Consider the following 84,036-nt stretch of genomic DNA (forward strand, 5'->3'; position numbering starts at 1 on the left):
CCTTGTCAGTCATGGCTTACAGCGATTCCACCTTCAATTTAACCGGACAGCAGTGTAACTACATAAGTGTCACAGAAAAGTCCGCGATTGTCGTTGCTAAACATGATTAACGCGTCAATCGTCCTGGAGCAAGATGCGCTCTTGCCATACCGAGCGGGTTTCAGATGATCTGGTCCAAGAAGCTTGCGCTTTACCGGGCGCTGATCCAGGGCGCGACTGCCGGAAGCGCCAACGCGAAGCAGTTCGCGCCTGGCGGCGGTTCGGACCACATCGACGGCGCCGCGCCGCTGGTCGCCACGCTCTGCCTGATGCAGCCGGTGCGGCCGGGGTGTTGATGTTCAGTCGCCGGCATACCATTCATAGTCGCCTGATGCTGGCGTACAAGCTTCTGCTCGGCAGCTTGTTGCTGGTGGTCGGGCTGGGCGGATTGTTCTATGTTTTTGTTGCCGAGCGCGCAGAGGTTCGCGAATCGGCCCACGCGGCCGCCGGCATACTGGCCAACCAGAGTTCTGCCGCGCTGATGTTCGGCGACAGCCAGGTGTTGCAGGAGAACCTGGATTCGCTGAAAGGCCTGGAGGGTTTGCATTGGGCGGCCATCGTGCCGACCGCCATCGACCTGCCACTCCCGGCGATACGCTTTGGCGCTACCCCTGTGGATCTGCCGGGTGTTCTGGCCGGCCTGGCCGGCCAGCGGGAACGCATGGAACTCTTCAACCTGGTCGTGCGCGCGCCGATTTCGCACCAAGGTATCGAGCGCGGCCAGTTGCTGCTGGCATTGGACCTGCGCTTCGAGGTGTTTGAATTCGTAAAAATCTGCATCGCCACCGTGGTTCTGCTGGTCACTGCCTTCCTGCTGGGGCAGGTCGTGTTTCGCCGTATCGTGCAATCGATAGTCGCGCCGCTGGACGACCTGATCCGGGCCACCACCTCGATTGCGCAGCAAGCCAGCCGTAACGCCCGTCTTGAGGATGTGCGGCAATCGACAGCCGAATTCACCGACGAAGTCGGGCAGCTGGCCGACGCTTTCGATCTGATGCTAGACGCAATCATTCGCCACGATCGGCTGGAGCGCGATCATGCGCAGCAACTGGAACAGACGGTCGAGAATCTGCGCTCGCTTTCGGCACGCATGCGCGCCGTACGCGAGGAGGAGCGCACCCGAATCTCGCACGAGATTCACGACGAGCTCGGCCAGCGCCTGACAGCGCTTAAGTTCGCGATAGCCCGACTCGATGCCGGCAAAGCGGGTAACGGCATCGCGGCCCAGGTTGATGAATTGATCAAGGTGGTGCGCAGCATCTCGTGGGACTTGCGCCCCAGCCTGCTCGATTCGCTCGGACTGGTCGCGGCGATCGAATGGCAGGCCCAGGATTTTTCCCGTCGCATGGGAATCCGTTGCGGTGTCGACCTGCCGGATGAAGCAATCGACATTGCGCCCGAAATGGCGACCGACCTGTTCCGCGTGTGCCAGGAGTTGCTGACCAATGTATCGCGTCACGCCCACGCCAGCCGCGTCGATATAATCCTCGAGGCAACCGACGACACCATTCACCTGGAAGTCAAGGATAATGGCCGCGGCATGCAGGCACGTGACCAGAACCGGCCGGCGCTGGGCCTCCTGGGCATTCGCGAGCGAGTGGAAAGCTGGGGCGGGCACGTCGACATCGAGCCTGCGAACGGCACTGCAAGCCCGAGCGGCACACGCATTCACATCATGATTCCCCGCGGCCGCACCGGCGCGCCCCTATCTACGGAGCAAACACCATGAAGATCCTGCTGGTCGATGACCATCCTGTCGTACGCCAGGGAATCCGCCTCATGCTGATGACCGACCCCGAACTCGAAATTTGCGCCGAAGCGGTCAATGCGGCGGCGGCGATCGATCTCCTGCGCAAGAACGAATTGATGATCGACCTGGTGATCCTCGACCTGAACCTTCCGGATCAGAACGGCCTGGTGGTGCTGCAGGAGTCCGTTCGGCGCAGACCGGAGGTGCCGGTGCTGATCATGAGCATCCAGCCTGAGGAACACATGGCGATACGCGCGTTGAAACTCGGCGCCAGCGGTTACCTGAGCAAGGAAGCCGCCCCGGAAGAACTGCTCAAGGCCGTCGCCACCCTGCGCCGCGGCAAGAAATACATCAGCGCTTCGCTGGCCGAATGGCTGGCGCTGGATGTCAGCGGCCGCCGCGAGGTGCTGCCGCACGAACGGCTGTCGGATCGCGAGTACCAGGTGCTGTGCCTGCTGGCCGCCGGCAAGTCGGTCTCGGAGATCGCCGAAGGACTGTCGCGCAGCCCGAACACCATCAGTACCTACCGTGCCCGCATTTTGCACAAGATGGGCATAGACACCAATGCCGGCCTGACACAGTACGCCATCCAGCACCAGATCATCAGGTAGCCCCCCGCGGGAGCGGGACTCCTGAAGCATCGGCGGGCAGGGAGGGGCACGGCGCAGAACCAGCCACCGTATCATGCCCTGCACGCAAATCCGGGGACACCAGGAATGCTGTTGGTCGGCACCGCATCAAGACGCCGGTATGCCTCCGCTAATTCCGCTTGCTATCCAGTGCTCGCGTCAGGAGTTCGATCTCGTCTTCGATCGCAAGCAATTCCTCGTTCATTCCCTTGGCGCCTTCTTCGATCTTTTTCCGACGTTTTTGCGCGTCGGCGATCTCGGCCTTGATTTTCGACTGCAGCGCCAGGTCCAGCTTTTTTTCCGCCTCGCTGGCAGCCTGCTCCATCTTGAGCAACCAGTCGCGGGACTTGTCGCTGGCCGCCTGATCACCGCCCGCGCGCAGCAGCAAAGCACGAATTTCCTCGGCGCGCTCCTGTTTGCCTGCGATGCGTTCTGTTAGTTCGGCAACAGAGAGTTTGTCGTAGTTCGCCTCCGACTGCTTGCCGAACAGCCCCCCAAACAAAGAACCAAATCCCATTTTGAAACCTCCGTCATGAAGTGAATCCGGAAACGACGCGGGATGCGCGCCACGCAAATCACCAGGCAACGGTTCCCCACAAGCGCTGCCCGGCTTCATTGATCGATATGGCCCCATCGGTCGCCTGCGATGTTCCCGCAACCGGCGTCGCGGTGAGCGTGTAGGTGGTCGCGGCGCTGGGTGTCACCGCGAGGGTGTACTTGCCATCCTGAGTGGTGCCGCTGGTCCGCCCCAGGCCTCCGGCGGAAGTTCCGCTATAGGCACTGGTGACATTCAGTGCATAGGCGCTCGAATTGAGAAAGATCTTCTCCTGGATGCTGGCCAGTTCGAGCAATTCGGATTGGGCCGCCGAACGCGATGCTTTCCGGATGTAGTCCTGATAGTTGGGCACCGCGATCGCCAGCAGGATACCGATGATGGCTGCTGCAATCATCAGTTCGACCAAGGTGAAGCCCTTTGCTCCGGTTCTATTCACGTCCGTGACTCCTCTCGATAAATGACTGTTCGTGTTGCGTATTCCCGGTAATGTTTTCGGCAGCCTGTCAGGGCCTGATCAACTCGCGCCACGAAATGCGTCCGGTACGGGGTTGCAGACCGCGCTCGTCGCCGCCGGAAGTGGTCTTCCCACCATCGGCGGCAATGATGACCGTGGTATCGCTGGCGACGTTGGGATCGGTTCCGTTGTCAACCGTGGGTGGCGTGTATTGCGTGCGGATAGTCACCGTTCCATCTTCGTTGCGCGTCTTGGTGATGATCTGTACCTTGCCGTCGTCACACCTTGTGGTCCGTACCTCCACATTCCCCGTGCTGGTGAAAGTGGTGGTACACCCGGTGCCGAAATTCTCGATTTTTGGATCGGTACCCAGGTTGGTGGTAGACGCCGTGGTGCATTTTTGCGTCCCGGGAGCCGGCGTGGTCGTGTCGGATGCGCCACAGGGACGCATATCCGTCACGCCGAGCTTGGTCCAACCGGTGTCTCCGTAGCACTGACTCGGCGTTTCGCTATGCCAATAGATGGAATATTCCGCCAGCAGGCGGTTATGGTAGGCGGAGGACTTGAGGCGCCAGCCATACTCCGGCCGTCCTGGCACCGCCATTTCTATTTCGCTGTTATCCGTATTGGCGCTGATCACCTGCAAGCCCAGTGAGCCATTCAAACGCACGCCGGTTGCCGTCGACGGCGTGGTGCCGCTGTTGTAACCCCTGGTGCCGTTGCCCGAGGCTGTCACTGTGGCCGGAGGAATGATCGGCCGGATCATGTTGCCGTCGTTGGTACCGGCCGACGACATGACACAACCCGCCTGGGTGGGGTGCAAGCCAACCCGCACGTCCGTCGGCAGGCCCAGATAGCCGGCCCACCAATCCTTCTGATCGAAGGCGTCGGTCGGCATGTTGAAGGCAAGGCTGCCGATAGTGGCGAGGGTGTAGGTCGGCAGGTCGGCCAGATCGAGCGTCGCCGAAGTCGTGTAGGTTTTGACCGGAATGTAGCCCTGATCGACGTTGTACACGTAGCTTGGATCGCCGATATGCAGTTGCACCGCGGGGCTCAGGTACTGGTTCTGCACAATGACTTTGAACTGGGCGTTTGAACCCGTCCCGATGGCCCTGACCAGGTCGTGCACGCCCGCGCTGCCGTCAAGAAAATTGATGCCGGTGCGATCGTACTTGTCGTCGTATTCATGCACGTGATTCTTGGTTTGGCATTTGGCGTCCCATGCTCCGGTACACGCCGCAGCGCCTGTCACGGTGGTGGTGCCGTCGACCCCGCCGCTGAAGGCGACGGTTGTCAGCGCCGGGGCGAAATCGGTCCAGCCACCGCCGCCGCCCGCGACGAACGAGACGGTGGTGGGCTGTATGTCGTAGGCCGGCTGTGCGGCGACGGCAGCAGAACCCGGAGTACCGCCGGAGGTTGCAGACGTCGTATAGGTAACGGAACTGAAACTGCTGCTACTCCCCACCTGTACGCTCGAGCCGTTGCTGTAAGTCGAGGTATTTACCAAGCATACGGTGGTGCTGGGCTCGGCGGCGCACAATGGCGTGATGCTGTTGCCACCGACGTAGGCCTTTACCGTCCCGGCGGTTCCGGTATCGGCAACAACCGCAGCGGCGACCTGTTCCGCCGTCTTGTTTCTGCCCGGCTCGATATCGCCGCTATTCACGTTGATGCCGCCGACCCTGATGCTGCGACCGGAAACGTCATCGTTGATCCTCGGTGTTCCGAAACCACTGGTGGTTCCACCGTCGAATCTGATGAACCCGGTCGGCCTCGTTGCCGCAACTGCTGGGGCCGCCGCGACTGGCGCCGCCGCGCTGCTGGTGACGACGATGGCCTTGGCGGCCCCGCCGTCGGTGGTCGCGGTGAAGGTGATGGTGTCGTTGGGAACGTTGGTCGTGGTTATGGTCTTGCCGAATCCGCTCGGGGTCGTCAGCGCAGCCGCAAGCGCAGTCGCGATGTCGCTTTCCGATGATCCGGCGAGGAAGTTGACGGTGCCGGGCAGAATCGAACTGCCGTCGAAGCGAACATCCGTGATGCGGGTGTTCTGCCCCACGGGCTGGGCGCCGATGACGATCTTGCTGACCGCAGGCGTGGCCGGGACCACGGGCTCCGAGGTGCCCGCCGCGATGGTGAGCGTTTTGCCGTTGTAGAAGGTGCCGATCTGCGGTGCGGTAATAGTGATGGTCGAACCCGAGACGGTCGCGGTAAAGCTGCCGGTGACCTTGTTCTTGATGGTGGTGGCATTGGTGGTCGTGGCCGTGCCGCTGGTGATGTCGCTGGTCATCAGTGCCGGAAAGACGGTGACGCCGTCCAGCGAAATGATGCCGAGCGTGGCTGCCACGCCGGCGAGCTGGCCGGTAGTGCCGACGGTGATGGTGGCAGTGGCCTTGGTACCGCCGGAGGTCGACGACGTCCCATTGTAGTAATTATCGACGTCGAAATGCCCGCCCGCGACGCCGCGTCCGCCCGCCGTCAGTTCGGTGATCACCGGGAAGCTGACGTCGGGGCTCTGGTTGAACAAGGTGTCGTTGAGGGTGACCAGTTGCACCAGAATCGGTTGCGATTCGACGCCGATATCGAGGAACTTGCCGACCGGAATGCCCGCCGAGTGCGGTATGGGCCGGCCAACGCGGCCGGTGGCGACGGTGTCTCCCACCAGTCCGGCGGCAATCACGTCGCCGACGATCTTGCCCGGAGGCGGCGGATCGTCGTATGCCGTATAAACATCGGTGGCGACGTAGGTGTCGCTGGCCAGGTAGAGAATTCGGTCGCTGTCGTTGAGCAACAGGTCGGCGCTCAGGTCGAGGAAGGGCTGGTTCTTGTTGCCGCCGGAAAGGTAATCCAGCTCCATCAGCCAGTTCTCGCCGTACACGGTCGTCGAGGTGCCCGAGATCAACGTACTGACCGTCGGATTGTGGGCGGTAAAGTAAAAGCGCTGGTTGGCGACATAACTGCCTTCGCCGATCACCTTTTCACCTGCCGGCAAGGCGACCCTCCAGCCTTTGTCGGTGGTCCAATCCATCGGATTCGTGGTGACCTGGCGCACTCGCGTGGTACCGAAGACCCGTTCAGTCAGCGTCTGTGTGACGATATTGCCGGCAACTGCCCCGTCCCAAATTCCGTAAGCATAGTGCACGGTGGTGTCGGTGGTGTCCGCGGCGGTGAACATCGCACCGGTCGCGAAGTTGATCATGTAGCCGCCATTCGGATGCAGCGAAACCGCAGGGGTAGCGGTGATCGGCTGCCCGGATGCAAACAGGGCTGTGGCGGTGTCGGTGGCCAGGGTGAACTTCCACAGGGTGCCGTAGAGGTCTCCGGCAAAGACGAGATCGACAGAGCCGTCGTTGTCGGTGTCTACCGCGACCGGGGTAAAGATGCCATTCGGGCTGGCCACCGTGCCATTGATTCCGGCCTTGATCCCCTTGATGCGCTGGCCGGTGTTGGCATTGATGACGTACAGGTAGGCGCCGTAGTCGCCGCCGTTGTTGTAGCCGTTGCCGATGATGACGGCGTCGGTACCCGCCACCTTGGCGATGGTCGGCGTGCCATAGGTATAGCCCAGATTGGCGTAGGCGCCGACGGTGGCCGGCGCGGCGTAATTGACCGTGGTCGGTGTAATTTCCCAGAGCGCCTTGGTGGCGACTGCGGCTTCACTGGCCGCCGTCAGGCCGGCATTGCCGGTGATGTTCAGCGCATACAGACCCTTGCCGCCCGCCCCCAGGCCGCCCACCAGTATCCGCTTGCTGCCGGACAATATGGTCGCGACATTGATCTGGCCGTCGACATAGTAGTCGCGCACGAAAGGAATGGTGGAAAGGTTCTTGATCTTGGAGAGCAGCATCGATGGCACATATGCCCAGCGCTCGTCACCACCACTCACCTGATCTGCATTGATCGCGTGCAGCATGCCGTCGTTGGCGCCGACGAAAATCGTCGGGTCGGTGCTGTCGCTCACAAAATAGGGTCGTGAATGCACGATGTCGCCCAGCGCAGATCCCCTTTGATGAAAGCTTCCAACACCGAGCTGAACTTCATTGCTGCGGTCGCCGCGCAGGTAATTGAGGATATCCGGACCCAGCGTGGCGTCGCCGATCAAGGCTGCCTGTGCGGCGGACAGACTGCTCGTCCCGCTCCAGCGAAACGCAGTCCCGGTGCCATCGTCCTTCATCGTGGCAATGAACCGTCCGGTGTCGAAATTCTGGGCATCGATATGCGTCGCCGCGCCGCCGGCCCAGGTTTCCGCGTCCGCAGAAAACTCCCCCGCCGCATTTATCCTGTAGGCGTACAAGTTTCCGCTGTAAAACTCCTTCTCGTACTCGGTGCGGAAAAGCGTCTCGGTCCCCGACCTGAGGTTGAAATCGCTCACCTCGTTCTGCGCAATGTATCCGGTCGGTTGATTTGCCGGGTTGAAAGCGGTCAGTGCAATGGCAAGATGGACCATGGCTGTGGCAAGAACCAGGAAAAAAAGGCCTCCCGCCCAGTACTCTCTCTTGGCCGACGCATTCATGATGCCCATCCTCTCTAACAGCTCAATACGCTGTAATTGGTCTGTACGAATCTGGTCGCATTGCGTGCACTGACGCCGCGAGCCGTGACCCGGTAAATGTTGACCTGGCTGCAAGCCGTACTCTTGCGCCCCCCCGTCGACACATCGTCGCCGAGCAGCTTGACGTTCTGCGCGAGCAGTTCGACCAGATAGCGTTGCGACCCGGCCGCACTGGTGGCCGCCTCCGTTGAATTGGCGTTGTCCCAGGTCATGGTCAGCACGTCATTGCCGGGAGCAGTCAAGCCGGCCAGGTGCCCGATGGGGTGCAGATGCGGTGTGGTCGCGCTGGAATAGGTAGTGAACCCACCGTTCAGATAGTTGCTCCCTGTGGCCAGCCAGTTCTCGGCCTCGACCACGGCGGTTTCGGAACTGCTCATCGCCGTTGACTGAAACTGCAGATTGCCGGCGAGTTTGAACTGGATGTCTGAAATGCTCATCGACGTGATGCCGATGATCATGACCAGAATCAGGATCAGCAGGCTCGAAATCAGGGCGGAGCCGCCTTGTTCGAGGCGAGAACCGAGAGTGAATTTGGGCGCCATGACGTGGATCTCAGTTGCGCAGGTGAACCACGGCAGAACGCAAGTTGCGGCGAAATCCGTCATTCACCGTATAACTCGCGTCACCCATCGTATAGGTGCCGGTGTTGGTGTAGCCGGGTTCCACGGTGGCGCTACGTGCCAGGATCCAGACGCGGACTGTGTCGACATCGTCCCATTCGGTTACCGAGGTATCGACCGACGACCCGGCAATGGCACTGGCATTGTAGTAGCGGGTGTTCAGGTCCGTGGTGTGGCGTCCGTATTGCACCTGCAAGTGTTCGATGCCATTGGCAATCAGCTCGGATGTCATCGAACCATCGGCCTGCAACGAAATGCGGTACAGCGCCGGTACGGTCGCATCGTCGGCCGAAGGCCCGATTCCATACACGTAGGCTTGGAGTGCGAAATTGTCCAGACCCTGTGACGGGGTGCCGGCGATGCAGGGAACCTTGTCGAATGGCGCGACATAGGTCGAGACAGGGGCCGCGCAGCCCGTGGCGGGGACTCCGCGGAAGATCTCCCCGGCGTTGTAGGTGGAACGAAAATACAGCGCATTGGCCGCCAGCGCGGTGACCGGAATGCTCGCCACCTTGCGAATCACCAGAATATCGCCGCGCAGATAGGAGGCCGCCGGAATGCAGTTCGCACTGAATGGATTGCTGTCGTTCGCTCCCCACACCCCTTGCCGGAGATTGGATACGAAACTGCCGGCCGCGGCACCCGCCGGGAGGCACTCGCCGGTGATCGGCGTGATCGTGGTTGTCGGCGCCGTTGGTTCGGCCCAGCTGTTGCCGCGAAACCCGGCATGACGCAGGTCGTTGAGTATCGTATCGAGCGCATAGCGGCCATCGAATTCGATCTCCGACGTACGTCGATTGGAACTCGCGCCGGTCCAGCTGCTTGCCAGCATGCCGAGCAGGGCAACGATAATCACCAAGCCGATGGTCATGGCAATCATCATTTCGATCAGGCTGAAACCCATGGCCCTGCCCTTCGTCATCGAAATGCGCTGGCGCGGTGCGGAAACAGGCGTATTCATGTTTTCAATCGAGGATCGATCGCGTCAGGGTGAAGGACTCGGCGATCGCGCCGACGCTTGTGTCGGAGGTCTTGGTGCGGCGATCAATCCAACGCACCACAATCGTGTAGGTGCTTGGCGTACCGGTAACCGTTTGTGTTATCGACCAGGAACTTTGCGGCAGCGCCGTGCTGACGGTATTGGCCCATTGAGCGATGTCATAGGCGGCCAACGCCGCCTGGGCGCATGCCGCGGTTTCGCATGTCGTATCGACAGCGGGCGGAGTACTGGTCAGGGTGACCACATAGGATCCCGCAATCGCGCCGGCTGCATTGTTTTCCATTCGTTCGGCGATGTCCTGCGCCAGAAACACCGCGTGGCTGCGCAGCACGCCGCCTTGCCCCAGCCGCATGGCCGACATCTGCAAGCTTGCAGTACCGAACAGGGCTATGGCGATGATCACGATCGCGACAAGAACTTCAATCAACGACATGCCCTGTTGGCGAGCTCGGTTCAGGGATGTCGATGCGGAAATATTCATGATGGTCTGGACTACTGACTGGAAACTCGTCCTGTTGCGGCGATGGTGATAACCCGCGGCGTGGCACCGGCCCATGTACCGTCGAGGGTCAATGTCCCCGCCACCGCACTTCCGCTCGCATTGAAGCGCATCACCGCAGCACTGCCGACAAGTGTCAGCCTGCTGTCCAGCGCGGGCCGGGTATTGATGATGTCGGCCGCAGCGCAATCGTTGTCGCTATTCTCGTCGGCGCAGACCAGCCAACCGTTTTGCCAGTCGGTGCCGGTCCCGCATGCGGTTCCGCCGGCGTTTCGCACGCAGACCAGGGCGCGCCGGTTTCGCTTTATCGCCTCGGCGCGCGCCTGATTCAAGTCGCTTACGAGCAGTGTTATGGCCGATGTGCGGCGGGTACTGTTGGTGAAATCCGTGAACGCGGGGAGCGCAATGGCGAACAAAATCGCCATTACCACCATGACGATGATCAACTCGACCAATGTGAAACCGCCATTGGCGCTTCCGCCGGATTTCATTCGCTTGCACCGCCTGCACTTTGAAGACAGGCTGATGATTCATCTTCCCGACGTTGTGCGCCATCAGCGAAAGCGGATTGACGATAAGGAAACCCTGACCTTCCATGATGCCGACGTCACCCCTCCCGCAGCGGCCGGCCGGGGCGGACCGGCGTGTCCGACAAGAGTTGCCGCTGGCGAGACGGCGCTGTGCCGCCGCTATGGCGATGCGCGAACACCGCCGGCGCGCTGATAGCGGTTCGCCGGCACCGCAGCGTGACCTCCTTGGCATCCCGCTGTCTATAATGCGCCGCAAGCCCTGTTTCCGGAGTTCCCCACTTGTCGCTCGCCCATGCCGCAACGGACATTACCGTCGCATCGTCGCGGCAGCTGACGCTTTCCGCGATGATGCTGATCGGCATCACCTTGGCGGTAATGATGGCCTTCGTTTTCTGGTCGTGGCGCCGGCGTCAGGGGCTGACGACGCGTCGGCGCCAGGCCGAGTTGGCCTTGCGCGCCTCGGAGGGCCGGCTGCGCCAGTTGTCGAGCCAGTTGCCGGTGGCCTTGTTCGAATACGTCGCCGCGCCGATCCCCGGATTCCGCTCCATCAGCGACGGCGTGGTGCGTTTGCTGCCGGGTACTGCGGCAGAAATGCTGGCCGATCCGCAGGTATTTTTTGCCGGCATCCATCCCGACGATGTTGCCGGCCTGGTCTGGCGCCAGGCGGCGACTGCGGCGCACGAGTTCGAATGGATCGGGCGCGGCCTGCTCGCCGGCGACAGCCCGCGCTGGTTGCAGATCCGCACTACGACGGAGTTCGCGGCCGACGGCACGCGCGCAGTGCATGGCGTGATCCTCGACGTGACGGCCCTCAAGCAGACCCAGCAGGATCTCGAACGTTCGCGCCAGGAGTTGCGGCAACTGGCCAGCCATCGTGAAGCACGCATCGAGCAGGAGCGCGCACGCCTGGCGCGCGAGTTCCATGACGAACTGGGCCAGGTGCTGACCACCGCGCGCATGCATCTGCAATTGCTCGAACGCAGCCTGCCGGCCGATTCGGCGGCGGCACGCGAGGCCGCGCGCAACATCGAGACGATGATCGCCGAAGCCTACCGCAGTGTGAAGGCGATCGCCTCCGACCTGCGGCCGGCGGCGCTCAACCTCGGTCTCACGGCAGCGGTGGAATGGGTGGCGGCGCGCATGCTCGGGGCGGCCGGCATCCGCTACGGCATTTCATTTACCCAAGCGGCGGACCGCCTCGACGACGATTATGCGATCGCGCTGTTCCGCATCGTGCAGGAATCGCTTTCCAACATCGTCCGCCACGCTGGCGCGCAGAACGTCGACATCACGCTGAGCCATGATCGGGGTGAAATGCGCCTGCTGCTGGAAGACGACGGCAAGGGCTTCGATGTACCGGGAGTCGACCATGCCGCGCACTTCGGCTTGCTCGGCATATCCGAGCGCGTCACAGCACTCGGCGGCACGCTGGAAATCGACAGCAGCCCCGGCAGCGGCACGCGGCTCGTCGTCACACTGCCGCAGGTTCCGCTCAAGGCCGATCACGCAGACAGGAGCACGAACTCACCATGATCAGGATCATCATTGCCGACGACCACACGCTGTTCCGCGTCGGCCTCAGGCAGATGCTGCATTCCTTCGCCGGCATCGAAGTAGTGCAGGAAGCCACCAATGCGGCGGAAGCGCTGGCGGCGGCGAACGCCGGCGGCGCCGAACTGATCGTCATGGACCTGACCATGCCGGGAGCATCCGGCACCAGTCTGATCGAGCAGATCCGCAAGGCGCAACCCGCCCTGCCGATCCTGGTGCTGAGCATGCACGACGAACCGGGAACGGTGCGACGTGCTCTGCAGGCCGGCGCTTCCGGCTATATCACCAAGGGATCGAGTCCGGATACGCTGTTCACCGCCGTGACCCGGGTCGGCGCCGGCGAGCGCTTCATCGACCCATCGGTCGCCGCCTCGCTGGCTTTCGATACGGCGGCCCACGCCGGTGGCGCGGCGCACCAAAGCCTGAGCCCGCGCGAATGGGAAGTGCTGCGCCTGATCGCGCAGGGCGTGATGCTGAGCCAGATCGCCGAACTGTTGCATCTGAGCCCGAAGACGGTCACCACCCATAAGACCCACCTGATGGAAAAACTCGGCATCGGCAACAACGCCGACCTGATCCGCTACGCCATCGAACACAGGCTTTTCGATTGAACTCGTCGCGCCTGGCCTGGCCCCTGGCCATCTCGCTGGCGCTGCACCTTGGCCTCGGCTGGCTGCTGTCCGCGGATGTCGCCGGTCAGCTGCCGCGCAGTGCGAAGGCGGTCACGCTGACCGTGGTCCTGGCAAGCAAGGAAGCCACCGAAACCCCGTCGCTTGCGACTGTGGAACCTGCTCCCATACCGCCGCCACCGACGGAGACCGCCGCCGCACCGCCCGCGACGACAGCGACCGCCGCCGCGCCAGCCGATGCCGCCGGCAAGCTGACGCGCAAGGCGCGTTTCCTGGTCGATCCGGACCTTTCGGATCTGGAAGAGATAGCTGTGCCGTTTTCCGGCAGCCTGACCCTGCGTCTCCATGTCAGCGCACTGGGCACGGTCGACCGCGTCATAGTGGTCAATAGCGACCCGGTGCCGAAGGAATTGCTCGACGGCCTGATGCGCCGTTTCGCGCAGGCGCGCCTGACTCCGGCGCAGGCGGGATCGCAGGCCGTGGCCAGCACGCTGGAACTGGTGATCCGTTATGAAACCGCGCCGGCACTGCCTCTGCGCGAGCGTTGAGCCGCTCTGCATATCGGGCGAAAGAGGGTAGTATCGGCGTCCTGGGGAAGCAATCGTTCGGACCACGCGCATGCAATTCAGGCTGATACTTTCGGTGGGGCTCATCGTGACCTGCGGGATGCCGGCAGCCGTGCTTGCGGCGGACGATGTCTCCGGCATGAAGCTGGAGGATCTGCTGGGGGTCGAAGTGCAGGGCGCCTCGCGTTATGCGCAACCGCTGTCGGAAGCGCCCTCCACCGCCACGGTGATACCCGCCGAGGACATACGCCGCTTCGGCTTCCGCGACATCGGCGAGGCGCTGCAGTCGGCGCGCGGCGTCTATACCAGCCACGACCGCGGCTACGCCTACCTCGGCGTACGCGGTTTCAGCCGGCCCGGCGACTACAACTCGCGCATCCTGCTGCTGGTGGATGGCGCGCGCAGCAACGATCCGATCTACGACCAGGCGATGGTCGGCAACGAGGCTCCGCTCGATATCGACTGGATCAAGCGCCTCGAATTCGTGCCCGGCCCCTCGTCCGCCAGCTACGGCGGCAATGCCCTGTTCGGTATCGTCAATGCGGTGTTATGGACCGGCGCCGACCTCAACGGCAGCCGCGTCTCGCTCGATGCCAGCGACGGAAGCGGCCGCCGCGCCAGCCTGCTTTCGGGTGGGCGCAGCGCCGCCGGCCTCGACTGGGTAGCCGGCGTCAGCGCCTACCGGCGCGACGGCAACGATCTCTATTTCTCTGAGTACGACGCGCCGGGGGTCAGCGACGGCATTGCGCACAAACTGGATGGCGAGCGCTACCTCAAAGCCATGTTCAAGGGCAGTTGGGAAAACTGGCGCGGCAGCGCGACGTTCTCGCGACGCCGGAAGGATGTGCCCACGGCCTACTACGGCACCGTGTTCGACGCGCCGGGCAACTTCGTGCAGGAGACCGAATATCACGTCGACCTGGCCCGGACCTCGACCCTGGCCGAGTCGCTGGACCAGCAGTTGCGCGTGCATTTCGGCCGCTATGCGTTCGACGGCGAATACCCGTATCCGGCCACCAACCGCGACGAAGCGCGCGCCGACTGGTGGAGCGCCGAATGGCAACTGACCTGGACCGGCTGGCGCAAGCACCGCCTGCTCGCCGGCATCGAAGCGCGCAGCTACGTGCGCCTGGAGCAGCGCAACTTCGACCTCGATCCCCGCTTCGACTACCTCGACGACCGCCACCGGGGCCGCACCGCGGCCATTTTCGTGCAGGACGAATGGCGCATCGCACCCGGCTGGTTGGCCAATTTTGGTTTGCGTATCGACAGCCAGAACACCGCGCCCACCATCGCCTCGCCGCGCGCCGCACTGATCTGGCATCCGCGCGACGATATCACCGTCAAGCTCATGGGCGGTCGCGCCTTCCGCGCCCCCAACGACTACGAACGCCACTACGGCGACAGCGGGTTTTCGCAGAAGGGAAATCCCGACCTGAAGCCGGAACGCATCCGCACCCGCGAGCTCGCGCTCGATTACACGCCGACGCCGACCCTGCGTCTCGGTCTCGGTCACTATCAATACACGCTGCGCGACCTGATCGACCAGGAAACCGACCCTGCGGACGGCCTGCTGGTGTTCCGCAACCGCGACCTACTCTCGGCACGCGGCTGGGAAACCGATTTCGAAGCCCTGCTCGATGGCGGCTGGCGCGTGCGCGGCAGCCTGGCCTGGCAATCGATCACCCAGCCCGGCGGCGAAGCAGTCAATTCACCGCGGCGCCTGGGCAAGCTGCTGGTCGACGGACCGGTTGCCGCCCTCGGCGCGACGCTGGGCATCAATCTACAGGCGGTCGGCCCGCGCCGCAGCCTGCTCGGCAGCGTCGCCGGCCATGTCACCGGCAATCTGGTGCTGCGTCAGGCGCAACAGCGCCGCTACGGCCAATGGAGCCTCGGCATCTACAACCTGGGGGACACACGTTATCGCGACCCTCTCGGCCCCGAGAACGCACCGATAGATACCCTCGAACGCGATGGGCGACAGTGGCGCCTGCGCTGGGAACTGGATATCTGATGTGGCGGCGGCTGTGCAGGACGATCCTGCCGGCATTGCTGCTGGCCTTGCCCTGCCATGCTGCATGGGCCGCTGAGCAGGCTGACGAAAACGAAGTCAAGGCGGCGGTAATCTACAACCTGCTGCTGTTTATCCAATGGCCGCCGCAGGCCACTCCGGCGGCCGGCTTCCACTTCTGCGTGCTGGACGAAGGCGCGCTGACCATGGCCTTGCGACGCCATGAGGGAAAAAAGGTGCTGGGGCAGACGCTTGATATCCGTCGCAGCGGAACCACACCCGAGGAACTCGACCGCTGCGCCGCGGTGATGGTGGAAGCCGGCAGTGCCGGCCTCCTCGCACGACTCGGTGCATTGGCCCGCACCCGCGCGTTGCTGGTGATCGCCGAGGGAAGCAATGCAGTCGACCGCGGCGCCATGATCGGCCTGCATACCGATGGCGGACGCGTGACCTTCGACATCAACTACGGCGCCATGAAGAGAAGCGGCCTCGCACCCAGTTCCAAGATCCTGAAACTTGCACGCATCTTGATCGAGTAAGCGCATGACCCATACGCGCCTGCTCAACTACTGGCGACTCAGCCTGGTGTCGACCGGCAGCGCCCTGTTGATGGCCCTGCTGATGCTGCTGGGCTACCACGCGCACAGCCTGCGCGAGCACCTGGAGAACAACCTGACCATGCAGGCACGCCTGCTGGGCGCCAATCTCACGGCGGCCATCGTGTTCGAGGACAGTCGCACGGCCACGGAAATCATTGGCACCGCCGATGCGTCACCGATCATCATCGAGGCTGCCGTCTATCGCGCCAACGGCAGCCTGATGGCACGTTTCCAGCGCCCGGAAGCGCTGCGCCAGCTCGGCGACGAAGCCCCGGCCGCGGGGCATGTGTTGTCATTCGTTGATCTGCGGCTGGCGCTTCCCGTGCAACTGGAAGGGCGGATCGTCGGCAGCATTGCCTTGCGCGCCTCGCTGCGCGACCTGTATGGCGAACTCGGCCGGGTTTTCGGCAGCATGCTGCTGATCCTGACGGCTTCCGCACTGCTCGGAACCTATGCCAGCCGCAGGATGCGCATGCAGATGATCGCGGCGGAAAACGAGATCGAGCGCATGGCGCTGTACGACCGGGTCACCGGGCTGCCCAATCGCCATGCCTTCGAGCTGAGCCTGGCCCAGGCGCTGCAGCGTCACGCGCGCAACGGCGGCGGATCGGCCTTGCTTTACATCGATGTCGACGGTTTCAAGACGGTCAATGACCGGTTCGGCCACCAGGTCGGCGATGCGGTGCTGAAAGCCGTCGGTGTGCGGCTGGAAAGGGCGCTGCGCGGCGCCGACATCGTCGCGCGCATCGGCGGCGACGAGTTTGCCGTGATTCTGAGCGATACCGCGATCACCGAGGATGTCGAGCGCGTGGCGGTAAACCTGGTGCGGATTGCCGCCGAACCCTTCGCCACCGGCGGCGCCCCGGCGCGCATCGGATTCAGCATCGGCATCTGCATGATTCCGCAGTCCGCGGCGGATATCGATGGCGCGCTGCGCAACGCCGACCTGGCGATGTACCACGCCAAGCAGATGGGCAAGAGCACTTACCAGTTCTATTCGGAAACCATGGTGGAGGATGCAAGGCAGTCCCAGGAACGAAACTGTGCCTCGGCCCTGGCCAGGGAATGACAGGCTGGGTGGCGCCATCCGGCTTGCCGGCAAGGTGAATCAAGGATTCTGGAGGTGAGCGTGAGCAACAACGAAACTTGCGGACTCGGCCTGGCCCCGGCCACGGCGAGCGATTACCGTGAACTGGCGCGCCGGCGGCTGCCGCGCCACCTGTTCGATTACCTCGACGGCGCCGCCTATGAGGAGATCACCGCGCAGGAGAACCAGCAGGCCTTCCGGCGCCTGCGCCTGCGCCAGCGCGTGATGCGCGACGTCTCGCAGTTGAACTTGGCCACGCGCGTACTGGGCCAGGACCTGGCCCTGCCGCTGGTGCTCGCCCCGCTCGGCCTGGCCGGCGTCATGGCGCGCCGCGCCGAGGTGCAGGCGGCCCGTGCGGCCGAGGCCGCCGGCGTGCCCTTCTGCGAATCGACGGTGTCCATCTGCTCGATCGAGGAGGTGCGCGCCGCCACCGCGGCGCCTTTCTGGTATCAGCTCTACGTCATGCGCGACCGCGGCTATGCCAGGGAGCTGATGGCGCGGGCGCAGGCGGCCGCGTGTCCGGTTCTGGTGCTGACCGTCGATCTCGCGGTGATGGGCGCGCGCTACCGCGACATCCGCAACGGCATGGGCGGCGGCCTGTCGCTGGGCGGCAAAATGGCCAAGGCCTGGGACCTGGCATCGCATCCGCGCTGGCTGCTCGACGTCGCCATCCGCGGCAAGCCTCTGATGTTCGGCAACCTGACCATGGCGGTGCCCGATGCGCACAGCCTGCCGGCCTTCAAGGCATGGGTGGATAACCAGTTCGATCCGCGCATCACCTGGGCCGACCTGGATTGGGTGCGGGAAAACTGGCCCGGCAAGATCCTGCTCAAGGGCATACTCGACGTGGACGACGCGCGCCTGGCGGCGGCTGCGGGGGCCGACGGCATCGTCGTCTCCAACCACGGCGGCCGCCAATTGGACGGCGTCGCGGCGAGCGCCGATGCCTTGCCGCACATCGTCGATGCGGTCGGCGACAAACTTGAAGTGCTGCTTGACGGCGGCGTCCGGAGCGGACTCGACGTGGTCAAGGCGCTGGCGCTCGGCGCCAAGGCCTGCATGCTCGGCCGCGCCTGGGGCTATGCCGTCGCCGCCCGCGGCGAAATGGGCGTGGCCCATGTCCTGGCGACGATGAAAAGCGAGATTAAGGTGGCGCTGTCATTGACCGGCACGACCGACGTGCGCCGGCTCGGTCGCGACGCGCTGCTCGCGGCACAAGAACTGTAGGAGCGAGCTTGCTCGCTATGTCTCGGCTGCATCGCGAGCAAGCTCGCTCACAAGCCCTACTTTGCCGTGCGTATCGCCGCCAGGATGCCCTGCATCAGGGCCAGCGGCGTCGGCGGACAGCCGGGAATGCGCAGATCGACGCCGACCACGTTCTCCACCGCGCCGCAAGTCGCATAGCTCTCGCCGAACACCCCGCCGTTGCAGCCGCAGTCGCCCACCGCCACCACCAGCTTGGGATCGGGCGTGCAATCGTAGGCGATGCGCAGTGCATTCTCCATGTTCCGCGTCACCGAGCCGGTCACCAGCAGCATGTCGGCATGGCGCGGACTGGCAACGAACTTGATGCCGCGGCCTTCGAGGTTGTAATAGGGATTGTTGAGGGCGTGGATCTCCAGCTCGCAGCCGTTGCAGGAGCCGGCATCGACCTCGCGTATGGTCAGGGCGCGGCCGAGCACCTTGAGGATCTCGTCGTGCAGCCGGTCGATTTCGCGCTGCGGCCCGCCCTCGGCTTCGGGCATGGGCTCGGTCAGGATGCCGGTGCGGAAGATGTGGCGCAGCAAGGGAATCACAGGTCTGCTCCCGAATAGGACAGGTTGAAGGACTTGTTGATCAGCGGGAAGTCGGGAACGATGTCTTTCATCACCGCATGCTCCAGCGCCGGCCAAGCCTGCCATGACGGGTCGTGCGGGTGCACCCGGGCCAGCCTGCCGTCGCCGGCGAACTGGACGCCGACCAGCACCTCGCCGCGCCAGCCTTCGATGACGCCGAGGCCGCTGGCGTCGCCGATCGGCGCGACTTCGACCCGGGTCTCGCCGCCCGGCAGGCCAAGTGCTATTTCGTGCAGCAGGCGCAGCGATTCGTATATCTCGTCAAAGCGCACGGCGACGCGCGCGGCCACGTCGCCACGCTCGTCGGTGACCGGACGCACGCCAAGCTTGGCATATGGCGCCGGCGGCGTGTAGCCCTGGCGGTGCGCGCGGCCGTCGAGCAGGATGCCGCTGGCACGGGCGGCCATGCCGGACAGCGACAGTTCGCGCGCCAGGGCGGCGTCGATCGCGCCGGTGGTGACGAAACGATCCTGCAGCCCGGCGTGCGCGTCGTAGAGCGCGTGCAGCTTCCTGACTTCGCCACGGACCACACCGCACTGCTCGATCATGGCGGCGAGCGCCGCGGCATCGACATCCATGACGACGCCGCCCGGCACGATGCGATCCATCATGAAGCGGTGGCCGAAGATCTGCTGGTTCAGGCGCAGCCAGTCTTCCTTGAGGCGCATGAACTGTGTCAGGCCGAAGGCGAAAGCGGCATCATTGCCCAGCGCACCAAGGTCGCCCAGATGATTGGCGACGCGCTCGCGCTCGAGCATCAGCGCACGCAGCATCAGGGCCCGCGGCGGCGGCTCGACCCGGCACGCCGCCTCCACCGCGTCGGCATAGGCCCAGGCGTAGGCGCAGGTGGAATCGCCGGAGACACGGCCGACCAGGCGCGCGCCATGCGCGAGGTCGGCGCCGATGAACAGCTTCTCGACGCCCTTGTGCTGGTAACCCAGCCTCTGCTCCAGGCGCAGCACGCGCTCGCCGACCACCGAGAAGCGGAAATGCCCAGGCTCGATGATTCCGGCATGGATCGGACCGACCGGAATTTCGTGGGCGCCCTCGCCGCCGACCTTGACGAACTCGTAGTCGCTGGGAAAATTGGCGAAGCCGACACCGACACCGACCTCATGCACGGCATCGTGGCGCAGCGGATACCAGTCAGCCGGCCAGGCGCCGTGGCGCAGCCAGGGCCGCTGGTCGCTGCCGTCGCTGGCAATGCCGACCAGGTCGCGGGTGGCGCGCTGCATGCGATTCGCGGCAGAAAAGATGCCGGACAGGTCGGGATAGACCGGGCACTGGTCGCCCTCGGCCGCCAGGTCGAGGCTGAGCCAGGGCCAGCCCTCGTCGAGGGCGAACACGCAATGCAGGCGATAGCCGGCGCCCTGCTGCCGCCGGTCCTCGCCCCACAGCGCGGCCAGGCGGCCGTGGTGGCGATGGACGGAAATCGCAAAGCGCAGCATGTCTTCGCCGTCCGCGGCGCGACCGCGCCACGCCGGCGCACCTAGCCCGGGCTGGCGGACGAATTCGATGGGTTCGGCGTGGAAGATCATTCAGGCCTCCGCCGGGCCGCCCCAAGGAGGCCTGAAGTCAACAGCATGGAAGCCGCCCCGCGGCTGAACCAAAGTCACCCCTTTCCTCGGGAAAGGGGATGGGGGAAAGGTCGTCATAACCCTAGCCGAGCATGCGCGAGGCTTCGTGAAACCAGCGCGTCAAATAGGGTGGAATGTAGAGCCCAAGCATCAGGACGATGCCCAGATGCAGGAACACCGGCGTGATGGCCGGCGCATGCGGCAGGCGCTTGGCCTCGGTCTCGCCGAACACCATGGGCTGGACCTTGCCGAAGATTGCGGCGAAGGCCACGCCCAAGCCCAGCAGCAGGATCGGCGTCGCCCACGGGTGGTATTTCATGGCATGGGTGAGAATCATGAACTCGCTGGCAAAGACACCGAAGGGCGGCATGCCGAGGATGGCCAGCGTGCCCAGCATCAGTCCCCAGCCGATCAGCGGATTGATGCGGATCAGGCCGCGAATGTTCTCCATCAGTTGGGTGCCGGTCTTCTGCGTGGCATGGCCGACGGCGAAGAAGATCGCCGACTTGGTCAGCGAATGCATGGTCATGTGCAGCAGGCCGGCGAAATTAGCCACCGGACCGCCCATGCCGAAGGCGAAGGTGATGAGGCCCATGTGCTCGATCGAGGAATACGCGAACATGCGCTTGACATCCTTCTGGCGCGACAGGAAGAAGGCCGCGACGAGAAGCGTGAACAGGCCGAAGCCCATCATCAGGTTGCCGGCGAAATCTCCGGGAATGGCACCGTCGGCCAACACCTTGCAGCGCAGGATGGCGTAGAGCGCGACGTTCAGCAGCAGCCCCGAGAGCACCGCCGAGACCGGCGTCGGGCCTTCGGCATGGGCATCGGGCAGCCAGTTGTGCAGCGGCGCCAGGCCGACCTTGGTGCCGTAGCCGACCAGCAGGAAGATGAAGGACAGGGCCATGATGGTCGGCTCGAGCTGGCCCTTGACGTCGATCAGGTGGGTCCACAAGAGCGCGTTGCCGCTTTCGCCCAGCACGCGCTCGGCGGCGAAGTAGAGCAGGATGGTGCCGAACAGCGCCTGGGCGATGCCGACGCCGCAGAGGATGAAGTATTTCCAGGCCGCCTCCAGGCTGGCCGGCGTGCGGTAGAGCGACACCAGCAGCACGGTGGTCAGCGTCGCCGCTTCCATCGCGACCCAAAGGATGCCGAGGTTGTTGGTGGTCAGCGCCGCCAGCATGGTGAACATGAAGAGCTGGTACATGCTCTTGTAGAGCCGCAGGCGCGGCGCGCTGAGCTTGCCGTGCTCGCGCTCGTTCTTCATGTAGGGGCCGGAGAATATGCTGGTGGTCAGGCCGACGAAGGCGGTCAGCGCGACGAAGAACACATTCAGCGAATCGATGAAGAACTGCTCGCCGAAGGCGAAGCGTGGACCGTTGGCGATGATCTCGACGGTCAGGCCGACCGCCGCGGCAAAGGTGCCGAGGCTGGCGATGATGTTGAGGTTGGGCGCCCACTCGCGTTCGCCGACCACGGTCAGCAGCGCGCCGCTGACCAGGGGAATCGCGAGCATGAGAACGAAGAAATCCATGGATTTAGTTGTCCTTCAGCTGTTCCATGTTGCGGATGTCGAGGCTGTCGAACTGGTCGCGGATCTGGAAGAAGAACACGCCGAGGATGATCACCCCGACCAGGACGTCGAGCGCGATGCCGAGCTCGACCACCATCGGCATGCCGTAGGTGGCGCTGGTGGCGGCGAGGAACAGGCCGTTTTCCATCGACAGGAAACCGACCACCTGGGTGATGGCCTTCTGCCGCGTGATCATCATCAGGAAAGCCAGCATCACCACCGCCAGCGCGATGCCCAGGGTGCCGCGCGTGATGGTGTGGGACAGCTCGGAGATCGGCAGCGCGACATTGAAGGCGACCATGACCAGCACGATTCCCACCAGCATGGTGGTCGGGATGTTGATCAACGCCTCGACCTCGTTCTTGACGTTGAGCTTGCGCACCAGCCGATGCAGTATCCAGGGCAGCAGCAGCACCTTGAGCAGCAGCGTGAGGCCGGCCGAGTAATACAGGTGCACCTGGCTGGTAGTCACCGCCGCCACCAGGGTCGCCAGGCACAGGGTCAGCCCCTGCAGGGCGAACAGGTTGACCAGCGCCAGAATTCGCCGCTGCGCCAACATGGCGAACGCCAGCAGCAGAATCACCGCCGCGAAAAGATTAATAAGCTGCGCAGAAAACGGAATTGCGGAACTCATACCCGGCTCTCCAGCAGCAGGCGCACCAGCAGCCCGAGCACCGCCAGCATGAAGGCAGTGCCGAGAAACTCAGGCGCGCGAAAAATGCGCATCTTGGCGTTGATGGTCTCGATCACGGCCAGCAGGAAGCCACCGATACTCAGTTTGAACAGCAGCAGGGGTATCGCCGCGACCAGCGCCAGGAAGCTGTCGCCCGATGCGATGCCCCAGGGGAAAAACAGCGCCAGGCCGAGACAGGAATAGGCGTAGAGCTTGAGGCTCGCCGCCCATTCGAGCAGCGCCAGATGGCGGCCCGAATACTCGAGGATCATCGCCTCGTGGATCATGGTCAGTTCGAGATGGGTGGCCGGATTGTCCACCGGCACGCGGGCGTTCTCGGCGAAGGAGACGAAGGTGAAGGCGATGCCGGCAAAGGCCAGGCTCGGGTAGATCACCAGATCGCGATGGGCCAAGGTGTCGACGATGGTGGCGACCGAGGTCGATTGGGCGATCATGGCCAGGGTGAAAATCACCATCAACAGCGCCGGCTCGGCGAGGAATCCAATCAGCATTTCACGGCGGCCGCCGAGGCTGCCGAAGGAAGTGCCGACATCCATCGCGGCGAGCGAAATGAAGATTCGAGCCAGGCCGAACACGCCGACCAGGGCCAGGGCGTCGGCGGCCGGCGCCAGCGGCAGGTCGGTGGATAGCGTGGGAATGATGGCACAGGCCAGCACCATGCAGCCGAAGACCACGAAGGGCGCGACGCGGAACAGGGACGACGCGCCGTGCGCCAGCACCACATCCTTGTGGAACAGCTTTTGCAGCATGTAGTAGGGCAGCAGCAGCGGCGGCGCGCTGCGGCTTTGCAGCCAGGCCCGGCATTGCCCCACCCAGCCCGACAGCAGCGGCGCCAGCGCCAGCGCCAGCAGGATCGCAAAGGCCTGGCCAAACAAACCCGAGATACTGATCATGGCCGCGCCACCAGAAGGAGTACCAGAAGCGTGATGAAGCTGTACATCAGATAGACGGCGATGCGCCCACCCTGCAGGGTGACGATCAGCGTCGACAGCCGGGCGGCCAGCCTGGCCAGCGGCAGGTAGAGCCAGTACCAAAAATGATCCTCGACCTTGACGCTGTAATGCGGCGCAGTGTCGCGCGCGGTCGGGAAATGGCGCAGCATGCGGAACATCGGCTCGAAAATGCGGCGGATCGGCTGGCTGAAGCCCTCGGCCGTGTCCTGCGCGCGCGGGCCCTGGAAGTAGTAGCCGCAGTCCCATGCCGTGGTGCGGCGCACGCGGCCATGGTAGAGATAGCGCACCAGCCAGCGGCCCAGCAGCAGCGTGGACGCGATGGTGACCAGGAAAATCATCGGCTCGTAGCTGGCGCGTTCGGGCGAGATCGGCGCCAGCATCCACCAGCCCTGCTCGTGCAGCGTGTCGGCCAGGCCGGTGCCAAGCAACTGGCGCGTCGCGGCATCGATGCGCAGGATCACCGTCGACGGCAGGATGCCGAGCAGCAGCGTGATCAGCGCCAGCCACGCCAGGCCGACTTTTTCCCAGTTGCCGGCATCGTGGGCGTCCTTCAGACCCGGCTCGCGCATCTGGCCGAGGAAAATGATGCCGTAGAACTTGACCATGGCGAAGCCGGCCAGCGCGGCGACGAGGACCACCAGCGCCGCCGCCACCGGCACCACCATGTTGAGCCAGGGATGCGGCAGGCCGGGTGAAAACAGGAAGCTCTGCAGCAGCAGCCACTCCGAAACGAAGCCCGACAGCGGCGGCAGCCCGGCGCTGGCGACGACGCCCGCCAACGCCAGCCAAGCCACCCAGGGCATGCGATGGATCAGGCCGCCGAGCTTGCCCAGGCTGCGTTCCTTGGTCGCGTGCAGCACCGAGCCGGTGCACAGGAACAGCAGGCTCTTGAAGGCGGAATGGGCCAGGCAGTGATAGAGCACCGCCGTCATGGCCAGGGCCGCCAGCGACTCCATGCGGTAGGCATGGAAAATCAGGGTCAGGCCGATGCCGACGGCAATCAGGCCGATGTTCTCGATCGAGGAATAGGCCAGCAGCCGCTTCATGTCGCTTTGCACCGTGCTGTAGAGCACGCCGAACAGCGCCGTGACCAGACCGACCACCAGCGCCACCACGCCCCACCACCAGATCGTCGTGTGCAACAAGTCGAAGCTGACCCGCAGCAGGCCGTAGATGGCGGTCTTCAGCATCACGCCGCTCATCATTGCCGAGACCGGCGAGGGCGCCGCCGGGTGTGCCTCCGGCAGCCAGACGTGCAGCGGCACCAGGCCGGCCTTGGCGCCGAAGCCGGCCAGCGCCAGCAGGAAGGCCGCCGAGGCCCAGAATGGCGACAGGTCCTGCGCGCGCATGCCGGCGAAGCTGTAGTCGCCGGCGCCGCCGGTCATCACGCCGAAGGAGAGCAGGATCGAGATGGCGCCGATATGGGCGATCAGCAGGTAGAGAAAGCCGGCGCGGCGTATCTCGGCGTGCTGATGGTTGGTGGTGACCAGGAAGAAGGACGAGAGCGCCATGCTCTCCCAGGCCACCATGAAGGCATAGGCGTCGTCGGCCAGCAGCACCAGCAGCATGCTGGCGAGGAAGACGTGGTATTCGAGGCAGAGCACGCCGGGTGCGGTGCCTTCGCCCTCCCGGAAGTAGCCGGCGGCGAAGATCGAGATGCCGACCGAGGCGAAGCCCAGCAACAGCGCGAACACGGCGGACAGATTGTCCAGGCGCAGGTGGAAAGGCAGGTCCGGCAGGCCGATGGCCAGCACCGCGGTCTGTGCCGGGCCGCCCAGCGCCACCAGCGCCACCGATCCCACCAGCATGCCGATGAGCGCACCGAGCGGAAACAGGACCTTGCTGATGAAGCGCGTATTGCGCGGCGCCGCCAGCCCGAACAGCCCGACAGCCAGCCAGGCGCAGGCGGCGATCAGCAGGGCGTCGATGGACAGCGGCGTGGGCATGGGTGGCAAGGGAAGCAAAGGCACATTTTAGCAGCGCCGGCGAAGTTGGCGCGGGCAAAGTCGGCGCTGGCGCGACGGCAATGACGCCGATAAAATCTCTCCGTCATTTCCTCAGGAGCGTCGATGCATGCTCCCTGCCTGCTGCCGAAGCCGCTGCGTAGGCCGCCTCGATGGCGAGGTCGGCGGTGGCGAAGATGTTTTCCTGGCCGATGTAGTCGAACAGGTGCGTGGCGTGCATGACGTCGATCACCTGCTTCTTGAGACCGGAGAACAGCACCGTGATGCCGCTGGCGCGCAGGCGCTCGACCAGGTGGCGCACCACCTCCTCGCCCGAGGCGTCGAGTTCGTTGATGCCGTCGCCGACCACCAGCAGGTAGGCCACCCGCGGGTTGCTGGCGACGGCTTCGAGCAGGGCGTCCTCGAAGTAGGAGACATTGGCGAAGTAAAGCCGGCCGTCGAAGCGCACGGCGACCACCACGCGCGATTCGGGCAACTGGTTCACCTTCACGTCGCGCAGCGTGCCGTCGTGATAACGGCCGAGGATGGCGACGCGCGGCGTCATGGTGCGGTAGAGATAAAGCAGGATGGCCAGTCCGGCGCCGAGCATGATGCCCTTGTCAAGATGCGGGGCCGCCGCCAGGGTGGCGACGAAGGTGACCACCGAGGCGATGCCGTCGTGCTTGTTGGCCTGCCAGGCGTGCTTGATCGCGTCGAAGTTGATCAGGCCGATCACCGCCATGATGATGACGGCGGCAAGCACCGCCTGCGGCAGGTGGTAGAGCAGCGGCGTCAGGAACAGCAGGGTCAGCAGCACGAAGACCCCGGTGATGACCGAGGACATGCCGGACTTGGCCCCGGCGTTGATATTCACCGCGGAGCGTGAAAAGGAGCCGGAAACGGGGAACGACTGGGTCAGGCTGCCGACCAGGTTGGCCAGGCCCTGGCCGATCAGTTCCTGGTTGGGGTCGATTTTCTGCCGGGTCTTGGCCGCGATGGCCTTGGCGATGGAAATCGCCTCCATGAAGCCGACCAGCGAAATCACGACGGCCGCCGAGAGCAGACTGACGAGGGCTTCCCAGGAAAATTTCGGCAGGCTGATGGAAGGCAGACCCTCGGGAATGCTACCGACCACCTGGCCACCGCCGGTCAGCCGGATCTCGCCGCCCGAACCATGGACGGTCCGCGTGATGCGCCAGCGATGGCCTTCGGTTTGCAGCCCCGCCGGCACCTTGCCCTGGGCGAAGTAGGTCGCCGGCTTGCCGTCGCTGCCGGGCACCTGCTCCAGCACGGTGGCGCGAATGGCGCGGCTGCGACCGCGGTTTTCGTCCTCGCGATCCTTGAGCTGCAGCTTGAGCAGTTCGATCTCGTAGCGCAGGCGGGCTACATCGTGAGCCGATTCGCTGCCGGCCTTTTGCAGTTTCTTGAGCTCGGCATTGCCGGCGGCAAGCTGGTCGTTGATCTCCCTGATGCGCGCCTCGGTGCGCAGGAATTCGCCGAGCAGCGTCTGTGCCTCGGGTTCGGCGATCTGCTCGATGCTCGCGCCGGCGCTGCGCTCGAAGCCGATCTGCCACGAGACCACGGTGGTCAAGGCGACGGCGATCAGCACCCCGGGTAATCTGGGCGCCTTCCTGCGGATGACCCACATGATGGCGATCGCCGCGGCGCCCATGGCCAGGGTCGGCAGATGCGTGTCGCCGACCAACTGTACGACGCCCCAGATGTCCCTGATGAAGGACTCGGAGCGCCCCATCGGCACGCCGATCAGCTTGTTCACCTGGGACAGGCCGATGATGATCGCCGCCGCATTGGTGAAGCCGACGATGACCGGATGCGAAAGGAAATTCACCACCACGCCGAGCTTGAACACCCCCAGCGCGAGCTGGAAGATGCCGACCAGCAGGGCCAGCATGATCGCCAGCGCGACGAAGGCTTCCGAGCCCGGCGCCGCCAGCGGCGCCAGCGAGGACGCGGTGAGCAGCGAGGCGACCGCCACCGGCCCGGTGCCGAGCTGGCGCGACGAGCCCCAGAGCGCCGCCACCACCACCGGCAGGAAGGCCGCATAGAGCCCGTAATAGGGCGGCAGGCCGGCCAACTGGGCATAAGCCATCGACTGCGGCACCAGCACCAGCGCCACGGTGAGGCCGGCGATGAAGTCGGCGCGCAGCGTCGCCCCTGAATAGGGAAACCAGCTCAGGAAGGGCAGGAAGCGTTGCAGCAGCGGCGGAAAACTCATATCCCGGGGTAGATGCATGCGTCCGGGAGTGCGGCCACACCCGTTCTTGACGCTCTCTTGACGAAGCGACCGATAGTAACAGCGCCTAATCCGTCCCAGCCAACAAGGTTTTTATTCCGCAATCAGGAGAGCGTATTCCGCCGTGTCGCCATCGCCAACTCTTGGCCGGGCGCCGCCAACCCGGGCGCGATCGCGCGCAGCGCGGCGGCGAGCTCTGCATCCTCCAGCACTCGGGCCAGCAGCGCGGCGTCCTGCACCTCGAAGCTGCCCCGGTGCGCGCACAGGTAGGCACGGCCGCTGTCGCGATCGACGAATTCCAGCGTCGCGATGCGCCGCACGCATTCCCTGAGGAAGCCGGAATTCGCGGCGACCGTCAAATCGGACGACGCCGGGTAGAGCTCTGCCGGCGCGCCGGCATGGATGTCGACCTTCTGGTAGCGCTCGATGTCGATGAAGGCGGCCGGGTCGTAGATCACCATCCGGTCGCGGTCGCCGCTGGCGATGGTCTTGGGAAAGCTGCCGCGTGCCACGCGGTTGTCGAGGAAGACGTAGCGGTAGTCGGGGCGCGGGCTGGCCAGCCATTTGAACAGGATCTTCGGCATGCCGCGGTAGGCCTCCACGCCGTGCGCCAGGAAATCCTCCACGGCCTTGTAGCGGCCGCGCTCCAGCGCCCGCTGCCAGCCGCGCAGCACGGTGGTCTCGGGCGGCGTGACGATGAAGTACATATACATGGTGTGCACGTAGCGCGCATAGGTGTCGTGCAGCACGCGCGCCACCTTCTCGGCGGTGAAGCTGTCGAAGCGGAAGCGATCGACCAGCAGGTGCGGGATCGCGTGCTCGCGATCGGCCTTGTCGCGGATGTAGCGATCGAGCTTGCCGTCGATCACCATCAGTTCGCGGCTGGTCAGGTGGCCGGCATATTTGCGCGCCGGTCCGAGCGACTCGTAGTCGAGCAGCTGACGCCGCCAGACATCCGGGCTGATCGTGGCGTAGCCGTCGGCGGCGATGCCTTGTTCGCGCAGGACCTGCTTGAGCATGGGCCGCAGCGAGCTCTTGCCGGCGGCCGAGGCGCCCTTGAGGCTGATCAGCACCGGCGCCGCCTGGGTGGCGACGCGAACGTAGCCTTCGCGCTCGATCGCCGCGACGACCCAGGGCGCGATCATCTGGCCGATCAGCTGGCTGCCCTGGCTGTTGCAGACGTGGCGCGCGACCAGCTTCGCCAGCAGGTCGCGGTCCGCGCCGAGGCGGCCGCGCTTGCCGGCAATCGCGCCGAGCACGCGGTAGAGGCTCTTGTACGCGGCGCGCCGCAGCGGATCGTCGGTACCCAGGCCCAACGTCTTGTAGCCGGCGACGATGCGGTACTCGCGTTCCGCCATCGACTCGGGCGCCGCGCCCGGCCGCTTGTCCCGGCGCCAGCGGCCGAACCAGCCGCGCGCGACTGCCGGTGCCGGCGGCGCAAACAAGCTCTCCGCGAGGATCCGGCGCACCAGCTCGTCGGCCTGCCGGCTCAGCTCCGCATAGGCCTGATCGATCTCGGCCAGATGCGGGGCGACGCAGGTGTCGAAAATTTTCGTGGTGATGCGGCGGAAATTGCGCCCGAAATCCTCTTCCTCCTCGCCCTCGGCGACGGCGATGTCGGCAGTGACGCGGATGATGATTTCATGCAGCGCCAGCCTTTGCGGGCGGAACACCGTGAGTTCCTCGTGCGGCAGGCCGGTCAGCGCGGCGAGCTCGTCGATCTCGTCGCTGCCGGTGAGCACGCACTCCGGGCGGAAGATCGTCTCCAGCGTTGCGAACTCCCGCGGGATGCCGGTGCCGACGCCGGGATTCCAGGCGGAAGATTCCATCGCGGCGCCCGCCTCACCGCCCATCACCGCCCTCCCCGCGCAAAGAAAATCGCTCGTCGCATGTCCTCTCCCCGTTCGGCGCCCAGCATAGCGCATGGCTGATTCGCTCATGGCCGGTCAACGCCAAGCTTGCCCCATCCCCACCCCAGCCCTCCCCTTTGCCGGCCCGCGAAGCGAAATCCCCGGCAGGCAAGGCGTGGGGAGGGAGTCAGCGCTGGCGGCACGGCGCCCCATCTTGACGCTCCCTTCACGCTGCCCGTGATATTAGCAATCCTTAATAGACCCTGAGGTCAGAAGGACTTCTCCAGGTCCGGGCACTTTCCAGACTGCAGCATCGGCCGTTTGCACAAGGGGAACAAACATGGATCTGCACAACGCCCATTGGGGCAAGACCATCTTCTGGGGCGTCGCCACGGCGGCGCTGTACACGGCGATGTTCTCCTACTCCGACCTGGTCCTGCATCTGGCGCACACCACGCCCGATGTCTGCATCGTCGATAGGGGCGGCACCTTCCTCTATTACCACAAGGCCGATGCCGCGGCCTGCAGCGCCCTGAACGGCCACATCGAACCCGGCGTCTGGTGGCATGTGCTGATCCCGATCCTGCTCGCCTTCGCCATTTCGATCGTCCATGGCGCCTTCACCGGCCTGTTCTGGGAAGCGATGGGCCTCAAGCCGGCTTCCCACGCCGAAGCCAGGAAATAGCCCAATCATGGAAGCTACCCAGTTCATCGAACTCAACGCGGCGACGGTATTCCTGCTGGTGCTGATCGGCTTCATCGGCGGCATGGTCTCGGGCTTCATCGGCTCGGGCGGCGCCTTCGTGCTGACCCCGGCGATGATGGCGCTGGGCGCGCCGGCCATGGTGGCGGTGGCCTCGAACATCTGCCACAAATTTCCCAAGGCGCTGGTGGGCGCGGCCAAGCGCCACAAGTACGGCCAGGTGGACGTCAAGCTCGGCCTCATCCTCGGCCTTTTCGCCGAGGGCGGCATGCTCGCCGGCAAGCACCTGATGGTCGGCATCAGCCGGGCTTTCGGCAAGGTCGGCACCGATCTCTACGTCTCGGCGATTTTCATCGTGGTGCTGGCGGCCGTCGGCGGCTTCGTCCTGCGCGACTACCGCAAGCTGCGCCATGCGCCGCAGGACGAGGAACACGTGGTGCCGCCGCTGGCGCTCTGGGTCCGTTCGATAGTCATCCCCGGCACCATGATGCATTTCGACGCCCTCAAGGGCCGCGTCTCGTTGCTGTTCGTGATCCCGATCGGCTTCGCCACCGGCCTGCTGGCCTCGGCCATCGCCGTCGGCGGCTTCATCGGCGTGCCGGCCATGATCTACATCCTCGGCGTGCCGGCGCTGCTGGCCTCCGGTACCGAACTGGTAATCGCCTTCGTCATGGGCCTGGGCGGCACCTTCCTCTACGGCCTCGAAGGCGCGGTCGACGTGCGCCTGTCGATGCTGATCCTGCTCGGCTCGCTGTTCGGCATCCAGCTCGGCGCGATCGGCACCACCTACGTCAAGGACTACCAGATCAAGCTGGTGATGGCGGTGATCATGCTCACCGTGCTGTTCTCGCGCATGTTCTACATACCGGGCTACATGTCCGAACTGGGCATGATCGCGCCGCTCGACCACGGCAGCATCGCCACGCTCAAGACGCTGGGCGACAGCGTGCTGGCGGTGGCGCTGATCCTCGGCGCGGTGACGGTGCTGACCTCGCTCACCAAGGGCATCGCCGAACACCGCAAGGCCGACTTCGCGCGCCAGCTGGCGGCGGGCATGGCCGCCTTCACGCCGGCCCAGGGTGGGCTTGAGCGCGGCGGCCGCTGGCGCCGCATCCTGCTCGCCACCGACGGTTCCGAATACAGTGAGGGCGCGATCCGCGTCGCTGCGGCACTGGCGCGGCGCAACGATGCCCGCCTGTTCATCGCCAGCATCGCCGTCTACAACCCCGAATACGCAACCACAGTACCGGGACTGGAGCAGGTCGCGCTCGACCAGGCCGGGCGTAATGTCGCCGGCGCCGTGCAAGCCTCCGCCGACATCGAACACGAAGTGGTGATCGCCGAGGCGGAAGACCCCTATCGCGGCATTGTGGACGCCGCCAGCGAAGACCGCGCCGATCTGATCGTCATGGGCCGGCGCGGCAAGCGCGGCCTGGCGCGGGCCATGGTCGGCGATGCCACGGCGCGCGTGATCGGCCATGCGCCCTGCAATGTACTGGTGGCGCCGCGCGGCGCGGCACAGTGGCACCAGGGCATCCTGGTCGCCACCGACGGCTCGCGCCACGGCGACGCTGCAGCACGTCTGGCCGGCCAGCTCGCGCTGGAATGGCAATTGCCGCTGACCGTGGTCTCAGCCGTACTGCCCAGCCACAACGAACAGCGCCGGCGCGAGGCCGTCACTGCCATCGACCGCGTCAAGGCCGGCCTTGCAGCGCTACCGGTGCAGGTGACGGGCATCGTCGCCGAAGGCCGCCCCGAGCAGGTGATCCTCGACCAGGCCAGCAAAGCCGGCGTCGACCTGATAGTGATCGGCACCCACGGCCGTACCGGCCTCGACCGCCTGCTGATGGGCAGCGTCGCCGAGCGTGTGATCGGCTTCGCCGCCTGCCCGGTGCTGGCGGTGAAACTCTGAGCGCGGCGCCTTTGGCGGTCAGGCGACGTGCATCAACAAGGCCGGTCGGGCCGCTGCTTCCCGTGACGGCGGCAGGCGTTGCCGCAGCCGCTCAAGCGCTTCCAGATCGGTTGCAAAGATATTTTCCCGACCGATCGCCTGCGTCAGGCCGGTACGGTCCATGACATCGGCCACCTGTTTCTTGATGCCGCTGAAGACCAGCGTGACGCCGCTCGACTTGAAGCGGCTGGCCAAGTTGAGCAGCATTTCCACGCCAGACGCGTCGATGTCGTTGATCCCGCTGGCCTTGACCAGGATGCAGGTCATTTCCGGGTTCTCCCGCTCCAGCCGCAGCAGCGCATCCTCGAAGTAGGCGACGTTGACGAAACGCAACGCGCCATCGAAGCGCAAGGCGCCGAGGCTGGAGTGCAGCGGCGGCAGTTGGTGCCTCTCGCTGTCGCGCAGGGTCGCGTCGCTGTGCATGCCGAGCAGGGCAATGCGCGGCCGCATCATGCGATACAGCAGCAGCGACAGCGACAGGATGATGCCGGTCAGGATGCCATTCTGGATGTTCGGCGCAAAGGCCAGCGTCGTCACGAAGGTCACTGCCGCCGCGATGCCGTCGTCACGCTTGGCCCGCCACGCGTTGGCCAGCGCGCGAATGTTGATCAGACCGAACACCGCCATCATGATGATCGCGGCAAGGACCGGCTTGGGCAGGTGATAGAGCAGCGGCGTCAGGAACAGCAGGGTCAGCAGCACGAACAACGCGGAAATGACGGACGACAGCCCGGTTCTGGCGTCAGCCGCGAGATTCAGCGCCGAGCGCGAAAATGAGCCGCTGACCGGCATCGACTGGCTGAAAGCCGCCGCCACCTTGGCCAGCCCCTGGCCGATCAGCTCCTTGTTCTCGTCCCACGGCTGGCGCGTCCGGATGGCGATCACCTTGGCGCTGGACATCGCTTCCATGAAGCTGATCAGGGCGATCACGAAGCCGGCCGGCAACAGGTCCATGGTGGCCTTCCAGTCCAGCGGCGGCACGCTGAATTCGGGAAGGCCGCGCGGTATCTCGCCGATCACCTTGCCGCCGAGGTCGGCGTATTGGAGGGCGTAGCTGGCGCCCGTCAAGAGCACCACGGTTATCAGTACGCCCGGCAGCTTCGGTGTCAGGCGCTTGAACCCGGTCAGCATGACGATCGCAACCAGACCGAAGCCGAGCGACAGTTCGTGCAGGGCGTCGATATGCACCAGCACATGCCAGATGTCGGCCAGGAAATGCTCGGAATTGTGCATCGACATACCCAGCAGCGCGGGCAACTGCGAGAGGCCGATGATCAGCGCGGCGGCGTTGATGAAGCCCATCAGAACCGGATGGGAGAGGAAATTGAGCAGCACGCCGATGCGCAAAACGCCGAAGGCAATCTGGAACAGTCCCGAAATCAGCGCCAGCAGGATCACGTAGGAATAGAAGGTATCGCTGCCATGGGCGGCGAGTGGCGCGATGCTGGCCGCGGTGAGCAGGGAAGTCATCGCCACCGGCCCGGTGGACAATTGCGAGGAGGAGCCGAACAAAGCGCCGATGATGGTCGGCAGCAGTGCCGCATAGAGCCCGTAATAGGCCGGCACGCCGGCCAGCTGGGCATAGGCCAGCGACTGCGGAATGGCCACCAGCGACACGGTGATGCCGGCGAGGAGATCGCGCCGCAGGGTATCCCCGTTGCGCAGGACGCGCAGCGAATCAAACAGTGAATGCAAGTACCGGGCGACCGGCAAGGGCAAGGACACGCTGACGCCCATCAGCATGTTTCTTTCAGCCTGCCGCCTTGCGGCGCCATGCAAGCTGCGACCAGGACCTTGCCGCGCCAGCGCGGGTGACGCTGTGCCGGTTCGATGGTAGTTGAATGAAACTGGCGCGGCCGCTGCATGAGCTTCCGAACCCGACGCCGCGCGGTCTGAGACTGGCGCTGCTCGACTTCGGCCAGATGGTGTTTCTCCATCAGACACAAGGCTTCGCCGAGGTTGCCCGTGTTGGCAAACTCGGTCGCACGAAGAAATCGGTCGAGGAAGTCCTGAAGAATTGCATGCATGTGAGTTCCCATGGTTGAACCGCAAGAACGGGATTCCTATGCACCGACCGTGCCTCGTCAGGCAAGCGCTTGTTCCGTTGGAACTTTTATAAATTTAACGCCCCTGTGTAAGACGTCAGGCGCTGCGATATGCAACACATCAGCGCCCGACGAAACACCAGATACCGCTGCCGCCCCTTGCAACACGGGCACTTAATCCAGGCGCTACACAGATCCGGGCACACGATGCATAATGCAACACTCGTCCAAACATCACGATCTGATGAAGCTTTTTAGCTCGCGTCCTTCGCTGCGCGGAAAAATAGCCTTCGCCTACGCGGCAATCGCCTCGCTGACGCTGGCGATATCCCTGTTCGCCTACGAGGAATTGCGCTTGCTGGAAGACGAGATCCTGCTCGGCGAGCGGGTTTCGGAACTGTTCGACACCGCCCTCGAAATTCGTCGCTTCGAGCGCAATTTCTTCCTCTACGGGCAGGACGCCGACTACCGGGAAAATGTCGCCTACAGCACCAGGATGCTTGGACTGCTCGACAGCAACGCCAGGGACTTCGTCACGCTCGGCGCAGGGCAACGGCTGGCTGAACTGCGCGGCGAACTGACCCGCTACCGGCAGGCTATCGAGGCCTGCTTCGCCGCAAGCCGCGAGCAGCCTGACCGCCTGAAGCAACTGGAGCCGGACGTGCGGACCACCGGGCAAAACATCGTCGCCGCCAGCGAAGCGGTGGTGGCTGCCGAGCGCCAACTGGTCAAGCACTCGTTGTCGTCGTTCCGGGTGATGCTGTTCTTTTCTGTCGCCGGTGTCGCACTATTGATGATCGCCGTCGGCCAGGCGCTGTCGCGCCGGGTGGTGCAGCCGCTGAAGCAGGTCGAGGATAGCCTCACCGCCGTTGCCCGCGGCCGGCGCAGAGCGTTGGCGATGCCTGGCGAAGACCGGGAAATCGTTTCCATCGTGACGGCCTTCAACCAGGTGCTGAAGGAACTGGAGGAGCGTCAAAAACATTTGCTGCGCTCGGAAAAACTCGCCTCGATGGGCACCATGGTGGCCGGTGTGGCGCATGAACTGAACAACCCGCTGTCGAACATCTGGTCCTCCTGCCAGATCCTGCTCGAAGACAACACTCTTGCCACCGACAGTCCGCAGCGCAACATGCTGCGGCAGATAGACGACCAGTGCGTGCGAGCGCGTGACATAGTGCGCTCGCTGCTCGACTTCACGCGTGAGCGCCGCTTCCAGGTGGAGACGCTGCCGCTGGAGCCTCTGGTCCGCCAAACCCTGCGCTTCATCAAGGACGATACTCCGCACGAGCTGGAGATCGGTCTGGACATCCCCAGCGACCTTGCGGTCCGCGCCGATCCGCAAAGATTGCAGCAGGCACTGCTGAACCTGATCAAGAACGCGATGCAAGCCGCCGGCGAGCGCGGCCGGGTTTCGATCGGCGCCAGGCGGCATGCTCCGGGGGCTGCCGCGCCGGCGGATGCTGGCCTTGCGCCCTGCCGCGACATGGCCGCCATCGACATCCGCGTCAGCGACAACGGCCCTGGGATTCCTCCGGAGATACTGCCGCGCATCTTCGATCCTTTCTTCACCACCAAGGATGTCGGCAAGGGCATGGGGCTGGGCCTGTTCATCGTTTACCAGATCGTCGAAGAACACGGCGGCTGCATCTCGGCGGCCAGCGAAGATGGCCGCGGCGCCACCTTCGTCATGCGGCTGCCGGAAGACGGTGAAAGTACATGGACACATGAAAAAGCCTGATCGAATCCTGATTGTCGACGACGAGGAAATCGCCGTGCGCAACCTGAGCCACGTCATGACGGCGGAAGGCTACGAGGTCACCACGGCGCATAGCGGCAGCGCAGGGCTGGCCTTGCTCGAAAGCCGGCCGTTCGACCTGCTGCTGACCGACCTGCGCATGGAACAGGCCGACGGCATGGCCCTGCTCAAGGCCTGCAAGGCGCGCCACCCCGACAGCGAGGTCATCGTCATCACCGGCTACGCCACCACGGAGACCGCCGTGCGCGCGATGAAGCTGGGGGCCTTCCATTACATCGCCAAGCCCTTCCATTTCGACGAAGTCAGGAAAGTCGTCGCCGAGGCGCTCGAAAAGCAGCGGCTGCGCCGCGAAAACAAACAACTGCGCGCGGAAATCGCCAGCTACCGCGGCCAGGCAAAATTCATCACTCAGGATCCCGCCACCTTGCGCATGCTCGACCTGGCGCGACAGATCGCCCCCACCGACTGCAACGTGCTTGTCACCGGCGACAGCGGCACCGGCAAGGAGTTGCTGGTGCAATTCCTCCATCGTCACGGCAAGCGCCACAACGGCCCATTGGTCGCGGTCAATTGCGGCGCCTTCAACAAGGAACTATTCGCCAACGAACTCTTCGGTCACGAGCGCGAAGCCTTCACCGGCGCCGCGAGTGCCCGCAAGGGCTTGATCGAGGCCGCCTCGGGCGGCACGCTGTTTCTCGACGAGATCACCGAAATGCCGCCGGAAATGCAGGTCAAGCTGCTGCGCGTGATCCAGGAGAAGGAGGTGTTGCGCCTTGGCGCAACCGTGCCGACCAAGGTCGACATCCGCGTCGTCGCCGCCACCAATCGCGATGTCGCGCGGGCCGTCGCCGACCAGATCCTGCGCCAGGACCTGTACTTCCGCCTCAACGTGGTCACCCTGCACATTGCGCCGTTGGCGCAGCGGCCCGATGACATCCCGTTGCTGGCGCAGCACCTGCTGCACAAGTTTTCGCTGCAGATGGGCAAGCCCGTCACCGCATTCACGCCCGACGCACTCGAATGCCTGCAGACTTATGCGTTTCCAGGCAACGTGCGCGAACTGGAAAATATCGTCGAACGCGGCGTGGCAATTTCGGACGGCGATACCCTGGGGCTGGCGCAATTGCCGCCGCACCTGCAATCCGGCGAGTTTTCCGTGTTCCGCAGGAAGAATGGCCGCATTCCCACCCTGGACGAGCAGGAGCGCGATTACATCCGCTGGGTGCTCGACGCTGTCGGCGGCAATCAGACCCTGGCCGCACAGGCGTTGGGCATCAATCGCAGTTCGCTCTGGCGCAAGCTCAGGTCGAGGATCCGCGATGACAATTCTTCACCCGATTGACGGCGACGCCGTCTCGCCAGCGCCAACTCTTTGCCACTGCGCGCCACTGAGCACCACTGCGGGATAATCGACCCATGAGCCCACTGCCACCCACCGCCAATCCGGCGCGGAAAACTTCCCCGCTGAAGATCCTCGTCGTCGAGGACAACCCCGATCTCGCCGCCAATCTGGTCGACTACCTGACGGCCAAGGGGCATCTGGTCGACGCGGCCGGCGACGGTATCGCCGGACTGCATCTGGCCAGCAGCCAGAGTTTCGACGTGATCCTGCTCGACCTGATCCTGCCCGGCATGGACGGCATCGCGCTGTGCCGTCGTCTGCGCGAGGAAGTCGGCAAGGCAACGCCGATCCTGATGCTGACGGCACGCGACACCCTCGACGACAAGATCGCCGGCCTCGAAGCCGGCGCCGACGATTACCTGGTCAAGCCCTTCGCCCTGCGCGAGGTGGCCGCGCGCATCCTGGCGCTGGCCCGGCGCGCCCAGGCCAGCGTGGCGCAGGGCGAGTTGCGCGTGGCCGACCTGTGCTTCGACACCGCGACCTTGCGCGTCACCCGCGGCGGCCGCGAAATCGCCCTGCCGCCGATCCCGCTGCGCATGCTCGAAACCCTGCTGCGCGCCTCGCCGCGCGTGCTCGGCCGCGAGGAAATGGAGCGCGCCATCTGGCACGATGCGCCGCCGGATTCCGACGCCCTGCGCAGCCATCTGCACCTGCTGCGCGCCGCGATCGACAAGCCTTTCCGCCAACCCTTGCTGCACACCCTGCGCGGGCTCGGCTGGCAGATCGCACCGCCAGACCCCGCCGACCCGGCCGACGATGGCACGCCGCCGTAGTCTTCGCCTGCGCGTCGCCATGGCCTTCGCCGGCCTGGGCGCCGCGCTGAGCCTGCTGCTCAGCCTCGGCATCTGGTTCGCCACCCTCGACGTGTCGCAGCGGCTGATGGATCAGACGCTGACGGCCGAGCTGGAGGACTACATGGCGCGCCGCGCGCGCAATCCGAACTCGCTGCCGCCGGCCGCCGCCAGCCTGCGCGGCTACTCCATGGCGTCCGGTTCATCTGGCTCAATCGGCGACGACCTGCCGCCGCCCTTGCGCACCCTGCCTGCGGGCCAGCACGAAATCGAACTCGACGGCATCCCGTATCGCGCGGCGGTCGCCGAACAGGACGGCAGCCGCTACGTGATCCTGTTCGACGAGGTGCGGCAGAAGCGCCGCCAGCAGCGTTTCCTCGGCTACCTGGTGGCCGGCGCGGTATTGATGACCCTGCTCGCCGCGGTGGGCGGCCTGTGGCTGGCCGGGCGCGTGATCGCACCGGTTACCGAACTGGCGCGCGCGGTGACCGACGCCGACCCGGAAAGTCCGCCGCGCCTGCCGGCCATCGTGGCGGCGGCCGCCCCGGGCGACGAGATCGACGAACTGGCGCATGCCTTCGAGCGCTACCTGGCGCGTCTGGCGGCCTTCGTCGAGCGCGAACGCAGTTTCGCCGCCGACGCCAGCCATGAACTGCGCACGCCGCTGGCGGTGATCCGCGGCGCCGCCGAGGTGCTGGCCGAAGACCCGGGCCTGGACGCGGCACAGCGCGAACGCGTGGCGCGCATCGAACGCGCGGCCGAGGAAATGGCGCAACTGATCGCCGCGCTGCTGCTGCTGGCGCGCGAGGACTACGCACCGCTCGACGAAACCTGCGATGCGACGCGCCTTGCCGCCGCCTGCATCGAGCGCTATCGCACGCTGGCGGCGTCGCGCGGCACGACGCTGAAACTCGACGCGCCGGCGACGGTGGAACTCAAGGTGCCGCCGGCGCTGTTTGCCATCGTCATCGCCAACCTGGTGCACAACGCCGTGGCCCATACGCGCGACGGCGTCATCGCGGTCGCGCTCGACCCCGCGTCGCTGACGGTGCGGGACAGCGGCAGCGGCATCGGCGACGAGGCCCTCGCCCGCGTCTTCGAACGCCACTACCGCGGACCCGAGAGCGTCGGCGCCGGCATCGGCCTGTTTCTCGTCAAACGCGTCTGCGACCGCCTCGGCTGGCAGGTCGCGCTGCGAAGCGATCTCGAAAAAGGCACTACGGTCACCCTGGACTTCACGACTTCTTGACGCTGCCTTCACGCGGCAGCGCCTAGCATGATCGGTTGCTCCCGGCATCCTGCCGGCTTTGAGCCAACATTACGATCTGCTAATATTCATGGCTTCCGCCCTGCCACAGCCTCTCGGCGACGCGCCGACTCCCGCCAACATGAAACTGCCTGCCGGCCCGCTGGGCAAATTCTTCCCCTTCCTGCTCTGGTGGCCGCTGATCACCCGGCGCAGCCTCAAGGACGACTTGCTCGCCGGCTTCAGCGGCGCCCTGATCGTGCTGCCGCAAGGCGTTGCTTTCGCCACCATCGCCGGCCTGCCGCCGCAATACGGCCTCTATGCGGCGATGATGCCGGCGGTGATCGGCGCGCTGTTCGGGTCGAGCTGGCACCTGGTGTCGGGGCCGACCACGGCGATTTCGATCGCCGTTTTCGCCGCGCTGTCGCACCAGGCCGAGCCCGGCTCGGCGCAGTACATCAACCTGGTGCTGACGCTGACCTTCCTCGTCGGCGTGTTCCAGCTGGTGCTGGGCCTGGCGCGCATGGGTGCGCTGGTGAATTTCATTTCGCATACCGTGGTGATCGGCTTCACCGCCGGCGCGGCGATCCTGATCGCGGCCAGCCAGGTGCGCAATTTCTTCGGCATCGACATCCCGCGCGGCACGCCCTTCTACGAAATCATCCGCCAATTGATCGTGCAGGCCGGCAACATCAATCCCTGGGTCGCCGGTGTCGGCGGCATCACGCTGGCCACCGGCATACTCGCCCGGCGCTACCTGAAGAAGATTCCCTACATGATCGCGGCGATGATCGTCGGCAGCATCGTGGCGGAAATCCTCAACCTCTGGCAGGGACAGGATTCCACCGGCATCATGACCGTCGGCGCCCTGCCCGCGCAGTTGCCGCCGCTGTCGATGCCCGACTTCTCGCTCGACACCCTGCGCCATACCCTCGGCCCGGCGCTGGTCATCACCATGCTGGCGCTGACCGAGGCGGTGTCGATCTCGCGCGCCATCGCGGTGCGCTCCGAGCAACGCATCGACGCCAACCAGGAATTCATCGGCCAGGGCCTGTCCAACCTGGTCGGGTCGTTTTTCTCGGCCTACGCATCGAGCGGTTCCTTCAACCGCAGCGGAGTGAACTACGAAGCCGGCGCGCGCACGCCGCTGGCCTCGATTTTTGCCACGGCCTTCCTGCTGCTGGTGCTGCTGCTGGTGGCGCCGCTCGCCGCCTACCTGCCCAATGCGGCGATGGGCGGCATCCTGTTCCTGGTGGCCTGGGGCCTGATCGACTTCCACCACATCAGCCATATCTGGCACACCAGCAAGGCGGAATCGGTGATCCTCGGCGCGACCCTGGTCGGCACGCTGTTCAATCTCGAAGCCGGTATTTTCATCGGCGTCTTCCTTTCGCTGGTGATGTATCTCTACCGCTCGTCGAAGCCCGAGATCGTGCCCCTGGTGCCGGCACCGGAGGAAGGCGCCTACCACTTCGTGCGCGCCAAGGGACGGCCGGAATGCCCGCAAATGCGCATCGTGCGCATCAACGGCTCAGTCTATTTCGGCGCCGCGAGCTTCGTGCAGCAGGCCTTGCAGCAGATCGACGAGGACAACCCGCAGCAGAAGTCGGTGCTGATCGCGGCCGCCAGCCTCAATACCATCGACATCGCCGGCGCCGAGATCCTGGCGCAGGAGGCGCGGCGGCGACGGCGCCTGGGCGGCGGCCTGTATTTCTACCGCCTGAACCAGGCGAACTACCAGTTCCTGCGCCAGGGCGGCTATACCAAGGATATCGGCGAAGGCGCCTTCTTCCCGGTGATGACCGACGTCACCAGCGCGCTCTACTGGACCCTCGATCCGGATATCTGCCGTACCTGCAAGACGCGCATCTTCAAGCCCTGCACCGGCAAGCTGCTGCCCGACGGCTTCCGCCGCCAGCGCCTGCTGCTGGCCACCGACGGCAGCGAATTCAGCCATGCGCCGCAGGAAATCGCCATCGCGCTGGCGAAGAGCTTTGGCGTCACGCTCGACGTGATGACCTCGGTACCGACCGCGGAGGACGATGAAATGGCCCGCGCCCGGCTCGCGGTGGCCACGCGCGCGGCGCTGGTGGCCGGCGTCCATACCGAGGAGATAGTGCGCCACGGCAAGCAGGCGGTGAAGGAGGTGGTCGCCGCCGCAACGACGGCCGACACCAACATTGTGATCATCGGCCGCCGTCCGCCGCGCGGCGACCTCAAGCAGCGCCTGCTGGGCGACATCGCCGAGCAGATCATCGACCAGGCGCACTGCCATGTGCTGATCGCCGGCTGGCAGTCGCAGATGTGGCGGCAGCGCATCCTGGTCGCCAGCGACGGATCGATGGACAGCGATCGCGTCGCCGAAATCGCCGGACAGATATCCAAGGTCACGCACATCCCGCTGACCCTGGTCGCGACAGTGGCCACCGGCAGGGACCGCGAAAACGCCGCCGATGACCTGGCGCTCAAGGCCGCCCGAATCCGCGTCGAAGGCATCGAATGCGACAGCCTGATCGTCGAAGGCGCCCCGGAACAGGCCATCCCCGCCGCGGCGCGGGAGCTCGGCGCCGACCTGGTGGTGATCGGCTATCAGCAGAGCCTGGGCCGCGGCATGGCCGACCAGATCATCGGCCGCCTCGATTGCGCCGTGCTGGTGGTGCGTTCCGGCGCCGAGGCGCCGCAAATCGACAGCGCGGTGGCGAAACAGGCCTGACACCGTCTCGCCATCCGCAGCGGCGAGGATCCGCAGCGGCGAGGAGAGCGAACTTTGCTCGACCGCCTTGCTGCGCAGGGGCTTCATCAGAGCGTACTTTGCTCGACCGCCTTGCTGCGCAGGGGCTTCATCAGCGCCAACTTTCCGCAGCCTGCGCCATAATCGGGCACTCCCCCACCACAGGAAGCCCGCCATGGGACACCGCCTTTCGAAGATCTACACCCGCACCGGCGATGCCGGCACCACCGGCCTCGGCGATGGTTCGCGCACCTCCAAGAATTCCGCCCGCGTCGCCGCGATGGGCGACATCGATGAACTCAACTCGCTGCTCGGCGTGATCCTCTGCGAAGAACTGCCGGCCGACATACGCGAGCTGTTCACCGGCATCCAGCACGACTTGTTCGACCTCGGCGGCGAAATCTCGATTCCCGGCGCGACGCTGCTGAAAGCCACGCAGCCGGCACGCCTGGAAGCCGCGATCGATCGCTACAACGCCGATCTCGGCCCGCTCAAGGAATTCATCCTGCCGGGCGCAGGGGTTCCCCTTCCCCCCAGCCCCCTTCCCGAAGGGGGTGACGACGGTTCGCGGACTGTGTCCGCTCCGGGTGATGAATTGCGCGGCTCGGGGCGGTCCAGCGCCGCGCGCGCCGCGGCGCTGACCCATCTCGCGCGCACCGTCTGCCGCCGCGCCGAACGCATGACCGTGGCTTTGGCCGCCGAGGAAGCCGTTTCGGACGCCGGACGGCAATACCTGAATCGCCTGTCCGACCTGCTGTTCGTGCTCGGCCGCTGGCTGAACAAGGCGGCAGGCGGCGGCGACGTGCTGTGGCAAAAAGGCAAGAACGCCTGAGGGCGCGCCGCCGCTACCCGGGAAGCACGGGCTGCAGATCGAGCGTGCAGCGCACGATGCCGGCTTCTTCGGCGCGCCCGAAACTGAAGCCGAAGGCCTTGAGCAGGTTCAGCATCGGCTGGTTGTCGTACATCACGTCGCCGGTGAATGTGCGGATGCCGCGCGCGGCGGAATAATCGATCATCTTGCGCAGCAGGCCGGAGCCCAGGCCCTGGCCCTTCAAGTCGGAGCGGATGATGATGGCGAATTCGGCGACATGGCTGTCCGGTGCGGCAACGGCGCGCACCACGCCGAGGGTTTCCGGCTTGCCGTCGGCGCCGGTGGCGCAGGCGATGAAGGCCATTTCGCGGTCGTAATCGATCTGCGTCAGCCTGGCCATGTCGCGGCGCGGAAGCTCCTTGACGTAATGGAAGAAGCGGTAGACCAGATCCTGCTCGCTCATCTGCGACAGGAAAGCGTAGTGTGCGGCCTCATCTTCCGGGCGTATCGGTCGGAACAGCACCGGCCGCCCGTTGCGCAGCGTGGCGGCTGCTTCGAGCGCCTGCGGGTAGGGCTGGATCGCCAGGCGGTATGGGTCGATCGGCGCCGCCGATAACCGGATGTGGGCATCGACGACCGTCACGCCCAGGTGGTCGGCGAACAGCGGATTGATGTCGAGCTCGACGATCTGCGGCAAGTCGATCAGCAGCTGCGAGATCTTGGTCAGCACCAGGGCGATCGCCTCGCGATCCGCCGCCGGATAGCCATGGTGGCTCTCCAGCAAGGCCGCGGCGCGGCTGCGGCCGATCAGGTCATGGGCCAGCGGCATGTTCAGCGGCGGCAATCCCACCGACATGTCGCGGTAGACTTCCACCGCGCGTCCGCCCTCGCCGAAAATGATCAGCGGGCCGAACAGCGGATCGCTGGCGACGCCGACGATCAGCTGCCGCGCCTGGCCGCGCGGGACCATGACCTGGACGTTGAAACCGCCGATCGTCACCTCTGGGCACATCAGGCGCGCCCGCTCTATCATGCCGCGGGCGGCGGCCTCGACCGCCTCGGCGGTTTCCAGGTTGAGCGCCACGCCGCCGATGTCCCACTTGCGGCGCAGGTCGCGCGACATCACGGTCAGGGCCACCGGCAGGCCGATGCGCTGCGCGACCTGGGCCGCCTGCTGCGGATCCGCTGCCGGGTGGGTCGGCACGACCGGGATGCCGTAAGCAGAGAAGATGGCTTTCGATTCCGCCTCGGTCAGTTGTGTTCTGCCTTCCCCCAGCGCAACGCTGACGATGCGGCGCGCGCCCGCGACGTCGGGACTGAAGCTGCTGGGGATGGACGGTGGCACCTGCATCAGCAGCTCGCGCGCCAAACGATGATTGTCGATGTGGAGAAAAGCCCGCGCACCATGCCCCGGCGTGGAGAAGGTTGGAATGCCTGCATCGACGAAGCGCATGCGTTCGGCGGCGACGCTTTCGTCGCCGATCCAGCAGGTCAGCAGGTTGCAGGTGATGGATTTCGCGGCCTTGATCACCGTCTCGGCGATGTCGCGACTATCGGTGAGCGCATTCGGCGTGTGCATCACGAGTATCGCGTTCGCGGCGTTTTCCTCGCAGAGCGCCTTGAGCACCGCCGCATAGCGTTCGGCGCTGGCATCCACGCGAATGTCGATGGGATTGCAGCCGTCCCAGCTCGGCGGAAGGATGCGCCGCAGCCGCGCCACGGTCTGTTCGCTGAGCGCGGGCATCGCATAACCGCCGAGGTACAGGCTGTCCTCGGCCATGATGCCGCCGCCGCCGCCGTTGCTGATGGCCACCAGGCGGCTGCCGCTCATCGGCCGCGAACGCACCACGGTCTCCACGGCGCCGAACAGTTCGTCGAGATGTTCGACGCGCAGGATGCCGGCGCGGCGCAAGACCGCATCGAACACATCGTCGCTGCTGATCAGGTTCGGCAGATCCAGGAACAGCGGATCGGAGATGCCCAGCAGGCGCTGGTGCGGCGCGCGCCCGGCCTTGATCGCCACCACCGGCTTGTTGCGCGCCGCCGCCCGCGCCGCCGCCATGAAGCTGCGCCGGTCGCGTATCGATTCGATGTAGAGCAGGATGGCCTGGGTATCCGGATCGCTGGCAAGAAAATCGAGGACTTCGCCGAAGCCGATATCCAGCGCGTCGCCCAGCGAGACGAAGTGAGAGAAGCCGACCTTCTTCGGCAGCGCCCAGTCGAGCACCATGGTGCCGACGGCATCGGACTGCGAAACAAAACCGAGCTTGCCCGGCTGCACCCGCATCTGGGAAAAGGTGGCGTTGATTCCCGACTTCGGCACCACGATGCCCAGCGTGCTGCCGCCCAGCAGGCGCACGCCGTGGCGACGCGCGGCTTCGAGAATCACCTCGCCCAGCGGTCGCCCGTCGGCGCTGAGCGTGGTCGACAAGTAGCCCGCCATGATGATCGCGGCACGCGTACCACGCCGGCCAAGATCGTCGATCAGGGCGGGAATCGTCGCCGCCGGCGTGCAGATGATCGCCAGGTCGGGCGTCTGCGGCAGGGCCGCAACCGTCGGGTAGGTCAGCACCCCGGCCACGGCATCGCGCTTCGGGTTCACCGGCATGATGACGCCGCCGAATCCGCCGGCCAGCAGGTTGCGCATCAGCACGTTGCCGATCCGCTGCGGGCGCGCACTGGCGCCGATCACGGCAATGCTTTGCGGATTGAACAGGCTTTGCAGGAAATGGAAGCTCATGGCGAGACCATCATGACGGATTGGGAATGGGCCACCGATGCCGGGCCGTACATGCTACGTCATGGCGCACGCATCTGTCGCGCTGGCATGCACCATCCGTATTCGACAAAAGTCGCGGCCAGCCCGCCGCCACCGCAATCGGGGCGATCTAAAGCCTACTTTTTTAGTATGGTTTTAAGTTTATGTTTTATAACTGATTTACATCAATTTACCGGCGACGGGGAAAATGCATAGTGGCGTCACCCTAACCCACAGGTAAAACGCCATGCATGTTCATCTCTCCCCCGATTCGATCTATCCCTTCGACGCCCGCGGCATCGCCAAGCGTTTTCGCCATGCTGCGATATTCGGTGCGCTCGACGCGCTGCGCGCCGGCGAAACCATGCGTTTCGTCAATGACCACGACCCGCTGCCGCTGCTCGACCAACTGGTGCAACGCTATGGCGACGCAGTGGAAATCACCTACCGCCAGCGCGAGCCGGGCAACATCGTGATCGACTTCATCAAGAAGCAATAAGACGGTGCAGACGCCGGCTTTCTACGCTCAGGTACGTCGCCTGAGCGTGTATGACCCGCTCGCCGAGTTCCTCGGCGCGGCGGAAAATGGCCGCATCGAATACGCCTACCTCGATGCGGTCAAGCTGGCCGGCCATTCCTGCCCCACCGTGGCTTCTGCCTACTGGATGACGCTGAAGGCGCTGACCGAGCTCTACCCGGACAGCTTGCCGGAGCGCGGCGGAATTCGCGTCGCATTCCGCCAGGATCAGTTGTCGGGCGTCACCGGCGTCATGGCCAATGTCGTCACCCTGCTCACCGGCGCCACCCACGACACCGGCTTCAAGGGTCTCGGCGGACGTTTCGACCGGCGCCATCTGCTGTATTTCTCGGCAGACGTCAGGGAGGAAATCCGTTTTACCCGCGTCGATACCGGCCAGGCCGTCGATATTGCGGCGCGCCTGCAGTCGGTGCCTTTCGCGCCGCAGACCATCGAACTGATGCAAAAGTGCCTCGACGGCAGCGCCACGCCGGAACAGGCTGCCGAGTTTCGCGAATGCTGGCAGGCACGGGTACGCGCAGTGCTGCTGGAGCATGGCGACGATCCCGAGGTATTTGTGCTGCGCCCGGTCGGGCAGTGAAGCGGCGCCGGCAGGGGCCGGTCTAGCGGATGCGCGAGCGCCGCGCTTCCATGCAGTCCATCAGTTGCGCGCTGACGCTGCGCAGCCGCTGGTTGAGCAGCATCAGCAGTTCCATCATCAGCTTGACGCCGATGCGCGGCTCTTCGGTGATGATGCGCGACAGGCTTTCGCGATCGAGTACGGCGACTTCGACCGTGTCGAGCGCGACGCAGCTGGCGAAGCGCGGCTCGCCGTCGATCAGCGACATTTCGCCCAGCGTCTTGCCGGGACCGGCGGTGCCCATGATCTGCGCCAGGCCGCGCACGTCCTTCTTGACGATCTCGACGCTGCCGTCGAGCAGCAGCAGCATGAAGTCCCCGTTGTCGCCCTCGTGGATGATCTCAGTGCCCAGGGGCGCGCGGTAGCAGCGCATGTAGCGGGCGAGGCCTTCCAGCTCATCCGGCTCGAAGTCCTCGAACAACTGGATGACCTCGATGATCTCGCGGATGCGGCCGACGAAGGGCACGGCATCGCCGAGATATTCGACGTTGGGAATGTGGTCGATCGCGCTCATGGCCGTGGCATTATAGCCCCGCCCAGCAGCGCCAGCACCAGCAGCAGCCAGCCCGCCGTGGCCGCCAGCAGGTGGGGGTCGGAAAGCAGTTCCTGCGCCGGGTCGCCGCCGCCGCCGCGGGTATGCAGGCGCCACAGGTAGCGCAACATGCCGTAGAGCACGAAGGGCACGGTCGCGATCAGTCCGCGCGTGCCGTGCAGGGCGACGGTCTCGGCGCTGACCGTGTACAGCGCGTAGGAAATCACCGTGCCGGCCGCGGCGATGCCGATGAACTGGTCCAGCATCGGCGCCGTGTAGTGCTCCAGCACGCGCCGGTGGCCGGCGCTTTCCGCCAGCAGCGCGTTGAGTTCGGCGCGGCGCTTGGCGAAGCCGAGGAACAGCGTCAGCATCAGGCCGCACAGCAGCAGCCATTGCGACGGGGCGATGCCCAGCCCGAGCGTGCCGGCGAGGATGCGCAGCATGAAACCCGAGGCGATGATGAACACGTCGAGGATCACGACGTGCTTGAGGCGGTAACTGTAGGCGATGTTGAGCACGACGTAGACTAGGAAAATCCAGGGCGCCGAACCGGCCCAGAGCCAGGCGATGCTGCCGCCGGCCAGCAGCAGCACGGCGGCCAGAACGCTGGCGGCAGCCACGCTCACGGTGCCCGCCGCCAGCGGCCGGCGCTGCTTTTTTGGATGCAGCCGGTCCTGCTCGCGGTCGATCAGGTCGTTCATCACATACACGGCCGAGGCCAGCAGGCAGAACGCGGCGAAGGCGGCCAGCGCCTGGCCGAGCCTGAGCGGATCGGTCCAGGCATGGCCGAACAGCAGGCCGACGAAGACGAAGCCGTTCTTCAGCCACTGGTGGGGCCGCAAAAGCTGGATCAGCGGCGGCATGCTTCCCCCGGGAAATATCGATCGCACATATAACAGGCAGTTTGCGGCAGCCAGGCAGGAATCGCATAGTACTTCCGCCGCACGCCGGCCAGCACGCCCTCGCGGTAGGCCGCATAGTCGAAGCTCTGGCCCTTGACCCGCCAGAAGCGCGCGCCGCGAATCTCGAAGCTGTCGGCGCCGACCTCGCGGAAATACTTGCGGTAGTCGTCGAGATTCGGCGCCGACTTTCGCAGGATCAGGAAATCGCGGCCCGCCAGGGCGCGGAAATCCGTCACCAGATCATCGTGGCGCGCATGGCTCGACGCCTCGCCGAAGACCACCACGTACTGGCGCAGGTTGTAGCCCAGGGTCACGGCGTTCGAATAACCGTCCATCGCCAGCACCCAGTCTTTCCTGTAGGGCTGCAGTTCGCGCGCCAGCGCCTGATGCTCGAAAGTCAACACGATACCGTCATAGAGGCGGGTCTTCTGCCAGGTCTCCAGCGGCACCCGCGAAACGATCAGGATCGCGGCGACGTGCAGCGTGGCGAAGCCGACGAAGAACAGCCCGAGCCGGTTCAGGCTGGCCGGCGCCAGGCGCAGCGTCAGCCAGATCAGCGCGAAGGGGACGAAGGACAGCAGCCAGTGCAAGCCGATCTGCTTGACCAGCGCGAGGATCGCGAACAACAGAAAGGGCAGCCACGCCAGCGTGGTCAATGCCGTTTGAGGCAGGGCGGACGTAGGGCGGACTGTAGGGCGGACTTCAGTCCGCCATCCATTCTGGCCGGCTGAAGCCGGCCCTACACCGCCATCCACCCCCTGGCCGGCTGAAGCCGGCCCTACAAGACGGCGATTGCGCCACGCCAGCCACAGTACCGGCGGCCCCAGCACATAGATCAGCGTCACGGCATAGAGCAGCGGCGTCTTGATCGACCAGCCGGCATCGCCGTGGCGATTGACGAAGTTGAACATGTAGTTCGGCCAGCAGTTGGCGCTGTTCCACCAGGCCATCAGCGCCAGCGCCGGCAGCGTGCAGGCGTAGGCGATGGCCAGCCCCGCCCAGGCGCCGGGCGTGCGTCGCCGCAGCACATCGACCAGATAGGCAAAGCCGAGAATCGCCGCGAAATACTTGGAGAGCACGGCGCCGGCCAGCAACAGCCCGGCGGCCAGATACCACCTTGGCGCGTCGTCCTGCGACGCACGGATCCAGGCCAGGCCGGAGAGAACGCTGCAATAGATCAGCGGCGTGTCGGTGGTGATGAACACGTTCCAGACATTCACCGGCGCCAGCAGCACCAGCGCGGCAGCCCACAGCCGGCGCTCGGCGCCGACGCCGACCACCAGACGCGGCAGCGCCCAATAGATGGTGAGCGCCAGCAAGGCCGGCTGCAGGATCACCGGCAGGCGCAGCCACCATTCGGCATCGCCGAACTGCAGCAGGGCTGCGAGCCACCAGCCGATCAGCGGCGGATGGTCGTAGAAGCCCCAGTCCGGCTTCCAGCCCCACCAGATGAAATAGGCCTCGTCGCCGGTGATCGGAAACGCCGCCGCCAGCCAGAAGCGGAAGGCCAGCGTGAGGACCAGCAGCGCGGCGAACAGGCGGCCGGTCATGATGCGGTTTACTTTTCGGCTAGGGCTACGCGGCGAGCCTTGACCGCATCCGCGAGAATTTCCAGCGCGAGCTGCGTGTCGTCCCAGCCGAGACAGGCATCGGTGACCGAAACGCCGTATTCGAGCGGCTTGCCCGGTGTCAGGTCCTGGCGGCCTTCCTTGAGATGCGATTCGATCATGACGCCGAAAATGCGGTCTTCACCGGCCGCCATCTGCGCCGCAATATCGCGCGCGACGTCGATCTGACGCTTGAACTGCTTGCTGCTGTTGGCATGCGAGAAATCGACCATCACGCGCGCGGCGAGGCCGGCCTTGCCCAGTTCGATGCAGGCCGCGTCGACCGCGGCGGCATCGTAGTTCGGCGCCTTGCCGCCACGCAGGATGACGTGGCAATCCTCGTTGCCGTTGGTCGAGACGATGGCCGAATGGCCGGCCTTGGTCACCGACAGGAAATGATGCGGGCTGGCCGCGGCCTTGATCGCATCGACGGCGATGCGGATGTTGCCGTCGGTGCCGTTCTTGAAGCCGACCGGACACGAGAGGCCGGAGGCCAGTTCGCGATGCACCTGCGATTCCGTGGTGCGCGCACCGATCGCGCCCCAGCTGATCAGGTCGGCCGTGTATTGCGGCGTGATGGTGTCGAGAAACTCGGTGCCGCAGGGCAGGCCTAGTTCGTTGATCTCCCACAGGAGCTTGCGCGCCAGGCGCAGGCCGTCGTTGATGCGGAAGCTGCCGTCCATGCGCGGATCGTTGATCAGGCCCTTCCAGCCCACCGTGGTACGCGGCTTCTCGAAATACACCCGCATCAGGATCACCAGGTCGTCGGCGAAGCGGGTCGCCTCCTGGCGCAGCCGGCGCGCGTACTCCATCGCCGCGTCGTAGTCGTGGATCGAACAGGGTCCGACCACAACCACCAGCCGGGCATCGGCGCCGTGCAGCACGCGATGTACGGCCTGGCGCGCCTGGTAGGTGGTTTCGGCCGCCGCGTCGCTGGTGGGAAATTCGCGCAGGATGTGGCCGGGAGGCGAGAGTTCCTTGATCTCGCGGATGCGTACGTCGTCGGTTATATGCTTCATGCTTGGGCCTGGATGCGGGCAAAAACGCAATTCTACCGGACGCACCGCCCGCGGCATGGCCGCAGTCCGGCGCCACGCCGGCCCGATTCCCCAAGCGCACACGACAGGGGTATGCTTTCGTCGCATCAAGAGGGAGGTAAACCATGTTCCAGGTACGCATCCACGGCCGCGGCGGCCAGGGGGTGGTGACCGCGGCGGAAATGCTTTCGGTCGCGGCTTTCGACGAGGGGCGCCACGCCCAGGCCTTTCCCAGTTTCGGCTCCGAGCGCATGGGCGCACCGGTGGTGGCCTTCTGCCGCATTTCCGACCGCGAGATCCGCCTGCGCGAGCCGATCATGGAGCCCGACGCGATCATCATCCAGGACCCGACCCTGCTGCACCAGGTCGACGTCTTCGCCGGCCTCAAGCAGGACGGCTACATCCTCATCAACACCAACAAGACCTTCGACCAACTGGGCCTTGGCGACATGATCCGCGACTGGCGCCACGAGCGGCTATGCACGGTGCCGGCGATGGAGCTGGCGCTCAAGCATGTCGGCCGCCCGGTGCCCAACGTGCCGCTGCTGGGCGGCTTTGCCGCCATCGCCGGGGTGCTGAAGATCGAGTCGGTGATCAAGGCGATCGGCGAACGCTTTTCCGGCAAGGTCGCCGCGGGCAACATCGCCGCCGCCAGGGAGGCCTACGCGATCGTCATTGCCGAGATGGAAGCAGCGCGCAGAAAGGAAACCGAGCATGCTCAAGCAGACTGAAGGCTCGCGCGCCGTCGCCGAGGCGGTGGCCCTGTGCCGCCCCGAGGTGATCTGCGCCTATCCGATTTCGCCGCAGACCCACATCGTCGAGGCGCTGGGCGAAATGGTCAAGGACGGTACGCTCGCACCCTGCGAGTTCATCAACGTCGAATCCGAGTTCGCCGCCATGTCGGTAGCCATCGGCGCCTCCGCCGCCGGCGCGCGCAGCTACACGGCAACGGCTTCGCAAGGCCTGCTCTACATGGCCGAGGCGGTGTACAACGCCTCCGGCCTCGGCCTGCCGATCGTCATGACCGTGGCCAACCGCTCCATCGGCGCGCCGATCAACATCTGGAACGACCATTCCGACGCGCTGTCGCAGCGCGACTCGGGCTGGCTGCAGCTGTTCGCCGAAACCAACCAGGAAGCGCTCGACCTGCACATCCAGGCCTTCCGCCTCGCCGAAGAACTCTCCTTGCCGGTGATGGTCTGCATGGACGGCTTCATCCTGACCCACGCCTACGAGCGCGTGGACATGCCGACCCAGGCCCAGGTCGACGCCTACCTGCCGACCTACGAACCGCGCCAGGTGCTCGACCCCGCCGACCCGGTGTCGATCGGCGCCATGGTCGGTCCCGAGGCCTTCATGGAGGTGCGTTACCTCGCCCACGCCAAGCAACTGCAGGCGCTGGAGCGCATCCCCGCCTTCGCCGCCGAGTTCAGGCAGATCTTCGGCCGCGACAGCGGCGGCCTGACCCACACTTACCGCACCGAAGATGCCGAGACCATCATCGTCGCCATGGGCTCGGTGCTCGGCACCATCAAGGACGTGGTGGACGAGATGCGCGAGGAAGGCCACAGGATCGGCGTGCTCGGCATCACGCTGTTCCGTCCCTTCCCGATCGCCCGCGTGCGCGAGGGCCTGCAGGGCGCGAAGCGCGTGGTGGTGCTGGAGAAGAGCATGGCGATCGGCCTCGGCGGCATCCTGTCGACCAACGTGCGCATGGCGCTGTCGGGCCTGCACCTGCACGGCTATACCGTGATCGCCGGCCTCGGCGGCCGCGCCATCACCAAGAAGTCGCTGCACGGCCTGTTCCGCGAGGCCGAGCAGGACGCGCTGGAGAGCGTGACCTTCCTCGACCTCGACTGGAACATGGTCAACAAACAGCTGGAGCGCGAGAAGGCGCACCGCCGTTCCGGCCCCGTGGCGGAAAACCTGCTGCGCGACGTCGGCGTCGTCGCCGCCCGCAACTACTGAAGCAAAACCTTTTTGCCACAGAGAACACAGAGGACACAGAGATGAAGCCAACCTACAGACACTCAATGCCTTGCCCGACGGATGGACATCCCATACAGCCATCAGTTTTTCTCTGTGATCTCTGTGCCCTCTGTGGCTAACGGATCTTCATTCCTGAGGCTACCGCCATGTCCTTCCAACCCGTAAAGTTCTACCAGACCGGCACCTTCACCGTCGGCAACCGCCTGCTGCCGCCCGAAGAGCGCAGCGTGCAGGCCAGCGCGAAACGCTACAACTCGATCAACTCCGGCCACCGCGCCTGCCAGGGCTGCGGCGAGGCGCTCGGCGCGCGCTATGCGATCGACGCCGCGATGGAGGCGGCCGACGGCCAGATCATCGCCGCCAACGCGACGGGCTGCCTCGAAGTGTTTTCGACGCCCTACCCCGAGACCTCCTGGCAGATTCCCTGGATCCACTCGCTGTTCGGCAACACCGCCGCGGTGGCCACCGGCGTCGCCGCCGCGCTCAAGGTCAAGGGCAAGCATGATGTGCGCGTCGTGGCCCAGGGCGGCGACGGCGGCACCACCGACATCGGCTTCGGCTGCCTGTCCGGCATGTTCGAACGCAACGACGACGTGCTCTACATCTGTTACGACAACGGCGGCTACATGAACACGGGGGTGCAGCGCTCATCCGCCACGCCGCCGGCGGCGCGCACGGCGACCACCATGGCAGTCGGGCCCGAACCCGGCAACGTCTTCGGCCAGGGCAAGTTCGTGCCGGCGATCGCCATGGCCCACGACATCCCCTATGTCGCCACGGCCACCGTGGCCGACCTGCGCGACCTCGAAGCCAAGGTCAGCCGCGCCATGGAAATCCGCGGCGCGCGCTACATCCACATCCTGGTGCCCTGCCCGCTGGGCTGGGGCACGGCCTCGCACGACACCATCCGCATGGCTCGGCTGGCCAAGGAAACCGGCATCTTCCCGGTGTTCGAGGCCGAGCACGGCGAGATAAAGTCGGTGCTGACGATACGGCGGCCGCTGCCGGTCGAGGAGTATCTGCGGCCGCAAAAGCGCTACGCCCACCTGTTCGGCAAGAACCCCGCGGTGGAAACCATTGCGCATATCCAGGCACTGGCCGACAGGAACATCCGCAAGTATCGCCTCGAAGCCCGCCAGGGGAGCCATTGACATGGACAAGCCCTTCGCCATCACCCTCGATCCCGGTTCCTCGCTGGCCAACCGCACCGGCTCCTGGCGCACCTTCCGCCCCGAATACGTCGACCGCCTGCCGCCCTGCAATGTCGCCTGCCCCGCCGGCGAGAACATCCAGGCCTGGCTGTTCCATGCCGAAAGCGGCGATTACGAAGCCGCCTGGCGCTCGCTGGTGGAAAACAATCCGCTGCCGGCGATCATGGGCCGCGTCTGCTACCACCCCTGCGAGGGCGGCTGCAACCGCCAGCATGTCGATGCCGCGGTCGGCATCAATTCGGTCGAGCGCTTCCTCGGCGACGAGGCCAACAAGCAGGGCTGGAAATTTGCCCCACCCGCCGTCGCCACCGGCAAGCGCGTGCTGGTGGTCGGCTCGGGCCCGGCCGGACTATCCGCCGCCTACCACCTGACGCGCATGGGCCACAAGGCGGTGATCCACGAGGCGGCGCCGCTCGCGGGCGGCATGATGCGCTTCGGCATCCCCAAGTACCGCTTGCCGCGCGACGTACTCGATGCCGAGATCCAGCGCCTGGTCGATTTCGGCGTCGAGATCCAGTTGCAGACCAAGGTCAGCGACGTGCAGCAGGCGCTGAAGGACGGCTTCGACGCGGTCTTCCTCGGCGTCGGCGCCCACATCGCCAAACGCGCCTACATCCCGGCCGGCGATGCCAACAAGGTGCTCGACGCGGTCGCCGTGCTGCGCGGCATGGAAGGCCACGACGCGCCGCTGCTGGGGCGCAAGGTCGTCGTCTACGGCGGCGGCAACACCGCGATCGACGTCGCGCGCACCGCCAAGCGCCTTGGCGCCGAGGAATCGATCATCGTCTACCGCCGCACCCGCGACAAGATGCCGGCCCACGATTTCGAGGTCGAAGAGGCGCTGCAGGAAGGCATCTCGATCAAATGGCTGTCGACCATCAAGGAAGCCGGCGAATCCGACATCATGGTCGAGAAAATGGCGCTCGACGACAAGGGCTTCCCGCAGCCGACCGGCGAGTTCGAGCGCATCGAGGCCGATTCGGTGGTGCTGGCGCTGGGCCAGGACGCCGACCTCGCGCTGCTCGAAAACGTGCCGGGACTGGTGGTCGAAGGCGGCATGATCCAGGTCGATGGCGGCATGATGACCGGCCACCCCGGCGTCTTCGCCGGCGGCGACATGGCCGGCAGCGAACGCACCGTGACCGTCGCCGTGGGTCACGGCAAGAAGGCCGCGCGCGCGATCGACGCCTGGCTGCGCGGCGGCGCATACGCGCCGCCGGAAAAGCACGAGGTCGCCACCATCGAGCGCATGAACCCGTGGTACTACTCGGACGCGCCGAAGACCATGCGCCCGGTGCTCGACATCATCCGCCGCCAGTCCACCTTCGAGGAGGTGCTGGGCGGCCTCGACGAAAACAACGCGCTGTTCGAGGCGCGCCGCTGCATGTCCTGCGGCAACTGCTTCGAATGCGACAACTGCTACGGCGTCTGCCCCGACAACGCCGTGATCAAGCTCGGTCCCGGCAAGCGCTTCCGCTTCAATTTCGACTACTGCAAAGGCTGCGGCATCTGCGCCACCGAGTGCCCCTGCGGCGCCATCCGCATGGTGGCCGAGGAGAACTGAGAGCGGAGCCGGCCGGACCGCCACCGCTGGGCTCGCGGATGAATTGCCGGCATGGAATGCCGTGATCGGTCTGCGCAAGCACTTCGTGCATGACTACATGAACATCGATATGGCGCGCGTGCTGGAACTCGTGCAACTCGGCCGCCACGAGTCCGTCACCGCGTTCCTGTTGGCCGATCTGCAGGCGGGTTGAAACAACCGGGCAAGCCTTCCGCCCGGCTGCCGATTCAAACCGAGCTATCGAGCTGCCAGCGAAGGCCGTGAGCGAGTGGCGCAGGACGACCAAAAGCTGCCCTTCGACTTCCTGGTACGCAGACATGTTGAAACCGATGGATGTGGGAGCGAGCCTGCTCGCGACAACGGCCTGTCGCGAGCAAGCTCGCTCCTACAGGGAATGCGCCTTTTCCTTGTTGACTGACTACTAGGCTTTATTCACCGTTTGCTGCTCGGAAATAGTGCCCCACAAAGTTGCGGCACTTGCGCGGAAGGATGACTGCGACTATTATGAACGTTCATTCGAAACCAGATTGCCGCCATGGCGCGTCCTCCTGCCAACGTACCCCCCGGCCAAGTCCGTGAAAAGATCATTGTTGCGGCGCTGCATCTATTTACCCGGCGTGGCTACTTCAATACGTCTGTGCCAGATATGGCGCGGACCGCACGGGTCAGCGTGGGTTCCATCTACCACCACTTCAAGGACAAGGAAGACGTCGCCAGGGCACTCTATCTGAGCCTGATGGACGGCATGCAGGGCGAACTGTCGCGGATCGCCGAATCGCAGGCCACGGCCCGCGACCGCTGCCGCGCTGTCATTGCCATGTTGTTCGAACTGACCGAGTCGAGCCGCGACGCCATGGATTTCATGCTCTACGCCAAGCATCGGGAATTTCTGCCCGGCGAGCGTCCGGTCTGCTCCTCCCGACCCTTCGAAACCATGCGCGATTTCGTGCAGCAGGGCATGGACCGGGGCGAGATACGCCACATGGACGTCATGGTGGCCAGTGCCTGCCTTTTCGGCGGGGCGCTGCGGCTGATTACCGCGCGCCTCGACGGTGTTCTTGCCGAGCCGCTTCCGGACAAGCTGGACCTTGTCTGGGAATGTGCCTGGCGGAGTATCGCGGCTTGAATCCGAGCCGTGTTTTTTTTGCCTTAATTTCGAACGAACATTCATTCTAGGAGAGGGAACATGAAATCCATGGCCATCGTGATTCGTGATGACTCGTACGACAAGATCCTGACGCCGCTCGCCTTCGCTTACCTGACGGCATCGGAAGGAACCCAGGTCGACATGCTTTTCGTCAATTGGGCGGTCAAGGCTCTCACTGCTGAAGGTGCTGCCGCCCTGCGCATCGATGGCCGGCACGCGGCCGAGGAAGCCATGGTGCGCGCGGGCGTGGCCAAGGCCGGGCTTCCGGTAGAGGTCTATGACATCATCAAGGCGCTGAAGAGCACCGGCTGCGTGAATTTCTACGCCTGCAGCCTGGCCGCGGCGATCTTCGGCGTAAATGAGGGCAACCTGATCCCCGAAGCCGAAGGCATCGTCGGCGCCGCCTGGTTCCTCAACGACAAGGCCGCCAAGGCGGAGCACTACCAATACTTTTGAGGAGATCCCCATGAGCGACATGACCATTACCTCGGTCCTCGACACCTCTGGCAAGTGCTGCCCGATGCCGATGGTGGAAACCAACAAGGCGATCAAAGGCCTGGCGGTGGGTGACGTGCTTCATATCATTGCCACCGATGTCGGCACACGCAAGGACATTCCTTCTTGGTGCGAGCGTACTGGGCAGACTCTATTGTCCATGACGGAACAGGATGGCGTGATCAATTACCATGTCCGCAAGGATCGTTGAGGCACCGGAGCTCTGCGTCGTCTGCGTGTACTTCCCGCCGAATCTTCCGATCCAGGCCTATTCGCGTGAGGACTGGGACTTGCTCCAGTCGCGCCCGTGTTCGTTCGAACACGAACCCGGCGATGTGGCCTGCCTTGCGACGCGGAGCACCTATTGCGCGGTGGTAGCGAAGTATTCAAGCGCGTAGCCAGACGGACGGGGTGGCCTCCACCCCGTTTTTTTTGGGTCTTGTGCACTGAATGTGGGTCATTCCCCATGCCAATCAAATAGCCGGAAGCATTGAGGTGAGGATTTTCGGGGACCGTGGCTGGCGTGGCGATGGCAGAATTCAGCCATGGCTACCTCACGCAAACCCAAGCGTCTCGGCGACGCATACAACTTCCTTGGCTTTCGCGCCCAAGAGCGGGTGCGCGGCATATTCGGTGATCCGGGCGCGCGGATCGCCACCCTCCTCCCGCACCCAACAACCGCAGCGAAGCGTCTTGCACGCTGTGGAATCGGCGATCCACCGCGCGGTGCGATGACCGGCGCGGTGACGGCAACAGGGCGATAGCCGCCGTCCTGCCAGCGCCAACTCTTGCCCCCACCTTCCTCACTCCGTGCGAATTGCCGGCCCGCGACGCGGAGTCCCCGGCACGCAAGGCGGAAACCCTGAATCGGCACGCCGCCTTCCCTCCACTTGCCAACGCGGCTATATTGGTCCCAAACGAGGAGCGGGAGACATGTACCTTGGTCAATCACCTGCAAGACCGCCGACGGCGCGCGACAGGCGGCCGTGCCGGACGACCCTTGACGGATCCAGCCTCCCTTCCGGCAATCCGGTCGACTGATCGCTCATGAAGATTGCGGTACTGGCGGACATCCACGCCAACCTGGAGGCCTTGCGCGCCTGCCTGGCACACGCGGCGCGGGAGGGCGCCACCCAGTATGTCTTTCTCGGCGACCTGGTCGGCTACGGCGCCGATCCGGTCGCCTGCCTCGGCCTGCTGGCCGACCATGCGGCCAGGGGTGCGCTGCTGGTCAGGGGCAATCACGACGACGCAGCGCTGGGCGGCTTGTGCGAGACCATGAACTTCGTCGCCCGCGAAGCGACCTACTGGACACGCGCCCAACTGGGCGGCGGCGAGCGCGCTTTCCTGGCCGCCCTGCCCTACACCGCGCGGCGCGACGATCTGCTGTTTGTGCATGCCGACGTCAATGCGCCCGGAAAGTGGAATTACATCACCAGCAGCCTGCAGGCCGGGCGCTGCATGGATGCCGCGCAGGCGACGCTGACTTTTGCCGGGCACGTGCATCACCCGTCGCTGTACTTCGCGGCCGGCAGCGGCGTGCATCACTTCCAGCCCGTGGCAGGTGCGCCCATCCTCTTGACCGGCCGCCGACGCTGGCTGGCGATCGGCGGTTCCGTCGGCCAGCCGCGCGACGGCAACAACGCGGCGGCGTATGCGCTTTACGATGAAGAGCAGCGCACGCTGAAGTACTTTCGCGTGCCCTACGACCACCTGAGCGCGGCACGCAAGATCCTCGCGGCCGGACTGCCGGAACGCCTGGCGCTGCGACTGCACAGAGGGGAGTGAATGGAAAGCACCGCCCACCTCAGACCGGGGACGCAGTTCGCCGCCTACCGCGTGCAGGAAAAGCTGCGCGAAGGCGGCATGGCGCTGCTCTACCGGGTCGCCGCCGGCGACGGCGGCGAGGCCGGCCTGTTGAAAGTGCCGAAGCTGGAATTCGGCAGCCATCCGGCCTGCTATGCCGGCTTCGAGGTCGAACAGATGATCCTCGGGCGGCTCGCCGGACCGCATGTGCCGCGCCTGCTGGCCAGCGGCGAAAGCGATTTCGGCCCCTACCTGGTGATGGAAGAGATCGCCGGCAAGTCGCTCGCCGAATTTGCGGCCGGGGCGCCGCTGCCGGCCGCCGAAGTCGCCCGGCTCGGCGTCGCGCTGGCGTCGGCGCTGCATGACCTGCATCGGCAGGAAGTGGTGCACCATGACCTCAAGCCCTCGCATGTGATCCTGCGCGAGGATGGCCGGGCGGCGCTGATCGATTTCGGCCTGGCTTTCCACGGCCACCTGCCCGATCTGGCCGAAGCGGAATCCGAGAAGCCGCTGGGCACGCCGGCCTATATATCGCCGGAGCAGATTGCCGGCGTGCGCGGCGATCCGCGCAGCGACGTGTTCTCGCTCGGGGTGGTGCTCTACCTGCTGGCCACCGGCCGGCTGCCCTTCGGCGAACCGACCGGCATGGGCGGTCTGCGCCGGCGCCTCTACTTCGATCCGCTGCCGCCGCGACGCATCGTCGCCGACCTGCCCGAATGGCTGCAGGAAATCATCCTGCATTGCCTCGAAGTGCGCGCGGATGACCGCTACGCCACCGCGGCGCAGGTGGCGCACGACCTGCAGCATCCCGATCAGGTGACGCTGACGCAACGCGGCCGCCGCCGCAAACGCGCCGGCCCGCTGGTCGCCGCAAAGCGCTGGCTGGCGGCGCTGTCTGCCGAGCCGCCGCCGCGCCGGGCGCCCACGGCCCACCTGGCCCTGGCGCCGCAGGTTCTGGTCGCCATCGATACCGACAGCGACAGCGAACCCCTGTTCCAGGCCCTGCGCGATGCAACGCGGCGCATCGTCGGCGGCGAGCGGCACTGGCGCGTGAGCTGCGTCAGCGTGCTGGAGCCTTCGCTGCTGACCGAGCAGGAAGACGGCGCCGAGATCATGCGCGGGCTGCACATGCAGCGCCTGGTGGAACTGCACCACTGGGCGCAACCCCTCGGCCTGCCGCAGGAGCGGCTGCGCTTTCACGTGCTCGAAGGCCGCGACGTGCCGGCCCGGCTGATCGAATACGCGCGCGCCAGCCATGCCGACCACATCATCATCGGCGCACGCGGCAGTTCGGGCCGGCGGCGCCTGCTCGGCAGCGTGTCCTCGCGCGTGGCGAGCGAGGCGCCGTGCACGGTGACCGTGGTACGCGTTTCGCATAGCGCGGGCATGAATACAGAAAGTGCTGATGCATAAATCAAAATATTTGATTGCCGACCGATTGTTCCGTAGTTTGATAGCGCGGGAGCGCACTAGGGCAAACAATAGCCAGGCACTTGCAGATGCTTTCACATTTTGCGCGGCGTCCGCCGCATTCATGGAGGAGGACAAACATGCACACCATCAAGCAGGCATTCATCACGTTCGTCAGTTGCGGTTTTCTGGTCGCCGGCGGCAGTGCGCTGGCCCAGGAAACGCCCGCCGCGGCACCCGCCGGCGTCAAGCTGGTCGAAGCCAAGGCGGTGCAGGATCTGCAGGCCAAGGGCGCGGTGCTGATCGACACGCGCAAGGCCAGCGAGTATTCCGACGCCACCATCAAGGGCGCCATCTCGGTGCCCTACGATCCGGAGAAGAGCGCAAAGGACGTGAAGTTCGATGCGGCCCAGGACAAGTACGACATGAGCAAGATCGCCGACAAGAACAAGGACTACGTCGTGTTCTGCAATTCAGGCACCTGCTGGAAATCCTACAAGGCAGCGGTGGTCATGGCCAAGGCCGGCTACAAGAACGTCCATTGGTACCGCAACGGGGTGCCGGACTGGAAGGCCCGCAAGCTGCCAATGGAATAAATTCCATCCTGTTCCCGTCCATAGACACCGGGGGCGTTCCGCGCGTCCCGGGTGTCGTATAGATTTCCCACAAGCGACTGAGGAGGAACAAGAATGGTCTATACAAAAAAATCGCCGGCACTGCTGATCATCGGAGTGGTGATGCTGCTCTGGGGCTGGCTCAACGCCAGCGGCAGCATCGATGGCATGCAGCAGTATTTCCAGAAGAGCGCCTACTCCGACCACCTGAAGGTCAAGGAGAAGTTCGACGCCGAATTCCGCGTCGCCAGCGAAATCGCGGCGACCGAAAACAAACCGGCGCCGGACATGAAGATGCCCAAGTCGAAGTTCGACCAGGCCAAGGTCTTCCAGTCCACCATGAGCTACATCTTCGGCGGCGTCGCCACCCTGCTCGGCCTGCTGATCCTGGTGTGGAAACCGAAGGAAGGCAACCTCGACTATTACCTGTCGATCTTTCCCGGCATGGCCTACATCCTGCTCATCGCCTTCCTCGTGCGCTGGGGCCTCGATCCGATGTTCGCCAACTGGGGCAAGGCCGCGCAACCGACGCTGGGCTGGAACTTCGCCAGCATCTTCAACCTGAACTACGTGGTGCTGGGCATCGTCATCGGCATCGTCATCGTCAACGTGTTCAAGATCCCGGACTGGGCAACCAACGGCGTGCGCACCGCGCGCTTCTTCCTCAAGACCGGCGTGATCCTGCTCGGCGCACTCTACAGCGCGACCGAACTGGCGCAGCTCGGCGCGATATCGGTGCTGTTGATCGGCGTCTTCGTGCTCGGCTCGATCGGCGTGGTGCTCTACATGGGCAGGCGCATGAACACCGGCAACTCGATGACCGCGGTGCTCGCCTCGGGCGTCGGCGTCTGCGGCGTCTCGGCCGCGGTGGCGGCTTCGCCGGTGGTCAATGCCAAGGCCGGCGAGATCGCCTACACCATCGGCACCATCCTGGTCTGGGGCGTCGGCTGCATGTTCCTGTTTCCGACCATCGGCCACATGCTCGGCATGGGTCCGGTGCAGTTCGGCGCCTGGGCCGGCACCGGCATCCTCAACTCGGCGCAGGTCGCCGGCGCGGCGCTGGCCTTCGACCCGCACGGCATCGAGACGCTGAAGGTCGCCGAGATCTTCAACATCACCCGCGTGCTGTTCCTGCCCATCGTCGTGCTCTGGCTCGCCACCTGGTACGTCAAGCACGAAGTCGGTGCCGAGAAGGTCGACCTGCGCAAGGTGCTGTTCGCCAAGTTCCCGCTGTTCGTGCTCGGCTTCATCCTGATGTTCCTGCTGTCGACCCTGGGCGCTTTCACGCCGTCCGGCCACTACCAGGGCAAGTACTTCAGCAGCGAGCAGATCAAGGAAGACAAGCTGCTCAAGGGCAAGGAGACCAAGGCCATCGAAGCCGAACTGGCGCGCCTCAAGGAACCCGCCGGCGCCAAGCAATTGCAGGACTTCTTCACCGAGAAGGCGATCAACATCGGCCAGCGCCACGCCACGCCGGAAGACGCCTACAAGGGCCTGACCGAGCTGATCGCCAAGCGCAAGGTGTCCACCCGCGAGCAGGAAACACTGCTCAAGGCCGTCGGCAAGATGAAGGGGCTCGATGCCGTCGCCGCCGGCGCGATCGACAAGGCGAGCAAGGCGGCCTACCACAGCTCGAAGACGATCGGCGCCTTCCGCGACTGGCTGGCCTGGCTGTTCGCCTTCGGCCTGATCGGCCTCGGCATGCAGATCACCATGGCCGCGCTGAAGCAGGCCGGCGGCACGCCGCTGATCATCGGCGGCGTGGTCGGCACGATCAAGGCGGTCGGCTCGCTGATCGTGGTGCTGCTGTTCGTCAAAGAGTTCATTTAAGGAGAACATCATGTCGGAACAAAAGTTCGAGCGCGGCACCAGCCTGTCGATCTTCGTCAGCGACCGCAGGGAAGACATCGGTTCCCTGATCTTCGCCCTGCTGATCGCCATCGGCATCGTATTGTTCGTCGGCAAGTAAGCGACTTGCTGCCGCCATAAACCGTCCCGCCCCGCCCGCATGTTCGCCGGGTGGGGCGGGACTTTTTGTCGCCGCCCTTTGCGGCGGGAACAGCAGCCACGGAAAACCAGACATGAAAGCACCATTGAAACTGCTGCTCTGCCACCACGGCAGCAGCGGCGCACGGGCCGCCGAAACGCTGGCCCATGAGCACGCCGTGCCCGGCACCACCACCCTCGTCCATTGCCTGGTCGTGCCCGAATTCTGGGCCGGCATGCAGGGCGACGACTGGCTCAACAACGCATCGACGCGCGACGCCTTCGGCAGCTACGTCGAGGGCATGCTCGAAAGCGACGCCAAGCGCGAACTGGCCGCGGTGGAGTCGGGCTGCAAGGAACGCGGACTGGCCTACGAGTCCGTGATGCGCTTCGGCAATCCGGCCGAAACCGTGCTCGCCGTGGCCGCCGAGGTCGGCGCCGACCTGGTCGTCATCGGTTCGCCGCGCCGCAAGGGCGAGCAGGGTTTGAACTCGCGCATGGAACTCGAAAAGCTGGTACGCGGCCTCGCTTGCCCGCTGTTGATCGCAGCTCATCCTTGAGCGAAATGTCCGCAGCGGCCGGCATGGCGGCGGCGCAGCAGGACCAGGTCCGCGCCGAGACCCGGCTGCCGCTTGCTGCCGCGGCCGTGTTCGAGTTCGTCGCCGACATCGAGCGCCTGCTGCGCCTCAATCCCCATCTCGCCGTCGAGACCTGGCAGCCCCTGTCCGACGGCGTGCGCTTCGCGGCGCAGAACGAAACCAGCGGACGGCGCATCGAGACGATGGTCCGCGTCGAGACGACGCAGTCCGCGCGCACTGTCGTTCTCAGCTATGCCGAAGGCCTCAAGCAGGCGACCATGCTGGCGGTCGAGGCTACGGAGGGCGACAGCTGCCGCCTCGTGATTACCGAGCACTATCCGATCATCATGGACGCGCAGGATCCGCGCGTCGCCGAAGTCGATCGCAGCCTGGTGCCCTGGGTCGATGCGATCCGCCGCCACCTGCTCGGCCGCCGGCGCTGGGGCCGCCTGCCCGGCTGGCGCTGGTGGCACGAAAGCTTCCTGCCCGGCATGGCGCCGCGCCAGCGCCGCATCGTGCGCATGATCGTCTGGGTCGGCGTGCTCGAATTCGTCGTATTCGTTTTCGTCGCGGCGATTTTCTGGGCGGAACGCCAGGGCGGCTGAGTTTCGCCGTCCCGCCAGCGCCAACTCTTGCGGAGCCCGCGCCGGCATCCGCAATGAGCGGCGGGCAAATCCGGTATTCTGTGCGCCCCAATTCAAGCCGGAGATCGCAGCATGGCCATGGACGTCATTGACTATTTCATACACGGCGACGACATGCAGTTCGTCGAAATCGAGCTCGATCCGGGCGAAGCCGCCATCGGCGAAGCCGGCAGCATGATGTACATGGAAGACGGCATCACCATGGACACCGTGTTCGGCGACGCCTCGGCGCAGCAGTCCGGCCTGTTCGGCAAGCTGGTCGGCGCCGGCAAGCGGCTGATCACCGGCGAATCCCTGTTCACCACGGTCTACACGCACCAGGGCCAGGGCCAGGGCAAGAAGCGCGTCGCCTTCGCCGCGCCCTACACCGGCAAGATCATCGCCTTCGACCTGCGCAAATACGGCGGCACCATGATCTGCCAGAAGGACGCCTTCCTCTGCGCGGCCAAGGGCGTTTCGCTGGGCGTCGCCTTCCAGAGGAAACTCGGCACCGGCTTCTTCGGCGGCGAGGGTTTCATCATGCAGAAGCTCGATGGCGACGGCATGGCCTTCGCGCATTCCGGCGGCACCGTGATCGAACGCCAGCTGGCGCCCGGCGAAGTCCTGCGCGTCGATACCGGCTGTGTGGTGGCCTACACGCCGAACGTCGACTTCGACATCCAGTTCGTCGGCGGCATCAAGACCGCCCTGTTCGGCGGCGAGGGATTGTTCTTCGCCGTGCTGCGCGGCCCCGGCACGGTCTGGCTGCAGTCCCTGCCCTTCGCCCGCCTGGCCTCGCGGATCTTCGCCGCGGCGCCGGTGAGGAAGGGCGGCGGCGGCTCCGGCGGCGAGCAGGGCGGCATCCTCGGCAGCATTTTCAACGGCGACGATTAGGGGCCGGCTTCGGTCGGCCAGGGTGGATGGCCTTGTAGGGCCGACTTCAGTCGGCCAGGGGTGGATGGCGGACTGAAGTCCGCCCTACAGTCCGCCCTACGGTCCGCCCCACGGCGCTACGACACCACGATCGGATCGCTTGCCGCCAGCCTTGAGTTCATTCGGAATTGATCGGCACAAGGCTGCGCCAGGCGGTAGACCTCTTGCAGGTTGGCCGCGATCGCGTCGTAGATGCTGAGATCGAGTTGTTCTTCCTCGCGCAGCAGGCGCAAGTGGTCGAGAACGGCAGGGGCCGGCAGCGCATCGCGATAGGGACGATCCTGCGCCAGCGCCTGGAATATGTCGGCCGCCCGCAGAATCCTGGCCTGGAACGGAATCTCGTCGCGGGTCAGGCGGAACGGATAACCCTCGCCGTTGGGCATTTCATGATGGTAGGAAGCCCATAGCGCGATGTCCTCGAAGCCCGGGATGCGCGACAGGATCCGGTAGGTCTCGTAGGCGTGGCTGGTGATTTGCCTGCGCTCGCGGCTGGTGAGCGGGCCGGGCTTGTCGAGCACGGCATCCGGAATCCGCAATTTTCCCAGGTCGTGCAGATAGCCCGCCAACTCCAGCTTGGCGCAGTCCTCGTGATCGAGCTTGCAACTGTCGCCGAGTATGCCGCAGAGATAAGCCGCGACGCGCGCCACGCCCTGCGAGTGATCCACCGTGAAGTGGCTCTTGGCGTCGACCACATGGGAAAACAGCGCCGCCACGCCGAGCAGGGTCTCGATGCCGGTCTCTTCCTGCCGCGCGCTGCGGGAGATGCGCGCCATGTACTCCGCCACCGGCCCGCTTTCGAGGCCGAGCCAGAATGCCTCCTTGCGCGAGACGCTGACGAAGGCCGCGACCAGTTCCGGGTCGAACATGCTGCCGGCCTGTTCGAGCACCTTGGCCCGGATCGCCGGCACGCCCTCCAGCAATTCGTCATTAAGAATGGCCGTCCCGGCAAGGACATCGACGCGGTCGGCGAGGAAAATCAGGTTGGCGATCCGTTCGGTCTTGCCGTAGCGATCCTTGAGTTCGGCCCAATGCGTATGGTGCAAGCGGATCGCCGGCGCCAGATGCGCCAGCGGCGGGAACTTCGAAAGCAGGAAGGCACCGAGTTTTGCGTGCGTCTGCGATCCTATCCAGTCGAATTCCGCGACCAGTTGCCGATGCAGGTCGGAGGTCGAGACGCCGATGTCGTGGAGCAGGCAGGCATCGAAGACCATTTCCTGGTCTTGCCGCGACCAGCCGAGCTCGCGCAGGATTTCCACCGCCATGATGCCGACGCGCTTGCCATGATGCACGTCGTCGATGCCCACCAGGTCCAAAGAGTCGGAAAGTGCGTGGACGACACTCCGGAAATTGACGAACAGGGGCATGGAAAAACGGCTTGCTCAGGGATGCGGCGGATGCGCCATATCTTACTCCTCCGCGCCCCGGCGCGACGCGCCTGCGCCGCTGGCGCCACGGCCTTGCACGTCAGTCGCACGGATTTTCTTGACAGCGCAAGCGGGAAGTCCATAGTATTACTTTAGCAATAATACTTAAAACCCTTTTAGAAACAGGCTTATGAATTTCGACGACGCAATGGCGGCCCATGTCATATGGAAGATCCGCCTGGCCCGATTGATCGAGAATGCCGGCGGCGAAGATTTTGATAGCATCGCCGCCGGCGACGCTGGCTTGTGTGCCTTCGGCAAGTGGATACGCGGCGAGGGTGCGCAATACAGGACGACGCCGGCCTACGAAGACGTGGTGAGGAAGCACGCCCATTTCCACGCCTGCGCCGCCGAGGTGGTGCGCAAGGTCGAACAAGGCGACAGGGCCGCGGCCATGAAGGCCCTGAACGGGGCGTTCGAAGCCGCATCGCGGCAACTGGTGAATGCGGTGGTGGAACTCAAGACGGAAGCGCGCCAGGTCTCGCTTCCCTAGTCATGCCGGCGCCATTGGCGCGGATGGCAGCGGCGGCGAGCGGACGACATGCAGCCCTGCCCCTTGCTGCGGCTGGGCTACAGTCTGCGCGGAATGGAACTCATGCAACTCGGCCGCCACGAGTTCGTCACCGCGTTTCTGCTGGCCGATCCGGTGGTGAGAGGTGGCCCCGGAAATTAGTGCTGGTAGATAAGTGAATATCTCTGCTCTGATGGGCGAAGCAATCGCCCAAAAAAGGAGCAGCAAAGGGGTGGATCCCGGTCCTGATGCATTAAGGACTAATGATATCTCCGAGCAGGCGCGGTACAGCTCACTGCAACACCTGCGACCTCAGGTCTGTCTAGCGCGCACGTTTTTCACCTGATCGTCTCCGTTACGCGCCTGAAAATACTGCTTGATCGCATCTGTAAACTGCTGCCGACTATGTCGGGTACGCTCGATCAGACCGACGTGGCGCTGGACAGCGTTACCAGGCAGGGGAATGATCTTTAAGCTCTGATCGCGTGCCCATTGAATGTTGGCCAATCGCGGCACAATGGAGATGCCAAAACCCTGGCGCACGATTTCTACAATTGCCTCGACAGAATTCAACTCCATCTCGTCGCGTACGGTCACCTTGCACTGGCTCAATACCTCATTGACGAGGTAACCCGTCCACGTCTGCCTGTCGAATCTCAGGAAGGGTGCGTCGCATAATATGTCTAGGGGGTTTCCCATCAACTTGAAATGAGGACGCCTTGGGACGATCAGCACCATCGGTTCGGCGTAGAGCGGGGACCACACCAAGCCCGACGGAAGTGGGCGCGGTGACTGTGTTACCACCGCAGCATCGAGTTCGCCAACTTCAACCCTGCGAGCAAAGTCGGCCGATAGTCCGGCAAGGAGCCTAACCTCTAGTCGCGGATGCGCGTGTTTTAGGCTCCATAACGCATCGGCGAAAGCGCCCATCAATGCGGACACGAGCGCCCCCATGACCACCGTGCCGGATAGCTCGTCCGTATCACCCGAAGCGACTAACGACTCATATCTCAGCAATAGTTCCTTGACTTGCGGTACAACTCGTCGCCCTGCCGTATTGAGCACGACGGAACGTGCCCCGCGGTCAAATAGGACTTGATTCAGCTCCTCTTCGAGCGATCGAATTTGCAGGCCTACTGCGGCCGCTGTAAGCCCAATTTCCTTCGCTGCGGCAGCGAATGTTCCATGCCTGGTCACAGCAAGGAAAGTCTTGAATGTACGAAAGGAGGGCATTGGGTCAAGCAAACGAGAACATGATGATAAAAAATAACTTTACCTTAGTCAAAGTAATATTGGCTTTTATTTTGTGATGATATCCACAAGAATGCCGCAACCGACCGTAATACATAGGTCATCCTGAACAAATCGCGGCACGCTGGGTAGGTGCCCATCGCCGAACGAGAAGGCAGAGAACGTTTCATGACCAAGAACCTGAAAGTGAAGATCTGGCGCGGCGGGAAAGAGGGCGGCTTCGCGACATTTGATGTCCCGCGCCAGGAAAACCAGACAGTGCTGGATGTCGTGACCTACGTCCAGCGCAATCTTGATCCCTTGCTTGCCTACCGCTTTGCCTGCCGTGTTGGCATGTGTGGCTCTTGCGCAATGACCGTGAATGGTGTCGCACGCTGGACTTGTCGGACTAATGTCTCCAAGGTTGAAAAAGATGGCCGGCTTGAAATCGCACCTCTCTCGCACTTGCCCATCATCAAGGATCTTGTTACCGATATGCGCGAGTTCTTCGACAAGGGGGCGCGGGCCAAAGGACAATTTAAAGGCAAGCAAAATCGTCAGGACGAATTTGCGCGGGTCGACCCGAAATCAAAGGAACGCATCGCCGCCAATGCAGGGATCGAGTGCATTGGCTGCGGCGTTTGCTATGCCTCCTGCGATGTTGTGGGATGGCGCCCGGAATATCTCGGGCCGGCTGCTCTCAACAGGGCGTGGACTCTCGTCAATGATGTGCGGGATATCCAGCAGACCGAGCGTCTGAAAGTGGTCGCGGGCGACGCGGGTTGCAACTCTTGCCATAGCCTTGGCTCATGCTCCGAGCGCTGCCCGAAACAGATCGAACCGACGGCTGGCATAGCTGGCCTGAAGATGCTTGTGGCGATGGCCGCATTGAGGGGGGAGATATGACAAGTTCGAGAACGCAAGCCAAACTTTGGTACTGGCAGCGGGCAAGCGCGATGGTAATGGCCGTATGTGTGCTGGGTCACTTGGCTGTCATGATCTATGCCGTACGTGGCGGACTCAGCGCTGCCGAGATTCTTGGCCGCACTCATGGAAGTCGATTGTTCGCCTCCCTCTACACTCTGTTGGTCCTGGCCTGCGCAGTGCATGTACCGATCGGTCTGGTGGCGATTGCTGAGGAGTGGGCAGGGTGGCGCGGATCCAAGGTCACGATTGGCGCAGGCCTCTTTAGCGCCCTCATTGCGATCATGGGTCTGCGGACCGTCTATGGGGTGGTCGCAGCATGACACGCATTAACGATTTTCGCGCCCGCAATCATCCCGCCTATTGGGCTTTCGTGGTCCACCGTGTATCGGGACTCGCTCTCGCCGCATTTCTGCCGGTGCACTTCTGGGCAATGGGCTTGGCGATCCAAGGGGAAGTGGCACTTGACGGATTTCTCAGATTTACCGACCAGGCGTTGTTCAAGTTCGGTGAATGGGGTCTGGTGCTCCTGCTCGCATTGCATATGATGGGCGGCGTGCGGATTCTCTTGGTCGAATTCGGCCCGTGGTCAGGGCTGCGGAAGAACTGGATCGCTGGCACCTTGGGGTTCGGCATTGCTACAAGCCTGGCTTTTGCACTTGCATTAATCAGTTAGTCCCTTCCGCGTCACTAAACCGAATTGGTCGAAAGATAGAAAAATATGAAAATCGATTTGATGATTGTTGAAGAGGCTGCCAAGGAGTTGTACATCCGGGCGCTGAAGGTACTGCCTCCAGATATCAAGGCAGGCTTCAACCACTTGGTGGCAGGCGAAAGTGGCTCTACCGCCCAGAATATTCTAGCGACCATGGTGACCAATATTCAGGTCGCCGAGGACACGAACAACTTGCTTTGCCAGGACACTGGCCTGCCGATCTACAACATACTGATTGGCAGCGGCGTTGATGTGGATGGATACGCATTGACGCAAGCGATTCGTAAGGGTTGCGAGCGCGCAACGCGGGAGCATCCGCTACGCTCGTCCGTCGTGCATCCGCTGACTCGCAAAAACGAGCATAGTTCCTGCGGCATCGAGGTACCGGTCATCCATATCGATTTCACCGATACTCCCGAGATGCTCTCGATCATGATGGTGCCCAAAGGTAGCGGATCCGAGAACAACTCTTTTCTCAAGATGGCCATCCCCGCCGAGGGCGTCGACGCCATCAAGACATTCGTCATCGACTGCGTGCTGGGGGCCGGAGGAAAGCCCTGCCCGCCCACGATAGTCGGTGTCGGCCTCGGGGGAACTTCCGATTTGTGCGTGGCGCTGGCCAAACGAGCTGCGACCCGCGCCCTCGGTACTTGCTGCAGCGACCCAGATGGTGCCGAGCTTGAAAAGCAGCTCTCTTCGGCCGTTAACCAACTGGGTATCGGTCCTCAGGGGCTCGGCGGCGACTCAACTGCCTTTGCTGTACATATCGAATTGGCCGCCACGCACATCACGATGAACCCGATCGCGGTCAACATGCAATGTCATTCCGCCCGCCGCGCACGGGCGATCTTTACGCCGGAAGGCGTCAGCTACGGATTCTAAATATGGCACATTTCGAACTCACCACTCCTGTCAGCGAAGTACAAGTCCGTCAACTTCGCGTTAACGACACCGTGACCCTGCAATCGACGCTATTTGGTATCCGCGATGCAACACAAATTCATCTGTTCGACCGCGGGCGTAAGACGCGGTTCGACCTAGATGGTCACGCTGTAATCCATACGGCACCCAACGTGAGGAAGGTCGATAAGAGCGTCACATATCCGGCTGGGTACGCGCCGATATGCATCGGCACGACTACCTCTGACCGCATGGAGCGCTTCACGCGGCCATTGATGACCCAGTGTGGCGTGCGTTTGATTATTGGCAAAGGCGGGTTGCGCGAAGCCTCGAAAACCGCTTTCAAGGAGTTGGGAGGCGCTTATCTCGCCATCGTCGGCGGTACGGCGGCGCTCGAAACGACCTGGATTGAACAAATTGAGGATGTCGACCTCGACGATCTAAACCCCGAGTCGCTTTGGAAGTTCCGTATCCACAATTTCGGTCCACTACTGGTTGCCATGGACAGTCACGGAGGTAGCCTTTTTAGCGTCGTGCGAGAGGATGCTCAGGGTAGGCGCGCCCAGGTGCTCGCCGGTCTAGGAGTCAAATCGGCATGAACGTAAAGCGGATACAGACTGACATCCTGATTCTCGGCTCAGGTGGTGCCGGCTTATTTGCCGCGTTGCACGCGCATCAGGCCGATCCCTCACTGTCGATCACGGTCGCAGTAAAGGGATTGCTAGGCAAGTGTGGCTGCACACGCATGGTCCAAGGTGGGTATAACGTTGCCCTTGCCGAGGGCGACTCCGTTGAGCGCCACTTTATGGACACGATCGAGGGAGGCAAATGGCTGTCCGACCAGAATCTCGCGTGGACTCTGGTCACCAAGGCGGTCGAGCGCATCCATGAACTCGAGAACGAGCTCGGCTGCTTCTTCGATCGCAACCCTGACGGCACGGTGCATCAAAAGGCGTTTGCCGGCCAAACTTTCGACCGCACGGTGCACAAAGGCGACCTGACCGGAATTGAAATCATCAATCGTCTAGCTGAACAAGTGTGGGCACGCAATATTCAGCGCTTGGAGGAATATCGGGCCATCGAGCTGATCAAGACGCCTGATGGAACGGCCCTAGCGGGCGTGCTGATGATCGACATGCGCACGGGCGAATTTGTGTTCGTGCAGGCCAAGGCGGTGCTTCTGGCAACTGGGGGGGGGCCCACCATGTACAAGTACCACACCCCCTCTGGCGACAAGAGCTGCGACGGTCTGGCCATGGCGCTACGTGCAGGGCTGCCCTTGCGCGACATGGAGATGGTTCAGTTTCACCCTACCGGCGTGCTGGCCGGAGTAGGAATGCGCATCACAGGCACGATCATCGAGGAAGGTCTGCGCGGCGCTGGCGGATACCTACTGGGCGGCGACAAGCAGCGCTTCATGCACAAGTACGACCCGCGGAACGAGCGCGCCACTCGCGACATTGTTTCACGCTCTATGTTCACCGAGATGCGCGCTGGCAATACCACCCCAAATGGCGGGCTTTACATCTCAATGGGACATCTTGGTCCGGATAACGTGCGCAAGCAATTCAAGGGCATGGTGGACCGCTGCTCCGACTGCGGCTTTGATCTGGCCAGCGGATTGGTTGAGGTCGTGCCCACGGCGCACTACATGATGGGTGGCGTGGAGTTCCGAGTGGACTGCACGACTCCGCTGAAAGGACTGTTTGCCGCGGGCGAGGACACGGGCGGCGTGCATGGTGCCAATCGTCTCGGTGGCAACGGCGTCGCCAACTCCACCGTTTTCGGCGGTATCGCGGGCGACAGCATGGCGGCCTGGGTGAAGAGTAATGTGCAACTGCGTTCTCCGGATGAGGCCGCGATCAAGCAGGGTGTGATGCAACACTCGGCACCACTGCGCCAGGCTGCGGGCGACATGGAGGCAATTCGCGAAGCCCTGTACGAGCTTATGTGGAGCGATGTCGGCATTTTGCGCACGGCGGAAGGCTTGCGGCGCGGCCAGGAAGGACTCGCCCGGCTCGACGCCGAGCTTTCGCTCATCGGCGTCGGCCGTGACGACCCCGCCTTCAACCTGGCTTGGCATGATTGGCTCAACCTGAAGAACCTGATTGCTGTGAGCCGGGTCATTGCAATGGCTGCGCTGGAGAGGGAGGATTCGCGCGGTGCCCATTTCCGTGAGGACTTCCCCGAGACCAGCGATCTGCACAAGTCCAGTCACACCGTGGTGCGCCAGATTGAAAACGAACTTCGGATTTCACGCAATCCGGTCGAATTCCTGCGGGTAAGGCCGGGGGAAACCATATTGACGTAAGCAATGCATGCGATTCCCAAATGAATAGCTGTTCACGCTTACAGGGCGTAGAGACGCTTAACGGCTTGGACATTACCCGAATACATCGGCCCCTGAATGCGAAACAATCGCGGAAAGGTATCGCTTAGGAAATTCACTGGCTCGATGTGGCCGGTTTTCGATTGAATTGCTGTACGGATGGGGCAATGCCATCGTGCCCTTGATGTTGTTGGCTACCGCCTCGCATGCGGCGTTGGAGATGTCATCGACCGGCAGGATGATGACGTGGTTACGAACGCCCACACGGCCGTTTTCGCGCCGGTAGCCCTGAATCGCGCCGCCTACCAACGCTTGGTCTTGACGTTGTGCACGTGCAGGTGCTCGCCCGCCTTTATCGGCGCGACAGTGCGGCCAATATCAACGCCGTACTTGATCACCGTATCGTTGTTCGCCAGATCCTTGAGCGCGATCTTGTGGCCGATCGGGATATCGCTCACGGTCTTCACCGCGATTGTCTGGTCCTGTTCCATGACCCAACCGGTCAGCTTCGCACCTGCCTTCACGCCCTCAACGACGATCGTGCCGACCGAGTCGCCGTCCTCATGCACTACAAAGTCAATCATTTCCGTCTCCTTGTTTGGCAGCCATACACAGGCCGTAAACGAATACTAGACACGCCACTCGCGCTAGTCGACAGTATGACTTGTATGACTTGTATGACTTGTATGATTTAGTTATCATGGGAATTTGGTTATACTCGGCAAACAAATCAGACGAGGAACAGGTCATGGTTGAGCGACTGGTCGGCTTGAATCCATCCGGGGCGCCTCTCTACAAGGAAGTCAAACGCAAAATTATTGAATCCATTCGCAATGGCGAATGGAAGCCCGGAGAGGTCATTCCGTCGGAAAAAAAACTCTGCGAACGCTTCGCCGTAAGCATGGGCACCATCCGCAAGGCGGTCGACGATCTGTCGGGCGAAGGCTTCCTGATACGGCATCAAGGTCGCGGCACCTTCGTCGCTACGCACAATCAAGATCGCTACCTGTTCACCTTCTTCCACGTTGTCCGCCAGGACGGCCACAAGGAATACCCGAAAGTCGAACTCATGGAATTCAGCAAGGTGAAGGCCGACCCGGTTGCAATGTCCATGCTTCACCTTGACCCAGGTTCGCGCCTATTCCGTTTCGTCAACAAGCTCGAACTTGGCCGCAACCCGGTCGTGGTCGACGAGATTCTGCTGCCGGAGCAGCTATTCTCGCGGCTTACCGAGCGGACCTTACGGGAACGCTCGGCCACCCTGTACCAGCTCTACCAGGAAGGTTTCGGCGTTACCGTCGTTCGCACCCAAGAACGCGTTCGGGCTGTGAGCGCAGACGCCCTCAGGGCCCGTCTGCTCGGTGTGAAGGTCGGCGATCCTCTGCTGCAGGTAATACGGATAGCATTCTCGTTCAAGGATCAGCCGGTGGAACTGCGCTATTCGTACGTACTCACGCACGCCTATGAATATTGCTCCGATTCAATGGCAGCGTCATGAGTCAGACGATCTTCTCGTCGGCTGCTCAGAATTCCAGAACCGCCATGGACAATGTATCCATTGATCCTTTGAACGAAGTTGTGGCGGCGGCGCTTATCGGAACCGGCGCACTCCCGCGAACCGGTACGCTTCAGCCGCGTCCAGCCCCCGGCCAGACGATCCTGTAACAAACGCCTCGGTCGGGGTCAGCCGCGCAGGCTGCGCCAGACCAGGCTGACGCCGCCACAGATCAGAATCGCCCACACTCCCTGCACCACCCGCTCCAGCGGCAGGCTGTGGTGCAGGCGGCTACCGATGTAGAGCCCGAGCATGGCACAGGGCAGCAAGCCGGCGGCGAGCAGGAGCAGTCCTTCCTGCGTATATAGCCCAGCGCCGCCGAACAGGACCAGTCGCGATACGCCGGTGATGAGGATCAGCGTGCCGATGGTCGCCCGCAGCACCGTTTTGTCATGGAGCCGGCCGGCCAGGTAGATCACGTAGACCGGCCCGCCAGTGCCGAACAGCGCGGTAAACACGCCGCCGACTGTCCCCAGCGGCACAGCCCAGCCGGTGGCGATAGTGGTCTGCGTGCCGCGACGGAACAGCAGGCTCCAGCCGGCATAGGCCAGCACGAAGCTGCCGAGCAGGAACAGCAGCGCGCGCTCCGGCGCGTTCACCAGCAACGTCACGCCGAACACCATGCCGACCAGCACGAAGGGGATCAGGCGCAGCAGTTCCCGTCGCTCCACCGCGCCACGATTCTTCAAGCCCAGCAGCAGGGTGGCGGCGATGTCGAGAATCAGCATCAAGGGCACCGCGAAGCGAAGCGGGAACAGTTGCGCCAAAAGCGGCATGGCGGTGATCGAGGAGCCGAAACCGCTGAGGCCGAACACGGTGTAGGCGAGCAAGACGATCAACGCCGCGCCGGCCAGGGTTTCCAGGGGCAAATCCATCGGCGGCAGGTGCGCGGCGGGTTCGCCCGCTTCAGCCTACCGGTGCCGCGCGTAGCTGCTCTAAGAGCGGCGCCGCCACCTCGATGCCTTCGGTCTCGGCGCGGCGTTGCAGTTCGAGACGACGATAGCCGGGCAAGCGCACCTCGGGATCGAGCAGCATCGCCGCCACCAGGGTTTCCACGCGCTCGGCGAACACTTCGGCGCCCGCCAGTGCTCCCGGATCCACCACCAGGAAAGCCTGACCGATATGCGGCCGGTTGCCTTCGTCGGCGAAGAAGGAATCGGCTTCAAAGCCGAAGGCCGCGCCGGTCAGGGCGCAGCACAGCAGTTCCACCACCAGGGCCAGCATGGCGCCCTTGACGCCACCGGCGGGCAGCATCATGCCGTCGAGCCCGGCCTGGGGATCGGTGGTCGGTTGGCCGGCCTTGTCCAGCGCCCAGCCGGCGGGGATGGGTTTGCCGGCCTTGGCCGCCACCATCAGTTTGCCGCGCGCCACCTCCGACAACGATAAATCGATTACCAGCGGCGCCTGTCCACGACGCGGAAACACCGCCGCGATCGGGTTGGTGCCGAATAACGGGCGGCGACCGCCCCAGGCCGGCATCGCCGCCGGCGAATTGCCGAAGGCCAGACCGACCATGCCGGCGGCGGCGACCGCTTCCAGGTGGTAGGCGGCGACGCCGAAATGGTGGCTGCGGGTGACGCCGGCAAAAGCCGCGCCGCACTCGCGGGCACGCGCGATCGCCTCTTTGATGGCCAGTGCGCAGGCCGGAAAGGCCAATCCTTCGTCAGCGTCCACCAGGCAGGCAGCGGCCTTGGCACGGATGACGCGCGGTTCGGCGTTGCCGTTGACCCGACCATGGCGCAGGTGACCGGCATACTGCGCCACGCGCGACAGGCCATGCGAGGCAAGACCCTGTGCCTCCGCCGTCACCAGCGCGGCAGCGGTGGCGCGGGCCATTGCGGCCGATGCGCCGGCGCGCATCAGCGCGGCGCCGGCGAGAGTGTTCAATTGCTCGATGGATACCTTGGGCATGGTCGCTTTGGCGTGTCAAGTGGTCAGCAGGAAGTCCGCCACTTTCGCGGCGATCAGGGTGCTGACACGGATGTTCGATTCGCGGGTGACGCCGCCGATGTGTGGCGTCAGGATCAGGTTCGGCGCCGTCGCCAGCGGCGAACCGGCGGCCAGCGGTTCATGATCGAAAACATCGAGAGCCGCGCCGGCCAGCTTGCCGCTGTGCAGTGCCTGTGCCAGGGCCGCCTCGTCGACGATGCCGCCGCGCGCGGTATTGATCAGCACCGCCTGCGTCTTCATGAGTCCGATGCGGTTCGCATCGATCAGTCCGCGCGTCTGCGCCGTCAATGGTACATGCAAGCTGACCGCGTCGGACTCGGCCAGCAACGGCTCGAGTTCGCGATGCGCGACGCCGCTTGCCGCCCACGCCGGCGCATCAGCCGCCAGCAGGGGATCGCAGGCCAGCACGCGCATGCCGATGGCCTGGGCGAGCCGGGCGGTGAGCTGGCCAATGCCGCCGAAACCGACCAGGCCCAGCGTACGTCCGGCCGTTTCACGGCCTTCGGACAGCGCCTGTCGCGGCCACTGCCCCGCCGCGACGGCCGCGCCGGACAGGTAGGCGCCGCGCAGCAGCACCATGACACTGGCGACAACGTACTCCGCCACCGCCAGCGCATTGGCGCCAGTGGCCGGGAAGACCTCGATGCCACGCGCACGACAGGCGGTAACATCGATATTGTCCAGGCCGACGCCGAGCCGGCCAACCACGCGCAGCCGTGGCGCGGCGGCGAGCAGTTCGCCATCGACTTGGGTCCGGTTGCGCACGATCAGCGCCGTCGCATCGGCGAGCAGCGCGAGCAGTTCGGCGCGACGGTCAAACAGCGTCGGCTCGTGGCTTACTGCAAAGCGGTCCTGCAGCGTCCGTACCGCGTCGATATCCATGAATTCCGTTATGACAATCTTCATCTCCGCTCCCCCGCGATCAATGTTGCATGCCCCACTTGCGCACAGTGCGGCTCTCGATGTAACGGAAGATCAGGTTCTCCACGGCGAGGCCGATCATGATCACCATGAAGAGTCCGGCGAAGACGTTGGTGATCTCCAACTGGTTCTTGTTCTCGTAGATGTACCAGCCGAGGCCGCCCGAGCCCGAACTGACGCCAAACACCAGTTCCGAGGCGATCAGCGTGCGCCAGGCAAAGGCCCAGCCGATCTTCAGTCCGGTGAGAATGCTCGGAAATGCCGCCGGAATGAGAATCTGCGCGACATAGGCAAAGCCGCCCAAGCCATAGTTCTTGCCAACCATGCGCAGCGTGTTAGACACCGCAAGGAAACCCGAGTGCGTATTGAGCGCAACCGACCACAGCACCGAATGGACCAGGACAAAGACCAGACTGCCGTTGCCGAGGCCGAACCAGATCAGGGCGATTGGCAGAAGGGCAATCGCCGGCAGCGGATTGAACATCGACGTCAGCGTCTCCAGGAAATCGGTGCCGATGCGCGAGGCAATGCCGATGGCCGTCAGCAGTGCAGCCAGCACGATGCCGATCGCATAGCCGGTAAGCAGCACCTTGAGCGAGGTCCACAGCTTGATCAGGAGTTCGCCACTGGCGATGCCATTGATGAAGGCCTTGTTGGTGGCGAGGAAGGTCGGAAACAGCAGGTCGTTGTCGAGCAAGCGCGCGCCGATCTCCCAAGCAAGGGCGAGCACCAGCAGGATCGCCGCCTTGCGCAAGGCACCGATGTTGTAGAGCTTCTCGAAGGTGGACAGCGGCTTTTCCACTACACCGAAGGCTTCGGCGCCGACCAGCTCGTGGCGGATTTCCGGCCGCACGATGAGCATGGCATCCTTGTTAGGCATGTTGCGTCTCCTCGGGTTCTTCGATCTCATCGACAAACAGCATGTCGTGTATGCGGTTTTCCAGCGCCTTCGCCGCTTCCGCATTGGGCGGATCGCGCGGCACGCTGGCCAGTTCGGCCTTGACCTGGCCCGGGTGCGGGGAAAGCAGGAGGATGCGGTTGCCGCACTTGATCGCCTCGGGAATCGAATGGGTGACGAAAATCACCGTGAAGTGCGTGTCATCCCACAGCTGCAGCAGCTCTTCCTGCATCTTGCGGCGGGTCAGGGCATCGAGCGCGGCGTAAGGCTCGTCCATCAGCAGCACGTCCGGCTCCATCGCCATGCCGCGGGCGATGGCGACACGCTGCTTCATGCCGCCAGACAGCATGTGCGGGTAGTGATTGGCGAACTTCACCAGGTTCACCTTTTCGATGTACTGCATGGCCTTGTCTTCGGCCGCCCGGCCCGCATGCTTGCCGGACGCGACCAGCGGAAATAAAACGTTTTCCCTAACCGTTTTCCACGGCATTAGCTGGTCGAATTCCTGGAACACCATCATGCGATCGGGTCCGGGCTTGGTGATCACCGCGCCCTTGAGTCGGATTTCGCCTTCGGTCGGCGCCAGGTAGCCGCCGACCGCTTTCAGCAGTGTCGACTTTCCGCAACCCGAGGGACCGAGCAGGACGTAGCGATCGGATTTGAAGACCTTAAAGTCAACTCGGTAGGTAGCGGTGACGAGATGCTCTTTTGTCTTGTATTGGAGGGTGACGCCGCGCACATCGAGCAACGGCTCCACTTGGCCAGAACCCTTTTGATCTATGTTCATGCCTATCCTTCTGAAATCCCTGAATGTCGGAAGCGTTTCGCCGATGCAGGAATAGGATTAGCTGCCGGAAAGATCCTGCGCGCTGGGGAAGAACATGTCCTTCCACGAAACGGGCTTGGTCTTGATCGAGTTGATCTTGTACATGAAGTTTACATACTTCATGACGTTCTGCGGCGTGGTCGTATAGATGATGTTGGGATCGTTGAGCATCTTCAGGATGTTGTCGTGCGTGTCCTTATCCTTGGAGATCCGCAGATAGGCCTCGGCCGCCCAGGCCTTGTCCTTGTTGATCATGGCCATCGCCTCGTCGAGGGCCTTAACGAAGGCGGCGGAGATCTTCGGATTTTCCTGGTAGAACTTCGAGGTAGTCCAGATCACGTTGAAGGTGCCCGGCCCGCCGAGGACCTCGTAAGAATTCAGCAGGTTGCGGATGCCCGGCTTGGCCAGTTGCTGGTACTGGAAAGGCGGCGCGCTGAAGTGGGCCGTAACCTCGCCGTTGCCCGCCAGGAGCGCGGCCTGTCCGTCGGGGTGGCTCATGGAAACCGTCAGCGAGTCGAGCTTGTTGTGCTGACCGGCGCCGAAGGCCTGTTCGGCGGCCATTTGCAGTGTTACGGCTTGTATCGAGACCTTGACCGCCGGCAGGGCGATCTTGTCCTTCTCGCTCAGATCCTTCAGCGACTTAACGTTGGGATTGCGGGTGTTGAGATAGAGCGGCATCGAATTCAGCGCGGCGATGCCCTTGACCTGGTAGTTGTCACGGGTGCGTGCCCACAGCGTGGTGAAGGGCGCGACGCCGCCGGTGGCGATGTGCAGACTGTTGGAGAGCAGAGCATCGTTCATCACGTTGCCGCCAGCGAACTTGGACCAGCCGACCTTGAGGTTGGTGATGCCCGCCGCCTTTGCATGCTTTTCGATCAGCTTCTGATCTTCCATGATCAACAAGGGCAGGTAGCTGATGCCGTATTGCTCGGCAATCTTGAGTTCGTCGACCTCGGCACGCGCCACGCTGCCAAGAGTCAGCAGCGTCGCGGCCGTAGAAGCGGCCAGTAGGGATCCTAATTTCATGGTGTTCTCCTCCAATGATTATTGTGTAGTGCCGATTCCGGGTTGCGCGCCTCTGCGGGCGCTTTTTGCAAGCCGGTCAATTTTCGCCGGATTTCGCTCGCGACCTTGGGTCGATGCGATCAGGCACTTTCATACAAACGCGTGAGCACGAACTCGCGGTGCCCGAGTGCTTCGGCTGCCGTGAGTCGGCCATTAGCGGTGCGCAGCATGCATTCGAGCAACTTGTCGCCTGCCTGATCCATGTTCATCTCGCGCTGGAGAATTCCAGATGTATCCACATCGACGTGTTCCGCCATTGTGCGCACTGTCCTGGGATTGGAGCAGAGCTTGATCACAGGCAGGATCGGGTTGCCAATGATGTTGCCTTGGCCGGTCGGGAAGAAGTGGACCACATAACCTGCCGCCGCGCACAGCGTAACCATCTCCGCCGCCGCCGAAGAGGAATCCATGAACCACAAGCCCGGACCAGTTGGCGCTTCTGCTTTATCGAGAACGCCGTCGACCATGCATTTCTTGCCAATCTTCTGGATATTGCCCAGCGCTTTTTCCTCGATGGTTGTCAGACCACCCGCGATGTTGCCCTTGGTTGGCTGGGAGTCCGAAAGATCAGAAGTCTTGTGGCGATTGACCACGTCTTGGTAGCCGTTGAACATTTTCATGAACTGATCTTTCACTGCGGACGTGCGACAGCGGGCAGCTACCAGATGTTCGCCACCCGTAAGCTCCGTCGTTTCGCCGAAGACCAGCGTGGAACCGAGAGCATAGAGCTTGTCGAACGCATTACCGACCGTCGGGTTGGCGCCACAGCCAGAAGTCGTGTCGGATTCGCCGCACTTCGTAGAGACCCACAGATCGGAAACGGAACATGCTTCCCGCTGCTTTTCCGACGCCCACTGGACCAGTTCGCGCGCCGCTTTCGAGGCCCGCATAATCGTGTCATGGTCACCGTGAAGTTCAATTGAGAAACCAACTACCGGCTTGCCTGTCTTGGCGATCCCATCGACGATGAGTTTGGTCCAGCCCTCTTCGATACCGATGACGACCACCGCGGCAACGTTGGGATTCGCGCCGGTGCCAATCAAGGTGCGGAAATGCAGGTCCAGGTCAGCGCCGAACTGCAGTCGGCCGTAAGGATGGGGCAATGCCATCGTGCCCTTGATGTTGTTGGCTACCGCCTCGCATGCGGCGTTGGAGATGTCATCGACCGGCAGGATGATGACGTGGTTACGAACGCCCACACGGCCGTTTTCGCGCCGGTAGCCCTGAATCGTTGTGTCTTTGGTGATCATTCTCTTTGTCCTAGGATTGGATGCTGGTAAAGGTAGCGCCGCCTACCAACGCTTGGTCTTGACGTTGTGCACGTGCAGGTGCTCGCCCGCCTTTATCGGCGCGACAGTGCGGCCAATATCAACGCCGTACTTGATCACCGTATCGTTGTTCGCCAGATCCTTGAGCGCGATCTTGTGGCCGATCGGGATATCGCTCACGGTCTTCACCGCGATTGTCTGGTCCTGTTCCATGACCCAACCGGTCAGCTTCGCACCTGCCTTCACGCCCTCAACGACGATCGTGCCGACCGAGTCGCCGTCCTCATGCACTACAAAGTCAATCATTTCCCTCTCCTTGTTTGGCAGCCGCACACAGGCTGTAGATGGATACTAGACACGCCATTTGTACTAGTCAACTGTATGACCTGTATGACTCGGGTGATTTAGTTATCATGATAATTTGGTTATACTCGGCAATCAAATCAGACGAGGAACAGGTCATGGTTGAACGATTGGTCGGCTTCAATCCATCCGGCGCGCCTCTCTACAAGGAAGTCAAGCGCAAAATTATTGAATCCATTCGCAATGGCGAATGGAAGCCCGGAGACATCATGATCGACCGCCTGAATGAAGTGCCACCCATTTGAGCGGCAAGCCAACTTCTGACACCACCCGGTCAAGTCGCATGCCTTCGGCATAGTCAATGGCCCGAGCCACTGCATAGCAGAAATTCAGACGGGAAAATTGGTGGATCTGTCTGAATGGCTGCTATGGAGAACGGGCCAGGTTGAACGGCCGCAATGGAGAAAAATCCCCAGCGTCGGCTGATGGCCGTATTCAGACAGAGGCCCCCAGGAGCCAGTGTGATCGACCAGACAAGAAATGCAATGAGTACCGGTAACGATAGGGCCTCTGACCTCAAAGCCATTTCCGGCGAATCCGATACCTTCAAGAGCCAGCGCTTGGTGCTGGAGATGATTCTGGCCTTGAAGCAACTATGCAACCATCCGGCACTTGCCGCATTGCCCGGTCCGCGCCAGGCGGGCCGACCGAGCTACCACATCAAGTCGTCCGGAATCTGGAAGGCGGCATAGGGATCGTCCGCATCGACCTCTGCGCTGGTCTTGTTCACGCGCACGACGAGCGAGGGATCGCGCTCGGCGATCTTGTCCGCGATAACCTTGGGTACCAATTCGGTGGCGTCGCCCTGGCAGACGATCACCAGGCGCCCGGCCATTAAATGCGCCTGGACCGCAGGCGACACATACAGCCGCTTGATCTTGTTGCCGTGGGTGAAATTGTAAGCAATGTCGCCGCCACCCTTGCTCTGACGATTTTTCTGCACCATTTGGACAATTTGCGCCACGATCGCCTTTTGGGTGGTGGCCGCATCGCGCTGGGCATTCAGTTCGCGGGCCCGCTCGGCGTTCTTGCGTTGCGTTTCGAGTGCAGCCAGGCGCACATCTTCGACATTTTGTGTGCCGGTCTGGCGCTCGACTTTTTTCTGATTATTCTTTTCCTGTTTGGCCAGATTGACTTTCTTCTTGTCGACCAGACCGGCTTTCAAAAACTGTTCTTGCATAGAGGCCATGGGAGCCACTCCGTAAATTGGGCTCGCCGGCCCAGGCAGCGGCGCCGGCCAGCGAAAAGTGGAAAGGCGCCAGCATAGCAAAGGCGACTTTGCAGACCCGCGATCGCAGCTCTGCTGGTGCTTCTGGGCCCTAGGTGAAGATAGCCCGAACGTGGGCAAGGGGGCACCTCCGAGATGTAGCGTTGAAGATTGCACCGTCACCGGCATGGCCATTGAAAGCCATCTCCAGTTGGTGCGCCGACGGACATCGGCTATCTGCCCTTGCGCAAGTCCGCAGGCATTTTCCTGGAAGAGAGTGTGTCCAAAAATGCGCGTTTTCCGAAAGGCCGCGTCGCTACCTGCAGCGGCCATATGCAGACGTGAATTCGATCAGCCGCTTTGGCCGATTATGTAGATGCCTCGATTATGTTGAGCCATGTCCGGCGTCGTACGCCA

At 64.0% G+C, this 84,036-nt stretch carries 81 protein-coding genes; 46 read left to right on the plus strand and 35 right to left on the minus strand.

The genetic code is table 11. The features are described from left to right. The first annotated feature begins 133 nt into the window (after positions 1 to 133). Entirely contained in the window at positions 134 to 1,768 is a 1,635-nt protein-coding gene (locus RMO95_RS16090; RefSeq protein ID WP_310451665.1) for an ATP-binding protein, read from the plus strand. Then, on the plus strand, positions 1,765 to 2,400 hold the full coding sequence (locus tag RMO95_RS16095) for a response regulator transcription factor (protein WP_310451666.1): 636 nt from the start codon (positions 1,765 to 1,767) through the stop codon (positions 2,398 to 2,400). Before RMO95_RS16090 ends, RMO95_RS16095 begins: the two co-directional genes overlap by 4 nt. Positions 2,401 to 2,548: 148 nt before the next feature. Here RMO95_RS16095 and RMO95_RS16100 read toward each other — a convergent pair whose 3' ends face one another. The 7 genes from RMO95_RS16100 to RMO95_RS16130 all read right to left on the minus strand — a co-directional run bounded on the left by RMO95_RS16100 (position 2,549) and on the right by RMO95_RS16130 (position 10,587). Further along, on the minus strand, positions 2,549 to 2,935 hold the full coding sequence (locus tag RMO95_RS16100) for a hypothetical protein (RefSeq protein ID WP_310451667.1): 387 nt from the start codon (positions 2,933 to 2,935) through the stop codon (positions 2,549 to 2,551). A gap of 58 nt (positions 2,936 to 2,993) precedes the next feature. Next, on the minus strand, positions 2,994 to 3,380 hold the full coding sequence (locus RMO95_RS16105) for a type IV pilin protein (RefSeq protein ID WP_310451668.1): 387 nt from the start codon (positions 3,378 to 3,380) through the stop codon (positions 2,994 to 2,996). 97 nt (positions 3,381 to 3,477) lie between these two features. Then, positions 3,478 to 7,938, minus strand: a complete 4,461-nt coding sequence (locus RMO95_RS16110; RefSeq protein WP_310451669.1) for a PilC/PilY family type IV pilus protein — start codon at positions 7,936 to 7,938, stop codon at positions 3,478 to 3,480. Positions 7,939 to 7,952: 14 nt separating this feature from the next. Beyond that, positions 7,953 to 8,519 (minus strand): hypothetical protein, encoded by a 567-nt coding sequence (locus RMO95_RS16115; RefSeq protein ID WP_310451670.1) that lies wholly within the window; start codon positions 8,517 to 8,519, stop codon positions 7,953 to 7,955. A gap of 10 nt (positions 8,520 to 8,529) precedes the next feature. Beyond that, positions 8,530 to 9,558 carry a PilW family protein gene (locus RMO95_RS16120; protein ID WP_310451671.1) on the minus strand — a complete coding sequence of 343 codons (1,029 nt, stop codon included), beginning with the start codon at positions 9,556 to 9,558 and terminating at the stop codon, positions 8,530 to 8,532. A 4-nt stretch (positions 9,559 to 9,562) separates the two neighbouring features. Continuing rightward, a complete protein-coding gene (gene pilV, locus RMO95_RS16125) occupies positions 9,563 to 10,078 on the minus strand; it encodes a type IV pilus modification protein PilV (RefSeq protein WP_310451672.1) in 516 nt (171 codons plus the stop codon). Positions 10,079 to 10,089: 11 nt separating this feature from the next. Next, complete coding sequence (locus RMO95_RS16130) at positions 10,090 to 10,587, minus strand: GspH/FimT family pseudopilin (RefSeq protein WP_409574969.1); 498 nt, start codon at positions 10,585 to 10,587, stop codon at positions 10,090 to 10,092. Between RMO95_RS16130 and RMO95_RS16135 the strand changes: the two genes are divergently transcribed. The 8 genes from RMO95_RS16135 (at position 10,502) to RMO95_RS16170 (ending at position 18,296) form a co-directional block, all read left to right on the plus strand. Continuing rightward, positions 10,502 to 10,819, plus strand: a complete 318-nt coding sequence (locus RMO95_RS16135; RefSeq protein WP_310451674.1) for a hypothetical protein — start codon at positions 10,502 to 10,504, stop codon at positions 10,817 to 10,819. The genes RMO95_RS16130 and RMO95_RS16135 overlap by 86 nt on opposite strands. Positions 10,820 to 10,905: 86 nt before the next feature. Further along, positions 10,906 to 12,159, plus strand: a complete 1,254-nt coding sequence (locus RMO95_RS16140) for a sensor histidine kinase (protein ID WP_310451675.1) — start codon at positions 10,906 to 10,908, stop codon at positions 12,157 to 12,159. Continuing rightward, positions 12,156 to 12,788, plus strand: coding sequence for a response regulator transcription factor (locus RMO95_RS16145; RefSeq protein ID WP_310451676.1), 633 nt, complete (start codon positions 12,156 to 12,158; stop codon positions 12,786 to 12,788). Before RMO95_RS16140 ends, RMO95_RS16145 begins: the two co-directional genes overlap by 4 nt. After that, positions 12,785 to 13,354 (plus strand): hypothetical protein, encoded by a 570-nt coding sequence (locus RMO95_RS16150; protein ID WP_310451677.1) that lies wholly within the window; start codon positions 12,785 to 12,787, stop codon positions 13,352 to 13,354. Before RMO95_RS16145 ends, RMO95_RS16150 begins: the two co-directional genes overlap by 4 nt. Before the next feature lie 70 nt (positions 13,355 to 13,424). Next, positions 13,425 to 15,386 (plus strand): TonB-dependent receptor plug domain-containing protein, encoded by a 1,962-nt coding sequence (locus tag RMO95_RS16155; RefSeq protein WP_310451678.1) that lies wholly within the window; start codon positions 13,425 to 13,427, stop codon positions 15,384 to 15,386. Between the two features lie 35 nt (positions 15,387 to 15,421). Continuing rightward, the gene (locus tag RMO95_RS16160; RefSeq protein WP_310451679.1) at positions 15,422 to 15,922 is read left to right on the plus strand and encodes a YfiR family protein; all 501 of its coding nucleotides are present in this window, start codon (positions 15,422 to 15,424) and stop codon (positions 15,920 to 15,922) included. A 4-nt stretch (positions 15,923 to 15,926) separates the two neighbouring features. Continuing rightward, the gene (locus RMO95_RS16165) at positions 15,927 to 17,051 is read left to right on the plus strand and encodes a diguanylate cyclase domain-containing protein (RefSeq protein ID WP_310451680.1); all 1,125 of its coding nucleotides are present in this window, start codon (positions 15,927 to 15,929) and stop codon (positions 17,049 to 17,051) included. Between the two features lie 60 nt (positions 17,052 to 17,111). Next, on the plus strand, positions 17,112 to 18,296 hold the full coding sequence (locus tag RMO95_RS16170; protein ID WP_310451681.1) for an L-lactate dehydrogenase: 1,185 nt from the start codon (positions 17,112 to 17,114) through the stop codon (positions 18,294 to 18,296). Positions 18,297 to 18,352: 56 nt separating this feature from the next. Here the strand turns inward: RMO95_RS16170 and RMO95_RS16175 are convergent, their stop codons facing one another. From RMO95_RS16175 to RMO95_RS16210, 8 genes are all read right to left on the minus strand, one after another. Continuing rightward, positions 18,353 to 18,865, minus strand: coding sequence for a formate hydrogenlyase (locus RMO95_RS16175; RefSeq protein WP_310451682.1), 513 nt, complete (start codon positions 18,863 to 18,865; stop codon positions 18,353 to 18,355). After that, positions 18,862 to 20,442 (minus strand): NADH-quinone oxidoreductase subunit C, encoded by a 1,581-nt coding sequence (locus RMO95_RS16180; protein WP_310451683.1) that lies wholly within the window; start codon positions 20,440 to 20,442, stop codon positions 18,862 to 18,864. Before RMO95_RS16180 ends, RMO95_RS16175 begins: the two co-directional genes overlap by 4 nt. A 121-nt stretch (positions 20,443 to 20,563) precedes the next feature. Next, positions 20,564 to 22,015, minus strand: coding sequence for a hydrogenase 4 subunit F (locus RMO95_RS16185; RefSeq protein ID WP_310451684.1), 1,452 nt, complete (start codon positions 22,013 to 22,015; stop codon positions 20,564 to 20,566). Positions 22,016 to 22,019: 4 nt separating this feature from the next. Continuing rightward, entirely contained in the window at positions 22,020 to 22,688 is a 669-nt protein-coding gene (locus RMO95_RS16190) for a formate hydrogenlyase (RefSeq protein ID WP_310451685.1), read from the minus strand. Then, the gene (locus tag RMO95_RS16195) at positions 22,685 to 23,641 is read right to left on the minus strand and encodes a respiratory chain complex I subunit 1 family protein (RefSeq protein ID WP_310451686.1); all 957 of its coding nucleotides are present in this window, start codon (positions 23,639 to 23,641) and stop codon (positions 22,685 to 22,687) included. Before RMO95_RS16195 ends, RMO95_RS16190 begins: the two co-directional genes overlap by 4 nt. Beyond that, the gene (gene hyfB / locus RMO95_RS16200) at positions 23,638 to 25,647 is read right to left on the minus strand and encodes a hydrogenase 4 subunit B (RefSeq protein ID WP_310451744.1); all 2,010 of its coding nucleotides are present in this window, start codon (positions 25,645 to 25,647) and stop codon (positions 23,638 to 23,640) included. The genes RMO95_RS16195 and hyfB overlap by 4 nt, the downstream gene beginning before the upstream one ends. Positions 25,648 to 25,750: 103 nt before the next feature. Continuing rightward, on the minus strand, positions 25,751 to 27,880 hold the full coding sequence (locus RMO95_RS16205) for a SulP family inorganic anion transporter (protein WP_310451687.1): 2,130 nt from the start codon (positions 27,878 to 27,880) through the stop codon (positions 25,751 to 25,753). A 122-nt stretch (positions 27,881 to 28,002) separates the two neighbouring features. Further along, positions 28,003 to 29,727, minus strand: a complete 1,725-nt coding sequence (locus tag RMO95_RS16210; protein ID WP_310451688.1) for a hypothetical protein — start codon at positions 29,725 to 29,727, stop codon at positions 28,003 to 28,005. Positions 29,728 to 30,088: 361 nt separating this feature from the next. Between RMO95_RS16210 and RMO95_RS16215 the strand changes: the two genes are divergently transcribed. Both RMO95_RS16215 and RMO95_RS16220 read left to right on the plus strand, forming a co-directional pair. Next, the gene (locus tag RMO95_RS16215; protein ID WP_310451689.1) at positions 30,089 to 30,433 is read left to right on the plus strand and encodes a hypothetical protein; all 345 of its coding nucleotides are present in this window, start codon (positions 30,089 to 30,091) and stop codon (positions 30,431 to 30,433) included. 7 nt (positions 30,434 to 30,440) lie between these two features. Continuing rightward, positions 30,441 to 32,363 (plus strand): TSUP family transporter, encoded by a 1,923-nt coding sequence (locus RMO95_RS16220; protein ID WP_310451690.1) that lies wholly within the window; start codon positions 30,441 to 30,443, stop codon positions 32,361 to 32,363. A gap of 18 nt (positions 32,364 to 32,381) precedes the next feature. On the opposite strand, the gene RMO95_RS16225 is transcribed toward RMO95_RS16220, so the two are convergent. Together RMO95_RS16225 and RMO95_RS16230 are read right to left on the minus strand one after the other, a co-directional pair. After that, positions 32,382 to 34,145, minus strand: a complete 1,764-nt coding sequence (locus RMO95_RS16225) for a SulP family inorganic anion transporter (RefSeq protein WP_310451691.1) — start codon at positions 34,143 to 34,145, stop codon at positions 32,382 to 32,384. Then, positions 34,139 to 34,429 (minus strand): hypothetical protein, encoded by a 291-nt coding sequence (locus tag RMO95_RS16230; protein ID WP_310451692.1) that lies wholly within the window; start codon positions 34,427 to 34,429, stop codon positions 34,139 to 34,141. Before RMO95_RS16230 ends, RMO95_RS16225 begins: the two co-directional genes overlap by 7 nt. Before the next feature lie 262 nt (positions 34,430 to 34,691). Between RMO95_RS16230 and RMO95_RS16235 the strand changes: the two genes are divergently transcribed. From RMO95_RS16235 to RMO95_RS16260, 6 genes are all read left to right on the plus strand, one after another. Then, entirely contained in the window at positions 34,692 to 36,185 is a 1,494-nt protein-coding gene (locus RMO95_RS16235; RefSeq protein ID WP_310451693.1) for a HAMP domain-containing sensor histidine kinase, read from the plus strand. After that, positions 36,172 to 37,545, plus strand: a complete 1,374-nt coding sequence (locus tag RMO95_RS16240; protein WP_310451694.1) for a sigma-54 dependent transcriptional regulator — start codon at positions 36,172 to 36,174, stop codon at positions 37,543 to 37,545. The genes RMO95_RS16235 and RMO95_RS16240 overlap by 14 nt, the downstream gene beginning before the upstream one ends. A 122-nt stretch (positions 37,546 to 37,667) precedes the next feature. Beyond that, on the plus strand, positions 37,668 to 38,378 hold the full coding sequence (locus RMO95_RS16245; RefSeq protein ID WP_409574970.1) for a response regulator transcription factor: 711 nt from the start codon (positions 37,668 to 37,670) through the stop codon (positions 38,376 to 38,378). Further along, a complete protein-coding gene (locus RMO95_RS16250; RefSeq protein ID WP_310451696.1) occupies positions 38,362 to 39,645 on the plus strand; it encodes a HAMP domain-containing sensor histidine kinase in 1,284 nt (427 codons plus the stop codon). The genes RMO95_RS16245 and RMO95_RS16250 overlap by 17 nt, the downstream gene beginning before the upstream one ends. Positions 39,646 to 39,733: 88 nt before the next feature. Then, the gene (sulP, locus tag RMO95_RS16255) at positions 39,734 to 42,355 is read left to right on the plus strand and encodes a sulfate permease (RefSeq protein WP_310451697.1); all 2,622 of its coding nucleotides are present in this window, start codon (positions 39,734 to 39,736) and stop codon (positions 42,353 to 42,355) included. Positions 42,356 to 42,548: 193 nt separating this feature from the next. Beyond that, positions 42,549 to 43,205 (plus strand): ATP:cob(I)alamin adenosyltransferase, encoded by a 657-nt coding sequence (locus RMO95_RS16260; protein WP_310451698.1) that lies wholly within the window; start codon positions 42,549 to 42,551, stop codon positions 43,203 to 43,205. Positions 43,206 to 43,218: 13 nt separating this feature from the next. Here the strand turns inward: RMO95_RS16260 and RMO95_RS16265 are convergent, their stop codons facing one another. Then, entirely contained in the window at positions 43,219 to 45,924 is a 2,706-nt protein-coding gene (locus tag RMO95_RS16265; RefSeq protein WP_310451699.1) for a bifunctional acetate--CoA ligase family protein/GNAT family N-acetyltransferase, read from the minus strand. Positions 45,925 to 46,189: 265 nt separating this feature from the next. On the opposite strand from RMO95_RS16265, the gene RMO95_RS16270 reads away from it, so the two are divergent. Both RMO95_RS16270 and RMO95_RS16275 read left to right on the plus strand, forming a co-directional pair. Beyond that, positions 46,190 to 46,441, plus strand: coding sequence for a DUF2249 domain-containing protein (locus tag RMO95_RS16270; RefSeq protein ID WP_310451700.1), 252 nt, complete (start codon positions 46,190 to 46,192; stop codon positions 46,439 to 46,441). 4 nt (positions 46,442 to 46,445) lie between these two features. Further along, on the plus strand, positions 46,446 to 47,060 hold the full coding sequence (locus tag RMO95_RS16275) for an FmdE family protein (RefSeq protein ID WP_310451701.1): 615 nt from the start codon (positions 46,446 to 46,448) through the stop codon (positions 47,058 to 47,060). A 22-nt stretch (positions 47,061 to 47,082) separates the two neighbouring features. On the opposite strand, the gene RMO95_RS16280 is transcribed toward RMO95_RS16275, so the two are convergent. From RMO95_RS16280 to aroG, 4 genes are read right to left on the minus strand one after another with little or no spacing between them, the layout of a single operon-like run. Then, entirely contained in the window at positions 47,083 to 47,613 is a 531-nt protein-coding gene (locus RMO95_RS16280; protein ID WP_310451702.1) for a cyclic nucleotide-binding domain-containing protein, read from the minus strand. Then, positions 47,610 to 48,494, minus strand: a complete 885-nt coding sequence (locus RMO95_RS16285) for a decaprenyl-phosphate phosphoribosyltransferase (RefSeq protein WP_310451703.1) — start codon at positions 48,492 to 48,494, stop codon at positions 47,610 to 47,612. Before RMO95_RS16285 ends, RMO95_RS16280 begins: the two co-directional genes overlap by 4 nt. Further along, positions 48,482 to 50,083 (minus strand): glycosyltransferase family 39 protein, encoded by a 1,602-nt coding sequence (locus RMO95_RS16290; protein WP_310451704.1) that lies wholly within the window; start codon positions 50,081 to 50,083, stop codon positions 48,482 to 48,484. The genes RMO95_RS16285 and RMO95_RS16290 overlap by 13 nt, the downstream gene beginning before the upstream one ends. A gap of 8 nt (positions 50,084 to 50,091) precedes the next feature. Further along, the gene (gene aroG, locus RMO95_RS16295; protein ID WP_310451705.1) at positions 50,092 to 51,159 is read right to left on the minus strand and encodes a 3-deoxy-7-phosphoheptulonate synthase AroG; all 1,068 of its coding nucleotides are present in this window, start codon (positions 51,157 to 51,159) and stop codon (positions 50,092 to 50,094) included. A 143-nt stretch (positions 51,160 to 51,302) separates the two neighbouring features. Between aroG and RMO95_RS16300 the strand changes: the two genes are divergently transcribed. From RMO95_RS16300 to RMO95_RS16375, 16 genes are all read left to right on the plus strand, one after another. After that, a complete protein-coding gene (locus tag RMO95_RS16300; protein WP_310451706.1) occupies positions 51,303 to 51,908 on the plus strand; it encodes a 2-oxoacid:acceptor oxidoreductase family protein in 606 nt (201 codons plus the stop codon). Next, the gene (gene porA, locus RMO95_RS16305) at positions 51,892 to 53,145 is read left to right on the plus strand and encodes a pyruvate ferredoxin oxidoreductase (protein WP_310451707.1); all 1,254 of its coding nucleotides are present in this window, start codon (positions 51,892 to 51,894) and stop codon (positions 53,143 to 53,145) included. The genes RMO95_RS16300 and porA overlap by 17 nt, the downstream gene beginning before the upstream one ends. A gap of 167 nt (positions 53,146 to 53,312) precedes the next feature. Further along, positions 53,313 to 54,317 (plus strand): thiamine pyrophosphate-dependent enzyme, encoded by a 1,005-nt coding sequence (locus tag RMO95_RS16310; protein ID WP_310451708.1) that lies wholly within the window; start codon positions 53,313 to 53,315, stop codon positions 54,315 to 54,317. A 1-nt stretch (position 54,318) separates the two neighbouring features. After that, complete coding sequence (locus RMO95_RS16315) at positions 54,319 to 55,941, plus strand: NAD(P)-binding protein (protein WP_310451709.1); 1,623 nt, start codon at positions 54,319 to 54,321, stop codon at positions 55,939 to 55,941. A 43-nt stretch (positions 55,942 to 55,984) separates the two neighbouring features. Beyond that, on the plus strand, positions 55,985 to 56,134 hold the full coding sequence (locus tag RMO95_RS16320; protein ID WP_310451710.1) for a HepT-like ribonuclease domain-containing protein: 150 nt from the start codon (positions 55,985 to 55,987) through the stop codon (positions 56,132 to 56,134). 342 nt (positions 56,135 to 56,476) lie between these two features. After that, positions 56,477 to 57,067, plus strand: coding sequence for a TetR/AcrR family transcriptional regulator (locus RMO95_RS16325; RefSeq protein ID WP_310451711.1), 591 nt, complete (start codon positions 56,477 to 56,479; stop codon positions 57,065 to 57,067). Positions 57,068 to 57,127: 60 nt separating this feature from the next. Continuing rightward, complete coding sequence (locus RMO95_RS16330; RefSeq protein WP_310451712.1) at positions 57,128 to 57,544, plus strand: DsrE family protein; 417 nt, start codon at positions 57,128 to 57,130, stop codon at positions 57,542 to 57,544. Positions 57,545 to 57,554: 10 nt separating this feature from the next. Beyond that, entirely contained in the window at positions 57,555 to 57,794 is a 240-nt protein-coding gene (locus tag RMO95_RS16335; protein WP_310451713.1) for a sulfurtransferase TusA family protein, read from the plus strand. Positions 57,795 to 58,630: 836 nt separating this feature from the next. Then, positions 58,631 to 59,371 carry a metallophosphoesterase family protein gene (locus tag RMO95_RS16340; RefSeq protein ID WP_310451714.1) on the plus strand — a complete coding sequence of 247 codons (741 nt, stop codon included), beginning with the start codon at positions 58,631 to 58,633 and terminating at the stop codon, positions 59,369 to 59,371. After that, on the plus strand, positions 59,372 to 60,802 hold the full coding sequence (locus RMO95_RS16345) for a protein kinase domain-containing protein (RefSeq protein ID WP_310451715.1): 1,431 nt from the start codon (positions 59,372 to 59,374) through the stop codon (positions 60,800 to 60,802). 137 nt (positions 60,803 to 60,939) lie between these two features. Then, the gene (locus RMO95_RS16350; protein ID WP_310451716.1) at positions 60,940 to 61,395 is read left to right on the plus strand and encodes a rhodanese-like domain-containing protein; all 456 of its coding nucleotides are present in this window, start codon (positions 60,940 to 60,942) and stop codon (positions 61,393 to 61,395) included. 93 nt (positions 61,396 to 61,488) lie between these two features. After that, a complete protein-coding gene (locus tag RMO95_RS16355; RefSeq protein ID WP_310451717.1) occupies positions 61,489 to 63,243 on the plus strand; it encodes a YeiH family protein in 1,755 nt (584 codons plus the stop codon). Positions 63,244 to 63,253: 10 nt separating this feature from the next. Further along, positions 63,254 to 63,382, plus strand: a complete 129-nt coding sequence (locus tag RMO95_RS16360; protein ID WP_310451718.1) for a hypothetical protein — start codon at positions 63,254 to 63,256, stop codon at positions 63,380 to 63,382. A gap of 112 nt (positions 63,383 to 63,494) precedes the next feature. Further along, on the plus strand, positions 63,495 to 63,959 hold the full coding sequence (locus RMO95_RS16365; protein ID WP_310451719.1) for a universal stress protein: 465 nt from the start codon (positions 63,495 to 63,497) through the stop codon (positions 63,957 to 63,959). Further along, the gene (locus RMO95_RS16370) at positions 63,956 to 64,582 is read left to right on the plus strand and encodes a hypothetical protein (RefSeq protein ID WP_310451720.1); all 627 of its coding nucleotides are present in this window, start codon (positions 63,956 to 63,958) and stop codon (positions 64,580 to 64,582) included. Before RMO95_RS16365 ends, RMO95_RS16370 begins: the two co-directional genes overlap by 4 nt. A 111-nt stretch (positions 64,583 to 64,693) precedes the next feature. After that, complete coding sequence (locus tag RMO95_RS16375; protein ID WP_310451721.1) at positions 64,694 to 65,494, plus strand: TIGR00266 family protein; 801 nt, start codon at positions 64,694 to 64,696, stop codon at positions 65,492 to 65,494. Between the two features lie 116 nt (positions 65,495 to 65,610). Here the strand turns inward: RMO95_RS16375 and RMO95_RS16380 are convergent, their stop codons facing one another. Next, positions 65,611 to 66,897 (minus strand): HD-GYP domain-containing protein, encoded by a 1,287-nt coding sequence (locus RMO95_RS16380; RefSeq protein WP_310451722.1) that lies wholly within the window; start codon positions 66,895 to 66,897, stop codon positions 65,611 to 65,613. Positions 66,898 to 67,087: 190 nt separating this feature from the next. Between RMO95_RS16380 and RMO95_RS16385 the strand changes: the two genes are divergently transcribed. Continuing rightward, entirely contained in the window at positions 67,088 to 67,450 is a 363-nt protein-coding gene (locus RMO95_RS16385) for a CZB domain-containing protein (protein WP_310451723.1), read from the plus strand. Positions 67,451 to 67,498: 48 nt separating this feature from the next. Continuing rightward, on the plus strand, positions 67,499 to 67,630 hold the full coding sequence (locus RMO95_RS16390; RefSeq protein WP_310451724.1) for a hypothetical protein: 132 nt from the start codon (positions 67,499 to 67,501) through the stop codon (positions 67,628 to 67,630). 150 nt (positions 67,631 to 67,780) lie between these two features. On the opposite strand, the gene RMO95_RS16395 is transcribed toward RMO95_RS16390, so the two are convergent. Beyond that, positions 67,781 to 68,701, minus strand: a complete 921-nt coding sequence (locus tag RMO95_RS16395) for a LysR substrate-binding domain-containing protein (protein ID WP_310451725.1) — start codon at positions 68,699 to 68,701, stop codon at positions 67,781 to 67,783. A gap of 186 nt (positions 68,702 to 68,887) precedes the next feature. Here RMO95_RS16395 and RMO95_RS16400 point away from each other — a divergent pair, with 186 nt between their 5' ends. From RMO95_RS16400 to RMO95_RS16425, 6 genes are all read left to right on the plus strand, one after another. Then, positions 68,888 to 69,604, plus strand: a complete 717-nt coding sequence (locus RMO95_RS16400) for a succinate dehydrogenase/fumarate reductase iron-sulfur subunit (RefSeq protein WP_310451726.1) — start codon at positions 68,888 to 68,890, stop codon at positions 69,602 to 69,604. A gap of 89 nt (positions 69,605 to 69,693) precedes the next feature. Then, positions 69,694 to 69,945 carry a hypothetical protein gene (locus tag RMO95_RS16405; protein WP_310451727.1) on the plus strand — a complete coding sequence of 84 codons (252 nt, stop codon included), beginning with the start codon at positions 69,694 to 69,696 and terminating at the stop codon, positions 69,943 to 69,945. Beyond that, on the plus strand, positions 69,942 to 70,298 hold the full coding sequence (gene sdhC, locus RMO95_RS16410) for a succinate dehydrogenase, cytochrome b556 subunit (protein WP_310451728.1): 357 nt from the start codon (positions 69,942 to 69,944) through the stop codon (positions 70,296 to 70,298). The genes RMO95_RS16405 and sdhC overlap by 4 nt, the downstream gene beginning before the upstream one ends. 45 nt (positions 70,299 to 70,343) lie before the next feature. Continuing rightward, positions 70,344 to 71,219 carry a fumarate hydratase gene (locus RMO95_RS16415; protein WP_310451729.1) on the plus strand — a complete coding sequence of 292 codons (876 nt, stop codon included), beginning with the start codon at positions 70,344 to 70,346 and terminating at the stop codon, positions 71,217 to 71,219. A 2-nt stretch (positions 71,220 to 71,221) separates the two neighbouring features. After that, positions 71,222 to 71,836 carry a fumarate hydratase C-terminal domain-containing protein gene (locus RMO95_RS16420; protein ID WP_310451730.1) on the plus strand — a complete coding sequence of 205 codons (615 nt, stop codon included), beginning with the start codon at positions 71,222 to 71,224 and terminating at the stop codon, positions 71,834 to 71,836. Beyond that, positions 71,833 to 73,548 carry an L-aspartate oxidase gene (locus RMO95_RS16425; protein WP_310451731.1) on the plus strand — a complete coding sequence of 572 codons (1,716 nt, stop codon included), beginning with the start codon at positions 71,833 to 71,835 and terminating at the stop codon, positions 73,546 to 73,548. The genes RMO95_RS16420 and RMO95_RS16425 overlap by 4 nt, the downstream gene beginning before the upstream one ends. Before the next feature lie 72 nt (positions 73,549 to 73,620). Here the strand turns inward: RMO95_RS16425 and RMO95_RS16430 are convergent, their stop codons facing one another. Both RMO95_RS16430 and RMO95_RS16435 read right to left on the minus strand, forming a co-directional pair. After that, positions 73,621 to 73,875, minus strand: a complete 255-nt coding sequence (locus RMO95_RS16430) for a UxaA family hydrolase (protein WP_310451732.1) — start codon at positions 73,873 to 73,875, stop codon at positions 73,621 to 73,623. Next, entirely contained in the window at positions 73,869 to 74,150 is a 282-nt protein-coding gene (locus RMO95_RS16435; RefSeq protein WP_310451733.1) for a UxaA family hydrolase, read from the minus strand. The genes RMO95_RS16430 and RMO95_RS16435 overlap by 7 nt, the downstream gene beginning before the upstream one ends. Before the next feature lie 164 nt (positions 74,151 to 74,314). On the opposite strand from RMO95_RS16435, the gene RMO95_RS16440 reads away from it, so the two are divergent. After that, the gene (locus RMO95_RS16440) at positions 74,315 to 75,064 is read left to right on the plus strand and encodes a GntR family transcriptional regulator (protein ID WP_310451734.1); all 750 of its coding nucleotides are present in this window, start codon (positions 74,315 to 74,317) and stop codon (positions 75,062 to 75,064) included. A gap of 185 nt (positions 75,065 to 75,249) precedes the next feature. Here RMO95_RS16440 and RMO95_RS16445 read toward each other — a convergent pair whose 3' ends face one another. From RMO95_RS16445 to RMO95_RS16480, 8 genes are all read right to left on the minus strand, one after another. Continuing rightward, positions 75,250 to 75,996 (minus strand): sulfite exporter TauE/SafE family protein, encoded by a 747-nt coding sequence (locus tag RMO95_RS16445; protein WP_310451735.1) that lies wholly within the window; start codon positions 75,994 to 75,996, stop codon positions 75,250 to 75,252. A gap of 31 nt (positions 75,997 to 76,027) precedes the next feature. Then, positions 76,028 to 77,032 carry an Ldh family oxidoreductase gene (locus tag RMO95_RS16450; RefSeq protein WP_310451736.1) on the minus strand — a complete coding sequence of 335 codons (1,005 nt, stop codon included), beginning with the start codon at positions 77,030 to 77,032 and terminating at the stop codon, positions 76,028 to 76,030. A gap of 15 nt (positions 77,033 to 77,047) precedes the next feature. Next, positions 77,048 to 77,977 (minus strand): hydroxyacid dehydrogenase, encoded by a 930-nt coding sequence (locus tag RMO95_RS16455; RefSeq protein WP_310451737.1) that lies wholly within the window; start codon positions 77,975 to 77,977, stop codon positions 77,048 to 77,050. 16 nt (positions 77,978 to 77,993) lie between these two features. After that, entirely contained in the window at positions 77,994 to 78,872 is an 879-nt protein-coding gene (locus tag RMO95_RS16460) for an ABC transporter permease (RefSeq protein ID WP_310451738.1), read from the minus strand. After that, positions 78,865 to 79,677: an ABC transporter ATP-binding protein gene (locus RMO95_RS16465; RefSeq protein ID WP_310451739.1), complete on the minus strand. Its 813-nt coding sequence runs from the start codon at positions 79,675 to 79,677 to the stop codon at positions 78,865 to 78,867. Before RMO95_RS16465 ends, RMO95_RS16460 begins: the two co-directional genes overlap by 8 nt. 57 nt (positions 79,678 to 79,734) lie before the next feature. After that, positions 79,735 to 80,742, minus strand: a complete 1,008-nt coding sequence (locus tag RMO95_RS16470; RefSeq protein ID WP_310451740.1) for an ABC transporter substrate-binding protein — start codon at positions 80,740 to 80,742, stop codon at positions 79,735 to 79,737. Between the two features lie 119 nt (positions 80,743 to 80,861). Beyond that, entirely contained in the window at positions 80,862 to 82,031 is a 1,170-nt protein-coding gene (locus RMO95_RS16475) for a UxaA family hydrolase (protein WP_310451741.1), read from the minus strand. A gap of 42 nt (positions 82,032 to 82,073) precedes the next feature. Next, on the minus strand, positions 82,074 to 82,355 hold the full coding sequence (locus RMO95_RS16480) for a UxaA family hydrolase (RefSeq protein WP_310451733.1): 282 nt from the start codon (positions 82,353 to 82,355) through the stop codon (positions 82,074 to 82,076). A gap of 155 nt (positions 82,356 to 82,510) precedes the next feature. Between RMO95_RS16480 and RMO95_RS16485 the strand changes: the two genes are divergently transcribed. Beyond that, entirely contained in the window at positions 82,511 to 82,657 is a 147-nt protein-coding gene (locus RMO95_RS16485) for a hypothetical protein (protein WP_310451742.1), read from the plus strand. A gap of 407 nt (positions 82,658 to 83,064) precedes the next feature. Here the strand turns inward: RMO95_RS16485 and RMO95_RS16490 are convergent, their stop codons facing one another. Further along, the gene (locus RMO95_RS16490; RefSeq protein WP_310451743.1) at positions 83,065 to 83,601 is read right to left on the minus strand and encodes a DUF2058 domain-containing protein; all 537 of its coding nucleotides are present in this window, start codon (positions 83,599 to 83,601) and stop codon (positions 83,065 to 83,067) included. Positions 83,602 to 84,036: the final 435 nt, after the last annotated feature.

Source organism: Sulfuritalea sp. (assembly GCF_031426875.1).
Classification (GTDB): Bacteria; Pseudomonadota; Gammaproteobacteria; order Burkholderiales; family Rhodocyclaceae; genus Sulfuritalea.

What these genes read in the sequence shown, in the direction of transcription:
- RMO95_RS16335 (WP_310451713.1), top strand. Translation starts at nt 57,555, where the DNA reads ATGAGCGACATGACCATTACCTCGGTCCTCGACACCTCTGGCAAGTGC.
- sulP (WP_310451697.1), top strand. Translation starts at nt 39,734, where the DNA reads ATGGCTTCCGCCCTGCCACAGCCTCTCGGCGACGCGCCGACTCCCGCC.
- RMO95_RS16300 (WP_310451706.1), top strand. Translation starts at nt 51,303, where the DNA reads ATGTTCCAGGTACGCATCCACGGCCGCGGCGGCCAGGGGGTGGTGACC.
- RMO95_RS16205 (WP_310451687.1), bottom strand. Translation starts at nt 27,880, where the DNA reads ATGAGTTTTCCGCCGCTGCTGCAACGCTTCCTGCCCTTCCTGAGCTGG.
- RMO95_RS16180 (WP_310451683.1), bottom strand. Translation starts at nt 20,442, where the DNA reads ATGATCTTCCACGCCGAACCCATCGAATTCGTCCGCCAGCCCGGGCTA.
- RMO95_RS16290 (WP_310451704.1), bottom strand. Translation starts at nt 50,083, where the DNA reads ATGACCGGCCGCCTGTTCGCCGCGCTGCTGGTCCTCACGCTGGCCTTC.
- RMO95_RS16460 (WP_310451738.1), bottom strand. Translation starts at nt 78,872, where the DNA reads ATGCCTAACAAGGATGCCATGCTCATCGTGCGGCCGGAAATCCGCCAC.
- RMO95_RS16490 (WP_310451743.1), bottom strand. Translation starts at nt 83,601, where the DNA reads ATGGCCTCTATGCAAGAACAGTTTTTGAAAGCCGGTCTGGTCGACAAG.
- RMO95_RS16315 (WP_310451709.1), top strand. Translation starts at nt 54,319, where the DNA reads ATGGACAAGCCCTTCGCCATCACCCTCGATCCCGGTTCCTCGCTGGCC.
- RMO95_RS16440 (WP_310451734.1), top strand. Translation starts at nt 74,315, where the DNA reads ATGGTTGAGCGACTGGTCGGCTTGAATCCATCCGGGGCGCCTCTCTAC.
- porA (WP_310451707.1), top strand. Translation starts at nt 51,892, where the DNA reads ATGCTCAAGCAGACTGAAGGCTCGCGCGCCGTCGCCGAGGCGGTGGCC.
- RMO95_RS16360 (WP_310451718.1), top strand. Translation starts at nt 63,254, where the DNA reads ATGTCGGAACAAAAGTTCGAGCGCGGCACCAGCCTGTCGATCTTCGTC.
- RMO95_RS16375 (WP_310451721.1), top strand. Translation starts at nt 64,694, where the DNA reads ATGGCCATGGACGTCATTGACTATTTCATACACGGCGACGACATGCAG.
- RMO95_RS16445 (WP_310451735.1), bottom strand. Translation starts at nt 75,996, where the DNA reads ATGGATTTGCCCCTGGAAACCCTGGCCGGCGCGGCGTTGATCGTCTTG.
- RMO95_RS16130 (WP_409574969.1), bottom strand. Translation starts at nt 10,587, where the DNA reads ATGAAATCCGGCGGAAGCGCCAATGGCGGTTTCACATTGGTCGAGTTG.
- RMO95_RS16380 (WP_310451722.1), bottom strand. Translation starts at nt 66,897, where the DNA reads ATGCCCCTGTTCGTCAATTTCCGGAGTGTCGTCCACGCACTTTCCGAC.
- RMO95_RS16190 (WP_310451685.1), bottom strand. Translation starts at nt 22,688, where the DNA reads ATGAGTTCCGCAATTCCGTTTTCTGCGCAGCTTATTAATCTTTTCGCG.
- sdhC (WP_310451728.1), top strand. Translation starts at nt 69,942, where the DNA reads ATGACACGCATTAACGATTTTCGCGCCCGCAATCATCCCGCCTATTGG.
- RMO95_RS16230 (WP_310451692.1), bottom strand. Translation starts at nt 34,429, where the DNA reads ATGCATGCAATTCTTCAGGACTTCCTCGACCGATTTCTTCGTGCGACC.
- RMO95_RS16185 (WP_310451684.1), bottom strand. Translation starts at nt 22,015, where the DNA reads ATGGATTTCTTCGTTCTCATGCTCGCGATTCCCCTGGTCAGCGGCGCG.
- RMO95_RS16235 (WP_310451693.1), top strand. Translation starts at nt 34,692, where the DNA reads ATGAAGCTTTTTAGCTCGCGTCCTTCGCTGCGCGGAAAAATAGCCTTC.
- RMO95_RS16280 (WP_310451702.1), bottom strand. Translation starts at nt 47,613, where the DNA reads ATGAGCGCGATCGACCACATTCCCAACGTCGAATATCTCGGCGATGCC.
- aroG (WP_310451705.1), bottom strand. Translation starts at nt 51,159, where the DNA reads ATGAAGCATATAACCGACGACGTACGCATCCGCGAGATCAAGGAACTC.
- RMO95_RS16225 (WP_310451691.1), bottom strand. Translation starts at nt 34,145, where the DNA reads ATGCTGATGGGCGTCAGCGTGTCCTTGCCCTTGCCGGTCGCCCGGTAC.
- RMO95_RS16405 (WP_310451727.1), top strand. Translation starts at nt 69,694, where the DNA reads ATGATCTATGCCGTACGTGGCGGACTCAGCGCTGCCGAGATTCTTGGC.
- RMO95_RS16390 (WP_310451724.1), top strand. Translation starts at nt 67,499, where the DNA reads ATGCAGCCCTGCCCCTTGCTGCGGCTGGGCTACAGTCTGCGCGGAATG.
- pilV (WP_310451672.1), bottom strand. Translation starts at nt 10,078, where the DNA reads ATGAATATTTCCGCATCGACATCCCTGAACCGAGCTCGCCAACAGGGC.
- RMO95_RS16475 (WP_310451741.1), bottom strand. Translation starts at nt 82,031, where the DNA reads ATGATCACCAAAGACACAACGATTCAGGGCTACCGGCGCGAAAACGGC.
- RMO95_RS16270 (WP_310451700.1), top strand. Translation starts at nt 46,190, where the DNA reads ATGCATGTTCATCTCTCCCCCGATTCGATCTATCCCTTCGACGCCCGC.
- RMO95_RS16415 (WP_310451729.1), top strand. Translation starts at nt 70,344, where the DNA reads ATGAAAATCGATTTGATGATTGTTGAAGAGGCTGCCAAGGAGTTGTAC.
- RMO95_RS16120 (WP_310451671.1), bottom strand. Translation starts at nt 9,558, where the DNA reads ATGAATACGCCTGTTTCCGCACCGCGCCAGCGCATTTCGATGACGAAG.
- RMO95_RS16325 (WP_310451711.1), top strand. Translation starts at nt 56,477, where the DNA reads ATGGCGCGTCCTCCTGCCAACGTACCCCCCGGCCAAGTCCGTGAAAAG.
- RMO95_RS16250 (WP_310451696.1), top strand. Translation starts at nt 38,362, where the DNA reads ATGGCACGCCGCCGTAGTCTTCGCCTGCGCGTCGCCATGGCCTTCGCC.
- RMO95_RS16090 (WP_310451665.1), top strand. Translation starts at nt 134, where the DNA reads ATGCGCTCTTGCCATACCGAGCGGGTTTCAGATGATCTGGTCCAAGAA.
- RMO95_RS16485 (WP_310451742.1), top strand. Translation starts at nt 82,511, where the DNA reads ATGGTTGAACGATTGGTCGGCTTCAATCCATCCGGCGCGCCTCTCTAC.
- RMO95_RS16420 (WP_310451730.1), top strand. Translation starts at nt 71,222, where the DNA reads ATGGCACATTTCGAACTCACCACTCCTGTCAGCGAAGTACAAGTCCGT.
- RMO95_RS16260 (WP_310451698.1), top strand. Translation starts at nt 42,549, where the DNA reads ATGGGACACCGCCTTTCGAAGATCTACACCCGCACCGGCGATGCCGGC.
- RMO95_RS16285 (WP_310451703.1), bottom strand. Translation starts at nt 48,494, where the DNA reads ATGCCGCCGCTGATCCAGCTTTTGCGGCCCCACCAGTGGCTGAAGAAC.
- RMO95_RS16465 (WP_310451739.1), bottom strand. Translation starts at nt 79,677, where the DNA reads ATGAACATAGATCAAAAGGGTTCTGGCCAAGTGGAGCCGTTGCTCGAT.
- RMO95_RS16165 (WP_310451680.1), top strand. Translation starts at nt 15,927, where the DNA reads ATGACCCATACGCGCCTGCTCAACTACTGGCGACTCAGCCTGGTGTCG.
- RMO95_RS16470 (WP_310451740.1), bottom strand. Translation starts at nt 80,742, where the DNA reads ATGAAATTAGGATCCCTACTGGCCGCTTCTACGGCCGCGACGCTGCTG.
- RMO95_RS16425 (WP_310451731.1), top strand. Translation starts at nt 71,833, where the DNA reads ATGAACGTAAAGCGGATACAGACTGACATCCTGATTCTCGGCTCAGGT.
- RMO95_RS16400 (WP_310451726.1), top strand. Translation starts at nt 68,888, where the DNA reads ATGACCAAGAACCTGAAAGTGAAGATCTGGCGCGGCGGGAAAGAGGGC.
- RMO95_RS16265 (WP_310451699.1), bottom strand. Translation starts at nt 45,924, where the DNA reads ATGAGCTTCCATTTCCTGCAAAGCCTGTTCAATCCGCAAAGCATTGCC.
- RMO95_RS16480 (WP_310451733.1), bottom strand. Translation starts at nt 82,355, where the DNA reads ATGATTGACTTTGTAGTGCATGAGGACGGCGACTCGGTCGGCACGATC.
- RMO95_RS16210 (WP_310451688.1), bottom strand. Translation starts at nt 29,727, where the DNA reads ATGGAATCTTCCGCCTGGAATCCCGGCGTCGGCACCGGCATCCCGCGG.
- RMO95_RS16450 (WP_310451736.1), bottom strand. Translation starts at nt 77,032, where the DNA reads ATGCCCAAGGTATCCATCGAGCAATTGAACACTCTCGCCGGCGCCGCG.
- RMO95_RS16110 (WP_310451669.1), bottom strand. Translation starts at nt 7,938, where the DNA reads ATGAATGCGTCGGCCAAGAGAGAGTACTGGGCGGGAGGCCTTTTTTTC.
- RMO95_RS16455 (WP_310451737.1), bottom strand. Translation starts at nt 77,977, where the DNA reads ATGAAGATTGTCATAACGGAATTCATGGATATCGACGCGGTACGGACG.
- RMO95_RS16100 (WP_310451667.1), bottom strand. Translation starts at nt 2,935, where the DNA reads ATGGGATTTGGTTCTTTGTTTGGGGGGCTGTTCGGCAAGCAGTCGGAG.
- RMO95_RS16240 (WP_310451694.1), top strand. Translation starts at nt 36,172, where the DNA reads ATGAAAAAGCCTGATCGAATCCTGATTGTCGACGACGAGGAAATCGCC.
- RMO95_RS16385 (WP_310451723.1), top strand. Translation starts at nt 67,088, where the DNA reads ATGAATTTCGACGACGCAATGGCGGCCCATGTCATATGGAAGATCCGC.
- RMO95_RS16095 (WP_310451666.1), top strand. Translation starts at nt 1,765, where the DNA reads ATGAAGATCCTGCTGGTCGATGACCATCCTGTCGTACGCCAGGGAATC.
- RMO95_RS16145 (WP_310451676.1), top strand. Translation starts at nt 12,156, where the DNA reads ATGATCAGGATCATCATTGCCGACGACCACACGCTGTTCCGCGTCGGC.
- RMO95_RS16220 (WP_310451690.1), top strand. Translation starts at nt 30,441, where the DNA reads ATGGAAGCTACCCAGTTCATCGAACTCAACGCGGCGACGGTATTCCTG.
- RMO95_RS16365 (WP_310451719.1), top strand. Translation starts at nt 63,495, where the DNA reads ATGAAAGCACCATTGAAACTGCTGCTCTGCCACCACGGCAGCAGCGGC.
- RMO95_RS16155 (WP_310451678.1), top strand. Translation starts at nt 13,425, where the DNA reads ATGCAATTCAGGCTGATACTTTCGGTGGGGCTCATCGTGACCTGCGGG.
- RMO95_RS16345 (WP_310451715.1), top strand. Translation starts at nt 59,372, where the DNA reads ATGGAAAGCACCGCCCACCTCAGACCGGGGACGCAGTTCGCCGCCTAC.
- hyfB (WP_310451744.1), bottom strand. Translation starts at nt 25,647, where the DNA reads ATGCCCACGCCGCTGTCCATCGACGCCCTGCTGATCGCCGCCTGCGCC.
- RMO95_RS16310 (WP_310451708.1), top strand. Translation starts at nt 53,313, where the DNA reads ATGTCCTTCCAACCCGTAAAGTTCTACCAGACCGGCACCTTCACCGTC.
- RMO95_RS16135 (WP_310451674.1), top strand. Translation starts at nt 10,502, where the DNA reads ATGGCGAACAAAATCGCCATTACCACCATGACGATGATCAACTCGACC.
- RMO95_RS16350 (WP_310451716.1), top strand. Translation starts at nt 60,940, where the DNA reads ATGCACACCATCAAGCAGGCATTCATCACGTTCGTCAGTTGCGGTTTT.
- RMO95_RS16395 (WP_310451725.1), bottom strand. Translation starts at nt 68,701, where the DNA reads ATGCCCTCCTTTCGTACATTCAAGACTTTCCTTGCTGTGACCAGGCAT.
- RMO95_RS16355 (WP_310451717.1), top strand. Translation starts at nt 61,489, where the DNA reads ATGGTCTATACAAAAAAATCGCCGGCACTGCTGATCATCGGAGTGGTG.
- RMO95_RS16435 (WP_310451733.1), bottom strand. Translation starts at nt 74,150, where the DNA reads ATGATTGACTTTGTAGTGCATGAGGACGGCGACTCGGTCGGCACGATC.
- RMO95_RS16215 (WP_310451689.1), top strand. Translation starts at nt 30,089, where the DNA reads ATGGATCTGCACAACGCCCATTGGGGCAAGACCATCTTCTGGGGCGTC.
- RMO95_RS16195 (WP_310451686.1), bottom strand. Translation starts at nt 23,641, where the DNA reads ATGATCAGTATCTCGGGTTTGTTTGGCCAGGCCTTTGCGATCCTGCTG.
- RMO95_RS16330 (WP_310451712.1), top strand. Translation starts at nt 57,128, where the DNA reads ATGAAATCCATGGCCATCGTGATTCGTGATGACTCGTACGACAAGATC.
- RMO95_RS16340 (WP_310451714.1), top strand. Translation starts at nt 58,631, where the DNA reads ATGAAGATTGCGGTACTGGCGGACATCCACGCCAACCTGGAGGCCTTG.
- RMO95_RS16115 (WP_310451670.1), bottom strand. Translation starts at nt 8,519, where the DNA reads ATGGCGCCCAAATTCACTCTCGGTTCTCGCCTCGAACAAGGCGGCTCC.